General features: G+C 67.7%; 101 protein-coding genes (2 of these 101 cut by a window edge). 53 read left to right on the top strand and 48 right to left on the bottom strand.

Going from position 1 to position 113,648, the window contains the following annotated elements:
• The 6 genes from ggt to AC1M14_RS15290 all read left to right on the top strand — a co-directional run.
• A protein-coding gene (gene ggt / locus AC1M14_RS15315; RefSeq protein WP_102770856.1) for a gamma-glutamyltransferase crosses the window boundary here: on the top strand, window positions 1-1,293 show its 3' portion. Its footprint begins 336 nt before the window's first position; 1,293 of the gene's 1,629 nt are visible here — the last part of the coding sequence; the start codon falls outside the window, past its left edge; it ends in the stop codon at window positions 1,291-1,293.
• A 57-nt stretch (window positions 1,294-1,350) separates the two neighbouring features.
• Entirely contained in the window at window positions 1,351-2,862 is a 1,512-nt protein-coding gene (locus tag AC1M14_RS15310) for an ABC transporter substrate-binding protein (RefSeq protein WP_102770857.1), read from the top strand.
• 121 nt (window positions 2,863-2,983) lie between these two features.
• Window positions 2,984-3,928, top strand: a complete 945-nt coding sequence (locus AC1M14_RS15305) for an ABC transporter permease (protein WP_479729934.1) — start codon at window positions 2,984-2,986, stop codon at window positions 3,926-3,928.
• Window positions 3,925-4,803 (top strand): ABC transporter permease, encoded by an 879-nt coding sequence (locus AC1M14_RS15300; protein WP_111825312.1) that lies wholly within the window; start codon window positions 3,925-3,927, stop codon window positions 4,801-4,803. Before AC1M14_RS15305 ends, AC1M14_RS15300 begins: the two co-directional genes overlap by 4 nt.
• A 14-nt stretch (window positions 4,804-4,817) precedes the next feature.
• Window positions 4,818-6,674 (top strand): dipeptide ABC transporter ATP-binding protein, encoded by a 1,857-nt coding sequence (locus AC1M14_RS15295; protein WP_479729933.1) that lies wholly within the window; start codon window positions 4,818-4,820, stop codon window positions 6,672-6,674.
• A gap of 37 nt (window positions 6,675-6,711) precedes the next feature.
• A complete protein-coding gene (locus AC1M14_RS15290; protein WP_479729932.1) occupies window positions 6,712-7,110 on the top strand; it encodes a VOC family protein in 399 nt (132 codons plus the stop codon).
• A gap of 9 nt (window positions 7,111-7,119) precedes the next feature.
• Here AC1M14_RS15290 and AC1M14_RS15285 read toward each other — a convergent pair whose 3' ends face one another.
• On the bottom strand, window positions 7,120-7,770 hold the full coding sequence (locus AC1M14_RS15285; protein WP_209166328.1) for a LysE family translocator: 651 nt from the start codon (window positions 7,768-7,770) through the stop codon (window positions 7,120-7,122).
• A gap of 118 nt (window positions 7,771-7,888) precedes the next feature.
• Between AC1M14_RS15285 and AC1M14_RS15280 the strand changes: the two genes are divergently transcribed.
• Together AC1M14_RS15280 and AC1M14_RS15275 are read left to right on the top strand one after the other, a co-directional pair.
• On the top strand, window positions 7,889-8,425 hold the full coding sequence (locus AC1M14_RS15280) for a YaeQ family protein (protein WP_102770862.1): 537 nt from the start codon (window positions 7,889-7,891) through the stop codon (window positions 8,423-8,425).
• Window positions 8,426-8,569: 144 nt separating this feature from the next.
• Window positions 8,570-10,276: a sensor domain-containing diguanylate cyclase gene (locus AC1M14_RS15275; protein WP_479729931.1), complete on the top strand. Its 1,707-nt coding sequence runs from the start codon at window positions 8,570-8,572 to the stop codon at window positions 10,274-10,276.
• Window positions 10,277-10,289: 13 nt separating this feature from the next.
• On the opposite strand, the gene AC1M14_RS15270 is transcribed toward AC1M14_RS15275, so the two are convergent.
• From AC1M14_RS15270 to AC1M14_RS15260, 3 genes are all read right to left on the bottom strand, one after another.
• Entirely contained in the window at window positions 10,290-10,916 is a 627-nt protein-coding gene (locus AC1M14_RS15270) for a chorismate--pyruvate lyase family protein (protein ID WP_479729930.1), read from the bottom strand.
• Window positions 10,917-10,984: 68 nt separating this feature from the next.
• The gene (locus tag AC1M14_RS15265) at window positions 10,985-13,741 is read right to left on the bottom strand and encodes an autotransporter family protein (protein ID WP_479729929.1); all 2,757 of its coding nucleotides are present in this window, start codon (window positions 13,739-13,741) and stop codon (window positions 10,985-10,987) included.
• Between the two features lie 65 nt (window positions 13,742-13,806).
• Entirely contained in the window at window positions 13,807-14,970 is a 1,164-nt protein-coding gene (locus tag AC1M14_RS15260; protein ID WP_479729928.1) for a GGDEF domain-containing protein, read from the bottom strand.
• A gap of 157 nt (window positions 14,971-15,127) precedes the next feature.
• On the opposite strand from AC1M14_RS15260, the gene AC1M14_RS15255 reads away from it, so the two are divergent.
• Window positions 15,128-15,859, top strand: a complete 732-nt coding sequence (locus AC1M14_RS15255) for a pseudouridine synthase (protein ID WP_102771801.1) — start codon at window positions 15,128-15,130, stop codon at window positions 15,857-15,859.
• An 88-nt stretch (window positions 15,860-15,947) separates the two neighbouring features.
• Here AC1M14_RS15255 and AC1M14_RS15250 read toward each other — a convergent pair whose 3' ends face one another.
• The gene (locus AC1M14_RS15250) at window positions 15,948-16,853 is read right to left on the bottom strand and encodes a LysR family transcriptional regulator (RefSeq protein ID WP_111825306.1); all 906 of its coding nucleotides are present in this window, start codon (window positions 16,851-16,853) and stop codon (window positions 15,948-15,950) included.
• Window positions 16,854-17,180: 327 nt separating this feature from the next.
• Between AC1M14_RS15250 and AC1M14_RS15245 the strand changes: the two genes are divergently transcribed.
• The 3 genes from AC1M14_RS15245 to adeC are packed head-to-tail and all read left to right on the top strand — an operon-like array spanning window position 17,181 to window position 23,012.
• Entirely contained in the window at window positions 17,181-18,377 is a 1,197-nt protein-coding gene (locus AC1M14_RS15245; protein WP_102770868.1) for an efflux RND transporter periplasmic adaptor subunit, read from the top strand.
• A 13-nt stretch (window positions 18,378-18,390) separates the two neighbouring features.
• Window positions 18,391-21,552: an efflux RND transporter permease subunit gene (locus AC1M14_RS15240; protein ID WP_111825304.1), complete on the top strand. Its 3,162-nt coding sequence runs from the start codon at window positions 18,391-18,393 to the stop codon at window positions 21,550-21,552.
• Window positions 21,549-23,012: an AdeC/AdeK/OprM family multidrug efflux complex outer membrane factor gene (gene adeC / locus AC1M14_RS15235; RefSeq protein ID WP_479729927.1), complete on the top strand. Its 1,464-nt coding sequence runs from the start codon at window positions 21,549-21,551 to the stop codon at window positions 23,010-23,012. Before AC1M14_RS15240 ends, adeC begins: the two co-directional genes overlap by 4 nt.
• An 89-nt stretch (window positions 23,013-23,101) precedes the next feature.
• Here the strand turns inward: adeC and AC1M14_RS15230 are convergent, their stop codons facing one another.
• The 6 genes from AC1M14_RS15230 to AC1M14_RS15205 form a co-directional block, all read right to left on the bottom strand.
• Window positions 23,102-23,353 (bottom strand): GlsB/YeaQ/YmgE family stress response membrane protein, encoded by a 252-nt coding sequence (locus tag AC1M14_RS15230; protein WP_102770870.1) that lies wholly within the window; start codon window positions 23,351-23,353, stop codon window positions 23,102-23,104.
• Window positions 23,354-23,454: 101 nt separating this feature from the next.
• Window positions 23,455-24,069 carry an SCO family protein gene (locus AC1M14_RS15225; protein WP_102770871.1) on the bottom strand — a complete coding sequence of 205 codons (615 nt, stop codon included), beginning with the start codon at window positions 24,067-24,069 and terminating at the stop codon, window positions 23,455-23,457.
• Window positions 24,070-24,173: 104 nt separating this feature from the next.
• Window positions 24,174-26,240, bottom strand: coding sequence for a M3 family metallopeptidase (locus AC1M14_RS15220; protein ID WP_479729926.1), 2,067 nt, complete (start codon window positions 26,238-26,240; stop codon window positions 24,174-24,176).
• A 140-nt stretch (window positions 26,241-26,380) separates the two neighbouring features.
• Window positions 26,381-27,232 carry a bifunctional methylenetetrahydrofolate dehydrogenase/methenyltetrahydrofolate cyclohydrolase FolD gene (gene folD / locus AC1M14_RS15215; RefSeq protein ID WP_102770873.1) on the bottom strand — a complete coding sequence of 284 codons (852 nt, stop codon included), beginning with the start codon at window positions 27,230-27,232 and terminating at the stop codon, window positions 26,381-26,383.
• Window positions 27,229-27,855, bottom strand: coding sequence for a response regulator transcription factor (locus tag AC1M14_RS15210; protein ID WP_102770874.1), 627 nt, complete (start codon window positions 27,853-27,855; stop codon window positions 27,229-27,231). Before AC1M14_RS15210 ends, folD begins: the two co-directional genes overlap by 4 nt.
• Window positions 27,852-29,606 (bottom strand): PAS domain-containing sensor histidine kinase, encoded by a 1,755-nt coding sequence (locus AC1M14_RS15205; protein WP_043545732.1) that lies wholly within the window; start codon window positions 29,604-29,606, stop codon window positions 27,852-27,854. Before AC1M14_RS15205 ends, AC1M14_RS15210 begins: the two co-directional genes overlap by 4 nt.
• Window positions 29,607-29,961: 355 nt before the next feature.
• On the opposite strand from AC1M14_RS15205, the gene aceE reads away from it, so the two are divergent.
• Genes aceE through lpdA form a run of 3 tightly spaced genes read left to right on the top strand, consistent with a single transcriptional unit; the run spans window position 29,962 to window position 36,144 of the window.
• Complete coding sequence (gene aceE, locus AC1M14_RS15200; RefSeq protein ID WP_479729925.1) at window positions 29,962-32,670, top strand: pyruvate dehydrogenase (acetyl-transferring), homodimeric type; 2,709 nt, start codon at window positions 29,962-29,964, stop codon at window positions 32,668-32,670.
• A 12-nt stretch (window positions 32,671-32,682) separates the two neighbouring features.
• Window positions 32,683-34,350 carry a dihydrolipoyllysine-residue acetyltransferase gene (gene aceF, locus AC1M14_RS15195; protein WP_479729924.1) on the top strand — a complete coding sequence of 556 codons (1,668 nt, stop codon included), beginning with the start codon at window positions 32,683-32,685 and terminating at the stop codon, window positions 34,348-34,350.
• A 12-nt stretch (window positions 34,351-34,362) separates the two neighbouring features.
• Window positions 34,363-36,144 carry a dihydrolipoyl dehydrogenase gene (gene lpdA / locus AC1M14_RS15190; RefSeq protein WP_102770877.1) on the top strand — a complete coding sequence of 594 codons (1,782 nt, stop codon included), beginning with the start codon at window positions 34,363-34,365 and terminating at the stop codon, window positions 36,142-36,144.
• Window positions 36,145-36,227: 83 nt separating this feature from the next.
• Here the strand turns inward: lpdA and AC1M14_RS15185 are convergent, their stop codons facing one another.
• The 5 genes from AC1M14_RS15185 to AC1M14_RS15165 form a co-directional block, all read right to left on the bottom strand.
• Entirely contained in the window at window positions 36,228-36,467 is a 240-nt protein-coding gene (locus tag AC1M14_RS15185) for a hypothetical protein (protein ID WP_479729923.1), read from the bottom strand.
• 143 nt (window positions 36,468-36,610) lie between these two features.
• Window positions 36,611-37,420 carry a hypothetical protein gene (locus AC1M14_RS15180; protein ID WP_479729922.1) on the bottom strand — a complete coding sequence of 270 codons (810 nt, stop codon included), beginning with the start codon at window positions 37,418-37,420 and terminating at the stop codon, window positions 36,611-36,613.
• Between the two features lie 214 nt (window positions 37,421-37,634).
• Window positions 37,635-41,144: an O-linked N-acetylglucosamine transferase family protein gene (locus AC1M14_RS15175; protein ID WP_479729921.1), complete on the bottom strand. Its 3,510-nt coding sequence runs from the start codon at window positions 41,142-41,144 to the stop codon at window positions 37,635-37,637.
• Between the two features lie 188 nt (window positions 41,145-41,332).
• Window positions 41,333-42,412 (bottom strand): FliC/FljB family flagellin, encoded by a 1,080-nt coding sequence (locus AC1M14_RS15170; protein WP_479729920.1) that lies wholly within the window; start codon window positions 42,410-42,412, stop codon window positions 41,333-41,335.
• Window positions 42,413-42,664: 252 nt separating this feature from the next.
• Entirely contained in the window at window positions 42,665-43,420 is a 756-nt protein-coding gene (locus tag AC1M14_RS15165; protein ID WP_111825298.1) for an RNA polymerase sigma factor FliA, read from the bottom strand.
• Between the two features lie 430 nt (window positions 43,421-43,850).
• Here AC1M14_RS15165 and flhD point away from each other — a divergent pair, with 430 nt between their 5' ends.
• The 15 genes from flhD (at window position 43,851) to flhF (ending at window position 60,613) form a co-directional block, all read left to right on the top strand.
• Entirely contained in the window at window positions 43,851-44,174 is a 324-nt protein-coding gene (gene flhD / locus AC1M14_RS15160; RefSeq protein ID WP_006219025.1) for a flagellar transcriptional regulator FlhD, read from the top strand.
• 28 nt (window positions 44,175-44,202) lie between these two features.
• A complete protein-coding gene (gene flhC, locus AC1M14_RS15155; RefSeq protein WP_111825297.1) occupies window positions 44,203-44,784 on the top strand; it encodes a flagellar transcriptional regulator FlhC in 582 nt (193 codons plus the stop codon).
• 129 nt (window positions 44,785-44,913) lie between these two features.
• Window positions 44,914-45,789, top strand: a complete 876-nt coding sequence (gene motA / locus AC1M14_RS15150) for a flagellar motor stator protein MotA (protein ID WP_102770886.1) — start codon at window positions 44,914-44,916, stop codon at window positions 45,787-45,789.
• 11 nt (window positions 45,790-45,800) lie between these two features.
• Window positions 45,801-46,790, top strand: coding sequence for a flagellar motor protein MotB (motB, locus tag AC1M14_RS15145; protein ID WP_102770887.1), 990 nt, complete (start codon window positions 45,801-45,803; stop codon window positions 46,788-46,790).
• Between the two features lie 2 nt (window positions 46,791-46,792).
• A complete protein-coding gene (locus AC1M14_RS15140) occupies window positions 46,793-47,173 on the top strand; it encodes a response regulator (RefSeq protein ID WP_102770888.1) in 381 nt (126 codons plus the stop codon).
• Window positions 47,174-47,239: 66 nt separating this feature from the next.
• Window positions 47,240-49,324, top strand: coding sequence for a chemotaxis protein CheA (gene cheA, locus AC1M14_RS15135; RefSeq protein ID WP_479729919.1), 2,085 nt, complete (start codon window positions 47,240-47,242; stop codon window positions 49,322-49,324).
• 15 nt (window positions 49,325-49,339) lie between these two features.
• On the top strand, window positions 49,340-49,840 hold the full coding sequence (gene cheW, locus AC1M14_RS15130; protein ID WP_102770890.1) for a chemotaxis protein CheW: 501 nt from the start codon (window positions 49,340-49,342) through the stop codon (window positions 49,838-49,840).
• A 103-nt stretch (window positions 49,841-49,943) separates the two neighbouring features.
• Window positions 49,944-51,647: a methyl-accepting chemotaxis protein gene (locus tag AC1M14_RS15125; protein WP_102770891.1), complete on the top strand. Its 1,704-nt coding sequence runs from the start codon at window positions 49,944-49,946 to the stop codon at window positions 51,645-51,647.
• Between the two features lie 95 nt (window positions 51,648-51,742).
• Entirely contained in the window at window positions 51,743-52,510 is a 768-nt protein-coding gene (locus AC1M14_RS15120) for a CheR family methyltransferase (RefSeq protein ID WP_479731808.1), read from the top strand.
• A gap of 14 nt (window positions 52,511-52,524) precedes the next feature.
• Window positions 52,525-53,583 (top strand): protein-glutamate methylesterase/protein-glutamine glutaminase, encoded by a 1,059-nt coding sequence (locus AC1M14_RS15115; RefSeq protein ID WP_102770893.1) that lies wholly within the window; start codon window positions 52,525-52,527, stop codon window positions 53,581-53,583.
• A 45-nt stretch (window positions 53,584-53,628) separates the two neighbouring features.
• Window positions 53,629-54,018, top strand: coding sequence for a chemotaxis response regulator CheY (gene cheY, locus AC1M14_RS15110; RefSeq protein ID WP_054425971.1), 390 nt, complete (start codon window positions 53,629-53,631; stop codon window positions 54,016-54,018).
• Between the two features lie 8 nt (window positions 54,019-54,026).
• Window positions 54,027-54,656 carry a protein phosphatase CheZ gene (gene cheZ / locus AC1M14_RS15105; protein WP_102770894.1) on the top strand — a complete coding sequence of 210 codons (630 nt, stop codon included), beginning with the start codon at window positions 54,027-54,029 and terminating at the stop codon, window positions 54,654-54,656.
• Between the two features lie 159 nt (window positions 54,657-54,815).
• Window positions 54,816-55,970, top strand: a complete 1,155-nt coding sequence (flhB, locus tag AC1M14_RS15100; RefSeq protein WP_479729918.1) for a flagellar biosynthesis protein FlhB — start codon at window positions 54,816-54,818, stop codon at window positions 55,968-55,970.
• Window positions 55,971-55,973: 3 nt separating this feature from the next.
• Window positions 55,974-58,094 carry a flagellar biosynthesis protein FlhA gene (flhA, locus tag AC1M14_RS15095; protein ID WP_479729917.1) on the top strand — a complete coding sequence of 707 codons (2,121 nt, stop codon included), beginning with the start codon at window positions 55,974-55,976 and terminating at the stop codon, window positions 58,092-58,094.
• On the top strand, window positions 58,091-60,613 hold the full coding sequence (flhF, locus tag AC1M14_RS15090; RefSeq protein ID WP_479729916.1) for a flagellar biosynthesis GTPase FlhF: 2,523 nt from the start codon (window positions 58,091-58,093) through the stop codon (window positions 60,611-60,613). Before flhA ends, flhF begins: the two co-directional genes overlap by 4 nt.
• 269 nt (window positions 60,614-60,882) lie before the next feature.
• Here the strand turns inward: flhF and AC1M14_RS15085 are convergent, their stop codons facing one another.
• The 3 genes from AC1M14_RS15085 to flgA form a co-directional block, all read right to left on the bottom strand.
• Entirely contained in the window at window positions 60,883-61,365 is a 483-nt protein-coding gene (locus AC1M14_RS15085; protein ID WP_102770898.1) for a flagella synthesis protein FlgN, read from the bottom strand.
• A 35-nt stretch (window positions 61,366-61,400) separates the two neighbouring features.
• Complete coding sequence (gene flgM / locus AC1M14_RS15080; protein ID WP_102770899.1) at window positions 61,401-61,694, bottom strand: flagellar biosynthesis anti-sigma factor FlgM; 294 nt, start codon at window positions 61,692-61,694, stop codon at window positions 61,401-61,403.
• Window positions 61,695-61,805: 111 nt separating this feature from the next.
• Entirely contained in the window at window positions 61,806-62,525 is a 720-nt protein-coding gene (gene flgA, locus AC1M14_RS15075) for a flagellar basal body P-ring formation chaperone FlgA (RefSeq protein ID WP_479729915.1), read from the bottom strand.
• 176 nt (window positions 62,526-62,701) lie between these two features.
• On the opposite strand from flgA, the gene flgB reads away from it, so the two are divergent.
• The 16 genes from flgB to AC1M14_RS14995 all read left to right on the top strand — a co-directional run bounded on the left by flgB (window position 62,702) and on the right by AC1M14_RS14995 (window position 81,638).
• The gene (gene flgB / locus AC1M14_RS15070) at window positions 62,702-63,109 is read left to right on the top strand and encodes a flagellar basal body rod protein FlgB (RefSeq protein ID WP_102771803.1); all 408 of its coding nucleotides are present in this window, start codon (window positions 62,702-62,704) and stop codon (window positions 63,107-63,109) included.
• Window positions 63,110-63,131: 22 nt separating this feature from the next.
• Window positions 63,132-63,551, top strand: a complete 420-nt coding sequence (gene flgC, locus AC1M14_RS15065) for a flagellar basal body rod protein FlgC (protein WP_479729914.1) — start codon at window positions 63,132-63,134, stop codon at window positions 63,549-63,551.
• 18 nt (window positions 63,552-63,569) lie between these two features.
• Window positions 63,570-64,268 (top strand): flagellar hook capping FlgD N-terminal domain-containing protein, encoded by a 699-nt coding sequence (locus AC1M14_RS15060; RefSeq protein WP_479729913.1) that lies wholly within the window; start codon window positions 63,570-63,572, stop codon window positions 64,266-64,268.
• A 72-nt stretch (window positions 64,269-64,340) separates the two neighbouring features.
• Window positions 64,341-65,834, top strand: coding sequence for a flagellar hook-basal body complex protein (locus AC1M14_RS15055; RefSeq protein ID WP_479729912.1), 1,494 nt, complete (start codon window positions 64,341-64,343; stop codon window positions 65,832-65,834).
• A 131-nt stretch (window positions 65,835-65,965) separates the two neighbouring features.
• Window positions 65,966-66,730, top strand: coding sequence for a flagellar basal body rod protein FlgF (locus AC1M14_RS15050; protein WP_102770903.1), 765 nt, complete (start codon window positions 65,966-65,968; stop codon window positions 66,728-66,730).
• Between the two features lie 70 nt (window positions 66,731-66,800).
• Complete coding sequence (gene flgG, locus AC1M14_RS15045; protein ID WP_102770904.1) at window positions 66,801-67,586, top strand: flagellar basal-body rod protein FlgG; 786 nt, start codon at window positions 66,801-66,803, stop codon at window positions 67,584-67,586.
• Window positions 67,586-68,275: a flagellar basal body L-ring protein FlgH gene (locus AC1M14_RS15040; protein WP_102770905.1), complete on the top strand. Its 690-nt coding sequence runs from the start codon at window positions 67,586-67,588 to the stop codon at window positions 68,273-68,275. The genes flgG and AC1M14_RS15040 overlap by 1 nt, the downstream gene beginning before the upstream one ends.
• A 32-nt stretch (window positions 68,276-68,307) precedes the next feature.
• Window positions 68,308-69,432, top strand: a complete 1,125-nt coding sequence (locus AC1M14_RS15035) for a flagellar basal body P-ring protein FlgI (protein WP_102770906.1) — start codon at window positions 68,308-68,310, stop codon at window positions 69,430-69,432.
• A gap of 5 nt (window positions 69,433-69,437) precedes the next feature.
• Entirely contained in the window at window positions 69,438-70,415 is a 978-nt protein-coding gene (gene flgJ, locus AC1M14_RS15030) for a flagellar assembly peptidoglycan hydrolase FlgJ (RefSeq protein WP_102770907.1), read from the top strand.
• 73 nt (window positions 70,416-70,488) lie between these two features.
• Window positions 70,489-72,156: a flagellar hook-associated protein FlgK gene (gene flgK / locus AC1M14_RS15025; RefSeq protein WP_102770908.1), complete on the top strand. Its 1,668-nt coding sequence runs from the start codon at window positions 70,489-70,491 to the stop codon at window positions 72,154-72,156.
• Between the two features lie 42 nt (window positions 72,157-72,198).
• On the top strand, window positions 72,199-73,443 hold the full coding sequence (gene flgL / locus AC1M14_RS15020) for a flagellar hook-associated protein FlgL (protein ID WP_479729911.1): 1,245 nt from the start codon (window positions 72,199-72,201) through the stop codon (window positions 73,441-73,443).
• A 138-nt stretch (window positions 73,444-73,581) separates the two neighbouring features.
• Complete coding sequence (locus tag AC1M14_RS15015; protein WP_479729910.1) at window positions 73,582-75,459, top strand: methyl-accepting chemotaxis protein; 1,878 nt, start codon at window positions 73,582-73,584, stop codon at window positions 75,457-75,459.
• An 87-nt stretch (window positions 75,460-75,546) separates the two neighbouring features.
• Complete coding sequence (locus AC1M14_RS15010; RefSeq protein ID WP_479729909.1) at window positions 75,547-77,427, top strand: methyl-accepting chemotaxis protein; 1,881 nt, start codon at window positions 75,547-75,549, stop codon at window positions 77,425-77,427.
• 9 nt (window positions 77,428-77,436) lie between these two features.
• Window positions 77,437-77,904 (top strand): hypothetical protein, encoded by a 468-nt coding sequence (locus AC1M14_RS15005; protein WP_479729908.1) that lies wholly within the window; start codon window positions 77,437-77,439, stop codon window positions 77,902-77,904.
• Between the two features lie 136 nt (window positions 77,905-78,040).
• Window positions 78,041-79,768, top strand: coding sequence for a methyl-accepting chemotaxis protein (locus AC1M14_RS15000; protein WP_479729907.1), 1,728 nt, complete (start codon window positions 78,041-78,043; stop codon window positions 79,766-79,768).
• Between the two features lie 274 nt (window positions 79,769-80,042).
• A complete protein-coding gene (locus AC1M14_RS14995) occupies window positions 80,043-81,638 on the top strand; it encodes a methyl-accepting chemotaxis protein (RefSeq protein ID WP_479729906.1) in 1,596 nt (531 codons plus the stop codon).
• 61 nt (window positions 81,639-81,699) lie between these two features.
• On the opposite strand, the gene fliR is transcribed toward AC1M14_RS14995, so the two are convergent.
• The 13 genes from fliR to fliF form a co-directional block, all read right to left on the bottom strand.
• A complete protein-coding gene (fliR, locus tag AC1M14_RS14990; RefSeq protein WP_479729905.1) occupies window positions 81,700-82,488 on the bottom strand; it encodes a flagellar biosynthetic protein FliR in 789 nt (262 codons plus the stop codon).
• 40 nt (window positions 82,489-82,528) lie between these two features.
• Window positions 82,529-82,798 (bottom strand): flagellar biosynthesis protein FliQ, encoded by a 270-nt coding sequence (gene fliQ / locus AC1M14_RS14985; protein ID WP_008163193.1) that lies wholly within the window; start codon window positions 82,796-82,798, stop codon window positions 82,529-82,531.
• 17 nt (window positions 82,799-82,815) lie between these two features.
• Window positions 82,816-83,568 carry a flagellar type III secretion system pore protein FliP gene (gene fliP, locus AC1M14_RS14980; protein WP_111825284.1) on the bottom strand — a complete coding sequence of 251 codons (753 nt, stop codon included), beginning with the start codon at window positions 83,566-83,568 and terminating at the stop codon, window positions 82,816-82,818.
• A gap of 66 nt (window positions 83,569-83,634) precedes the next feature.
• A complete protein-coding gene (gene fliO / locus AC1M14_RS14975; RefSeq protein WP_102770914.1) occupies window positions 83,635-83,958 on the bottom strand; it encodes a flagellar biosynthetic protein FliO in 324 nt (107 codons plus the stop codon).
• Window positions 83,959-83,968: 10 nt separating this feature from the next.
• Entirely contained in the window at window positions 83,969-84,514 is a 546-nt protein-coding gene (fliN, locus tag AC1M14_RS14970; RefSeq protein ID WP_479729904.1) for a flagellar motor switch protein FliN, read from the bottom strand.
• Window positions 84,507-85,514, bottom strand: a complete 1,008-nt coding sequence (fliM, locus tag AC1M14_RS14965) for a flagellar motor switch protein FliM (RefSeq protein ID WP_102770916.1) — start codon at window positions 85,512-85,514, stop codon at window positions 84,507-84,509. The genes fliN and fliM overlap by 8 nt, the downstream gene beginning before the upstream one ends.
• 2 nt (window positions 85,515-85,516) lie before the next feature.
• Complete coding sequence (fliL, locus tag AC1M14_RS14960; RefSeq protein WP_168202123.1) at window positions 85,517-86,143, bottom strand: flagellar basal body-associated protein FliL; 627 nt, start codon at window positions 86,141-86,143, stop codon at window positions 85,517-85,519.
• Window positions 86,144-86,313: 170 nt separating this feature from the next.
• Window positions 86,314-87,663 carry a flagellar hook-length control protein FliK gene (locus AC1M14_RS14955; protein ID WP_479729903.1) on the bottom strand — a complete coding sequence of 450 codons (1,350 nt, stop codon included), beginning with the start codon at window positions 87,661-87,663 and terminating at the stop codon, window positions 86,314-86,316.
• 24 nt (window positions 87,664-87,687) lie between these two features.
• Window positions 87,688-88,137, bottom strand: a complete 450-nt coding sequence (fliJ, locus tag AC1M14_RS14950; protein ID WP_102770919.1) for a flagellar export protein FliJ — start codon at window positions 88,135-88,137, stop codon at window positions 87,688-87,690.
• Entirely contained in the window at window positions 88,130-89,608 is a 1,479-nt protein-coding gene (gene fliI / locus AC1M14_RS14945; RefSeq protein WP_479729902.1) for a flagellar protein export ATPase FliI, read from the bottom strand. Before fliI ends, fliJ begins: the two co-directional genes overlap by 8 nt.
• Complete coding sequence (gene fliH / locus AC1M14_RS14940; protein ID WP_102770921.1) at window positions 89,605-90,348, bottom strand: flagellar assembly protein FliH; 744 nt, start codon at window positions 90,346-90,348, stop codon at window positions 89,605-89,607. Before fliH ends, fliI begins: the two co-directional genes overlap by 4 nt.
• Window positions 90,341-91,351 carry a flagellar motor switch protein FliG gene (fliG, locus tag AC1M14_RS14935; protein ID WP_102770922.1) on the bottom strand — a complete coding sequence of 337 codons (1,011 nt, stop codon included), beginning with the start codon at window positions 91,349-91,351 and terminating at the stop codon, window positions 90,341-90,343. The genes fliH and fliG overlap by 8 nt, the downstream gene beginning before the upstream one ends.
• Window positions 91,341-93,017, bottom strand: coding sequence for a flagellar basal-body MS-ring/collar protein FliF (gene fliF / locus AC1M14_RS14930; protein ID WP_479729901.1), 1,677 nt, complete (start codon window positions 93,015-93,017; stop codon window positions 91,341-91,343). Before fliF ends, fliG begins: the two co-directional genes overlap by 11 nt.
• Window positions 93,018-93,346: 329 nt before the next feature.
• On the opposite strand from fliF, the gene fliE reads away from it, so the two are divergent.
• Entirely contained in the window at window positions 93,347-93,679 is a 333-nt protein-coding gene (gene fliE, locus AC1M14_RS14925; RefSeq protein WP_102770924.1) for a flagellar hook-basal body complex protein FliE, read from the top strand.
• Window positions 93,680-93,705: 26 nt separating this feature from the next.
• Here the strand turns inward: fliE and AC1M14_RS14920 are convergent, their stop codons facing one another.
• The 7 genes from AC1M14_RS14920 to AC1M14_RS14890 all read right to left on the bottom strand — a co-directional run bounded on the left by AC1M14_RS14920 (window position 93,706) and on the right by AC1M14_RS14890 (window position 98,916).
• A complete protein-coding gene (locus tag AC1M14_RS14920) occupies window positions 93,706-94,509 on the bottom strand; it encodes a flagellar brake protein (protein WP_479729900.1) in 804 nt (267 codons plus the stop codon).
• 23 nt (window positions 94,510-94,532) lie between these two features.
• Window positions 94,533-94,853 (bottom strand): EscU/YscU/HrcU family type III secretion system export apparatus switch protein, encoded by a 321-nt coding sequence (locus AC1M14_RS14915; protein ID WP_209166187.1) that lies wholly within the window; start codon window positions 94,851-94,853, stop codon window positions 94,533-94,535.
• The gene (gene fliK, locus AC1M14_RS14910) at window positions 94,853-96,160 is read right to left on the bottom strand and encodes a flagellar hook-length control protein FliK (RefSeq protein WP_479729899.1); all 1,308 of its coding nucleotides are present in this window, start codon (window positions 96,158-96,160) and stop codon (window positions 94,853-94,855) included. The genes AC1M14_RS14915 and fliK overlap by 1 nt, the downstream gene beginning before the upstream one ends.
• Window positions 96,157-96,510, bottom strand: a complete 354-nt coding sequence (locus AC1M14_RS14905; protein ID WP_102770929.1) for a flagellar protein FliT — start codon at window positions 96,508-96,510, stop codon at window positions 96,157-96,159. Before AC1M14_RS14905 ends, fliK begins: the two co-directional genes overlap by 4 nt.
• A 47-nt stretch (window positions 96,511-96,557) precedes the next feature.
• Window positions 96,558-96,986 carry a flagellar export chaperone FliS gene (gene fliS / locus AC1M14_RS14900; RefSeq protein ID WP_102770930.1) on the bottom strand — a complete coding sequence of 143 codons (429 nt, stop codon included), beginning with the start codon at window positions 96,984-96,986 and terminating at the stop codon, window positions 96,558-96,560.
• 18 nt (window positions 96,987-97,004) lie between these two features.
• On the bottom strand, window positions 97,005-98,396 hold the full coding sequence (gene fliD, locus AC1M14_RS14895) for a flagellar filament capping protein FliD (protein WP_102770931.1): 1,392 nt from the start codon (window positions 98,394-98,396) through the stop codon (window positions 97,005-97,007).
• A 142-nt stretch (window positions 98,397-98,538) separates the two neighbouring features.
• A complete protein-coding gene (locus AC1M14_RS14890; RefSeq protein ID WP_102770932.1) occupies window positions 98,539-98,916 on the bottom strand; it encodes a flagellar protein FlaG in 378 nt (125 codons plus the stop codon).
• 140 nt (window positions 98,917-99,056) lie between these two features.
• Here AC1M14_RS14890 and AC1M14_RS14885 point away from each other — a divergent pair, with 140 nt between their 5' ends.
• A complete protein-coding gene (locus AC1M14_RS14885; RefSeq protein ID WP_479729898.1) occupies window positions 99,057-99,794 on the top strand; it encodes an IclR family transcriptional regulator in 738 nt (245 codons plus the stop codon).
• Window positions 99,795-99,806: 12 nt separating this feature from the next.
• Here AC1M14_RS14885 and AC1M14_RS14880 read toward each other — a convergent pair whose 3' ends face one another.
• From AC1M14_RS14880 to AC1M14_RS14865, 4 genes are all read right to left on the bottom strand, one after another.
• A complete protein-coding gene (locus AC1M14_RS14880) occupies window positions 99,807-100,973 on the bottom strand; it encodes an acyl-CoA dehydrogenase family protein (protein WP_102770934.1) in 1,167 nt (388 codons plus the stop codon).
• Complete coding sequence (locus AC1M14_RS14875) at window positions 100,973-102,199, bottom strand: CaiB/BaiF CoA transferase family protein (protein WP_102770935.1); 1,227 nt, start codon at window positions 102,197-102,199, stop codon at window positions 100,973-100,975. Before AC1M14_RS14875 ends, AC1M14_RS14880 begins: the two co-directional genes overlap by 1 nt.
• Window positions 102,196-103,167, bottom strand: a complete 972-nt coding sequence (locus AC1M14_RS14870; RefSeq protein ID WP_181390866.1) for a Bug family tripartite tricarboxylate transporter substrate binding protein — start codon at window positions 103,165-103,167, stop codon at window positions 102,196-102,198. Before AC1M14_RS14870 ends, AC1M14_RS14875 begins: the two co-directional genes overlap by 4 nt.
• Window positions 103,168-103,236: 69 nt before the next feature.
• Entirely contained in the window at window positions 103,237-103,653 is a 417-nt protein-coding gene (locus AC1M14_RS14865; RefSeq protein WP_111825275.1) for a cupin domain-containing protein, read from the bottom strand.
• Window positions 103,654-103,827: 174 nt separating this feature from the next.
• On the opposite strand from AC1M14_RS14865, the gene folC reads away from it, so the two are divergent.
• The 5 genes from folC to AC1M14_RS14840 all read left to right on the top strand — a co-directional run bounded on the left by folC (window position 103,828) and on the right by AC1M14_RS14840 (window position 108,770).
• Complete coding sequence (gene folC, locus AC1M14_RS14860) at window positions 103,828-105,138, top strand: bifunctional tetrahydrofolate synthase/dihydrofolate synthase (RefSeq protein WP_102771806.1); 1,311 nt, start codon at window positions 103,828-103,830, stop codon at window positions 105,136-105,138.
• A 91-nt stretch (window positions 105,139-105,229) separates the two neighbouring features.
• Window positions 105,230-106,027 (top strand): SPOR domain-containing protein, encoded by a 798-nt coding sequence (locus AC1M14_RS14855; protein ID WP_102770937.1) that lies wholly within the window; start codon window positions 105,230-105,232, stop codon window positions 106,025-106,027.
• Complete coding sequence (locus AC1M14_RS14850; protein WP_102770938.1) at window positions 106,027-106,515, top strand: CvpA family protein; 489 nt, start codon at window positions 106,027-106,029, stop codon at window positions 106,513-106,515. Before AC1M14_RS14855 ends, AC1M14_RS14850 begins: the two co-directional genes overlap by 1 nt.
• Window positions 106,516-106,545: 30 nt before the next feature.
• Entirely contained in the window at window positions 106,546-108,066 is a 1,521-nt protein-coding gene (purF, locus tag AC1M14_RS14845) for an amidophosphoribosyltransferase (RefSeq protein WP_111825274.1), read from the top strand.
• Between the two features lie 122 nt (window positions 108,067-108,188).
• On the top strand, window positions 108,189-108,770 hold the full coding sequence (locus AC1M14_RS14840) for a TetR/AcrR family transcriptional regulator (RefSeq protein ID WP_102770940.1): 582 nt from the start codon (window positions 108,189-108,191) through the stop codon (window positions 108,768-108,770).
• On the opposite strand, the gene AC1M14_RS14835 is transcribed toward AC1M14_RS14840, so the two are convergent.
• From AC1M14_RS14835 to map, 5 genes are all read right to left on the bottom strand, one after another.
• Window positions 108,765-109,289, bottom strand: coding sequence for a YgjP-like metallopeptidase domain-containing protein (locus AC1M14_RS14835; RefSeq protein ID WP_102770941.1), 525 nt, complete (start codon window positions 109,287-109,289; stop codon window positions 108,765-108,767). The genes AC1M14_RS14840 and AC1M14_RS14835 overlap by 6 nt on opposite strands.
• 32 nt (window positions 109,290-109,321) lie before the next feature.
• A complete protein-coding gene (locus AC1M14_RS14830; protein WP_102770942.1) occupies window positions 109,322-109,804 on the bottom strand; it encodes a disulfide bond formation protein B in 483 nt (160 codons plus the stop codon).
• 33 nt (window positions 109,805-109,837) lie between these two features.
• Entirely contained in the window at window positions 109,838-110,551 is a 714-nt protein-coding gene (locus AC1M14_RS14825) for a MarC family protein (protein WP_102770943.1), read from the bottom strand.
• 81 nt (window positions 110,552-110,632) lie between these two features.
• The gene (locus tag AC1M14_RS14820; protein ID WP_479729897.1) at window positions 110,633-113,239 is read right to left on the bottom strand and encodes a [protein-PII] uridylyltransferase; all 2,607 of its coding nucleotides are present in this window, start codon (window positions 113,237-113,239) and stop codon (window positions 110,633-110,635) included.
• A 19-nt stretch (window positions 113,240-113,258) separates the two neighbouring features.
• Window positions 113,259-113,648 carry the 3' end of a type I methionyl aminopeptidase gene (map, locus tag AC1M14_RS14815; RefSeq protein WP_102770945.1) on the bottom strand. Its footprint extends 432 nt past the window's final position, so the window shows 390 of its 822 coding nt (coding positions 433-822); the start codon falls outside the window, past its right edge — the gene reads right to left on this strand; it ends in the stop codon at window positions 113,259-113,261.

Here is a 113,648-nt window from a genome sequence, read left to right as displayed (position 1 = left end):
AAGCGCGGCTGGGACGCCGTGACGGTGCCGGGCGTGGTCGCCGGCTGGGCCGCGCTGCATGAAAAGCTGGGCAAGCTGCCGTTCGAGCAGCTGTTCGAGCCCGCCATCGAGGTCGCCGAGCGCGGCTACGCCGTGCCGCCGGTGGTGGCGCACAAGTGGGCGGCCGCCGCCGACGAACTCAAGGACCAGCCCGGCTACGCCCAGGCCTTCCTGCCCGAGGGCCGCGCGCCCAAGGTGGGCGAGCATTTCCGCTTCCCGGACGCCGCCTACACGCTGCGCCGCATCGCCGCCAGCAAGGGCCGCGACTTCTATGAAGGCGAGCTGGCCGAGCGCATCGCCGCCTTCAGCAAGGAGTGCGGCGGCGCCATGACCCTGGAAGACCTGCGCAACTACCGTCCGCAGTGGGTCAAGCCGATCTCCAAGTCCTACCGCGGCTACGAGCTGCACGAGATCCCGCCGAACGGGCAGGGCATCGCCGCGCTGATCGCGCTGGGCATCGTCGAGCGCTTCGACATGGCCGGCATGCCGGTCGATTCGGTGCAGTCGCAGCACGTGCAGATCGAAGCCATGAAGCTGGCTTTCGCCGACCTGTACAAGTACGTGTCCGATCCGCGTTCCATGCAGGTCACGCCCGAGCAGATGCTGTCCGACGCCTACCTGGACAGCCGCGCCAAGCTGATCCGCCTGGACCGCGCCACGCATTTCGAGGCCGGCCGTCCGCACGCCGGCGGCACCATCTACCTGACCGCCGCCGACGAGAGCGGCATGATGATCTCGTTCATCCAGTCCAACTACATGGGCTTCGGCTCGGGCGTGGTGGTGCCGGGCACCGGCATCAGCATGCAGAACCGCGGCGTGGGCTTCTCGATGGACCCGCAATCGGCCAACGTGGTCGAAGGCGGCAAGCGTCCGTTCCACACCATCATCCCGGGCTTCCTGACCCAGGGCGGCAAGCCCGTCATGAGCTTCGGCGTGATGGGCGGCGACATGCAGCCCCAGGGCCACCTGCAGACCGTGGTCCGCATGATCGACTACCACCAGAACCCCCAGGCCGCCTGCTGCGCGCCGCGCTGGAAGGTCAACCGCGACTTCACGCTGGACATCGAGACCAATATGAAGGCCGCGACGGTTGCGGGCCTGAAAGACCTCGGGCATGCTTTGAAGTCCGTCGAAGATCCCTACATGGACTTCGGCGCGGGCCAGTTCATCTGGCGCATGTCCGAAAGCGACAACGAGCTGGGCTACGTGGCCGCCAGCGACAGCCGGCGCGACGGCCAGGCCGTGGGCTTCTGAACCAGCGCGGGCGTACGCGGCGCGTACGCCCGCGCCGACACAAGGGGAAAAAACACAATGAAACGCTTGACCTTGACCTTGGGCGCCAGCCTGCTGGCGCTGGCCGCCGGCGCGGCCGGCGCGCAGAACATGCGGATCGGCCTGCAGGAAGATCCCGACGTGCTGGACCCGCACCGCGCGCGCACCTACGTCGGCCGCATCGTCTTCACCTCGCTGTGCGACAAGCTGATCGACATCGATCCCAAGCTGCAGTTCGTGCCGCAGCTGGCCACCTCGTGGTCCTTCAGCCCCGACAACAAGGTGCTGACCTTCAAGCTGCGCCAGGACGCGCTGTTCCATGACGGCAGCAAGTTCGACGCCGCCGCGGCCAAGGCCAACCTGGAACGCGCCATGAGCCTGCCGGACAGCCTACGCAAGGGCGAGCTGGCCTCGGTCGAGAAGGTCGAGGCGCCGGACGCCGCCACGCTGGTGCTGACGCTGAAGAAACCCGACGCCACGCTGCTGGCGCAGCTGTCGGACCGCGCGGGCATGATGCTCTCGCCCAAGACCTTCACCGACGACGTGGCGGCGGTGGGGCGCAAGCCGGTGTGCTCGGGCCCGTACAAGTTCGTCGAGCGCATCCAGAACGACCGCATCGTGCTGGAGAAGTTCGACCAGTACTACGACGCCAAGGACTTCGCGTTCGAGCGCGTCACCTTCCTGCCCATTCCGGACACCACGGTGCGCCTGTCCAACCTGCGCGCCGGCGACCTGGACATGCTGGAGCGCCTGAACCCCTCCGACGTGCCGCAGGTCAAGAACGACGCCAGCCTGACCTTCGCGCCGATAGCCGGCCTGGGCTTCCAGCAGTTCATGTTCAACGTGGCCAACGGCAAGCGCGCCGAGGACAATCCGTTCAAGAACAAGCTGGTGCGCCAGGCGTTCCAGTACGCGATCGACCGCAAGGCCATCAGCGAAGTCGCCGGCGGCGGCATTTTCGAGCCGGCCCAGCAGCCGTTCCCGCCGGCCAGCCCCTACCACAGCGACAAGTTCCCGCCGACCCAGCGCGACGTCGCCAAGTCCAAGGCCCTGCTCAAGCAGGCCGGCCTGGAACGGGTGAAGGCCGAACTCGTGTTCGGCAACAACACCACCACCTCGTCCATCGCCGAGATCGTCCAGGCCATGGCCGCCGAGGCCGGCTTCGACCTGTCGCTGCGTCCCACCGAGTACGCGGCGCTGCAGAAAGAGGCGTCCGGCGGCAACTTCCAGATCGTGATGCTGGGCTGGTCGGGCCGGGTCGATCCGGACGGCAACATCCACGCCTTCGTCACCTGCAAGGGCGCGCTCAACGACGGCCATTACTGCAATCCGGAAGTGGACAAGCTGCTCAACGAGGCGCGCACCGTGCCCGACACGGCCAAGCGCAAGGCGATCTACGACCAGGCGCAGACCATCCTGCAGGACGAGCTGCCCGGGGTCTACAACTACTACCAGCCCTGGCCGTTCGCGCTGGCCAAGAAGGTCCAGGGCTTTACGCCCTATCCGGACGGCATGGTCCGTCTCAAGGGCGTGAGCTTCGCGAAGAAGTGACCGCGGGGCGGCTGTCCGAGGCCGCCCGAGCCGGACGCGCAGCGCGCGTCCGGTTATTCTTTGTGGCAGCCGCAAGCTTTGCGGCAAGCGCCTGCCGCTGCTCCCGTTTCCCGGTTTTCCTATGCTCAAACTCATCCTGCGCCGCGTGATCGTCGCGATACCGACCTTGATACTGGTGTCGATGATCGTTTTCATGCTGCAAAAAATCCTGCCCGGCGATCCCGTGCTGACGCTGGCCGGAGAAGAACGCGACCCGGCCGTCCTGGACTACCTGCGCGAAAAATACCGGCTCAACGATCCGCTGCCCATGCAGTACGCGGCCTGGGCCGGCCAGGTGCTGCAGGGCGACCTGGGCAAATCGCTGCGCACCGACGTGCCCGTCACCATGCTGATCGGCCAGAAGCTGCCCGTCACCTTGCAACTGGCCGCGATGGCCATGTTCTTCGCGCTGCTGATCGGCATCCCCATGGGCATCCTGGCCGCCGTGCGCAAAGGCAAGCCCATCGAGATGGGCGCCAACATCGCGGCGCTGTCCGGCATGTCCATACCCAATTTCTGGCTCGGCATCATCCTCATCATGGTGGTGTCGGTGCAGTGGCGGCTGCTGCCGGCCTCGGGCTACGTGTCGCCGTCCGAGGACTTCTGGCTCTCGATGAAGACCATGCTGATGCCCGCGCTGGTGCTGTCCACGGCGATCGCGGCCTACCTGATGCGCCATACCCGCTCGGCCATGCTGGAGGCGCTGTCGGCCGACTACGTGCGCACCGCGCGCGCCAAGGGCGTGTCGCCGCGCAGCGTGGTGCTGCGCCATGCGCTGCGCAACGCGCTCATGCCCATCGTCACGCTGGTGACCCTGCTGTTCGGCGAACTGCTGGCCGGCGCCGTGCTGACCGAACAGGTCTTCACGATCCCGGGATTCGGCAAGCTGGTGGTCGACGCGGTCTTCACGCGCGACTACGCGGTGGTGCAGGGCGTGGTGCTCTGCGTCGCGGTGGGCTTCATCGTGATGAACCTGCTGGCCGACATCCTGTACATCCTGGTCAATCCCCGCCTGAGGCACTCATGAGCGCATTTCCTGCAACGGCCGCAGCCGTCACGCCGCCCCGCAGCCGCAATCGCGCCTGGGCCAAGTTCAAACGCAATCGCATCGCCATGCTGGGCCTGGGCATCGTGCTGGTGTTCGTGGCGCTGGCCGCGCTGGCGCCGCTGATCGCCAGCCACGATCCGTTCCAGACCAGCTTCACCACCATCCGCAAGGCGCCGTCGGCGGCCTACTGGCTGGGCACCGACGAGCTGGGCCGCGACATCTTCAGCCGCATGGTCTACGGCGCGCGCGCCTCGCTCATGGCGGGCCTGGTGTCGGTGCTGATCGCCCTGGTCGCGGGCGTGCCGTTCGGCCTGGCCGCCGGCTATTTCGGGGGCTGGACCGACAGCGTCATCTCGCGCGCCACCGAGGCGCTGCTGGCCATTCCCTTCCTGATCCTGGCCATCGCGCTGGCGGCCTTTCTCGGCCCCAGCCTGACCAACGCCATGATCGCCATCGGCGTGTCGGCCGCGCCCAAGTTCATCCGCCTGACGCGCGGGCAGGTGCTGGCCGTCAAGAACGAGGACTACGTGCAGAGCGCCCGCGCGCTGGGCGCCTCCGACCTGCGCATCATCGCCCGGCACGTGTTTCCCAACGTCATGCCGCCGCTGATCGTGCAGGCCACGATCACCATCGCCACCGCCATCATCGCCGAGGCCAGCCTGTCCTTCCTGGGCCTGGGCCTGCAGCCGCCCAACCCGTCCTGGGGTTCGATGCTCAACACCGCCAAGAACTTCATGACCCAGGCGCCGTGGATGTCCATCTTCCCCGGATCGGCCATTTTCCTCGCGGTGCTGGGCTTCAACCTGCTGGGCGACGGGCTGCGCGACGCGCTCGATCCGCGCCAGGACAAGTAATCGATATGGCAACCATGGACCCCAAACGCGTCGTCCAGGTCAACGACCTGACCGTGCGCTTCAAGACCCCCGAGCGCACCGTGGAAGCGGTGCGCAGCGTCTCCTTCCACGTCGACCGCGGCGAAACCCTGGCCATCGTCGGCGAGTCCGGATCGGGCAAGTCCGTCACCTCGCTGGCGCTGATGCGCCTGGTGGAATACGGCGGCGGGCGCATCGTCAACGGCGGCATGCTGCTGCGCCGGCGCAACGGCGAGGTGCTGGACCTGCTCAACGCCCCGGATTCGCTGCTGCAGCGCGTGCGCGGCGCGGACGTGGCGATGATCTTCCAGGAGCCGATGACCTCGCTCAATCCCAGCTTCACGGCCGGCAGCCAGATCGCCGAGGCGCTGCAGCTGCACCAGGGCCTGGACGCGGCCGCGGCGCGCGCCGAGACCCTGCGCATGCTGGAGCGCGTGCGCATCCCGGAGGCCCGCGCCATCCTGGACCGCTATCCGCACCAGCTGTCCGGCGGCATGCGCCAGCGCGTCATGATCGCGATGGCGCTCTCGTGCAAGCCGCAGCTGCTGATCGCTGACGAGCCCACCACGGCCCTGGACGTCACCATCCAGGCCCAGATCCTGCAGCTCATCCGCCAGCTTCAGGAAGAAATGGACATGGGGGTGATCTTCATCACCCACGACATGGGCGTGGTGGCCGAGGTCGCCGACCGCGTGCTGGTCATGTACCGCGGCGACAAGGTGGAAGAGGGCGGTTCGGACGAGGTCTTCGCGCGCCCGCAGCACGCCTACACGCGCGCGCTGCTGTCGGCCGTGCCGCGCCTGGGCGCCATGCAGGGCACCGACGAGCCCGCGCCGTTCCCGCTGTTGCGCGTGGACGCGCCGGCGCCGGAGCCGGCCGCGAGTCAGCCGGTTGCGGCGGCCTCCACCGTGCGCCGCGACAATGGCCCGGTGCTGAAAGTGCGCGACCTGACCACCAGCTTCGACATCACCGGCGGCATATTCGGCCGGGTCCAGAAACGCGTGCACGCCGTGGAGAAAGTCAGCTTCGACCTATATCCCGGCGAAACCCTGTCGCTGGTGGGCGAATCCGGCTGCGGCAAGACCACCACCGGCCGTTCGCTGCTGCAGCTGGTCAAGAGCAAGAGCGGCTCCATCGAGTTCGACGGCCAGAACATCGGCGCGCTGCGCGGCGGCGCCATGCAGACGCTGCGCCGCCACATCCAGTTCATCTTCCAGGACCCGTTCGCCTCGCTCGATCCGCGCATGACGGTGGGCTATTCCATCATGGAGCCGCTGCTGATCCACGGCGTGGCGCGCGGCCGGCAAGCGCAGGACCGGGTGCGCTGGCTGATGGACAAATGCGGGCTGCTGCCCGAGATGATCGACCGCTATCCGCACGAGTTCTCCGGCGGCCAGCGCCAGCGCATCTGCATCGCGCGCGCCCTGGCGCTCAACCCCAAGGTCGTGATCGCCGACGAGTCCGTCTCGGCGCTGGACGTCTCCATCCAGGCGCAGATCGTCAACCTGCTGCTGGACCTGCAGCGCGAGCTGGGCGTGTCGTTCCTGTTCATCTCGCACGACATGGCCGTGGTCGAACGCGTCAGCCACCGGGTGGCCGTCATGTACCTGGGCCAGATCGTCGAAATCGGCCCGCGCCGCGCCATCTTCGAGAACCCGCAGCATCCCTACACCAGGAAGCTCATGGCGGCCGTACCCATCGCCGATCCCCAGCGCCGCCACCGCGAGCGCTCGCTGCTGGTCGACGAAATCCCCAGCCCGGTCCGCAGGCTGGGCGACGACCCGCTGGTCCGGCCGCTGGTGGCGGTGGGCGAGGGGCATTTCGTGGCGCAGCATCCGGTAGGGGTGTATTGAGGCATGGGCGTATGCCAGTCCACCAAGGAGCCATACCGTGTTTTCCCACGTATTCGTCGGCGTCACCGACTTCGAGCGCGCGCTGGGCTTCTACACCGCGCTGATGGACACTCTGGGGCTGGAGCTGCGATTCCTGGACCGGCGCCGCCCCTGGGCGGGATGGCATAGCGCGGGCGGCCAGCGTCCGTACTTCGTGATCTGCCGGCCGTACGATGGCCGGGCGCCGCATCCCGGCAACGGGCAGATGACGGCTTTCATGGCGCCATCGCGAGAAGCCGTGCGCCAGGCGCACCGGGCCGCGCTCGAACACGGCGGCCGCTGCGAGGGCCCCCCGGGCCTGCGGCCGCAATACCACGCCAGCTACTACGGCGCGTACTTCCGCGACCCGGACGGCAACAAGCTGTGCGTCGCCTGCCACGGGCCGGCGGAGGACTGACGCGCGCCTTCAGCGCTTCTCCAGCGCCAGCTTCAATCCGAACGCGATGAAGACCGCGCCCGTCATGCGGTCCAGGCCGCGCATCACGGCCGGCCGTGACAGCCAGCGCGCCAGCGGCCGGGTCGCCGCCACCAGCAGGGCGAACCACAGCACGCCCAGCACGGCGTGGATCGCGGCCAGCAGCAGGCTGAAGCGCAGCACGTCGGCGCCCGCGGGGATGAACTGCGGCAAAAAAGTGATGTAGAAAATCCCGACCTTGGGATTGAGCACGTTGGTCAGGCAGCCGCGCACGAACCAGCCGGCGGCGCTGGCCGCCGGGGCCGACGCCGGCGCGGCCCGCAGTCCGGCTTCGGCGATGCCGCCGCCGCGCCTGAAGCTGCCCCACAGCAGCCGCAGCCCCAGGTAGCACAGGTACAGCGCCGCGCAGATGCGCAGCGTGTCGTAGGCCAGGCTGGAGACCAGCAGCAGCGAGCCCAGCCCGAAGGCGGCGACCGCGCCCCAGACCAGGCAGCCCGTGGCCACGCCCAGGCCCGCCATGAAGGCCCGCCGGCCGCCCTCGACGGCGGCGGTGCGCAGCACCAGCGCGCTGTCCATGCCGGGAGTGACGGTCAGGATGGCGGCGGCCAGGGTGAAGGCGAGCAGGGCGGCGGTGGCGGTCATGGGCGGCTCGGAAGGAAGCGGAAAGCCAGTGTAGCGCTGGCGCGCCGCCGCGGACGCGCGCCCGCAGGCGGTATCATGGCGGCCTTCAGTCATACGCTTCATTCAACGGATTCCCGCCATGGCCCTGCGCGCCACGATCTACAAGGCCGAACTCAACGTCGCCGACACCGACCGCCACTATTACGGCAGCCATGCGCTGACGGTGGCCCGCCACCCCTCCGAGACCGACGAGCGCATGATGGTGCGCCTGGTCGCCTTCGCCCTGCATGCGCAGGAGGACCTGAGCTTCACCAAGGGCCTGAGCGAGACCGACGAACCCGACCTGTGGGCCAAGGACCTGACCGGCGCGGTCAAGCTGTGGATCGAAGTCGGCCAGCCGGAAGAACGCCGCATCCTGCGGGCCTGCGGCCGCGCCGAAGAGGTGATCGTCTACTGCTACGGCGGCTCGGCCAGCAAGATCTGGTGGGACGGCGTCAAGAACAAGCTGGAGCGCACCCGCAATCTGAAGGTCGTCAACCTGCCGTCGGATCAGGCCAAGGCCCTGGCCAGACTGGCCGAGCGCACCATGCAGCTCAACGCCAATATTTCGGACGGCGTGGTGTACTTCTCGGCCGACAAGGGCGAAGTCAGCATCGAGCCGGAAGTCTGGCGTTAACGACGTTCCCCGCCCCGCGGAAGGGGCCATCGCGGCGCGAACGGCGCAACGTGTAAAACAATGCCATTTTGGTGCTGGACGTGACAAAATGTCATCCGCGGCCGGCACATGACCGCGTCGATGAACTTGCTGCGATGGTCCGAAATGCCTGCTACAGGTGATTTTCCTTGCGCACCTGGTCCCGCGCCCGCCGCCGGCGCGGGCAAGGCGCAGCCCGAGCCGGACGGCCCGCTGGACCGGCTCGCCCGGCTGGCCCGGCGCCAGTTCGGCGTGGACATGGTGCTGGTGGCCTGCAGCGACGCCGACGGCCTCTGGCAGGCCCAGGCCGGCGCGCCGCCCGCGGCCGCGCAACCCGCTTTCGCCGCAGAATGCCCGCTGTTGGACGAGGATGGCCGCCAGATGGGCACGTTCCGGCTGCTGCATGGGCAGGCCCGCGAATTCGGCCCGCAAGACCGCCAGTCCCTGGAAGACTACGCCGCGCTGGCGGCCGCGGCGGTCGAAAAGCGCCGGGCGCTGGCCGCCGAACGGGCGGCCGAAGACAGCTGGCGCGTAGAGGCTCGCAACCTGTCGATGGCCGTGGCCGGCAGCGGCACCGGCGTCTGGGATCGCAATGTCGTGACCGGCGAGATCACGTATTCGGCCGGCTGGAAAGCGCTGCTGGGCTACGGCGAATCCGAACTCACCAACCGCATCGAGGATGCGTACAAGCGCCTGCACCCCGACGACGCCGACTACGTGCGCGCGGCCATGCAGGCGCATTTCGAGGGCAAGACCGAAAGCTACGAGGTCGAGCACCGCATCCTCTGCAAGGACGGCAGCTACAAATGGATCTGCAGCCGCGGCAAGGTCGTCAGCCGCGACGCGCAGGGCCGGGCCCTGCGCATGATGGGAACCACCACCGACATCAGCGCCATGCGGGCCATGTCGGAGCGGCTGCAGCGCACGGCCGACCTGCTGGTGAACCTGACCGACGCCGTGCCCGGCATGGTGTTCCAGTGCGGCCAGCGGTCCGGGGGCGGACCGGCGCGCTTTCTCTACGTCAGCGCAGGCATCTGGGACATGTTCGAACTGACGCCCCAGGACGTCCAGCAAGGCGCGGCCGCCATCGAACAGCGCGTCCATCCCGACGACCTGCCCGCCTACCACGCCTCGCTGCAGGCCGCAGCCGCCGCCCGCACGCACTGGCACCAGGAGTTCCGCGTCTGCCTGCCGCGCCAGGGCCTGCGCTGGCGCCAGGGCGACGCCAGCCCGCGCACCGCGCCCGACGGCTCGGTGGTCTGGCACGGCTTCGTCACCGACATCACCGACCGCAAGCGCGCCGATTTCGAGCTGCGCGAACTGGCCGCCACCGACGCCCTGACCACCTTGCCCAACCGCCGCCACTTCATGTCGCGCATCGAGGCGGAGCTGGCCCGGATCAAGCGGCAGAACAGCGATTGCGCCGCCGTCCTGATGTGCGACCTGGATCATTTCAAGCAGATCAACGACACCTGGGGCCATGCGATCGGCGACGGCGTGCTGCGCCACTTCGCCAATACGCTGCGCGGCCAGCTGCGGGCCGTGGATCTGGTGGGGCGCATAGGCGGCGAGGAGTTCGCCGTGGTGCTGCCCGACACCGACATGGAGCGCGCCCACGCCTTCGCCGCGCGGGTGCAGCAGCGCATCGCCGACGCCCCGTTCCAGGCCGGCGGGCGGCACATTCCGCTGACGGTCAGCATCGGCATATCCACCATGCACACCATGGACGAAGCCGCCGAACTGGCGCTGAGCCGCAGCGACCGCGCGCTCTACAACGCCAAGCAGCTCGGGCGCAACCGCATCGAATCCGCGCCCTCGGTGTTTTCGCGATAGCGCCCGGTGCGCCTCAGCGCGCGCCCGGCGTGCGTTGATGCGCCTGCAGGGGCGGGGGCGTGCGCCCGGCGGTAAGCGTCCAGAAGCCGGGCAGGAAGCACTCGGCCACCAGCAGCGGCTGGCCCAGGCGCCAGAACACCGAGCGCCGCGCCCAGACTCCGGCGGCGCCGATGTCGTGGCGCGCGACGGCCAGCGCCCGCAGCGCCGTCGCATAAAACGGCACCGGCGCGGCCAGGCGGCGGCAGGCGAAGGGCGAACGGATCACGGTGCGGTCGTGATAAAGCATGTCCGCCAGCGGCCGCGTCGACAGGCGCCGCATGCCCTGCCAGGCGCCGTGCGAGGCCGTCAGCGGCGTCAGGCTGCGGGCCGGCACGCTGTCCACGCCGTCGATCGACATCAGGACTTCACGCACCCAGACCGGGCTGCCGGGCGCGATGCGCATGGCGCGCGCCTCGTCGGCCGGCGCGCCGTCGGCGTACTCGGCCAGCACCCGCAGGCGGACCTGGCCGACCTGGCGCAGGCCGGCGGTCAGCGCGCCGGGACGGAACAACCAGTGCCGCATGGCGGCGGGCAACAGCGGCGGGGCGGCCGCCAGCCAGCCCGGGGCAAGGGGAGGGGAAAGGACTGCTAGGCTTGTCATGGCTGCGTATTATGCCAACAGCGGTGGGTCACAGGGTTTGTTGCGCGCGCCCATCAGCCTGTCCAGCCCTAGAACATCATCCTGAAACCCGCCGTCGCGGTGGCAATATAGCTGCCCGAAAAGTCCGCATCGACGTCGATCTGGCCGTAGATCGCGTAGCGCTCTCCCCAACGGTAGTCCGCTCCCGCTCCCATGCTGCCCCAGGTTCGCGCCATACGGCTCGCCGCCGGCACGCCGGCCACGCGCACACGCGTTCCGTCCAGGAATTCATGTTTCACGTTGACGACGCCGTAGACGTTCGATGACCTGTTCACGCCGGCTGTTTGCCAATTGCTTTTGTAGTCCAGCGCGATGCCGAGGCGGCCCAGCAAGCTGTCGCCCTTGTCGCTTTCGATATGCGCGCCGAACTTGTCGTTGAAGCTGTCGAAGCGGGTCGCGGCGTATGTCAGTTGCGCCTGCGGGATCAGGGAGAGTCCCTCTGCCAATCCGAAAGTCTTGCCCGCTTCGACGCCCAGCCCGTAGCTCTGGGCTTTGCGGCCCTTCTTCAGCGTGCCGGCAAGCCGGGAATCGAGGTCGCTGTCGAACCACGCCGCCTGGGCCTGGGTATCGAGGTAGACGCCATTTTCGCCGTACCAGGTCAGCGTCGGCGTCAGGCCATAGGAGGTGGTGTCGATCGCGCCGTCGCCGTACGCCGACGACACGCGCGTGTCGGCCTTGCCGTAATGAAAGGCCAGGCCGCCCACCAGACGGGAGCCCTCTGCCTGACCGGCCAGGACGCGGTCAACGCCGAATTGCGCCTTCCAGCTATCGATGTCCTGCCGCGCGCCCGTGGTGGACACAGAAGGTTCGAGCCGGCTCGTCGTGCCCTCCAGGCGGCTCCATACGCCGTTGCGGCGCGCGTCCGCGGGATCGTAGACGCGGTTGCCGACGCGCTGGCGCAGGGTGGGCAACCGGCTCAGGTGAAGCAGCGTATTGGCATAGGCTTCATAGACCGGCACGCCGGGCTGATAAAGCAGGGGAGGCTCCGCGCCCGGCGAACCGCCGCCGGCGGGCGGGGCGCCGGGGCCGGCCGGCGGCGCCCCGGGATCGGTAGGGGGCGCGCCGGGATCGGTCGGCGGGGAGCCTGGACCGGTCAGGGACGACCGCAAATACCAGCCGCCGTCAGCCTGATCCTGTTGCAGCACATAGCCATAGGCGCCCGCCACCAACGCCGGACGCCCCGCGATGACGTAGTCGCCGTTGGCCAGGTTGAATTGTCCCGCCGAGACGCCATCGACCTGCACGACCTGTATGCCTCGCCGGGTCTGCGCGCCAACGCCTCCCATGTTCTTCACCGTGACCGGCGTCGTGCCGGCGCTGTCGCCCGTGATCACCAGTTTGTCCGTCGGCGAATCGTCGGCGCCAAGCCGCGTGCGGACTTCCAGATTGCCGCCTTGCGCCGCATAGTCGCCGGCGATCGTCAGGGTGCCGAAGCCGCTGCGCGGACCCGGCGCGATCGTGCCCCGGTTGGCCGTCGCGCCCACGCGCCCGGTGCCGGTGAGCCGCGCGCCCGCGAACACATTGACCGGTCCGCCGAGGGTGCCATCCACCTGCAGCGTTCCGGCCTGGGCATCGGTGGTCCCCGTGAACGCGGCGCTGTTGCCCGACAAGGTCAGCGTGCCCGCGCCCAGCTTGGTGAAGCGCGAGCTTCCGGAGAAAGCGGTCGTCACGCCGACGTCGTGTCCGTTCGTGTCGAACCATGCGCCTTCGCCGCCCACGGCCTGCGTGGCGAAGCCTTTCAGGAAGTCGCGCTCGTCACGATTGGCGCGCAGGACGCCGCCATCCAGGTTGAAGGCGGCGTTGCCGGCGCCCTTGATCACGGAGCCGGTTTCCAGCACGCCGCGGCCGCTGCCATCGCCGGTCAGGTTCAGCGTGCCGGTGGCGGTGCCGGCAATGGCGACCCACGTATTGCTCGCTGCAACCGCCAGCCCGCCTTTTTCGATCGTGAGGGCGCCCGTGCCTTCCGAGCCGACTTCGATGCGGTCGCTTGCCGAGAGCGTCGAGATGTCGGTCGTCGCGCTGGATACGGTCACCGTGCCGACGCCGCCTGCGCCTGCCCCGATGTAGACCGTCGCCGCGGCGCCGGGCCCGGTCGAGCCTTCGGTGTGCACGGCGGCGCCATCCTGGACGCGCAGATCCCCGGTTCCGTAGAAACCGACGTAGATGTTGTTCAGGGGGGCCCAGACCGATGCGCGGCCCGATACCGTGACGCGTCCATCGCCGCTGGCGTCCCAGCCGATGATCCCCTGACCGCTATGCACGGCGCCGCCGTTGTCGATTTGCAGCGTGCCGCGGCCGGCCCCGCCGATGTCGAACGCGCTGACCGGAGCGAGGTTCCAGGCCGACCCCGGTCCGGAAACGACGACGCTTCCGATGCTGCCGTCGGCGGAGCCGATGCTGCCCGATGCGCTTTGCGCCACGCCTCCGTTCAGAATGCGGAGCGTGCCGTTACTGCCGGGGTCGTTGCCGACATATACCGGGCCGAGGCTGGTCCAGGTCGACGGGCCTGACACCGTCAGCGTGCCCACGCCGCCATTGAGATTGCCTATGAATGCCCAGTCGTTGCGGACGGTTCCGCCATCGCTGATGGTCAAGGTCCCGGTGAGGGAATTGCCAACGATCAGATCGCCCCCGACAGACCAGTCCGGCGTCTGGACCGTCCCGGGCTGCACGTCCCCCGTACCGGAGACTGTTTGAGCGCTCGAGGCGGTTGCGAAGCCGGTCGCGGAGGCGACCAGGATTATCCATTTCGACCACCCCGCGCCATTGCAACTCGCTGCGACCACGGCAAATCCTCCCCGAAATAATTGAGAACCTTATCGGTATCGATACGGCACGCGGCGCGCCGTTTTCATAGGTAATTACCCGCGTCGACCGGCGCGGACAGGCCAAGCGCGGCGCCGGCGACCGTGCAGTTCCGTCCTTTCCGCTTTGCCGCATAGAGCAGGTCGTCCGCGCGCTTCAAGGCGTGGGCCAACGGTTCCCCCGCCTGTACCAGCGTCACGCCCATGCTGGCCGTGAAACGCGAATTGGGCGCGTGCGGCGTCCAGCGCTGCGCCACGAAGTTCGCGCGGATCTCCTCGGCGATTGCGGCGGCGCGCTCCAGGCTGGTTCCCGGCAGCAGCACCAGGAACTCTTCTCCGCCCAGCCGGGCGGCGAAATTCCCTGCCTCTGCCGCCGTTCTGAGCAGGCCGCCAAATCGCGCCAGCACCATGTCGCCAAACGGATGCCCGAAAACATCGTTGATGCGCTTGAAATTATCGATGTCCGCCATGATCAACGCGGTCGGCGTGGCGGACCTGGCGACGGTGGTGAAAAGACCATCGAGGCCCTGTCGGTTCAGCAGGCCTGTCAACGCGTCGGTATGGGCTTGTTGGCGGTATTTCTCTATGGCGTCGTAGCTCGTCGCGATGAACACCGCGAACGTCAGGACGATGCTCCCCAGCAGCCCCGTGTATTGGATCAGGGTTCCCCAGACGGACGTCCTCCATTCGTCCATGGCGACAGGCGTCGGCGCGGCGATATACAGGATGCACTGTCCGGTCAGCACCAGCGCGATGAAGAGAAACGCGGCGGTGAGCACCTTGTCCGACGTGGTCGCGACCTGCCTTGCAAAGGAGACAGTGGCCCGCCAGATCACGAGCGCGCAACAGGCCTGGACGAAGAACGTCTCCAGTTTTGCGCTGGAGAACAGGACGACCGAGACGATCACCATCGCCGTCGAGGCCAGCAGGACCGCAATATCGATGTAGGGAGAGGGCGGTGCGCGGCGACGGCTCTGGAGCGCGCGACAGGCCAATATGACGCCGCCCAGAATGAACGCGTCCTCGACCACTTGTTTGTAAGGGGAAAGCGCGCTGGCCGGCACGAGCATGACGGCGTACCCGGTGCCCAGGCAGGCGAGGGCGCTGCCCCACCGGACGGTATTGAAGCCCACCATGCGCGCGGCCCAGAGTCCGATGGCGCACATCAGGATCGCCGCGGGCACGGACCATTCAAGCAGGGTTGCGGGCATAGACGGGTGAGACCGTGGAACGGATGCAGCAAATGTTGTGTCGGAAAAGATTACAGTGTGTAGCAATGTATCGCCAGCGGCCAACCGTCAAGGATTGCAAGCGATGCGGGCATTGGACCGGTTTGGCCGCCTCGGGCCTGCGCTTACAATGCCGCCCATGGAAAAAGTACGTATCTCCAAGCTCATGTCCGAGCGTGGACTGTGTTCGCGCCGCGAGGCCGACGCCTATATCGAGCGCGGCTGGGTCCGAGTGGACGGGGTGGTGGTGTCCGAGCTGGGCGCCCGGGCCTTTCCCGACCAGGTCATTACGCTGGAGCGCGCCGCGCAGGCGCGCCAGACCGCGCGCGTCACGATTCTGATCAACAAGCCGGTGGGCTATGTGTCGGGCCAGGCCGAAAAAGGCTATACGCCCGCGGTCGCGCTGATCGACGCCCGGTCGCGCTACGCCGGCGACCGCGAACCGCGCCGGTTCGAGCGCGGCCACCTGGACGGGCTGGCGGTGGCCGGCCGGCTGGACATCGATTCGCAGGGCCTGCTGGTGCTGACGCAGGACGGGCGCATCGCCAAGCACCTGATCGGCGAGGACTCCAGCGTGGACAAGGAGTATCTGGTGCGGGTGCAGGGCAGCCTGTCGGAGAACGGGCTGGCGCTGCTCAACCACGGCCTGTCGCTCGATGGCAAGCCGCTGCGCCCGGCGCAGGTGCGCTGGCAGAACAGCGACCAGCTGCGTTTCGTGCTGCGCGAAGGCAAGAAACGCCAGATCCGCCGCATGTGCGAACTGGTCGGCCTCAAGGTGGTGGGCCTGAAGCGCGTGCGCATCGGGCGCGTGGCGCTGGGCGACCTGCCGCTGGGGCAATGGCGCTACCTGCGCGAAGACGAGCGTTTCTGAACGGCGGGCCGCGCGGCCCGATTGGTCGTGTGCGCCGACATCTGTAGTCGGGACCCGCCAGTTTTTTCAGTCTGTTTCCGGCACAGGCTTATGTCATCAAACCGGGAGTATCCTTCGCCTGCCCGCTGCTTCCCAGGCGCTCCATCAGGAATTCGATGAAGATCCGGGTCTTGGCGGGCAGAAGCCGGGTCTCGGTCACCGCATACACCGGAAACGGCCCCAGTTGCCAGTCCGGCAGCACACGCTGCAGCTGGCCCGACTGCTGCTCGGCCAGTTGGCCGCCCACCAGCACCGCGATGCCGGCCCCCAGCATGGCCAGGCGCCGCGCCATGGCCACGCCGTTGACGGAAAAGCGGTTGCCCGGCGTGAATTCGATGTGCTGAATGCCGTCGGTCAGCGGCCAGCGGGTCACCCGTCCTGCGCCTTCGGCGCGGAACTCGATGCACTCGTGGCGGGTCAGGTCGCTGGGGTGCCGGGGTTCTCCGTGCTTCTCCAGGTATTCGCGCGAGGCGTACAGGTAGGCGGGCAGCATGCCCAGCAGCCTCGCGATCTGCGTCGAGTCGGGCAGTTCGCCGATCTCGATGGAAACATCGCAGGTCTGGAACACGCGCGAAGCGTGGTCCGGATTGGCCAGGTCCAGGAAAAACGTGACGTCGGGGTAGCGGCGGGAAAACTCCATGAACGATTCAGCCAGGAAGTCCGTGCCGAAATCCGCGGGCATGTTGACCCGCAGCGGCCCGGCCGGCGTGTCCACCAGGTTCTGCAGTTCCTCGTGGGCGATCTGCGCCTCGGCCACGATGCGCTGGCAGCGTTCGAAGTACAGGCGGCCGGCGTCGGTCAGCTCGACCTTGCGGGTGGTGCGGCTCAGCAGCCGCAGCCCGACCGAGCGCTCCAGGTCGGCGACCTGGCGCGAAAGCGTCGATTTGGGCACCCCGAGGGTGGCCGCGGCGCGGCTGAAGCTGCGGGTTTTCGCGACTTCGACGAAAAGTTCCATGCCTTGCAAGCGTTTCATGGCGGAATTCTGTCATATCAAGGGCTTGGAAATTGTCCCATATATGGAATGAAGTTTTCTCTAGATGACTCTTTGTTTCTCGGGCGGGATAACGCAGAATGCGAGTTCTGCAATGCAGCAATGCGACAAAGCCCAGCCTGCGTGTTCTAGGCAAATCCATCCGGCCAATCCACGCGGACCGCGCGACAGCGGTCCCGGGGACGCGTTTTCTTCCGGGGCCCGCCCGCCCGGCAGGCGACGCCTACGGGCCGCAGGGCCCGCGCAGCGGGTGCGGCATGGGTAATTTTTTGGAAATCGGGAATGCAATCTATGAATAAGAACAGCGCTATGTGGCGCGGCGCGGCGATCGCCACGCTGACGGCATCGGCACTTACACTGGCGGCCTGCGGCAAGCAGCAAGAGGCCCCCCAGGCAGGCAAGCCACAGGTGACCGTGGTGACCCTGGCCACCCAACCGGTTTCCCTGACCACCGAACTGCCGGGCCGGACTTCGCCCTTCCGGGTGGCCGAGGTCCGGCCCCAGGTCAATGGCATCGTCCAGAAGCGCCTCTTCACCGAGGGCGGCGAGGTCAAGGCCGGGCAGCAGCTCTACCAGATCGATCCCGCGCTGTACCAGGCCAGCCTGGACAGCCAGCGCGCCGCGCTGGCGCGCGCCCAGGCGCAGCAGAAGACGGCCGCGCTGCTGGCCGAGCGCTACAAGCCGCTGGTGGCCACGCGCGCGGTCAGCCAGCAGACCTACGACAACGCCGTCGCCGCGCGCGACCAGGCGGCCGCCGACGTGCTGTCGGCCCGCGCCGCGCTGGACACGGCGCGCATCAACCTGGTCTACACCAAGGTGCTGTCGCCCATCGACGGCATCATCGGGCGCTCCACGGTGACCGAGGGCGCGCTGGTCACGGCCAACCAGACCGGGGCGCTGGCCACGGTGCAGCAGATCGATCCGATCTACGTCGACGTGACGCAGTCCACCGTGCAGCTGCTGCGCCTGCAGAACGCGCTGGCCAGCGGCGAGCTGAAGAAGGCCGACGGCGAACAGGCCGCCCTGGTGACGCTGACGCTCGAAGACGGTTCGCAATACGCGCAGCAGGGCAAGCTGCAATTCTCCGAAGTCACGGTCGATCCGGGCACCGGCTCGGTCACGCTGCGCGCGGTGTTCCCCAACCCGGACCGCCGCCTGCTGCCGGGCATGTTCGTGCGCGCCCGCCTGGCCGACGGCGTCGCCGCCGACGGCCTGCTGGTGCCGCAGCGCGGCGTGACCCGCAACCAGCGCGGCGTTCCGACGGCGCTGGTGGTCAACGCCAAGAACCAGGTCGAACTGCGTGAACTCAAGACCGACCGCGCCATCGGCGACAAGTGGCTGGTCACCGAAGGCCTGGCCGCCGGCGACAAGGTCATCGTCGAAGGCGTGCAGATGGTGCGCCCGGGCGTGGAAGTGATCGCCACCGAGGCCAGCGCCAAGGCGCCGCAAGCGGGGCAGCCGCAGGCGGCCGCCGCGGCGAAGCAGTAGTCAGGGAGCTCGCATGGCAAAGTTTTTCATAGATAGGCCGGTATTCGCCTGGGTGATAGCAATCGTGCTGATGATGGCCGGTGCGCTGTCCATCCTGGGGCTGCCGGTCGCCCAGTACCCCAACATCGCGCCGCCGGCCATCGGCATCGCGGTGACCTACCCGGGCGCCTCGGCGCAGACCGTGCAGGACACCGTGGTCCAGGTGATCGAGCAGCAGATGAACGGCCTGGACGGCCTGCAATACATCTCCTCGGAAAGCAATTCCGACGGCAGCATGTCCATCACGCTGACCTTCGCGCAGGGAACCAACCCCGACACCGCGCAGGTGCAGGTGCAGAACAAGCTGTCGCTGGCGCAGCCGCTGCTGCCGCAGGAAGTGCAGCAGCAGGGCATCCGCGTCACCAAGGCCACCAAGAACTTCCTGATGGTGGCCGGCTTCGTGTCCACCGACGGCTCGATGACCAAGGACGACCTGGCCGACTACGTCGCGTCCTACGTCCAGGACCCCATCAGCCGCACGCAGGGCGTGGGCGACTTCCAGCTGTTCGGTTCGCAGTACGCGATGCGCATCTGGCTGGACCCGGCCAAGCTGGTGAACTTCGGCCTGACCACGGTCGACGTGGTCAACGCCATCAAGGAGCAGAACGTACAGGTGTCGTCCGGCCAGCTGGGCGGCCTGCCGTCGGTGCGCGGCCAGCAGCTCAACGCCACCATCATCGGCCCGTCGCGCCTGGAGAAACCGGAAGACTTCGAGCGCATCCTGCTCAAGGTCAACACCGACGGCTCGCAGGTGCGCCTGGGCGACGTCGCCAGCATCGAGCTGGGCGGGCAGACCTACGCCATCGACAGCTACTACAACGGCAAGCCGGCCTCGGGCCTGGCCGTCAAGCTGGCGCCGGGCGCCAACGCGCTGGACACGGCGCAGGCGGTGCGCGACACCATCAACAGCCTGAAGCCTTACTTCCCGCCGGGCATGGACGTCGTCTATCCGTATGACACGACGCCGTTCGTCAGCCTGTCGATCCACGAAGTGTTCAAGACGCTGATCGAGGCCATCATCCTGGTGTTCCTGGTGATGTACCTGTTCCTGCAGAACTTCCGCGCGACCATCATCCCCACGCTGGCCGTGCCGGTGGTGCTGCTGGGCACGTTCGCGGTGCTGGCGGCCTTCGGCTATTCCATCAATACGCTGACCATGTTCGGCATGGTGCTGGCCATCGGCCTGCTGGTCGACGACGCCATCGTGGTGGTCGAGAACGTCGAGCGGGTGATGGCCGAAGAAGGGCTGTCGCCCAAGCAGGCGACGCGCAAGTCCATGTCGCAGATCACCGGCGCGCTGATCGGCATCGCCATGGTGCTGGCCGCCGTGTTCATTCCGATGGCGTTCTTCGGCGGTTCCACGGGCGTGATCTATCGCCAGTTCTCCATCACCATCGTGTCGTCCATGGTGCTGTCGGTGATCGTGGCCATCGTGTTCACGCCGGCGCTGTGCGCCACGCTGCTCAAGCCGATTCCCAAGGGCCATCACGGTTCAAAGAAGGGCTTTTTCGGCTGGTTCAACCGCAGTTTCGACCGCAGCAGCAACGGCTACGCCAACACGGTGGCGCGCGGCCTGAACCGCAGCAAGCGCCTGATGCTGATCTACCTGGCGCTGGTGATCGCCATGGGCTGGATGTTCACGCGCATTCCCACCGCCTTCCTGCCGGACGAGGACCAGGGCATTCTGTTCGCCCAGATCCAGGCCCCGGCCGGCTCGACGGCGCAGGCGACCCAGGCCGTCATCGACGACGCCACCGCCTATCTGCTGAACGAAGAGAAGGACGCCGTGGTGTCGGTGTTCGCGGTCAACGGCTTCAACTTCGGCGGCCGCGGCCAGAACGCCTCCATGCTGTTCATCAAGCTGCGCGACTGGGAAGAGCGCGGCGACGCCAGCCTGAAGGCCGGCGCCGTGGCGGCGCGCGCCAATGCGCACTTCGCCAAGACCGAGCGCCGCGCGCAGCTGTTCGTGGTGCCGCCGCCCGCCGTGATGGAGCTGGGCAACGTCACCGGCTTCGACTTCCAGCTGATGGACCGCGCCGGCGTGGGCCACGAGAAGCTGCTGGCCGCGCGCAACCAGCTGCTGGGCGAAGCGGCCAAGAGCCCGGTGCTGCGCGGCGTGCGTCCCAACGGCATCGAGGACGCGCCGCAATACCAGCTCGACATCGATCGCGAAAAGGCGCGCGCGCTGGGCGTGGCGGTGTCGGACATCAACGCCACGCTGGCCACCGCCTGGGGCTCGTCGTACGTCAACGACTTCATCGACCGCGGCCGCGTGAAGAAGGTGTTCGCGCAGGGCGAGGCTTCCTCGCGCATGCTGCCGGAAGACCTGGACAAGTGGTACGTGCGCAACAAGGCCGGCGACATGGTGCCGTTCTCGGCCTTCTCCAAGGCCACCTGGAGCTTCGGCCCGCAGAAGCTGAACCGCTACAACGGCGTGCCGTCGTACAACATCCAGGGCCAGGCGGCGCCGGGCTACAGCTCGGGCGCGGCGATGGAGGAAATGGAGCGGCTGGCGGCCAAGCTGCCGGTGGGCGTGGGCTTCGAGTGGACCGGCCTGTCGTTCGAAGAACGCCTGTCCGGCGCCCAGGCGCCCGCGCTCTACGCGATTTCGCTGATCGTGGTGTTCCTGTGCCTGGCGGCGCTGTATGAAAGCTGGACCATCCCGTCGGCGGTGATGCTGGTGGTGCCGCTGGGCATTATCGGGGCGTTGCTGGCGACCATGATGCGCGGCCTGTCCAACGACGTGTACTTCCAGGTGGGCCTGCTCACCACCATCGGCCTGGCGGCCAAGAACGCCATCCTGATCGTGGAGTTCGCCAAGGAGCACTACGAAGCCGGCGCCAGCCTGACGGAATCGGCCATCCACGCCGCCCGCCAGCGCCTGCGTCCCATCCTGATGACGTCCATGGCGTTCATCCTGGGCGTGACCCCGCTGGCGATCTCCACCGGCGCCGGCTCGGGCAGCCAGAACGCCATCGGCACGGGCGTGATCGGCGGCATGCTGACCGGCACCTTCCTGGCCATCTTCTTTGTTCCGGCCTTCTTCGTGGTCATGCTGCGCGTGTTCAAGGTCAAGCGCATGAGCGAAAACGTCGACGAGCACGACGCCAGCGCCACGGAAGGACAATCGCAATGAAATACCCGATGAGAACCTTGCTGTCTGTATCCCTGGCGGCGGCCCTGGCGGGCTGCTCGCTGGCCCCGACCTACGAACGGCCGGACGCGCCCGTCGAGTCGGCCTATCCCACCGGCGCGGCCTACGACTCGGCCCAGCCGGCCGACGCGGGCGGCCTGGCCACGGCCGATATCGGGTGGCGCGACTTCTTCGAAGACCCGCTGCTGCAGCAGCTGATCGAGCAGTCGCTGGCCAATAACCGCGACCTGCGGGTGGCGGCCCTGAACGTCGAGGCCGCGCGCGCGCAGTACCGCATCCAGCGCGCCGACCTGATGCCCAGCGTCGGCATCGCCGGGCAGGAGAGCGCCCAGCGCACGCCGGCCGACCTGTCGCCCAGCGGACGCGCCACCACCAGCCACAGTTACCAGGTGGGCGCCGCGATGTCGGCCTGGGAGCTGGACCTGTTCGGCCGCATCCGCAGCCTGAGCGACCAGGCGCTGGAGACCTATCTGGCGCTGGACGAAACGCGCACCGCGGCGCAGCTCACGCTGATCGCCGAGGTGGCCAACGCCTACCTGACGCTGCGCGCCGACCAGGAACTGCTGGCGTTGACCCGCGACACCCTCAAGAGCCAGGAGGATTCCTTCAAGCTCACCCAGCAGAGCTACGACCAGGGCCTGTCCACGGCGCTGGACCTGAGCCAGGCCGAAACCTCGCTGCGCACCGCCCAGCGCAACCTGTCGCAGTACACGCGGCAGGCCGCGCAGGACCGCAACGCGCTGGTGCTGCTCGTGGGCCAGCCGCTGTCGCCCGAAATCACCGCGGCGCTCGACCAGGCCCAGCGGCTGGACGACGGCATGCTGCCGACCACGCTGCCGGCCGGGCTGCCCTCGGACCTGCTGGTGCGGCGTCCGGACATCCGCGCCGCCGAGCACCAGTTGAAGGGCGCCAACGCCAACATCGGCGCGGCCCGCGCGGCGTTCTTCCCGACCATCAGCCTGACCGGCTCGGCCGGCACCGCCAGCGCCAGCCTGGGCGGCCTGTTCGAAGGCGGCTCGGGCGCCTGGAGCTTCGTGCCCCAGATCACGATGCCGATCTTCGCCGGCGGCTCGCTGCTGGCCGGCCTGGACCTGGCCAAGGTGCAGAAGAACATCCAGGTCGCGCAATACGAGAAAGCCATCCAGACCGGCTTTCGCGAAGTGGCCGACGCCCTGGCCGGGCGCGGCACGCTGGACGAGCAGATCGAGGCCCAGCGCCTGCTGGTGGCCGCCAACCAGCGCGCCTATGACGCGTCCGACCAGCGCTTCCGCCAGGGCATCGACGACTACCTGAGCGTGCTGGACTCGCAGCGCTCGCTCTACAGCGCGCAGCAGGCGCTGGTGGAGACCCGGCGGGCCCGCCTGTCCAACCTGGTCACCTTGTACAAGGTGCTGGGCGGGGGCTGGACGGAACGCACCGCGAGCGCGCAGGTGGGGTCCTGATGGTTGGGGCGCCGGGCGCCGCGCGGCCCGGGCCATGAAAAAACGGGGCTGGTCGAAAGACCAGCCCCGTTTTTCATACATTCATACCGTCAAGCCCGTTTCTTGGCGATCAGGCCCACCACGAACAGCACGATGATCGCGCCGACGACCGATCCGATCCAGCCGGCCGGTTCGCCGGGGGCGTACCAGCCCAGCGATTGCCCGAGGAAGCCGGCGACGACGGCGCCGATGATACCCAGAATCGTGGTCATGATGATCCCCATGTTCTGGTCTCCGGGCATGATGGCGCGGGCGATCAGGCCCACGATGAACCCGACGATGATCATGATGATGATGCTCATGCGCGTACTCCTTGGCTAGAGTAAAAGGGGGCAGTGTGCACAGATGATACCCATGCCCGGGTCGCGCCGGCTGTAACAACAAGTATGCGGCGCGCGCCGGCTCAGGAAGTCAGCTCGATCAGCTGGCGCACATCCTTGGTCAGCGCCTCGACGCTGTCGGTGTCCGAGGCCAGCAGGCGGGCCTTGCCGTCCTTGTCGAAGATGTACACGCCACGGCTGTGGGTGACCTCGTACATGTCGGCGTCGTCGCCCGGGCGCGGCTTTTCGATCTGGTAGGCCACGCGGTAGCGGCGCGCCAGGTCGGCGATCTGCTTTTCGTCGCCGGTCACGCCGATGGCGTTGCTGTTGAAGGCGTTGACGTAGGCCTGCAGGATGTCGGGCGTGTCGCGGTGCGGGTCCACGCTGACGAACAGGATGCGCACGTCCTTGGCCTCGTCGCCCAGGTTCTGCAGCACGGCCGTCAGTTGCGCCATGGTGGTGGGGCAGATGTCGGGGCAGCTGGCGTAGCCGAAAAACAGCAGCACGGTCTTGCCCTTGAGGTCGTCGCTGCTGACCGTTTTGCCGCCCGCGCCGGACAGCGAGAATTTCAGGTCGGGCAGGTGGCCCTTGACGTTGTAGAGGGTCCAGTCGACGTTTCTTTCGCCGCAGGCGGCAAGGAATACGCAGAAAGCCAGCAGCAGGCCACGCCAGGCGCGGCCGGAAATGAGGTGTCGCATGAGTCCAAAGGCCGGTTGCAGGGTAAACCTCTGGATTCTACCCGCAAGCCGTGACCGCAAAATACAAACGGCCCGCGCGCGGCGGGCCGTCAGGCGTCGTGGGGTCAGGCCGGCGTCATGCCGCTGTGGCGCAGCAGCGCGTCGATGCGCGGGGCGCGTCCGCGGAAGGCGGCGAAGGATTCCGCCGCCGGGCGCGAGCCGCCCACCGCCAGCACCTCGCGCCGGAAGCGCGCGCCGGTGGCGGGGTCCAGCGTGCCCAGCGCGTTGCCGGCCTGCAGGGCGGCGGCTTCCTCGAAGGCCTCGTAGGCGTCGGCCGACAGCACCTCGGCCCACTTGTAGCTGTAGTAGCCGGCGCCGTAGCCGCCGGCGAACAGGTGCGAGAAGGCATGCGGGAACCGGTGCCAGGCCGGCGGGAACAGCACCGCCACTTCCTTGCGCACTTCCTGCAGCAGATCCATCACCTCGGCGATCGAGGCGCCGGTGGCGCGGTCGTGCATCAGCATGTCGAACAGGGCGAACTCGATCTGGCGCACCGTCTGCATGCCGCTCTGGTAGTTGCGGGCGGCGACCAGGCGGTCGTAGAGCGCGCGCGGCAGCGGCTCGCCGGTGTCGACGTGGGCAGACAGCTTCTGCACCACGGCCCATTCCCAGCAGAAGTTCTCCATGAACTGCGAAGGCAGTTCGATGGCGTCCCATTCCACGCTGGCGAAAGCGGCCGCGCCCGGCTCGTCGACCTCGGACAGCAGGGCATGCAGCGCGTGGCCGGTTTCATGGAACAGCGTGATGACGTCGTCGTGGGTCAGGACCGCGGCCTTGTCGCCGTTGGGGCGCGAGAAATTGCAGGTCAGGTAGGCGATGGGCGTCTGCAGGCGGCCGGCCACGACCCGGCGGGTGCGCTCGCTGTCGACCCAGGCGCCGCTTTGCTTGCCGGCGCGCGCGTACAGGTCCAGGTACAGATGGCCGATGAGCTTGCCATCCGGGCTTTCCACGCGCACGCCGCGCACGTCGGCATGCCAGGACGAGACCGGGGTTTCCTGCAGGCGCACGTCGAAAAGCGTTTCGATGACCTCGAACAGGCCGGCCAGCACGCGCGGTTCGGTGAAATACTGCTTCACCTCGTCCTCGGAATAGGCGTAGCGCGACTCGCGCAGGCGTTCCGAGGCAAAGGGCACGTCCCAGGGCTGCAGTTCGTCCAGGCCCAGTTCGGCGCTGGCGTAGGCCTTGAGTTCGGCCAGGTCGCGTTCGGCGAACGGCTTGGCGCGCGCGGCCAGGTCGCGCAGGAACACGGTGACTTCGCGCGCGTCGCGCGCCATGCGGGTCTGCAGGCGCAGCGCCGCGAACGTGCCCAGGCCCAGCAGGCCGGACTCTTCGGCGCGCAGCGCCAGCAGTTCTTCGATCAGCGGGGAATTGTCGTAGCGCGCGTCGCCCTGTTCGGAGGCCACCGTGCCGTAGCCGCGGTACAGCGCCTCGCGCAGCGAGCGGTCCTGCGCGTACTGCATCACGGGCAGGTAGCAGGGCATTTTCAGCGTCAGCTTCCAGCCCGGCTTGCCGTCTTCCTGGGCGGCGGCGCGGGCCGCGGCCCGCACGTCGGCGGGGATGCCGGCCAGGCGCGATTCGTCCTCGACCAGCAGCGACCAGGCGTCGATCGCGTCCAGCACGTTCTCGGAGAACTTCTGCGAAGCCTGGGCCTCGCGGTCGGAAATGGCGGCGTAGCGTTCCCGGTCGGCGCCCTGCAGTTCCACGCCGCTGAGGCGGAAGTCGCGCAGCGCCATCTCGACGATGCGGCGGCGCACCGGCGTCCAGGACGCGAAATCGGGGGCGGCGGCCAGGCGCTGGTATTGCTTGTACAGGCCTTCGTGCAGGCCGACCCAGGTGGAGAATTCGGTGACCAGGGGCAGGGCGGCGTTGTAGGCCTCGCGCAGCTCCGGCGTATTGACCACGGCGTTCAGGTGGCCGGCCACCGACCAGGCGCGCCACAGGCGTTCCGAGGCGGTGTCCAGCGGCTCGACCACGGCTTCCCAGGTCGGCGCCAGTTGCGGGTCGGCGGCCGCGTCCACGGCCTGGCGGGCGATGCCCAGCAGCTGCTCGACGGCCGGCACGATGTGCGCGGGCTTGACGGCCGCGTAATCGACGAGGTCGGAGACTGGGGCGAGCAGGGGATTCTGGGTCATGGTGTTACAGGCTGGAAAGGGGTGAACGGCGCCCGGGCGCCGGCAAGGGCATGAGAATCAGGTGAGGGCGATCTGCCCGAACGCAAGGGCAGATCGCAGGACCGGCGCCGCGGCCAGGGCGGCCGCCGGCGCGCCGGCCGTCAGGCCGCGGCCCGTTCCGCCGCCTCGACGGTATTGACCAGCAGCATCGCGATGGTCATGGGGCCCACGCCGCCCGGCACCGGCGTGATGGCGCCGGCCACTTCCTTGGCGGAAGCGAAGTCCACGTCGCCGCAGAGCTTGCCGTCGGCGCCGCGGTTGATGCCCACGTCGATGACGACGGCGCCGGGCTTGATCATCGAGCCGTCGATCATGCCGGGCTTGCCGGTGGCGACCACCAGCACGTCGGCGCGGCGGGTCTGCGCCGCCAGGTCGCGCGTCTTGGAGTTGCAGATGGTGATGGTGGCGCCCGCCTGCAACAGCAGCATGGCCATCGGCTTGCCGACAATGTTGCTGGCGCCGACGATCACGGCCTCGGCGCCGCGCAGCGCCACGCCTTCGGATTCCAGCATCTTCATCACGCCGTAGGGCGTGCAGGGGCGGAACAGCGGCTGGCCGGTCATGAGCAGGCCGGCGTTGCTGATGTGGAAGCCGTCCACGTCCTTCTCGGCCGCGATGGCCTCGATGACCTTGTGCGAGTCCATGTGCTTGGGCAGCGGCAGCTGCACCAGGATGCCGTGGATGGACGGATCGCGGTTCAGTTCGCCGATGCGGGCCAGCAGTTCGGCCTCGGTCATGTCGGCGGGATACTGCTCTTTCACGGAATGCAGGCCGGCCTTTTCGCAGGCGGCGACCTTGTTGCGCACGTAGACCTGGGAGGCGGGGTCTTCGCCCACCAGCACCACGGCCAGGCCGGGGCGGGTGCCCTTGGCGGCCAGGGCGGCGACGCGTTGGGCGACTTCTTCGCGGATGCGCTGCGACAGGGCGGCGCCGTCAATAATCCTGGCTGTCATGCATGAGCCTCGGGTTTGGCCAAGGCCACTTTCATCAAATCTGCAACAGTGGTCACTTCAAGTTTTTCCATGATGTTGGCGCGGTGCGCCTCGACGGTCTTGATGCTGATGCCCAGGTCGTCGGCGATCTGCTTGTTCAAGCGGCCGGCGACGATGCGCTCCAGCACCTGTTGCTCGCGCGCGGTAAGGCGCGCCAGCATGGCTTCGTGGTCCTTCTGGGCCTGGTGCTTGCTGACGCGCTGCGTCGCCTGCTCCAGCATGCGCGCCACGATTTCGCGCAGATCGGATTCGTTGAACGGCTTTTCCAGGAAGTCGACCGCGCCTTTCTTCATGGTGGACACGGCCATGGGCACGTCGCCGTGGCCGGTGATGAAGACGATGGGCAGCGGCGCATTGCGGGCGATCAGCTGTTCCTGCAGTTCAAGGCCGCTCATGCCGGGCATGCGCACGTCGGCGATCAGCACGCCGACCTGGCTGGCGTCGTAGTCTTCCAGGAACGATTCGCCGCTGGCGTAGGCGCGAACGCGGTAGCCATTGGCCTCCAATAGCCAGCGCAGCGAATCGCGTACCGCTTCGTCGTCGTCGACAATGAATACCGTGCTCGACAGGGGGGGCGTGTTCATGCGTGCAACTCCTCGGACTGATCGTTCTGGGCCTGCGTCTGGGTCGCAGCGCAGGGCAGGGTAAAGCGGAAGATGGTGCCGCCGGCGGGGTTGGGGTCTGCCCACAGGCGGCCGTGGTGCGATTCGATAATGGTACGGCAGATATTCAGCCCCATGCCCAGGCCCTGGGTCTTGGTGCTGAAGAAGGGTTCGAACAGGCGCTCGGGCTCGGCCAGGCCGTGGCCGCGGTCGACCACGGCCACTTCGATATGCTGGTCGTGCAGGATCACGGCGACCTTGAGCTCGTCGGATTCGCTCTTTTCCATGGCCTCCAGCCCGTTCTTCAGCAGGTTCAGCAGCACCTGCTCGATCAGGATGGGGTCGGCCAGCACGTCCGGCGCGTTCGACGGCACGAAGCTGTCGATGCGGATGCGGCGCTTGCGCGCGTCGATCTCGGCGAAGCCGATGGCGTTGTCGACGATGCGGCCGATGGCCACGCGCTGGCGGCGCGGCTCGCTGCGCTTCACGAATTCGCGGATGCGGCTGATGATCTTGCCGGCGCGCTCGGCCTGCGAGGCGGCCTTTTCCAGCGCCGGCAGCAGCATATTGGGGCTGGTGTGGCCGGCCTTGACCAGGGCCACCGCGCCCATGCTGTAGTTGGCGATGGCGGTCAGCGGCTGGTTCAGTTCGTGCGCCAGCGAGGAGGCCATTTCGCCCATGGTGGTCAGGCGGCTGGTGAGCTGGATCTTCTCCTGCTGCACGCGCGAGGCTTCCTCGTGGACGCGGCGCTCGGTGATGTCGCGCGCCACCTGCATGCGCACGCGGCGCCCGTCGGTCCAGGCCAGCATGCGGTGGTGCACCTCGAACCAGCGCTGCACCGAAGGCGCGAAGACTTCGACCGACTCGTCGGTGAAGCGGCCGCGGCGGCCGGCCAGCAGCTCGTCGTGGCCGCCGGTCTGGGCGCCGAAGACGCGGCGGTAGGTGCGGTTGGCGAACAGCAGCTCCAGGCCGTCGTGGGTGTCGGCGGTGACCGAGATGGCGTCGTCCAGGCCTTCCAGCACCGTCATGAAGCGTTCATGCGCGGCGGTCAGCGCCTCACGGATGCGCTTGGGTTCGGTGATGTCGGTCATGGAGGTCATCCAGCCGATCTGGTTGCCGTTGGGGTCGAGCAGCGGCGAGACGTACATGCGGGCGGTGAAGCGCGAGCCGTCGCGGCGCTGGGCCTCGACTTCCAGGCCGCTGCTGGGCGTCTTGCCCGACATCAGCACGTCCAGCGTGTGCTGGTGCTGCTCGTGGCGGCCCGGCACCCAGTAGGGGAAGGGCGGGCTGCGGCCGATCAGGTCGGCCTCGTTCCAGCCGATCATGCGGCAGAAGGCCGGATTGACATAGGCGATGCGGCCTTCCATGTCGAGCACGCGCATGCCGGTGGACATGGAGTTTTCCATGGCCCGGCGAAAACCGGTTTCCGCGATCAGCGCGGCCTCGGCCGACGAGCGAAAGCGCGTATAGCGCCACAGCATCAGCAGGCTGATGACGATCACGCAGGACAGCGCCAGCACCACCCAGATCAGGCGCTGCTGGCGCATTTCCTGGTCGATCGTCACGAACATGACGCTGTCGTCGTGGATGCGCTGCAACCAGAAGAACACCGCCATCACGCAGATATAGAGGATCAGCACCATGGCGGGCGTGACCCAGTACACCCCGCGTCGGCGCGTGCGGGCGTGGTCGTGGAACGGCGTGGGTATATTGGACTTGGGCGCGCTGGACATGGAATTCGGGCCAGATAGACCGGGCATTTTAGTGCCTATTGGCGGTGAATTGCCGGGAATCGACACCTCCTTTTGGAGGACATATCCAAAGGGATGAAAAGATGGCGTTCAGTTTCCGGTCAACTTTCCATATTATGAAATGCCGTACCGCAACATGAAATTTTCCTTGCGACCGGTTATCCTTCCTTCTTAGAATGCCGGCTGATAGGGAACCCCTGACCGGGCCCCTGGCAGCTCTCTGTACACCCCGACCCATGCATGACATGGTAGCCCGGATGATCCCGGCTACCATGGCATGTCCGCGAGCAGACAAGAAGCGGGTGTGGTCACGAACGAACCCAACAGGAGACACACGATGTCCTCTTTCGCCCAGGCTGGCGCCGTGCAGGCCGCCAACGACGAAGACACCCTAGAAACCCAGGAGTGGCTCGAAGCCCTGGCGGCAGTCCTCGACCGCGAAGGACCGCAGCGCGCCCACTACCTGCTCGAACGCCTGATCGATGAGGCGCGCCGTTCCGGCGCCCACATCCCGTTCTCGCCCAACACCGCCTACGTCAACACCATCCCGCCCGGCCTGGAGCCGGCGCATCCGGGCAACCTGGAGCTGGAAGCCCGCATCCGTTCGTACGTGCGCTGGAACGCCATGGCCATGGTGGTCAAGGCCAACAAGCACAACCCGCCCGACGGCGGCGACCTGGGCGGCCACATCGCCTCCTTCGCCTCGCTGGCCACCATGATCGGCTGCGGCCAGAACCACTTCTGGCACGCCGAGGACGAAAACCACGGCGGCGACCTGGTCTACTTCCAGGGCCACACCTCGCCCGGCATGTACGGCCGCGCCTACCTCGAAGGCCGCCTGACCGAAGACCAGCTCAACCACTTCCGCCAGGAAGTCGACGGCAAGGGCCTGTCCTCGTACCCGCACCCCAAGCTGATGCCGGACTTCTGGCAGTTCCCGACGGTGTCGATGGGCCTGGGCCCGCTGATGGCCATCTACCAGGCGCGCTTCCTGAAGTACCTGCACGCCCGCGGCATCGCCGACACCAGCAAGCGCAAGGTCTGGGTGTTCTGCGGCGACGGCGAAATGGACGAACCCGAGTCGCTGGGCGCCATCGCCCTGGCCGCGCGCGAAAAGCTCGACAACCTGATCTTCGTGATCAACTGCAACCTGCAGCGCCTGGACGGCCCGGTGCGCGGCAACGGCAAGATCATCCAGGAACTGGAAGGCGACTTCCGCGGTTCGGGCTGGAACGTGATCAAGCTGATCTGGGGCGGCTACTGGGATCCGCTGCTGGCCCACGACAAGGAAGGCATCCTGCGCCAGATCATGGAAGACACCGTGGACGGCGAGTACCAGGCGTACAAGGCCAACGACGGCAAGTTCGTGCGCGAGAACTTCTTCGGCAAGCACCCCAAGCTGCTGGAAGCCGTGTCGCGCATGAGCGACGAGGACATCTGGCGCCTGAACCGCGGCGGCCATGACCCGCACAAGGTGTTCGCGGCCTTCGACGCGGCCACCAAGCACGAAGGCCAGCCCACCGTGATCCTGGCCAAGACCATCAAGGGCTACGGCATGGGCCACGTCGGCCAGGCCAAGAACCCGACCCACCAGCAGAAGAAGCTGGAGCTGGATTCCATCCGCGAATTCCGCGACCGCTTCGCCATCCCCATCCCGGATGACAAGCTGGCCGATCTGCCGTACTTCAAGCCGGCCGACGATTCCCCCGAAATGAAGTACCTGCACGAGCGCCGCGCCGCGCTGGGCGGCTACCTGCCGCACCGCCGCCAGAAGGCCGACGAGCAGCTCAAGGCCCCGGCGCTGGACGCCTTCAAGGCCGTGCTGGAGCCCACCGCGGAAGGCCGCGAAATCTCCACCACCCAGGCTTTCGTGCGCATCCTGAACCAGATCCTGCGCGACAAGGAACTCGGTCCGCGCGTCGTGCCCATCCTGGCCGACGAATCGCGCACCTTCGGCATGGAAGGCCTGTTCCGCCAGATCGGCATCTACGCGCCGGAAGGCCAGAAGTACACCCCGGTCGACAAGGACCAGGTCATGTACTACAAGGAAGCGGCCGACGGCCAGCTCCTGCAGGAAGGCATCAACGAAGCGGGCGCCATGAGCTCGTGGATCGCGGCGGCCACGTCGTACTCCTCGAACAACCGCATCATGATCCCGTTCTTCATCTACTACTCGATGTTCGGGTTCCAGCGCATCGGCGACCTGGCCTGGGCGGCCGGCGACATGCAGGCGCGCGGCTTCCTGCTGGGCGGCACCGCCGGGCGCACCACGCTCAACGGCGAAGGCCTGCAGCACGAAGACGGCCACAGCCACATCCTGGCCTCGACCATCCCCAACTGCGTCTCGTACGACCCGACCTTCGGCCACGAACTGGCCGTGATCATCCAGCATGGCTTGAAGCGCATGGTGGAAGACCAGGAGAACGTGTACTACTACCTGACGGTGATGAACGAAAACTACCCGCAGCCCGGTCTGACCAAGGGCGACGAGGAAGGCATCATCCGCGGCATGTACAAGCTGAAGTCGCACGGCAAGGGCAAGAACCGCGTGCAGCTGATGGGCTCGGGCACGATCCTGCGCGAAGTGCTGGAAGCGCAGCAGCTGCTGGAAGCCGACTGGGGCGTGGCCTCCGACGTCTGGAGCGTCACCAGCTTCACCGAGCTGCGCCGCTACGGCCTGGACGCCGAGCGCCACAACATGCTGCACCCCGAGGACAAGAAGCCGCAGGTCGCCTACGTCACCGAACAGCTGGCCGGCACGGAAGGCCCGATCATCGCGTCGACCGACTACATGAAGCTGTACGCCGACCAGATCCGCCCCTTCATCCCCAAGGGCCGCGAGTACAAGGTGCTGGGCACCGACGGTTTCGGCCGTTCGGACTTCCGCTACAAGCTGCGCGAGCACTTCGAAGTGGATCGCCACTTCGTCGTCCTGGCCGCGCTGCGCGCGCTGGCCGATGAAGGCAAGGTGCCCGTCGCCAAGGTGGCCGAAGCCATCAAGAAGTACGGCATCAACCCGAACAAAGCCAACCCGCAATACGCCTGAGGGTAAAAAGACATGAGCGATATCGTGCAAATCAAGGTTCCCGACATCGGCGACTTCAAGGAAGTGGAAGTTATCGAGGTCCTGGTTGCGGTGGGCGATACGATCAAGGCCGAACAAAGCCTGATCACCGTCGAATCCGACAAGGCCTCGATGGAGATCCCGGCCTCGCAGGGCGGAGTGGTGAAGTCCATCAACGTCAAGGTCGGCGACAAGGTCGCCGAAGGCACGGTGGTGCTGGAAGTGGAGGCCGCCGACGGCGCCGCCGCGCCGGCCGCCAAGGAAGCCCCGAAGCAGGAAGCGCCCAAGGCCGAATCCCAGCCCGCCGCCGCGCCCGCGGCCAAGGCCGAAGCCGCCGCGCCGGCCGCCGCCAGCGGCCCGGTCGAGATCCAGGTGCCCGACATCGGCGACTTCAAGGAAGTCGAAGTCATCGAAGTCATGGTCCAGGTCGGCGACACCATCAAGCCCGAGCAAAGCCTGATCACGGTCGAGTCCGACAAGGCCTCGATGGAAATCCCGGCCTCGCAGGGCGGGGTGGTCAAGGAAGTGAAGGTCAAGGTCGGCGACAAGGTCGCCAAGGGCTCGGTCGTGGCCGTGGTGGAGGGCGCCGCGCCCGCCGCCGCCGCCCCGGCCGCCAAGGCCGAAGCCGCGCCGGCGCCTGCCGCCAAGGCTGAAGCCGCGCCCGCGCCGGCGGCCGCCGCCCCGGCTCCCGCCCAGCGTCCGGCCCCCACCGCCGCGCTCGAAGACGCCAACCTCAAGCCGGGCCAGCTACCGCACGCCTCGCCGTCGGTGCGCAAGTTCGCCCGCGAACTGGGCGTGAATCTCAGCAAGGTCAAGGGCACCGGTCCCAAGGACCGCATCACCGCCGACGACGTGCGCGCCTTCGTCAAGCAGGCGCTGGCCTCCGGCGCCACCGCGGCCGCCGCGGGCGGCTCGGCCGACGGCGCCGCGCTGGGCCTGCTGCCCTGGCCCAAGGTCGACTTCACCAAGTTCGGCCCGATCGAAGCCAAGCCGCTGTCGCGCATCAAGAAGATCTCGGGCGCCAACCTGCACCGCAACTGGGTCATGATCCCGCACGTCACCAACAACGACGAAGCGGACATCACCGACCTGGAAGCGCTGCGCGTCACGCTGAACAAGGAAAACGAAAAAGCGGGCATCAAGGTCACGATGCTGGCCTTCCTGATCAAGGCCGTGGTAGCGGCCCTGAAGAAGTTCCCCGAGTTCAACGCCTCGCTCGACGGCGACAACCTGGTGCTCAAGCAGTACTACCACATCGGCTTCGCCGCCGACACGCCCAACGGGCTGGTGGTGCCGGTGATCCGCGACGCCGACAAGAAGGGCATCCTGCAGATCGCCCAGGAGATGACCGAGCTGTCCAAGAAGGCCCGCGAAGGCAAGATTTCCCCCGCGGAAATGCAGGGCGGCTGCTTCTCGATCTCGTCTTTGGGCGGCATCGGCGGCACCTCGTTCACGCCCATCATCAACGCGCCCGAAGTGGCCATCCTGGGCGTGTCGCGCTCCTCGCACAAGCCGGTCTGGGACGGCAAGCAGTTCGTGCCGCGCCTGATCGTGCCGCTGTCGCTGTCCTATGACCACCGCGTCATCGACGGCGCCGCGGCCGCCCGCTTCAACGCCTATCTGGGCGCCTTGCTGGCCGACTTCCGCCGCATCGCGCTGTAAACGGGGAGCCTCATGAGCAATACCGTTCAAATCAAAGTGCCGGACATCGGCGACTTCAAGGAAGTCGAAGTCATCGAAGTGCTGGTCGCCGTGGGCGATACCATCAAGGCCGAGCAAAGCCTGATCACCGTCGAATCCGACAAGGCCTCGATGGAAATCCCGGCCTCGCAGGGCGGCGTGGTCAAGTCCGTCAACGTCAAGGTCGGCGACAAGGTCGCCGAAGGCACGGTGGTGCTGGAAGTGGAGGCCGCTGACGCCGCCGCCGCGCCGGCCGCCAAGCAAGCTCCGAAGCAGGAAAGCCCCAAGGCCGCCGAGGCGCCCAAGGCGGCGCCTGCTGCGGCTGCCGCCGCACCCGCCGCGGCCAGCTTCAAGGGCTCGGCCGACGGCGAATACGACATGCTGGTGCTGGGCGCCGGCCCCGGCGGCTACTCCGCCGCCTTCCGCGCCGCCGACCTGGGCCTGTCCGTGGTCCTGGTGGAACGCTACGACACCCTGGGCGGCGTCTGCCTGAACGTGGGCTGCATCCCGTCCAAGGCGCTGCTGCACAACGCCGCCATCATCGACGAAGCGCGCGAGCTGGCCGCCCACGGCATCAGCTTCGGCGAGCCCAAGATCGACCTGGACAAGCTGCGCGGCTACAAGGACAGCGTGGTCGCCAAGCTGACCGGCGGCCTGGCCGGCATGGCCAAGGCCCGCAAGGTCACCGTGGTGCACGGCGTGGGCGAATTCGCCGACCCCAACCACCTGACGGTCAAGGCCGCCGACGGCAAGACCCAGACCCTGCGCTTCAAGCAGGCCATCATCGCCGCCGGCAGCCAGTCGGTGAAACTGCCGTTCCTGCCCCAGGACGACCGCATCGTCGATTCCACCGGCGCCTTGCTGCTGCGTGAAATCCCCAAGAAGATGCTGATCATCGGCGGCGGCATCATCGGCCTGGAAATGGGCACCGTGTACTCCACGCTGGGCGCGCGCCTGGACGTGGTCGAAATGCTCGACGGCCTGATGCAGGGCGCCGACCGCGACCTGGTCAAGGTCTGGCAGAAGAAGAACGCCGGCCGCTTCGACAACATCATGTTGAAGACCAAGACCGTCGGCGCCGAAGCCAAAAAGGACGGCATCTACGTCAGCTTCGAAGGCGAGGGCGCGCCCAAGGAGCCGCAGCGCTACGACCTGGTGCTCCAGGCCGTGGGCCGCAGCCCCAACGGCAAGAAGATCGGCGCCGACAAGGCCGGCATCGCCGTGACCGACCGCGGCTTCATCGAAGTCGACCGCCAGATGCGCACCAACGTGCCGCACATCTACGCCATCGGCGACATCGTCGGCCAGCCCATGCTTGCCCACAAGGCCGTGCACGAAGGCCACGTCGCGGCCGAGGCCGCCGCCGGCCAGAAGTCCTTCTTCGACGCCCGCGTCATTCCGTCGGTGGCCTACACCGATCCGGAAGTGGCCTGGGTCGGCCTGACCGAAGACGAAGCCAAGAAGCAGGGCGTCAAGATCGAGAAGGGCGTCTTCCCCTGGGCCGCCTCCGGCCGCGCCATCGCCAACGGCCGCGACGAAGGCTTCACCAAGCTCATCTTCGACGCTGAAACCCACCGCATCCTGGGCGGCGGCATCGTCGGCACCCACGCCGGCGACCTCATCAGCGAACTGGCCCTGGCCGTCGAAATGGGCGCCGACGTCGTCGACATCGCCAAGACCATCCACCCGCACCCCACCCTGGGCGAATCCGTGGGCATGGCCGCCGAAGTCGCCGAAGGCGTCTGCACGGACTTGCCGCCGATGAAGAAGAAGTAAGCAGGCGGCGGTTCGCCGCCGATGTTGCTGATAACGAGCGCCGGTTCCTGATTTGGGGGCCGGCGTTTGTTTTTGAAGTGGTGTCAGGGGTTGGCTTGCTGGGGCTTGTTGATGGCCTCAAATTGCCGCATTGCTACCGCGTCGATGGCTCCAGCCTCATGAAGCGTGGCAAGTTCGTCACGGAGCGAATCAATGATTTCGCTCGTGATGTCGACGTTCAGCCTATGAGCGAGAGCCGCCTCGGCGGACGGAACCTTGGCGTCTCTGAAACCGAGGTCCGGCAGAACGTTGTGAGTAGCATGAGGGGGTGTGTTGCGCACCATACATATCTCCTGGAAGCTCGGATCCTCAATCCAAACTATTCGAGTGTGGCGGCAAATACCTGGGCAACGGCCCCGACCCGACGAGGATTCGGACGGATTCCCTTGGCTGTGCACGGCCGCTGCGGGTGCTGCCTATAACCCATTCAAGGCCGGCTCGGACATTCCTTCACCGTACCCCAGGCCCGATGCGGCTCACAGAACTGCTTGCGGGCCGCCCAGGCACAGTCGGGGCGCTCAAAAAATCCCAACTGCGCGCAACGCGCAAGCTCGCCTCTGAGCGCATCAAGCCAGGCCCGAGGATTCTGCGCCGGGATTTCGGTGATGCGCAGGGTAGAACGCGGTCCCGTCGGCGCGTTCGCCGCAGGTTCCGGCGTGGGAGGGGTGTGCGGCTTTGCGGCCGGTTCCGGCGTGGTGGATGACGGCGGCTCTGGCGCCGGTGCTGCCGGTTGCGCTGGCGTTGCAGTATGCGTCTCCGGTTCGACTATCGCCTCTGGCGCAGCCGTGAGCGGCAGAGGTTCCGGCAACACGGGTTCGGGGGGGATCAGCGGCACCCGCTGCGGACCGGCCTCCGCGGCACCGGATGACGGCGTGTTGGGCGAACTCCACGACACCACCAGCAACACCAGCGCGCCGTAGATCGCCAGCGTATAGAGCACGGTCAACGTCGCGTAGCCCACGCGCTTGCCGGTGATGGGGCGCGCCTCGTCACGGCCCAGCAGCTTGCGCCAGCCCACCAGCATTGCGCCCGGCGCGGAGATCAGCCCCCAGCCGAGCCGTCGTAGCAGCTTGGGTTTGCGTGGAGGCAGCGTGGCCTGCACTTGCGCAGCCAGCAGTTCGCGCAGGGCGCGGTTTTCTTCCCGCAGCCGGCGGGTCTGCTCGTCTTCTGGTGCCTGATCCGGGGCCGCGGTACTGCCGGGTTGCGGTGTGTGTGGATCGCGAGGCGAGGTGGTCATGGCGTGAAAAATCTAGATACAAATGGTGCGATCGAAATTATGCGGCACCAGAGTCGGCGGCGAACCAGGGAATTGACGGCCAAAATCACCTTATGGACGCGGCATGGGCGTTATCGATCGGGATTCGCATGCAGCACCACGCGAGGTGCATGAGAAAGGGGGCGCATGCCGCGCCCCCTTTTTGGCCTGATCGGCGGACCTTGCTGGTCCGCGTTCAATCGGGCTTGGTGCAGTATCGAAGCAACTCCTGAACCAGTCCGTGGGGTTTGATCGCAGGAACGACGAATTCGGCCATCCGTCCGGCAGCACGTACCGGTTTCAAATATTTTTCAACGACGTGATAGCCGGGACGGTCGAAATAATCGTCGAACAGGATGACGCAGCCTTCATCGGCCAGCAGCGCCGAAATCAGGAAGCATGCAACCCGGAACCGGCCATCGACCAGGACGAGATCGGGGCTGGCGCCTTGCTTCTCCATCACGTTCCAAGGTTCGTTGGCGTAGGCGGGCCAGAGCGCCGCGCTGCCGTAGTCCTTGGGCCATCCCCAGTCTCCGGTCGGGCCTATATCCGCGTAAATCGGCAGATACTTTTCGAGGTCGCCACCCAACTGCCCAATACGCGCCTGGACCGCGCGCAGATAGGTTTCGTCGGAGTCTATCGAGTAGATTTTCTGGATATTCGACTGGGCAGCCATGACCGAGCTGCCGCCGGAACCGTATTCCAGGAAGATCTTGCTCTTGCCCAATCGTTCTGCCAGCAACGCTCGTCCTTCGGGCTCCATATGCGGCGTTGCCGAAATCGTAGCGGCCAACCGGGTGATATCGTCCGCGCTCGGGGGATGAGCGCCTTTGCGTACGGGGCCGTTCAAGGGCACATGCTGTTTATGGATGGCGTAGGCGGCGGGCGGAGTCAGCTGCGCCGGCTGCGCGGCCAACTGCAGGCATTCAAGCGCTTGATGGGATGCCAGATAGCGCTGTGCCTCCGCTGCGTCAACCCGGCCAAGAACTTCGTGTGCGAGGTCCGTGGTTTGATAGATGGTGTGCAGCAGGAATGCGAGTTTCAGATGCTGATTCGTATCCAGCTTGTCCAGCCTGGATTCGTCGGGCACGAACACTGCATCGGCCGACAGCAACTGTGCTCCATCGATGGTGGAATTCCCCTCCGATACTGGCAGGTAGTTGTGGTGGCGCAGGTTATTCAGGCGCAGAAGCCGGAAGCCGTACGGCTTCAACATGGCTTCGACCTCGTGCAGCCTGGGCTGCCGCTCGTAGGTTTCCACAAAACGTATGCCCACTTGCAGGATAAGCACGGAATCCAGCAATCTGGAGGCGCCTTGCAAAATGCCGAGGTTGTCGTTGGCATCGTCAAGCCACAGCCAATCGACTCTGGCGAGCCCATCGACATCGTCCAGCCGTGTGCAGGGCAGGGTCAGCTTCGCGATCACGTTGCTGGGTTGCCGCGCAAATGCCGGTTGCCGTTCAGGGGAAAGCGGGGGCAGTGTGCCGGACCGTTCGGCGTCCAGGCAGACGTACAGATCGGCGCTGCTTCCCGACCCAAGCGCGTAGTGGCCATGATAGTGCTGCAAATGTCCTTGGGACTGCAACTCGGCAGCACTGGTCAGTTTGCTCGCCGGATCAATAACAATCGTGGAGAAAGCGCCGAGATCCGCCATTCGTGCGAAATGCGGATGGCCGGACAGTGCCGCCCCGTGGTCGAGAACGACGATTTTTCCTTCGAAGGAGAAAGCGAAGCACTCTGCGTTCGGACTGTCGTCAGCGGAGACATCTGGGTGTGAGACCAGCGTAGGCGCCGCATCACCTTCAAACTGCGGCAGGCCTTGCTCCGTAAAGCCAAGGGCCGCGGGCGTCTTGCCTTCGCAGTATCGTTGCCAGATGGCGCGCAAGGCATCGGCCAGGTGTCCGGCGTACTTGGCGCTATTGCAAACCGGAGAGTCCAGCAGAATCCGCCGCAGATGGCTGCGAATGATGGACAGGCTTTGCAAGTCGCCCGCCAGGCCTTTGGCGCGAGCGATATATTCATCCCAATCCTGCGTCACCAGTTCGGGCATTCCGGCATTGACCAGATGCGTGGCCGAATGCCGTCCGGCGAAAGTCGGCCCAGGAAGCGTGATCACGGGCACACCCATCATCATTGCTTCGCAGGTCGTCAAGCCGCCCGAATAGGGCCAGGGGTCCAGGGCGATATCGATCTCGTTATAGCTTTCCAGCAACTTGACGTGATTCGAATGGCCTTCGAAGCGGATGCGGGACGCGTCGATGCCGTGCGTGGCCATGATGCGGACGACGCGTTGCTGCATGGTTTCGAAGCCGAAGGCCGTTCCCTTGAGAAACAGCCTTGAATCGGGAACCGCAAGCAGAAGCCTGGCCCATTCGGCCAGCAAGACCTCATTGACCTTTGTGGGATTGTTGAAGCATCCGAAGGTGACGTAGCCGTTCGTCGCCGCGGGTAGCGGACCCACTTCGGGCATGTGCGACGGCGGCTGGTAACAGATATAGTCATCCGGCATGCGGATGAGTTTTTCCGTGTAAAACGCGTCGCTGCCCGGTGGGGACTCGACGCCATCGCTGATCAGATAGTCGATCGATTCAACGCCGGTGGTATTGATCAGACCGCCCACCCATTTCACGATGACCGGCGCGGGTTCCATGGCGATGGTGCGCATCCTGGTTCCGGCGTTGTGGCCGGAAAGGTCGATCAGGATGTCGATGGAGTCGTTTCTGATGGAGTCCGCCAGTTCGGTGTCCGAAAGGCGAGCGATGTCAGTCCATTTCGTCGCGATCCGCATCAGCTGTTGAGTGATCGAATCGACGACGTTGCTGCTCGTGTAAAAGAACAGTTTGATCCCCCACGTTCCTATGCTTTCAAGGGCCGGTGTGATCATGTAGCCGACAGGGTGTCGGCGAAACCCGTCGGATACCATGCCGATCCGCAATGGGCGGCCCGGCGTCCGGTCGGTGGCTTGCTGTCGCGGCGTCTTTGTACGTGGGGCGAACTTTTGTCCCCACTCCTGGCATAAAGCCAATATCTCTTCCGGCGTTGAATGCGGAAGATAATGCGCCATGGTGATTCGATTGGATAGAGGGACCGGGTCCGTATCGGTAAGCTTGGCTGCTTGCGCATAACTGGCCTGGGCGTTCTCGAGCTCCGCCAGGTCGCGCCACATATTGCCCAGCTCATTTAGATGAAGACTGCGATTGCGCGCATCGTTTTCCACCAGCCACTGTGCTACATGCAGCGCTTCGTCGAAACGATGAAGTTTGAAGAGCGATTGCGATTGCCGCAGCAACCCCCCGATGTGCCTGGGTTGCAGCGTCAGCAGTTTTTCAGCATAGGCCAGCGTCGGCTCGTGCTTTCCCAGGCTGAAATTGCTTTCGACCAGGCCGTAGAGGGCGGCTGTGCTGTTTTCGTCGTATTCCAGCGCTTGGGAGAAGTACTGCAGCGCCGATGTGTGGTCGGCCAGTTGGGCGCAGGCCTGCCCCAGCAGCGTCCAAGACATGGCATCTTCGGCGTTCAGGCCGGTTGCCTTGGTCAAAGCCTCCCGGGCCTCGAGCGCGTTGGCCTCTAGCAAATATCGTTGTCCCAGATCGCGCCAGGCCTTTGCGTCGTCCGGGCGGCGCTGGGTTCTGGCCAGCGCCGCCTGTAGCGAGGGTACGCCGGGCTGGCTGGGAGAAGGAGGGGGGCGACGAAAAGTGGGCTTGACCATGCGATGTGCCTAAAGACCTGCGAGTGTCGTGCAGAGTACTTTGCGAGTCGTGAAAGCAATGAGTGAATCAGCTCAATAAAACATGGCCTTTTCCGGTTTGGACGGAAAAAAGGCCCGAGAATATGGATTCCCGGGCCTTTCGAAGAGGCGTCGGCAGGTCCGAAGACCTGCCTGGCTTCGGAAGCGTATTAGCGCAGCAGCGACAGCACCGTCTGTGGCACTTGGTTGGCCTGGGCCAGGACCGAGGTGCCAGCCTGTTGCAGGATCTGGGCCTTGGTCATGTTCGACACTTCAGTCGCGTAGTCGGCGTCTTCAATACGCGAACGGGCGGCGGACAGGTTGTTGACCGTGTTGTTCAGGTTGGCAACCGTCGATTCGAAGCGGTTCTGCACGGCACCCAGGTCGCTGCGCAGCGTGTCGACGCGTTGCAGGGCGGTGTCGATGTCGGCCAGCGGGGCCAGGCCGGCGGTGGAAACGGCGCCCGCGGTCAGAGCGGTAGCCGAAGCGGTCGCGGTAACAGTTGCCGCGCCGGTGGAAGCAACCGCCGGAGCCGACAATTGATAGTACTTGTTGTCCGTGGACTTGAGGTAATAGGTGCTGCCCGATTGAACCACCGTGCCGTTCTTCGCGGCAGCCGATGCGGCGCCCGTGATTGCGCTGATATCGATATCGAACGTGGCGTTCGCCGCAGCCTTGGTTCCACCGACGGTGAAGTTACCAGCCTTCACGCTGTGCGCGATCTTGTTCACGTCCAGCTTGTCGAGGCCCAGCGTGGTCTTGTCGATCTTGCTCAGATCGATGCTGATCGTTTCGCTGTCGTTGGCGCCGACCTGGATCGTCAACGATTGGTCCTTGGCCAGGACATTAATGCCGTTGAATTGGGTCTGTTGCGACACGCGGTCGATTTCGCCCAGGCGTTGGGTGATTTCGGCCTGGATCGATTCCAGGTCGGTATCCGAGTTGGTGCCGTTGGCGGCCTGCACCGTCAGTTGACGGATGCGCTGCAGGTTGTTGTTGATTTCGTTCAGGGCGCCTTCGGTCGTCTGGGCGATCGAGATACCGTCGTTGGCGTTGCGGGCGGCTTGCGTCAGGCCGTTGACGTTGGCGGTGAAGCGGTTGGCGATGGCTTGGCCGGCGGCGTCGTCCTTGGCGCTGTTGATGCGCAGGCCGGAGGACAGGCGCTCGATGGCGGTGCCCAGCGACGATTGCGACTTGTTCAGGTTGTTCTGCGCAACCATCGACAGATAGTTGGTATTGATGACTGCCATGTTGAGGCTCCCAAGAGAGAAAGGCTTCTTCAAACTGGGCAGCAAGGCCGCCCATCGGTGTTAACGGGAAAGTTCGTCGACGGGTGTCTAGGAATCTCTCCGTTGCCAGGATTACGGCAGGCCAAAATCGATCTTTAGGGAAATTTTTGCGAAAGTCGAAATTCTTGTTGTTGCGGGGGGAGAAGAGGGCGCCGATTACGCCGTCCGCTACCCCTATATAGAGAAGACTGCGAGAGGGCGGCCTGCGCAGCCTCAAATCACCTGCGCGATTTGCCCTTCCTGCGGCAGTTCCTGCCAGGCCTGTTCCTTGAGTTTGGCGCGGATGCGGGCCGTGGCCTGGGAGCGCAGCTGGCAGACGCGCGCTTCGGTCACGTTCATGATGGCGCCGATTTCCTTGAGGTTCAGGCCTTGCTCGTAACAGAGCGACAGCAACAGTTTTTCGCGCTCGGGCAGGGCGTCGATGGCGTGGATCAGGGCCTGGCGGAAGTCGCCGGCCAAGAGGGAGTCCAGCGGATTGCCGTCGGCCGAGCCGTGGGCGAGCGCCGAGGACCAGTCGGCCAGGCCGCCGCCTGTGTCGGAGTCGGCGGCGAAGTCTTCATAGTGGACGATCTGCACGCCCTGGGCGTCATGCAACAGCGTCTGATATTCACCCAGGCCGATGTCGAGTTGTTGCGCGATTTCGGCTTCGCTGGGGGCGCGCATCAGGCGCTGCTCCAGCTGCTGGATGGCCTGTTCGATCTTGCGGGCCTTGGCGCGCACGCTGCGGGGCAGCCAGTCCTGGCCGCGCAGCTCGTCGAGCATGGCGCCGCGGATGCGGGTGGTGGCGTAGGTCTCGAACTGGGCGTCGGCGGTTTCCTGGTAACGCCGCACGGCGTCGAGCAGGCCGATCATGCCGGCCTGTATCAGGTCGTCGAGCTCGACGCTGGCCGGCAGTCTGGCGAGCAATTGCAGGGCCAGCTTCCGCACTAGCGGGGCATAGTCGACCAGGCTGTCATCTGCGTGGGGCATTGCGGAATGTCGGACGGAATCTATCGTGGCGCGTCGCTGACTGTTGCCGAGATACGACATTGTCGACAAACGCGCGGGAAGCGAAAGCGAGCCGATTGAGTGGTCGGCAAGGTGCCATTGTGGGCACTGGAAACGGTTTCATTCCCCGAAGAACGCCGCGTTTTGAACGCTTGTTTGCGTGATTGAGGTAAATTTTGTGAAAAAGTTTTATGTCAAGGTGTATCGAAATCGGCAAGTTGCGCAATATCAACAAAGATTTGTCATAAAAGTCATAGAAAATGACAATACCTGTGGTAAATTTTACTTAAATTGCGAACAAATGATACATTTCGCATTAAAGCAGGCCTGATTTGGGCCTGCGGCAACGGCGATTGCTGGAAATTTGCGTATCTAAGTCCGCGCGGGCGGGATCGGAACTAGGAGTTTGGGCGTGCAACAAGTCGAAAATTCATTGCTGGCAGACATTCGCGAAGTCAATTTGTCATATTTGTTACTAGCTCAGCGCATGCTGCGCGACGACTATGCGGCGTCGATGTTTCGCCTCGGTTTCAGCAACGAGGTGGCCGATATCCTGATGCGGCTGTCGCCGGCCCAGCTGGTCAAGCTGGCCAGTTCCAGCTCGCTGCTGTGCCGTTTCCGGTTCGATGACTACAGCCTGCTGTCGGCGCTGACCCACGACGTGCTGGGTGGTGCGCTGCAACAGGCGCACGCCACGATCCTGCTGGCCAAGCAGCCTGTCGAAGAACTGGCCTGACGGCCTGCCGCGATCCGGAAATATTGTAATGGCCTCCAAGAGCGTATCCCAGGAAGCGGACGACATCCTGCTTGCCAGTTCCATGATCACCCTGGGAGCCCGGCTGCAGGTGCTGGAGGCTGAAACCAGCCTCAGCCACGACCGCCTGGCCCGGTTGTATCGCGAGATCCGCGGCTGCTCGCCGCCCAAGGGCATGCTGCCGTTCTCGGTGGACTGGTTCATGACCTGGCTGCCGAACATCCATTCGTCGCTGTTCTACAACGTGTATTCCTTCCTGAATACGCGCACCAGCAGCAAGGGCATACGCGCCATCATCGACGCCTACCGGCTGTATCTGGAGAACGCCGGCCTGGACAACGCCGAGGCCGCCGAGCCCGTGCTCAGCTTTACCCGCGCCTGGATGCTGGTGCGGTTTTTCGATGGCGGCATGCTGCAGCTGTCGGCCTGCCGCCAGTGCGGCGGCCATTTCATTGCCCATGCCCACGATCCGCAGTCGGATTTCGTGTGCGCGATCTGCCGGCCGCCGCCCCGCGCCGGCAAGACGCGCGCCGCGGCCCGGGCGCGCGCCGGCGCCCGTTGCGCGCCCGCGGCGGACGCCGCGCAGTCCTGAAGGCGGCCCGGCGGGCTGTTTCCAAATACGTCAAAAGCCCTGGAAAACCCCCCGTAACCCACGTTTTTGGAGCGGGGGGAACAGGGGATCATTGACGCCGGTTTTAGACTACGTTGGCAGGGGCCTGATGTGTTGATTGTTATCGGTTTTCTTGTGGTGGCCGTGTCGGTCGTCGGCAGCTTCATCGCGCTGGGCGGCCACCTGGGCGCGCTCTACCAGCCCTTCGAGCTGACGCTCATCTTCGGCGCGGCGTTCGGGGCGTTCCTGGCCAGCAACAGCAAGAAGTCGCTGGCGCTGGTGAAGTCGGCGCTGCCCGACGCGCTCAAGAGTTCGCGCTACGGCAAGGACGTGTACATGGAGCTGATGGCGCTGCTGTACGTGCTGCTGAACAAGGCGCGCCGCGAGGGCCTGATGGCGATCGAATCGCATATCGAGGACCCCGAATCCAGTCCGATTTTCAGCGAGTATCCCCGCATCGCCAAGGACGCGAAGCTCATGGAGTTCATCACGGACTACCTGCGCATCATGATCAGCGGCAACATGAGCTCGTTCGAGATCGAGACCCTCATGGACGAGGAAATCGAGACCTACCGCCACGAGCGCGAAGTGCCGGCGCGGGCGCTGCACCAGATGGCCGACGGCCTGCCGGCCTTCGGCATCGTGGCCGCGGTGCTGGGCGTGATCAAGGCGCTGGCCGCCGTGGACCAGCCGCCAGCCATCCTGGGCGACCTGATCTCCAAGGCCATGGTGGGCACGTTCCTGGGCATTCTGCTGGCCTATGGTTTCGTCGGGCCGCTGGCCTCGCGCATCGAGCGCCGCAGCGACGAGGCCACCAAGGTGCTGGAGTGCATCAAGACCACGCTGCTGGCCAGCATGAACGGCTATCCGCCGCAGCTGGCCGTGGAATTCGGCCGCAAGGTGCTGTTCTCGGCTGTGCGCCCGACCTTCGGTGAGCTGGAAGAGCACGTGCGGCAGGCCAAGTCGGCGACGACCGGCCGCGCCTGACGGAGCCGTCCATGAGCACGGTAAACAACCACCGTGTGGTGATCCGCCGCAAGAAGAGCAAGGGCGGCGGGCACCACGGCGGCAGCTGGAAGATCGCATACGCCGACTTCATCACGGCGATGATGGCGTTCTTCCTGGTGATGTGGCTGATCAGCGTGGTCCCGCGCGAAGAGCTGAAGGGCATCGCGGAGTACTTCCGCATGCCGCTGCGCGTGGCGATCACGGGCGGGCCCAGCAGTTCGGCCGAGACCAGCGCCGTGCCGGGCGGCGGGCAGGACCCGCTACGCAGCGACGGCGACGTGCGCCGCGGCCAGGGCAACCGGGTCGAGTCCCAGCCCATGGGCGATGCCGAGCGCCGCGAGCAGCACCGCCTGGAAAACCTCAAGAAGCGCCTCGAGAACCTGATCGAAACCAGCCCGGTGCTGCAGACCTTCCGGCCGCAGGTGCTGATCGACCTGACCACCGAAGGCCTGCGCATCCAGATCATCGACAACCAGAACCGTCCCATGTTCGCCACCGGGCGCGCCGAGGTGCAGCCCTATATGCGCGACATCCTGCGCGAATTGGGGCCGGTTCTGAACGAGCTGCCCAACAAGGTCAGCATCTCGGGCCATACCGACGCGGCGCAGTACGCCCGCGGCGAGCGCGCCTACAGCAACTGGGAGCTGTCGGCCGACCGCGCCAACGCCTCGCGCCAGGAGCTGGTGGCCGGCGGCATGAACGAAAGCAAGGTCATGCGCATCCAGGGGCTGTCGTCCAGCATGAGCCTGGTTAAAGATGATCCGTATGCCGCCGTTAATAGGCGTATCAGCCTCGTGGTGCTCAATCAGAGCACCCAGCGGCGCATCGAAAGCGAGAACGCCGCGGCAGCGGAAATCACCGCTCGCGACGCCCGCGAGGTGGGAACGGCGGTGGAGGCGGCCCAGGCCGCCGTCCGCGCCACGACGGCAACCAAACCAGGCGCGGCGCAGAGCAACCCGCCCGCCGAAGGGGTTCGATAGCAATGGCGGCAACGATACTGGTGGCGGATGACTCGGCGACGATGCGCATGATCGTCCAGGCGACGCTGACGGGCGCGGGATGGACGGTGGTGACGGCCGGCAACGGCCAGGAAGCGCTGGATCTGGCCAAGCGCCAGCCGGTGGACCTGGTGGTGAGCGACTGGAACATGCCCGTGCTGGGCGGCCTGGGCCTCATCAAGGGCCTGCGCGAGGACGATCGCTACCAGGACGTGCCGGTGCTGGTGCTGACCACCGAGGACGACGTGGACAGCAAGATGGCGGCGCGCGACCTGGGCGTCTGCGGCTGGCTGTCCAAGCCGGTGGACCCGGACGTGCTGGTGGAACTGGCGGCCGAACTGCTCGACGAGCAGGCCGGCGCTTAGAGCCTGTGCGAGGCTTTTTATGGTTAACAGGCCCTGGGCGGGTTCATTTATGAAGGCGTGCGGACTATGAGTTCTGGATTGGACCTCAGTCAGTTTTACGAGACCTTTTTCGACGAGGCGGACGAGCTGCTGGCGCAGATGGAGCAGCTGCTGCTCGAACTGGACGTCGGCGCGCCCGACATCGAGCAGCTGAACGCCATCTTCCGCGCGGCCCATTCGATCAAGGGCGGCGCGGCGACCTTCGGCTGCTTTCAGCAGCTGGCGGGCACCACCCATCTGCTCGAAAACCTGCTGGACGCGATCCGGCGCGGCGAAATGGCGCTGCGCACGGACATGATTGATATTTTCTTGGAAACGAAAGACGTGCTCAAAAGCCAGCTGGATGCATACCGAGCGTCCGAAGAGCCCGATGAAGCCGTGTTTGAGCGTATCTGCGCCGTCCTGAGGCAGCTTGCGCTGGAGCATAAGGACCCCGGCGCCGCGCCAGCCCCGGCCGCGGCCCCGGCGCCCGTAGCCCCGCCTGCGCCGGCTCCCGCGCCGGCCGAACCCGCCGCGTCGGCCGAACCTGCCGTCGAAGGCGCCAGCGTGCCGCTGCGGGTGCGGATCACCAAGGTGTCCGACAAGGACGCGGCGGCGCTGCTCGAAGAGATGGGCAACCTGGGCACGGTCACCGCCAGCGAGCGCGCCGACGGCGCCCTGACGGTCTGGATGGACAGCACATGCACGCCGGACGATATCGAGGCGGTGTGCTGCTTCATCGTCGACGGCGACCAGCTCAGCATCGCGCGCGAGGCCGCCCCGGCGGCCAGCGCACCGGCCGCCCAACCCGCGCCCGCCGCGGCGCCGGCGCCCGCGCCTGCCGCGCCGCCCGTGGTCGCGGAGTCGGCCGCAGCAGCCGAGGCCATCACCCAGGCCGCGCGCGTGGCCCGGCCGGCCGCGCCCGCGCACGCGGACAAGGAATCCACCTCGATTCGCGTCGGCGTCGAGAAGGTCGACCAGGTGATCAACCTGGTGGGCGAACTGGTCATCACGCAGGCGATGCTGGCGCAGACGGCGTCCACGCTGGACCCGGTGCTGCACGACCGCCTGCTCAACGGCATGGAGCAGCTCGAGCGCAACGCGCGCGATCTGCAGGAAGCGGTCATGTCGATCCGCATGATGCCGATGGACTACGTGTTCAGCCGCTTCCCGCGGCTGGTGCGCGACATCGCCAGCAAGATGGGCAAGCAGATCGAGCTGCAGACCTACGGCCGCGCCACCGAACTGGACAAGAGCCTGATCGAGCGCATCATCGACCCGCTCACGCACCTGGTGCGCAACAGCCTGGACCACGGCATCGAGACCCCGGAGCAGCGGGTCGCCGCCGGCAAGGACCCGGTCGGGCAGCTGGTGCTGTCGGCCCAGCACAACGGCGGCAACATCGTGATCGAGGTGAGCGACGACGGCGCCGGGCTGAACCGCGACAAGATCCTCAAGAAGGCCATCGCCCAGGGCCTGGCCGTGAACGAAAACTCGCCCGACGACGAAATCTGGCAGCTGATCTTCGCGCCGGGTTTCTCCACCGCCGAGAAGGTCACGGACATTTCCGGCCGCGGGGTCGGCATGGACGTGGTGCGCCGCAACATCCAGGACATGGGCGGCCACGTGCAGCTGTCATGCGAGCCGGGCAACGGCACCACCACGCGCATCGTGCTGCCGCTGACGCTGGCGATCCTGGACGGCATGTCGGTGCGGGTGGGCGAGGAAACCTTCATCCTGCCGCTGAACCACGTGACCGAATCGCTGCAGCCCACCAATGACCAGATCTATTCGGTGGCGGGCAACGAGCGCGTGATGCACGTGCGCGGCGAATACCTGCCGCTGGTCGAGATGCACCGCGTGTTCTCGGTGGACGGCGCGCAGGCCGATCCCACCCAGGCGATCGCCGTCATCATGCAGGCCGAGGACCGCCGCTTCGCGCTGCTGGTGGACCACCTGATCGGCCAGCACCAGGTGGTGGTCAAGAACCTGGAATCCAACTACCGCAAGGTGCCGGGCATTTCCGCCGCCACCATCCTGGGCGACGGCAGCGTGGCCCTGATCGTCGACGTTTTTGCGCTTGCGCGCGCCAACCGCGAGCGTTGGTCGCAGCCCGAAGCCATTCTGAATTGATGGAGAACCAAGCTCATGGCAGCTAAACCGCAAGCGCCCGCCGCGCGCAATGAAGATGTCGGCAGCGAATTCCTGGTGTTCACGCTGGGCGACGAAGAATACGGGATCGATATCCTGAAGGTGCAGGAGATCCGCGGCTACGACGCCGACACGGTCACGCGCATCGCCAACGTGCCGCCTTTCATCAAGGGCGTGACGAACCTGCGCGGCATCATCGTGCCCATCGTGGACCTGCGCATCAAGTTCAACCTGGGCCGCGTGGACTACACCGAGCAGACCGTGGTCATCATCCTCAACCTGGATCGCCGCGTGGTCGGCATCGTGGTCGACGGCGTGTCCGACGTGCTGATGCTGAACGCCGGCCAGGTCCGCCCGGCGCCGGAATTCGGCGCCACGCTGTCCACGGAATACCTGACCGGCCTGGGCACCGTGGACGAACGCATGCTGATCCTGGTGGATATCGAGAAGCTCATGACCAGCGATGAAATGGCGCTGGTGGAGAAGGCCGCTTCCTGATCGGAAGCGTGGTCGGGACCCGGCCGCAAGCAGGGCAGAGGCGCCATATCCGATCGATGTGGCGCTTTCCTTTAACGATTGCAGTCTAGGAGTGGTGCTTGTGATGCGCAAGTTTTTCGCGAACATGACGATACGCAGCAGCCTGTTGTGGGTGCTGGGGTTTTTCTCATTCATGTTGGTGATAGGGGCGGCGCTCGGCGTCCTGTCCCTGCGCATCAGCAACGGAACGCTGGCGGACATCAAGCAGTCGCAGGAACTCGACGACGCCGTCTCGCGCGTGGTGTCCAGCTACAAGGACACGCTGCACGGCCTGGGCCGGGCGGCCACCTCCAACTATGCGGACATCGTGCGCAACGTCGGCCAGGCCACCTTGCTCAGCAGCGGCCTGTCGTCGGAGGCCAGCGGGCTGCTGGAGCGCGCCAAGGCCTCGATGAACAAGGGCCAGGCCGAGTTCGAGTACTACAAGAGCCTGGCGCGTCCCGATGAGGCCGCCGAATCGCTCAAGGAAATCGACGAGTCCTACGGCGCGCTGGTGCAGCAGGGCCTGAACCCGCTGGTCGCGGCGCTCGAAAAAGCCGACATGCCGGCCTACCAGAAGCAGGTGCAGACCGTGCAGGACGCCCTGGAAGGGCGTTTCGCGCGCGCGATCGAGAGCTTCGACTTCTGGCGCGCCAGCAAGATGATGGACGCCCACGAGGTCGCCCAGGTCCGCTACCAGTTCGTGCTGGTGGCCGTCGGCGTGGGCGGCGCGATCGCCGCCTTGCTGGTGTTCGCCACCTACATATTCCTGCGCCGCCGCGTGCTGCAGCCGCTGAAGGAGGCGGGCAGCCACTTCGACCGCATCGCCGGCGGCGACCTGACGGCCCGCGTCGAAGTGCGCAACACCAACGAAATCGGCCAGCTGTTCGCGGCGCTCAAGCGCATGCAGGAAAGCCTGACGCGCACCGTGGCGTCGGTGCGCCGCGGCGTGGACGAGATTACCGTGGGTTCGCAGGAGATCGCGGCCGGCAATACCGACCTGTCCAGCCGCACCGAGCAGCAGGCGGCCTCGCTGGAAGAAACCGCCGCCTCCATGGAGCAGCTGGCTTCGACGGTCAAGCAGAACGCCGACAATGCGCGCCAGGCCAACCAGCTGGCGGCCAGCGCGTCCGACGTGGCCGAGCGCGGCGGCTCCGCGGTGTCCGAGGTGGTGGGCACGATGGAGCAGATTTCCGCCAGCTCGCGCAAGATTTCTGAAATCGTGTCGGTGATCGACGGCATCGCGTTCCAGACCAACATCCTGGCGCTGAACGCGGCAGTCGAAGCCGCGCGCGCCGGCGAACAGGGCAAGGGCTTTGCCGTGGTGGCGGGCGAGGTGCGCGCGCTGGCGCAGCGCAGCGCCCAGGCGGCCAAGGAAATCAAGGGTTTGATCGAGGATTCGGTGACCAAGGTGGGCGCCGGCTCCGAGCAGGTGGAACGCGCGGGCGCGACCATGCAGGAGATCGTGGCCTCGGTCAAACGCGTGACCGACATCATGGGAGAGATTTCGGCGGCGTCCGAAGAGCAGTCCAGCGGCATCGAGCAGGTCAACCGCGCGGTGTCGCAGATGGACGAGGTGACGCAGCAGAACGCGGCGCTGGTCGAAGAAGCCGCGGCGGCCGCCGGCTCGCTGCAGGAGCAGGCGCTGCGCCTGGCCGATGCGGTGGCGGTGTTCAAGATCAACGCGGGCGAAGTCATCGAAGTGCCGGCCCAGCGCCTGTCGTCGGCGCGGCGCGGCGATGACGATTCACGCCTGCAGGCGCCCGACGCGCTTGCGCTCGGGCACTGAGGACCGCCGTGGCAAGTCCGGCTTACGCGGCCCCGTCCCTGTCGGTGGACCGCCAGTTCGATTTCCGCGACGCCGATTTTTCGCGCGTGCGCAGGATGATCCACGCCCATGCGGGGATCTCCCTGGGCACGCACAAGCGCGAAATGGTCTACAGCCGGCTGGCGCGGCGCCTGCGCGCGCTGGGCCTGCAGGATTTCGGCAGCTATCTGGACCAGCTCGAGAATTCGCCCGGCGCGCCCGAATGGGAAGATTTCGTCAACGCGCTCACCACCAACCTGACTGCCTTCTTCCGCGAGTCGCATCATTTTCCGATCCTGGCCGATTTCGCCAGGCGCCGCGGCGGGCCGGTGTCGGTGTGGTGCTGTGCCGCGTCCACCGGCGAGGAACCGTACTCCATCGCCATGACGCTGGTCGAGGCGCTGGGCCAGCGGGCCGGCTCCAGCACGGTGCTGGCTACCGACATCGACACCAATGTGCTGGCGCGCGCGCGCACCGCCGTCTATCCCGAGGAACGCGTGGCCAAGATGGACGTGGAACGGCTGCGGCGCTTCTTCCTGAAGGGCCGCGGCGCCAACGCCGGGCAGGTGAGGGTGCGGCCGGAAATCGTGGACATGGTGCGCTACGAGACCCTGAACCTGCTGGCGCCGAACTGGGGGCTGGAGGAGCGGTTCGACGCCATCTTCTGCCGCAACGTAATGATTTATTTCGATAAACCCACCCAGGCCAGGATACTGGAACGGTTCGTGCCGCTGCTCAAACCCGGCGGACTGCTGTTTGCGGGCCATTCCGAGAATTTCACCTACATCAGCCGGGACTTTCGCCTGCGAGGGCAGACGGTCTACGAATGTGCGGGCCAGGCCTGAACGGGGCAGTAACCATGAAGAAAATTAGCGTTTTGTGCGTGGACGATTCGGCCCTGGTGCGCGGCTTGATGACCGAGATCATCAACAGCCAGCCGGACATGGAAGTGGTCGCGACCGCGCCGGACCCGCTGGTGGCGCGCGAGCTGATCAAGCGCCACAACCCCGACGTGCTGACCCTGGACGTGGAAATGCCGCGCATGGACGGGCTGGATTTCCTCGAAAAGCTGATGCGGCTGCGGCCCATGCCGGTGGTGATGGTGTCCTCGCTGACCGAGCGCGGCGGCGAAATCACGCTGCGCGCGCTGGAGCTGGGCGCCATCGATTTCGTCACCAAGCCCAAGCTGGGCATCCGCGACGGGCTGCTCGAATACACCGAAATCATCGCCGACAAGATCCGCGCGGCCTCGCGCGCGCGGCTGCGCGCGCCCGCGCCGCACGCGGCCCCGGCGTCGCCGGCGCCCATGCTGCGCCGGCCGCTGGCCAGCTCGGAAAAACTGGTCATCGTCGGCGCGTCCACCGGCGGCACCGAGGCCATCCGCGAAGTCCTGCAGCCGCTGCCGCCGGACAGCCCGGCCATTCTCATCACCCAGCACATGCCCGCCGGCTTCACGCGCTCGTTCGCGCAGCGGCTGGACGCGCTCTGTGCGGTCACGGTGCGCGAGGCCGTGCACGGCGATCGGGTGCTGCCCGGCCACGTGTACCTGGCCCCCGGCGGCGAGACCCACATGCGGCTGGGGCGCAGCGGCGCCAACTACGTGATCGAACTGGAGGCCAGCGAACCCGTGAACCGCCACCGCCCGTCGGTGGACGTGCTGTTCAATTCCGCGGCGGCGGCCGCCGGCAAGAACGCCATCGGCGTCATCCTGACCGGCATGGGCAAGGACGGCGCCGCGGGCATGCTGGCCATGCGCCGCGCCGGGGCCCACACAATCGCGCAGGACGAGGCCAGCTGCGTGGTGTTCGGCATGCCCCGCGAGGCCATCGCCATCGGCGCGGCGGAAGAAGTGGTTTCGTTGTCCGCGATGAGCGAACGCATTCTGACTCGCCTGGGAGACCGCGGCCACCGCGTATGACGCGCGCGCACGGTCGTTCCCAAGCAAACTTTTCTGGAGTAGAAGATGGTAGACAAGGGCATAAAGATTCTGGTGGTGGATGATTTCCCCACCATGCGGCGGATCATCCGCAACCTGCTGAAAGAGCTGGGTTTCGAGAACGTGGACGAGGCCGAGGACGGCGCGATCGGGCTCGAGAAGCTGCGCAACGGCGGCTTTCAGTTCGTGGTGTCGGACTGGAACATGCCCAATCTCGACGGCCTGGAAATGCTCAAGCAGATCCGCGCCGACGCCGCGCTGGCCTCGCTGCCGGTGCTGATGGTCACGGCCGAGGCCAAGAAGGAGAACATCGTGGCGGCGGCCCAGGCCGGCGCCAACGGTTACGTGGTCAAGCCTTTCACCGCGGCGACGCTGGAAGAGAAGCTCACCAAGATCTTCGAGAAAATTGCCGGCTGAGGTGCGCGATGAGCACGGAAACGATTAACCCGGGCGATTCCCCCGACCTGATCCACCGCATCGCCTCGCTGACGCGCATGCTGCGCGACAGCATGCGCGAGCTGGGCCTGGACCAGGCCATCAAGGACGCCGCCAACGCCATTCCCGACGCCCGCGACCGCCTGCGCTACGTGGCGCAGATGACCGAGCAGGCCGCCAACCGGGTGCTGAACGCGACCGAGCAGGCCGGTCCCATCCAGGACGGCCTGACGCGCTCGGCGCAGGCCCTGGACGCGCGCTGGCAGCAATGGTTCGACCAGCCGCTGGAGCTGCCGCAGGCGCGCGAGCTGGTGCAGGACACCCGCGCCTACCTCCAGGACGTGCCCAAGCAGGCGCAGCAGACGCAGTCGCACCTGATGGAAATCATCATGGCGCAGGATTTCCAGGACCTGACGGGCCAGGTGATCATGCGCATGATGGACGTGGTCGGCGCGATCGAGCGCGAGCTGCTGCAGGTGCTGCTGGACAACGTGCCGCAGGAGCGCCGCGAGGAGGCCAACAGCCTGCTCAACGGCCCGCAGATCAGCCCGCAGGGCAAGGCCGACGTGGTCACCAGCCAGGACCAGGTCGACGACCTGCTGGCCAGCCTGGGATTCTGATGCCTGCAAGGGGGAGGGGCGGCCCGGTGCGCGGCGCATCCGGGAATAGCGCCGCTTTCCCCCCGTTTCTTGGCTGATCGCTAAAGCCCCGGGCCTCCTAGAATCTCCGCGGGCCGCTCGCAATCCCCGAATCCGCGAGCGGCGACGACACCGCAGAGCATGGCCGAAGAAAGCGACCTCGAAAAAACCGAAGCCGCCTCTCCCAGGCGCCTGGAAAAGGCGCGCGAGGAGGGGCAGATTGCGCGTTCCCGCGAGCTGGGCACGTTCATGATGCTGGCTGCGGGCGTGGGCGCGATCTGGGCCGGAAGCGGGGCGCTGTACCGGTCGCTGACCGGCGTGCTGCGTAACGGTCTGGGATTCGACCGGCGCGTGGTCTCGGACCCGGGCGCCATGGTGCAGGGGGCGGTCGACGGCTTCGGCCAGATCCTGCTGGTGCTCTTGCCGATCTTCGGGCTGCTGGCGGTGGTCGCGGTGCTGTCGAGCGTGCTGCTGGGCGGCATCGTCATCTCGGGCAAGCCGCTGCAATTCAATTTTTCCAAGCTCAGTCCGCTGTCGGGCTTCAAGCGCATGTTCTCCTCGCAGACCGTGGTGGAGCTGATCAAGGCGCTGGCCAAGGCCGGCCTGGTGGGCGGGGTCGCGGTATGGGTGATCTGGCGCTACCACGACGACATGCTGAGCCTGATGCACGTGGCGCCGTCGGCGGCGCTGACCCGCGCGCTGACGCTGGTGGCCATGTGCTGCGCCTTCATCGTGGCCTCGCTGCTGGTCATCGTGCTGCTGGACGTGCCCTGGCAGATCTGGAGCCACCTGAAAAAGCTGCGCATGTCCAAGGAGGACGTGCGCCAGGAACACAAGGAAAGCGAGGGCGATCCCCACGTCAAGGCCCGCATCCGCCAGCAGCAGCGCCAGGCGGCGCGCCGGCGCATGATGGCCGAGGTGCCCAAGGCCGACGTGGTGGTTACCAACCCCACCCATTACGCCGTCGCGCTGCGCTATGAAGAAGGCAAGAACGGCGCGCCCCGCGTGCTGGCCAAGGGCACCGGCCTGATCGCCGCCAAGATCCGGGAACTGGCGGCCGAGCACCGCATCCCCACTCTGGAGGCCCCGTCGCTGGCGCGCGCTCTGCATCAACACGTCGAGCTGGGACAGGAAATCCCGGCCGAGCTATATACCGCGGTGGCAGAAGTGCTGGCGTGGGTTTTCCAGCTGCGTTCCTGGCGCTCCGGATGGGGAGCCGAACCGGTCGCCCCGACCCGGCTGGCCGTGCCCGCCGAGCTGGACCCGCTGTCCGACACCGCAGCACAAGGAGCTTGAGGAATGAGCGCTTTGCTCACCATGTTGAAAAGTAACGGAGCCGTGCATGCGCGGCTGCTGGCCGGCCCCATCCTGATCGTGATGGTGCTGGGCATGATGGTGCTGCCGCTGCCCACCTTCCTGCTGGACCTGCTGTTCACCTTCAACATCGCCTTGTCCGTGATGATCCTGCTGGTGGCCATGTTCACGCGCAAGCCGCTGGACTTCGCCGCGTTCCCGGCCGTGCTGCTGTTCGCCACGCTGCTGCGCCTGTCGCTGAACGTGGCCTCCACCCGCGTGGTGCTGCTCAACGGCCACACCGGCCCGGACGCGGCCGGCAAGGTGATCGAGGCCTTCGGCCACTTCCTGGTGGGCGGCAACTTCGCCGTGGGCATCATCGTTTTCGTGATCCTGACCATCATCAACTTCATCGTCATCACCAAGGGCGCGGGGCGTATCGCCGAAGTGGGAGCGCGCTTCACCCTGGACGCCATGCCCGGCAAGCAGATGGCCATCGACGCCGACCTGAACGCCGGCCTGATCGGCGAGGACGAGGCGCGCAAGCGCCGCGCGGAGGTGGCCCAGGAGTCGGACTTCTTCGGCTCGATGGACGGCGCCAGCAAGTTCGTGCGCGGCGACGCCATCGCCGGCCTGCTCATCATGGCGATCAACGTCATCGGCGGCCTGGTCGTGGGCGTGGCGCAGCACGACATGTCGATGGGCGAATCGGCGCGCGTCTATACGTTGCTGACCATCGGCGACGGCCTGGTGGCGCAGATCCCGGCGCTGGTGATTTCCACCGCGGCCGGCGTGGTGGTGTCGCGGGTCTCGACCGACCAGGACATCGGCCAGCAGATGATCAGCCAGCTGTTCTCCAATCCCAGTGTGCTGTTCCTGACGGCCGGCATCATCGGCATCATGGGGCTGATCCCCAACATGCCGCACGTGGCCTTCCTGACCCTGGCCGGCGCGCTGGCCTGGGGCGGCTGGATGCTGCACAAGCGCAAGACCGCCGCCGCGGCCGCCGCCGCCGAGGTTCCCCCGCAGGCCATCACCCAGGCCCAGGCCGCCGCGGCCGAGGCCAGCTGGGACGACGTCTCCATGGTGGACCAGCTCGGGCTGGAGGTCGGCTACCGCCTGATCCCGCTGGTAGACCACGCCCAGAACGGCGAACTGCTGCACCGCATCCGCAGCCTGCGCAAGAAATTCGCGCAGGACGTGGGCTTTCTGCCGCCGGTCGTGCACATCCGCGACAACCTCGAGCTCAAGCCCAACGACTACCGCATCCTGCTCTCGGGCGTGGAAGTGGGCCACGGCGTGGCCATGCCGGGTCAGTGGCTGGCCATCGACCCGGGCGGCGTGACCATGCAGATCAAGGGCACCCCGACCACCGATCCGGCCTTCGGCCTGCCGGCGCTGTGGATCGACGGCAGCCTGCGCGACCAGGCCCAGGTGGCCGGCTACACCGTGGTCGACGCCGGCACCGTGGTCGCCACCCACCTGAACCACCTGATGCACCGCCACGGCTCGAACCTGCTGGGCCGCCAGGAAGTGCAGCAGCTGCTCGACCGCATCGGCCGCGACGCGCCCAAGCTGGTCGAGGACCTGGTGCCCAAGACCCTGTCGCTCACCGTGCTGCAGAAGGTCCTGCAGGGCCTGCTGGCCGAAGAAGTGCCGATCCGCGACATGCGCACCATCATCGACACCCTGTCCGAGCACGGCCCGCGCCTGGCGGCGCAGGCTGCCGGCGCCGGCAGCCTGCCCGACATCAACGAACTCATCGCGCTCACGCGCCGGTCGCTGGGCCGCGCCATCACGCAGCAGTGGTTCCCGGGAGAGGGCGAACTGCGGGTCATCGGCCTGGACGTCAAGCTCGAACGCGTGCTGTCGCAGGCCATGACGACCAGCGGCGGCCTGGAGCCGGGCCTTGCCGATACGCTGCTGCGCGAAACGCAGGCCGCCGTCGAGCGCCAGGAATCGCAGGGCAACGCGCCGGTGCTGCTGGTGTCGCCCGTGCTGCGCGCGCCGCTGTCGCGCTTCCTGCGCCACCATCTGCCGCAGCTGGGCGTGCTGTCGAACACTGAAATACCCGATGAGCGCATGGTCCGCGTGACCGCGCTGATCGGCGGAGGTAATGGGGCATGAAGATAAGCCGTTTCTTTGGGATCAACAGCCGCGAAGTGATGCGCCAGGTGCGCCAGGCCCTGGGTCCGGACGCGCTGATCGTGTCGAACCGCAGCGTGGAAGGCGGCGTCGAGGTGCTGGCGACGGTGGACGAGGCCTATGACGAGACGCCGGCGCACACCGCTCCGGCGGCGGCTCCGGCGCCCGCGCCGGCGCGCTCCATCGCCGCCTACCGCTCGGCGTACGAGGCGCCGGCCCAGCCGCAGGCCATGCCCGATCCCATTCCCAGTCCCATCCCTGCGCCCAGCTCGGCAGCCAGCGCGATTCCCATGCCCATGCCCACGCCCGCGCCGGCTCCCGCGCCGTCGATGGCGCGCATGCCCGACGCCCCGCTGCGCCAGCCTCCGGCCATGCCGCAACCGGCCTTGTCCGGCGACGCCGCGGCTGGCCTGCAGGACGCCATCAGCGCCTTGCGCGGCGCGCTGGAAAGCCGCATGGACGGCCTGATCTGGGGTTCGCGCCAGGGGCCGGGCCGCGAGCCTGCTGCCGCGGCGCTGTTCCGCAGCCTGCTGGATGCCGGCTTCAGCACCAAGCTGGTACGCACGCTGGTCGAGCGCCTGCCCGAGGGCATGACGCCGCAGTCCGCGCTGGACTGGGCGCGCAACGAACTGGTCACGCACCTGCCGGTGCTGCGCTCGGAAGACGAATTCCTGGGCGGCGGGGTCTATGCCCTGGTCGGCCCCACCGGCGTGGGCAAGACCACCACGCTGGCCAAGCTGGCCGCGCGCTGCGTGGCGCGCGAGGGCCGCGATCAGGTGGCGATGCTGACCACCGACAATTTCCGGATCGGCGCGCTGGAGCAATTGCAGATCTACGGCCGCCTGATGGGCGTGCCGGCCCATTCGGTGCGCGACGCGGGCGAGCTGCGCCGCGTCCTGGGCGAGCTGGGCAGCCGCAAGATCGTGCTGATCGACACCACCGGCATCAGCCAGCGCGACCGCCAGGTGGCCGAGCAGGCGGCGATGCTGTGCAACGCCGGCAAGCCGGTGCGCCGGCTGCTGGTGCTCAACGCCGCCAGCCAGGGCGATACGCTGGACGAAGTCGCGCACGCCTATCGCAACGGCGTGGGCGAGGACGTGGCCGGCTGCATCATCACCAAGCTGGACGAGGCCACCCGCCTGGGCGCGGCGCTGGACACGGCCATCCGCCACCGCCTGCCGATCCATTACGTCTCGGTCGGGCAGAAGGTGCCGGAGCACATGGAGCTGGCCCGCGCCGACGCGCTGGTGGACCGGACGTTCTCCATGGTCGAGCGGGCGCGCGCGCTGTACACGCCCAGCGAAGCCGACCTGGCCTCGCTGGTGCCGGCCGCGCGCGAGGCCGAAAGCGCCGACCCGGCGCGCCGCCGCCAACTGCTGGCCTCGGCCATCCTGCGTCCGCAGGGCGCGGCGGCCTCGGTCGACGCCGCGCAGAACCTGGACGACACCATCGCCTGGCTGGAGAACGACGCGGCCTGCGTGCAGGCGCGCGCCGCCTGGCGCGAGTACGTGGGCGACGGCGCCACGCTGGCGGCGCTGGGCGACGAGCCGGCGGCCATGGTGCGCCGCGAATTTTCGGCCGTCTGCGGCCGCCACCTGCTGGCCGTGCACGGCAAGGCCGCCATGCAGGGCGAAGGCCTGCCCGGCGGCGCGCTGCTGGGCACGCTGCTCATGAGCGACCGCGGCGCGGCGCTGGCCGCGCCCGCGCAGCAGCTGGCGCTGGCGCACGGCACGCTGGCCTCGTTCGCGCCGGCGCAGCCGGCCCAGGCCGACGCGGCCGTGGCGCTGCAGGCGCGGGTGGAATGGCTGGGTGGCAAGCTGGAGCGCCTGCCGGTGGTGCATATGCTGGAGTCCGGCACGGCGGCCCTGTGGCCGGCGTTGAGCGGGCAGGGCGTGTCGTGGGTGGCGCGCTGCGCCGGCGGCCAGCGCGTGATCCAGGACGACTGCCCCACCAATCTGAACGCCGTGGGCAAAAGCCTGGGCTATCTGCCCGTGGGCCAGCCCGGCGACATGCCGGGCCTGTACGCCGCGTCCGGAAACGGGCGCGTGCCGCTGGCGCTGTGGGCCTCGGGCACGGAAGTCGCGCTGCCCGGCCGCGGCGAGCGCGCGCCGCTGCGGCTGGTCTGCGCCCGCCTGATCGACACGGTCAGCGGCGAGGTGGCCGGGCAACTGTTCGGCATGACCAACCTGCCGGCCTCCCAGGCCGACGCCGCCACGGTGGCGCGCTGGCTGGTGCTGCAGAATGAAGCCCGCGCCGCGTTCCGCTTCATGCCCGCCGCATGGCAGGCGCTGCCCGCCGTCGATGGTCCGCACGCGCTGGCGCGCCAGGCCCTGATGGCCGGCCAGCTGGCCGCCGCGTCCTGGCAGCTGGCGCATTCTCCGGCCGCCGCCATGGCGCAGCAGCCCCTGTCGGGCATCATGGGCACCGAGCGCAAGCTACCCGCCCGCCTGCTGCCGGTGGCGTTGCTGAAGATGTACGCGCTGCTGGAGATGACGGCGTAATGGCGGGAGAATGATGGCGCAATGACGATGCAATGGCGTAGGATGGGTGCAGCGCGAGAATGCTCTACGCAAGAAAGCAGGCATGCAGCGCGCGTAACCCATCGGCCGGCGAAAGCCGGCTTTTTTCTGGGCAAAAATATTCTTGGCGCTACGAAAAGCGGCGGCTTTCGCCGCCTGATGGGTTACGCGCGCTCGACACTTGAGTTCTTGTGTAAAGCATTCTCGCGCTGCACCCATCCTACCGGCCCACCGGGCCCTCCCGCTGGCCCTTAACCCGCCACAATAGGCTTGCGGCCCGGGGCGCTGCGGGCGCCGCGGCCGCGGGCGTCGTAGGTGGCGGGAGCGCCGGCGGCGCCGAGGTTGCGCAGGGCGTCCAGCGATTGCTGGGTGTAGCGCAGGTGCACGTCGATCAGGGCGCCGTTGCGCAGATTGATTTCATTGGCGCTGGCCGATTTGGCCAGCAGAGCCTGCCAGACTTCCGCCAGTTGCGGGTGCAGCACGGCTGCCTGTTCGGTGCCGGCGTGGCCGGCGGGCAGGCCGATTTCGGCCAGCAGGCCGTCGCGCGTCTGGCTGAGGTCCACGAGCTTGCGCGCCACGCTGCTCTTGCGTTCGGTGATCTCCTGCAGTCCGCCGATATTGGCCGGGCCCACCAGCACCTCGGTCTCTTCTTCCAGGATGGCGGAGAACTCGGTGATCAGGGCGTCTTCCTGCCGCATGCAGGATTGCAGGGAGTCGACGGTGTGCGCGGTCATGCTGGGACTCGGGTAGGGAAGGGTTGCGGGGCGGCCTATTTGAGCAGGTCGCGGGCGCTGGCGATCAGGCTGTCGGCGATGCGGCCGGTGTCGATCTTGAGCTGGCCCGAGGCGATGGCGGCGCGGATGGCGGCCACGCGCTCGACGTTGATGTCGTTGGAGCCGTCCTGCAGCGCAAGCATCTTGCGCGAGGCCGAGCTCAGCGCCACCTGCGAGCTGCTGCTGCCGCTGGCGCTGCCGGCGCCATAGGCCTGGGCGACCGCGGACTCGGGGCGGTTGCCCAGGGCTTCCGCCGAGAGGGGCCGGTTGGTGGTGGTTGTGATTTTCAAGATTATCTCCGCAGGGCGTCCAGATCCGCCTACTTATGCCTGGGTAACGACAGGGCCGGGACGAACTTTAGGGCAGGCGGGGCTTTGGCGCAACGCGACATGTAACAACTTCTACAGCTGCATTTCAACCAGGCCGGCATTGCGCACGATGCCGCTGACCACCTGGCCGTTGGCGGTGCGCACCTGCACCATGGAGCCGGGCGCGGCGTTTTCCAGCGCCTCGCCTTCGCTGCTGACCACGAAGCCGTTGCCGCGGGCGTTGATGCGCACGTTGGAGCCGCGCAGCACCGACTGGGCGCTGCGCAGCGAAGCGCTGCGGATCGTCTGCCCGGCGTTGATCCGGTAGGCGGCGCTCATGCCGGCCACGGCCTGCGGGTCGGTGATGGCGCCGCGGGGCAGGGCCACCAGGTCGCCGTCGCGCGGGGCCAGGTCGTCCGGGCTGAGGGGTTGGCCGGCGGCGATCGGGCGGGCGGCGACGTAATACTGGCCGGGCACGCTGACCGTGGCCTGCACGTAGGTGGTCCAGGGCGCCGGCGCGTTGCAGCGCACCCCGACGGTCATGCGCGGGCGCAGCTTCATGCCGGACGGCAGAAATGGGGACATGGCATCGCAAGGCGTCAGGCCCTGCGCCCGCGGCGGATCGATGGCGATTACCGGCTGGCCGGGCAGCGCGGACAGCTGATCCAGCAGATAGGCCTGCGCGGCCTGCGCGATGGCCTCGGCGGGCTGGAGCTGGGGCTGGACCTGCTGGGCCTGCGCGCCCGCCAGGGGCAGCAGCGCGGCGGCCAGGCAGGCGGCGCCCGCGTGTAGGCGTCTTGCGGTGCTTTGCATGATGCATGAATTGTAGAAGTGCGCCGCGCCCGGCAAGACCTGAATTGGATGAGAAATAACGGTTTATTTGGCTGATTGTGGCGCGCCGCGGACCCCTATCATGCCGTCATCCAATGGGATACCGGCGCGTCCGGCCTCCCGTGCCCACCCGAATTGCAATGCACCAAGGCGCCACGATGCTAGACAGGCTTAACGAAGATTTCCGCTTCTTCCAGCAGTCCCTGGGGCTGCGCGCGCAACGCCAGGAAGTGCTGTCGTCGAACATCGCCAACGCCGACACGCCCAACTACAAGGCGCGCGATTTCGACTTCAAGACGGCGATGGCCAACGCCATGGAAGGCAGCAAGCGCCTGGCCGACACCTCGCTCACGCTGACCTCGGCGCGCCACATCCCGGCCAAGGCCGTGTCGCAAGGCCCCACCGAACTCCTGTACCGCCTGCCGTACCAGCCCAGCCTGGATGGCAACACGGTGGACATGGACATCGAGCGCGTGCAGTTCGCCGATAACACCTTGCATTACCAGAGCACCATGCAGCTGCTGTCAGGCCGTATCCGGACCATGATGGCCGCCATCCAGGAATGATTACTGAACGGAGCGCCAGGCCATGTCCCTGTTAAGCATTTTCGATATCGCCGGTTCGGCGCTGAGCGCGCAGTCGCAGCGCATGAACGTCGCCGCCAGCAACATGGCCAACGCCGACAGCGTGGTCGGCCCCGACGGCCAGCCCTACCGGGCGCGCCAGGTCGTGTTCCAGGTCAATCCGGCCGCCGGCCAGGCGCTGGGCCAGGAAATCGGCGGCGTGCGCGTGGCGGGCGTGGTCCAGGACCAGTCGCCGCTCAAGCGCGTCTACGACCCGCAGCACCCCATGGCCGACGAGCAGGGCTACGTCAGCATGCCCAACGTCGATCCGGTGGCCGAGACGGTCAACATGATCGCGGCCTCGCGTTCGTACCAGGCCAACGTCGAGGTGCTGAACACCGCCAAGGCGCTGATGCAGAAAACGCTGACCATCGGCCAGTCCTAATTTTGAGCAAGTGAATTCATGTCCACTATCGACCAAACCACCAGCCAGACCGGCCTGGGGCTCGCCCAGACCGGCGCCAACTCCAACAGCGCGGCGCAAGGCCTGCAGGACCAGTTCCTGACGCTGCTGGTGACGCAGCTGCAGAACCAGGACCCGCTCAACCCCATGCAGAACGCCGAGCTGACTTCCCAGCTTGCGCAGATCTCCACGGTGGAAGGCATCACCAACCTGAAGAACACCATGCTGGCCATCAGCGGCCAGATCGACGTGTCGCAGTCGATGAACGCCGTGGCGATGATCGGCAAGGGCGTGCTGATCCCGGGCACCAAGGTCAAGGTCGGCGTGGACGGCGACAACGGCGCCGAGCGGGTGGTCACGCCCTACGGCGTGGACCTGCAGGGCGACGCCGCCAAGGTCCAGGTGCGGATTTCGGACTCCAACGGCGTGGTGGTGCGCACCATCGAGCTGGGCGAGCAGGAAACCGGCGTCTACACGCTCAGCTGGGACGGCAAGAACGACAGCGGCGTGGCGCTGGAGCCGGGCGCTTACAACGTGTCCATCCTGGCCACGGACGCCGACGGCAAGAAGGTGAATTCGGAAGTGCTGAGCTACGGCCAGGTCAAGAGCGTGGGGTACTCCACCAATGGCCTGCGCCTGGACCTGGGCCTGGACGGCCAGACCAGCATGCTGGATGTGCGCAAGGTGATCGGCGCCTGAGGCGGGCGCGGCGTATCGGTGCCGGCGCACGCGCGGCGGCTTCACTCAGTTTAAGGATTAGCGAGAGAAAACATGGGCTTCGGACAAGGATTGAGCGGCTTGAACGCCGCGGCGCAGAACCTGGACGTGATCGGCAACAACATCGCCAACTCGGGCACCGTCGGCTTCAAGTCGTCGGCCGCCTCGTTCGCGGACGTCTACGCCAGTTCGCGCGTCGGCCTGGGCGTGAAGGTCGCCGGCATCAGCCAGCGCTTCACGGTGGGCACGGTCAACGGCGGCGGCGGTGAATACGACATCGCCATCGACGGCGCCAAGGGCATGTTCCGCGTCACCGACCAGAGCGGCGCGGTCATGTACACCCGCAACGGCGAATTCCTGGTCGACAAGAACAACTTCATCGTCAACGCCCAGGGCTACCGCCTGACCGGCTACCCGGCCGGCGCGGTCGGCGCCAACCCGGTCGAGCTGCAGCTGCCCACCGCCAACGTGGCGCCCAAGGCGACCGGTTCGAGCACGACCGTGGCCAATCTGGACGCCAACGCCAAGGTGGTGTACCAGACGGATACGGAAACGGCGGCCGCCGTGCCGGGCGAAGTCACGCTGGGCGGCGTGGATTACACGTTCACGCGCAACGCCGACGGCGACGCCGTGCTGGTCGACGCCAACGGGGACCCGGCGCCTACCGGCACCGTGACCGAAGGCTCGACCACGATCACCATCGGCGCGGGCGGCGTGGTCGCCCAGAACCTGTCCGCCATCCCCGGTTTCGTGGAATACACCGCGGCGGTCATCGAACCCGGCCGCCCGTTCGACCCGACGATCTCCAGCAGCTACACCAGCGCCTCGCCCATGACCGTGTACGACTCCCTGGGCAATTCGCACCAGGTGATGCAGTACTTCGTCAAGCGTCCGTCCGAAGGCGGCGCCAGCGTGTACGAGGTCTATTACACGATGGACGGCAAGGCCATGCAGCCGACCACGCAGGGCACCGACGGCACCTGGAGCAGCGGCCCCAACCAGAATTCGCTCACCAAGCTCACCTTCAACAACGCCGGCACGCTGACCAGCGCGCCGGTGGTGAACCTGCGCTTCGAGCAGCCCGGCGGCAACACCACGCCCGCCGATCCGCTGACGATCGCCATGAACTACACCGGCACCACCCAGTACGGCAGCGACTACAAGCTGGTCGCCAAGCCCGACGGCTACAGCTCCGGCGAATTCAGCGGCATCAACATCGGCGGCGACGGCAGCCTGGTGGCCAGCTACACCAACGGCCAGACCCAGGTGGTCGGCACCATCGTGCTGGCCGACTTCTCCAACCTGCAGGGCCTGCAGCCGGTGGGCAACAACGCCTGGACCGAAACCGCCGCTTCCGGCCAGCCCATCCTGGGCCAGCCGGGCACCAACGGCATGTCCACGGTGGTGGGCCAGGCGACGGAATCGTCCAACGTCGACATGAGCAAGGAACTGGTCAACATGATCATCGCGCAGCGCACCTACCAGGCGAACTCGCAGACGATCAAGACCCAGGACGAAATCATGCAGGTGCTCATGAATCTGAAGTAGAGCCCACCCCCGGAGCGCCTGCGGCGCTTCCCCCTCTAGGGGGCGCGCCTGCGGACCGGCGGAGCCGGATCCGCGGCGCCCCGCTCGGGGAGAGACCGAGTCTTGCGGGTTCATGCCAGACGGAACAGGAAATGGATCGGATTATCTACACCGCGATGAATGGCGCGGCGCGCATCACGGAGCATCAGGCCGTGCTGTCGAACAATATGGCCAACGTGAACACCCCGGGTTTTCGCGAGCAGATCGCGCTGTACCGGTCGGTGCCGGTCGCCGACGGGGTCAGCCTGCCCACGCGCGTGTCGACGGTGGCTTCGACGCCGGGCAACAGTTTCCAGATGGGAACCATGCAGACCACCGGCCGCGACCTGGACGTGGCGCTGGCCGACGAGCGCGGCTGGCTGGCGGTGCAGACGCCGCAGGGCGAGGCCTATACCCGGGCCGGCAGCCTGCAGGTCGGCGTCAACGGACTGTTGCAGACCTCGCTGGGCCAGCCGGTGCTGTCGGACCAGGGCGGGCCCATCGACGTGCCCGACCAGGCCGCGCTGACGATCACCTCGGACGGCACGATCACCGCGATCGGCGCGGGCGACGCGCCCAACAATATCCTCAACCTGGGCCGGCTCAAGCTGGTGAACCCGCCGCGCGAGCAGCTGGTGCATGGCGACGACGGCGTGTTCCGCCGGGCGCCGGTCGACGGCCAGCCCGCGCCGCCGCTGCCGGCCGATCCCAGCCTGCGGCTGCTGGCCGGGGTGCTCGAGGGCAGCAACACCAATCCGATGGCGGCGATGGTCGGCATGATCGCCAACGCCCGCCGTTTCGAGCAGCAGATGCAGGTGATCCAGCAGTCGGACCGCAACGCCGAGCGCGCCAACGGCATTCTGTCGATAAGCGCCTGACCCGGCGCCCGATTCAAAACCAATACCCAATACGCGCGCGGCCGGGCCGCGCCACCAGGAGTACTACATCATGATGCGTTCGCTGTGGATCGCCAAGACGGGCCTGGAAGGTCAGCAGACCTCCATGGACGTGATTTCCAACAACCTGGCCAACGTCTCGACCAACGGCTTCAAGCGCGGCCGCGCGGTGTTCCAGGACCTCATGTACCAGACGCTGCGCCAGCCCGGCGCCCAGGTCGGCGACGCCACCCAGCTGCCCTCCGGGCTGCAGCTGGGCACCGGCGCGCGCGTGGCCGCGACCGAGCGCATCCACACCACGGGCAACCTGAACAACACCGGCAGCGAAATGGACGTGGCCATCAACGGCCGCGGCTTCCTGCAGGTGGAGCTGCCCGACGGCACCCAGGCCTACACCCGCGACGGCGCGCTGCAGCGCGACCAGAACGGCCAGCTGACCACCGTCAGCGGCTACGTGATCCAGCCGCCCATCAACGTGCCCGACAACGCCCTGTCCATCACCATCGGCAACGATGGCATGGTCTCGGTGACCCAGCCGGGCGCGGCCGGCGTCAACGTGCAGATCGGGCAGCTGCAGATCGCCACGTTCATCAATCCCACCGGCCTGCAGAGCATCGGCGAGAACCTGTACCTGGAAACCGATTCCTCGGGTCCGGCCAACCTGCTGCAGCCGGGCGTGGACGGCGCCGGCTCCATCATGCAGAACTACGTCGAAACCTCCAACGTCAACGTCGCCGAAGAGCTGGTCAACATGATCACCACGCAGCGCGCCTACGAAATGAACAGCAAGGCCGTCAAGACGTCGGATGAAATGCTGGCCCGCCTGACCCAACTGTGATGTCCATCTCCGTCCTGCGCCTGGCGAGCGTCGCGGCCCTGGCCACGCTGGTGGCCGGCTGCGCCATGATTCCGCCCGAACCCATCGTGACCGGGCCGACCACGGCCGTGCCGCCGGCGCCGCCCATGCCCGCGGCGCAACCCACGGGCTCGATCTACCAGCCCACCGCCTACGGCAACTATCCGCTGTTCGAGGACCGCCGTCCGCGCAACGTCGGAGACATCGTCACCATCGTGCTCAACGAGAAGACGAACGCCTCCAAGAACGTCGCCACCAACACCAACCGCAGCGGCAGCGCCACGCTGGGCATCGCCGCCGCGCCGTCGTTCATGGACAGCTGGGCCAACGCCAACCTGAATACCGACGCCAAGGGCGGCAACGTGTTGCAGGGCAAGGGCGACAGCACGGCCAACAACGCCTTCACCGGCACCATCACCACCACGGTGGTGGGCGTGATGTCCAACGGCAACCTGCAGGTGGCCGGCGAGAAGCAGATCGCCATCAACCGCGGCAGCGAGTACGTGCGCTTCTCGGGCGTGGTGGACCCGCGCTCGATCACCGGCACCAACACCGTGTCGTCCACCCAGGTGGCCGACGCCCGCATCGAATACCGCAGCAAGGGCGTCATGGACGAAGTCCAGACCATGGGCTGGCTGCAACGCTTTTTCCTGATGGCATCGCCGTTCTAATGTTTTATGCGCGGGCGCTTTGGACAACTGAAATGAAGCATTCCATCTTCTTCCGCCTGCTGGCGCACGTCTGCGTCGCCGCCGGCCTGTTGGCCGGGACCGGCGCGGCGCAGGCCGAGCGGCTCAAGGACCTGGCCTCGATCCAGGGCGTGCGCGGCAACCAGCTGATCGGCTACGGCCTGGTCGTGGGCCTGGACGGCAGCGGCGACCAGGTTCGCCAGACGCCGTTCACGCAGCAGAGCCTGACCAATATGCTGTCCCAGCTCGGCATCACCGTGCCGGCCGGCAGCAATATGCAGCTCAAGAACGTGGCGGCCGTGATGGTCACGGCGACCTTGCCGGCGTTCGCGCGGCCCGGCCAGACGCTGGACGTGGTGGTGTCCTCGATGGGCAACGCCAAGAGCCTGCGCGGCGGCACGCTGCTGATGACGCCGCTCAAGGGCGCCGACAGCCAGGTCTACGCCATCGCCCAGGGCAACATCCTGGTGGGCGGCGCGGGCGCGTCGGCCGGCGGCTCCAGCGTGCAGATCAACCAGTTGAACGGCGGGCGCATCAGCGCCGGCGCCATCGTCGAGCGCGGCGTGCCCACCACGTTCGCGCGCGACGGCTACATCCACGTCGAACTGAACAACACCGATTTCGGCACGGCCCAGAACGTGGCGGCGGCGCTGAACAAGAAGTTCGGCCAGGGCACGGCGACGGCCCTGGACGGGCGCGTCGTGCAGGTGCGCACCCCGATGGAGCAGGCCTCGCAGGCGCGCTTCCTGTCGCTGGTCGAAGACCTGCAGGTTACGCGCGCGCCCACGGTGGCCAAGGTCATCATCAACGCCCGCACCGGCTCGGTGGTCATGAACCGCACGGTCATGATCGAAGAGGCCGCGGTGGCGCACGGCAACCTGTCGGTCATCATCAACCGCCAGAACCAGGTGTCGCAGCCCGACACCCCGTTCACCGAAGGGCAGACGGTGGTGGTGCCCAACACCCAGATCGAAGTGCGCCAGGAAAACGGCTCGCTGCAGCGCGTGCGCACCAGCGCCAACCTGGCCGACGTGGTCAAGGGCCTGAACGCCCTGGGCGCCACGCCGCAGGACCTGCTGTCCATCCTGCAGGCCATGAAGTCGGCCGGCGCGCTGCGCGCCGAACTGGAAATCATCTGACGGCCATGGCATACACGCATGACGCGGCGCGCGGCGCCCAACGCCAGGATTCGGTCTTCGACCTGGGCCGGCTGTCGGACCTGAAGCGCGAGGTCAAGACCGATCCGGCCGGCACCGACCAGCAGAAGCAGGTGGCCAGGCAGTTCGAGGCCCTGTTCCTGCAGATGATGCTCAAGCGCATGCGCGAGGCCACGCCCAAGGAGGGCCTGTTCGATTCGCAGCAGACGCAGATGCTGCAGTCCATGGCCGACGAGCAGCTGGCGCTGCACCTGGCTTCGCCGGGGATCGGCCTGTCGGCGGCCATCCTGGCGCAGATGCAGGAAGGCAAGCCGGGCGAGCTGCCGGCACAGTCGGTCGAACGGCTGGGGCAGGGCGGCGGACTGGATTTCCGCAGCGGCAACTCGCGCGAGGTGTCGGCGCTGCTCAACGTGATGCGCAACAACCGCCCGAGCGACCGGGCGCTGGCGGCCGCCGAGGGCGCGCCCGATCACGTGGTGGATTTCGTCTCCAGGATGTCGCGCGCGGCCAACCTGGCCGCGCAGCAAAGCGGGGTGCCGGCGCGCCTCATCATGGGCCAGGCGGCGCTGGAATCCGGCTGGGGCAAGCGCGAAATCAAGTTCGACGACGGCAGCACCAGCTACAACCTGTTCGGCATCAAGGCCGGCGCCAGCTGGAAGGGCAAGGTGGTGCACGTGCTCACCACGGAGTACGAGAACGGCGTGGCCAAAAAGGTGACGCAACCCTTCCGCGCCTACGCCTCCTACGAGGAGTCGTTCGCCGACTACGCCCGCCTGATCGGCAACAGCCCGCGCTACGAGGCCGTGACGCAGGCGCGCAACGAGATCGAGGCCGCCCGCAAAATCCAGGACGCCGGCTACGCCACCGATCCGCAGTACGCCCAGAAGCTGATCGGCGTGATGGGCCAGCTGCGGGGCGCGGCGTCCAGGGTGGAAATTTCCCGCCAGATGTTGGAAGGACTCTAAATTCGGACCATCTGCTGCCGTTAATGGAGTATCCAGACATATCGGTTGCGGTTAAACACGGGGCATTGTCAGTATGAATTTGTATAACTCGGCGTTGGGCGGGCTGAACGCAGCCCAGGCAGGTTTGGCCACCACCAGCCACAACATCAACAATGCCACCACGGCCGGCTACAACCGCCAGCGCGTCATGACCTCCACGGCCGGCGCCCAGGCCACCAGCAACGGCTTCATCGGCCGCGGCGTGCAGGTCGACACCGTCGTGCGCAGCTACGACAGCTTCCTGTACCGCCAGCTCGTCGGCGCGCAGGGCAGCGGCGCCCAGCTGCAGGCCCAGTTCGACCAGGTTTCGCAGATCAACAACCTGTTCGCCGACCGCACCGTCGGCATCGCGCCGGGGCTGAACAATTTCTTCACCAGCATGAACATGGTCGCCAGCAAGCCGGGCGATCCGGCCGCGCGCGCCGACCTGCTGGGCAAGGCCAACAGCCTGGCCACGCAGATCCGTTCGGCCTACACCGAGATGCAGAACCAGCGCGTCGGGCTGAACACGCAGATCACCACCACGGTGGAGCAGGTCAACAGCTACCTGGCCCGCATCGACGACCTGAACACCCAGATTTCGCTGGCTTCGGGCAAGGCCGGCGGCAGCCCCCCGAACGACCTGCTGGACCAGCGCGACCTGGCCGTGATGGAGCTGAACCAGCTGGTCGGCATCACCACGTACCAGCAGGGCGACAAGATCAATATTTCGCTGGCCAACGGCGGCCAGGCGCTGCTGTCGGGCAACACCATCTATCCCCTGCAGGCCGTGGCCTCGTCCAAGGACGCCGGCCGCACGGTGCTGGCCTATACCCTGCCGGCCGGCGCGGGCAAGACGGTCGCCGTCGAACTCGACGACAGCGAAGTCACCGGCGGCAAGCTGGGCGGCCTGCTGCAGTTCCGCAGCCAGTCGCTGGACGTGATGCAGAACCAGCTGGGCCAGATGGCGGTCGGGCTGGCGCTGTCGTTCAACGCGCAGCACCGCCAGGGCCTGGACCAGAACGGCAACCCCGGCGGCGACTTCTTCGGCATCAGCGATCCGCAGGGCGTGCCCAACGCCCAGAACAAGAGCAACGCCCAGATCTCGGGAAAATTCACGAACCTGGACAACATCAACGCCAAGGACTACGAGATCTCGTTCGACGGCGCGAATTACCGGGTGCTGCGCCAGCCGGAAGGCACGCAGGTCTATAACGGCCCGGCCAGCGGCACGCCGCCCACGCTCAACCTGGAAAAGGAAATGGGCGTGACGCTGACCATCAGCGAGCCGCCGCGCGCCGGCGACAAATGGACGCTGTCACCCACCCGCGACGCGGCCCGCGACATCGAAGTGCTGATCCGCGATCCGGAAAAGATCGCCGCGGCCGACGCCGAGGGCGGCGACGCCAACGGCAAGAACGCGCTCAAGCTCGCCCAGCTGGAAAACGCCAAGGTGCTGGGCCACGGCACCATGAGCACCACCGACATGTTCGCCCAGGTGGTCAACACCGTGGGCGTGCAGACCGCGCAGATCAAGGCCGCCGCCACGGCGCAGGGCAACCTGATCAAGCAGGCCACGGCCGCCCAGCAGGCGGTGTCGGGCGTGAACCTGAACGAGGAATACGTCAGCCTGTCGCTGTACCAGGAACAGTACCAGGCCAGCGCCCGCATCATCGACGTGGCCAGCACCATATTCGACACCTTGCTGGGCCTGCGCGGTTGAGCGCTTGGTTGTGATGAATAAACAGATTTTCGGAGTTGCGCCATGCGCCTGAGCACCTCGATGATGTACACCAACGGCCTGAACGGAATTCTGGGCCAGGAATCCGACATGAACCGGCTGGTCGAGCAGATCGGCAGCGGCCGCAAGAACCTGACCCCGGCCGACGACCCGCTGGCGGCCTCGCTGGCCATCGGCGTGGCGCAGACGCAAAGCATGAACGCGGCCTACGCCATGAACCGCCAGACCGCCAACACCAATCTGGGCCAGGAAAGCAACACCCTGGACGCGGTCACCAACGCGCTGCAAGAGGCCCGCACCCGCATCATCCAGGCCGGCGGCGTGCTGTCCGACAGCGACCGGCAGGCGCTTTCGACCGCGCTCAAGAGCACGCGCGAGGCGCTGCTGGGGCTGGCCAACGCCACCGACGGCAACGGCCAGTACCTGTTCTCGGGCAACGACGGCACCAAGGCGCCCTACGCCAAGGACACCTCGGGCAAGATTTCCTATAGCGGCTCGGTCGGCGAGCGCACCGTGCAGGTCGACCAGAGCCGCCAGATTTCCACCAGCGACCTGGGCAAGGACATCTTCGGCCGCGCCAACCCCGGCTCGCAGGCCTATGTGGCCTCGGCCGGCCAGGACAACGCCGGCACGGCGGAGTTCGGCTCGGTCTCGGTGACCCCGGGCAGCGCGAACCTGGCCCGGAAGTATTCGGTCGAGTTCGTGACCGATAACGCTACCGGCGAACTGGGCTACCGCGTCACCTCGACGGCGGCCGACGGCACCGAGCAGGTGGTGCCCGACTCCTCGCAGCCGCCGACTCCTTATGTGGACGGCGCGACCATCGATTTCGGCGGCGTGTCCACCTCGATCAAGGGCACGCCGGCCGTCGGCGACGTGATCGAGGTCGAGAACGTCCAGTCGGCCGACATGGACGTGTTCGCCACCCTGGACAACCTGATCGCGGCGCTGGACGCGCCCAGCGCCGGCGACCCGGTGGCGACGGCCAGGCTGAACAACGCGCTGGCCACGGCCAACAAGAAACTGGCTTCCAACTACGACAACGTGCTGACGGTGAACGCTTCCGTGGGCGCGCGCATGAACGAGCTGGAAGCCCTGGATGCGAGCGGCACGCAGAAAGGACTGTCGTACGCCAAATCGCTGTCGGACCTGGAAGACTTGGATTATTACCAGGGCGCCAGCCAGCTCGCGTTGCGCCAGGTGGCGCTGCAGGCGGCCTCGGCGGCCTTCATGACCATCCAGGGTTCGAGCCTGTTCAGCCGCAATTGACGCCGCGGCGTAGCGCAACGCGCGCCTCTGGGCGCGCCATAGCGTGCACGCGGACGCCGCCGGCCCGGGCCGGGGCGTCCGCGTTCATGTGCAGGGTAGGAAACTGTCGGTTCATGTAGCTCAACACTCGGAAGTCCCATGCTTGTCAATCTGAAAGTCCGCACCTGCATCATCCTAGTGCTGCTGCTGTTCACGGCGGCCATGTTCATCTCCAACGGCGTGGCGTGGCTGGGGCTGGATTCGAGCAACCAGAAGATGGTGCAGGTCAATAGCGCCTATTCCACGCAGGCCTTGCAGCTCGACCGCGCCTACACCTTGCTGCTGCGCGGCCGGCTGCTGCTGGCGAACTCCCTGCTGGACATGCAGCAGGGCAAGACCGAGCAGGCGGGCTCCCAGGCGCAGCGCGCGCAGGTCCAGATGCAGGAGGGCACCAAGGCGCTGGAGGCTTACCGCAAGGCGCCGGCCATGCCGGGCGCCGAGGCGCTCAACGCCAAGCTGGACGCCGCCTTCCGGCAGTTCGACGACATCTCCAAGCGTCAGGCCGCGGCCCTGGCGGCGATGGAGGTACAGACATTCCTGGACCTCAACGACGCCGGCGGCGCCGCCAACACGGCGCTGCGCGAAGCGGTGGGCGCGGTCCAGGACTTCGTGGACAAGTCCACCGACAAGCTGGTGGAAGAGGCCGAGGCCGAACACGCGGCCGCGCGCGTCGTCACCATCGTCCTGCTGGCGATCGCGCTGGCGCTGTCCCTGGGCTGTTGGGTTTTCATCAACCGCACGGTGCTGCGTCCGCTGCGCGAGGCCGGCAATCATTTCGAGAAGATCGCCGGCGGCGACTTCACCGGCCGCGTCGAAGTCCGCAGCAGCAACGAAATCGGCCAGCTGTTCGCCGCGATCAAGCGCATGCAGGAAAGCCTGACGCGCACGGTGGCCTCGGTGCGCCGTGGCGTGGACGAGATCAACGTGGGCTCGCGCGAGATCTCGGCGGGCAACACCGACCTGTCCAGCCGCACGGAAGAGCAGGCCGCCTCGCTGGAAGAAACCGCGGCGTCCATGGAAGAGCTGGCTTCGACGGTCAAGCAGAACGCCGACAACGCGCGCCAGGCCAACCAGCTGGCGGCCAGCGCTTCCGAAGTGGCCGAGCGCGGCGGCGCGGCGGTGTCGGAAGTGGTCGGCACCATGGAGCAGATTTCGGCCAGCTCGCGCAAGATTTCCGAAATCGTGTCGGTGATCGACGGCATTGCGTTCCAGACCAACATCCTGGCGCTGAACGCCGCGGTCGAAGCCGCGCGCGCCGGCGAGCAGGGCAAGGGCTTTGCCGTGGTGGCGGGCGAGGTGCGCGCGCTGGCGCAGCGCAGCGCCCAGGCGGCCAAGGAAATCAAGGGCTTGATCGAGGATTCGGTCAGCAAGGTCGGCGCCGGTTCGCAGCAGGTGGAACGCGCCGGCGCGACCATGCAGGAGATCGTGGCCTCGGTCAAGCGCGTGACCGACATCATGGGCGAGATCTCGGCGGCGTCCGAGGAGCAGTCCAGCGGCATCGATCAGGTCAACCGCGCGGTGTCGCAGATGGACGAGGTGACGCAGCAGAACGCGGCGCTGGTCGAAGAAGCGGCGGCCGCGGCCGGTTCGCTGCAGGAACAGGCGCAACGCCTGGCCGAAGCCGTGGCGGTGTTCAAGATCAACGCCGGCGAAGTGATCGAAGTGCCGGCCCAGCAGTTGGCGCGCGAACGCAGCGCGCCGCGCATGCCGGCGCCGCGGCCGGCCGCCGGCGACCATGCCGAGGCGGCCGAGGCGCCCGCGCAGCAGGCCGAGGCGCCCGCGCCCAAGCTGGCTGCGCCGGCGCAGGCAGAACCCAAACCCGCCGCATCCAGGCCGGCCCGGCCGGCGGCGGCCAAACCGGCCATGTCGGCCGCCCGGGCGCCGCGGCGCGCGGCCAGCCGGACGGCGAACGCCACCGACGCCAAGCCCGCCGCCCGCCGGCCGCCGCCGTCGGACGACGATTGGGAGTCTTTCTGACGGCGTAATCCGTTGCTGCTTTGACCTGTTATTTCACTTTTCGCATCGGCGGCGTCGCCGCCGGGGCGCTTACCGGAATATATCGAAGTGTTTAGCAATCTGAAGGTGCGCACGGGCCTCATGCTGGCCCAACTGGTGGTCGCCCTGGCCGCGCTTGCCGCGATCGTGCTGGGTTGGAACAGCATGCGATCGAGCAGCGAGTCGATCAACGCCCTCAATACGCTGGGCGTCCAGCAGGCGGATCTGCTCAAGGACGCCTACGCGCTGATGCTGCGCGGCACGATACGCGCCGATATCGTGGTGGGATTGCGCAATGCCGGCGATACCGCCGGCGTGGCCGAGAACACGCGCACCCTGAAGCAGCAACTGGCCGAGGCCAGGACCAAGATGGAGGCCTTCAAGGCCATTCCCAAGGTTACCGAGCAGGGCAAGGCCGCCGAGTCCGAACTGCTGTCCTCGTTCCAGCGCTTCGCCGATGCGCTGCAGGCCATGGTGGTGGCCCTGGAGCGCGGCGACATGGAGGCCTATCTCAAAGAGAAGAACACCACCGGCGCGGCCGCCAGCCAGGCATTTTCCCAACGCCTGGCCGCGTTCATGGAGAACATCAACGCCTATAGCGTGGCGGCGGTGGAGGCGGCGCGGTCCCAGTCGGCGACCATGGCCATCGTCTACCCCGTGCTGGCGGTGCTGATCCTCGCGGTGTGGCTGGCCGCGTTCCTGTTCATCAACCGGGCGGTGCTGCGCCCCTTGCGCTCGGTCAGCGAGAGCTTCGACAAGATCGCCGCGGGCGACCTGACCGTGCGGGTGGAAGCCACCTCCACCAACGAAATCGGCACGCTGATGGCGGCGGTCAAGCGCATGCAGGAAAGCCTGACGCGCACGGTGGCGGCGGTGCGTCGCGGCGTGGACGAGATCAACGTGGGCTCGCGCGAAATCTCGGCGGGCAACACGGACCTGTCCAGCCGCACCGAGCAGCAGGCGGCTTCGCTGGAAGAAACCGCCGCCTCCATGGAGCAGCTGGCTTCGACGGTCAAGCAGAACGCCGACAACGCGCGCCAGGCCAACCAGCTGGCGGCCAGCGCGTCCGACGTGGCCGAGCGCGGCGGCTCCGCGGTGTCCGAGGTGGTGGGCACGATGGAGCAGATCTCGGCCAGCTCGCGCAAGATTTCGGAAATCGTGTCGGTGATCGACGGCATTGCGTTCCAGACCAACATCCTGGCGCTGAACGCCGCGGTGGAAGCGGCGCGCGCCGGCGAACAGGGCAAGGGCTTTGCCGTGGTGGCGGGCGAGGTGCGCGCGCTGGCGCAGCGCAGCGCCCAGGCGGCCAAGGAAATCAAGGGCTTGATCGAGGATTCGGTCAGCAAGGTGGGCGCCGGTTCGCAGCAGGTGGAACGCGCCGGCGCGACCATGCAGGAGATCGTGGCCTCGGTCAAGCGCGTGACCGACATCATGGGCGAGATCTCGGCGGCGTCCGAAGAGCAATCCAGCGGCATCGACCAGGTCAACCGCGCGGTGTCGCAGATGGACGAGGTGACGCAGCAGAACGCGGCGCTGGTCGAAGAAGCGGCGGCCGCGGCCGGTTCGCTGCAGGACCAGGCGCAGCGCCTGGCCGAAGCCGTGGCGGTGTTCAAGATCAACGCCGGCGAAGTGATCGAAGTGCCGGCCCAGCAACTGGCGCACGCACGGCCCGCGCCGCGCGTGGCCGCGCCGGCGCCCGAAGCGCCCGCGGCGCAAGCGGAGGCGCCCGTCCAGGCGGCGCCTGCCGCGCGCCTGACGCATGCGCCTCGCGTCCGCGCCGCCGCCAAGCCGGCCGCGCCCGCGCCGGCCGCGGCTGCCGCGGAAGGCGCCACGGCCACGCGCGGTCCGCGCCGGCCCGCGGCCAGCGCGGCGGCCGAAGGCAGGCCCGCGAGCAGGCCACCGGCCAGCCGGCGGACGCCGCCCGCGGACGACGACTGGGAATCTTTCTGACAGGCGGGTATGCGAGCCTATCTACACCTACTTGCGGCGGCTGTCCTGGCCGCCACGCTCGCCGGTTGCACGGCGACCGGACGCAATTTCGACCCGGACGGGCTGTCCAGCCTGAACCCGGGCCGTTCCACGCTTGCGGATGCCACGCACGCGCTGGGCGCCGCGCCCGACAAGATCTATCCGCAGCCCGACGGCAGCCTGCTGGCGCTCTGGTCGTACAAGGTCACGGTCGTCACCGACGGCCTGTACGGCCGCAAGGAAGCGCTGCTGCGCTTCGGCCCTGACGGCCGGCTGGCGAACCTCGTGGACAGCACCAATATCCTGCTCGAACCCTGGGAGCGCCGCAATCTGCTGGGGCCGGCGCCCGCGTCCGAGCCGCTGCCGGACTGGGCGCTGCCCAAGGTCGCGCCCGGAGAGTCCTACATCTACATACCCGGTCCGGGAGAATCGGCCGGATCGCGGCCGCAAGGCGGGTAACTCCGCCGGGCGGCACAGAGCGTCGCGGCGCAGACCGCGATGTCCGTCGCCCTGAATGCATGCCCTGTGTAACAGGGCATGTCAACAGGGTGCTTTTTGTTTGATCATGCAGTTCCTGGAGGCATGGGGAAATAATATGGAAGCGAGTCTCGAATCCGGTATCAAGTCCGGCAAGGCAGGCAAAAGAAAGGCGCGCGCGCCCAAGGTGAAGAAGAAGCTGCGCCTGCGCGATGCGCGCGTGGGCACGATGCTGCTGTGGGTCATGGCGTTCTTCGCCGTGCTGATCGCGGCGGTGGGCGGTCTGGCCGCGTATTTCCTGCAGCACAACTACGAATCGATCCGCGAGATCAACGGCCTGACCGAAAGGGCGCGCCAGGTCGAGGTGATCAATAGCGACATGCTGCGCGCTCGCGTGGGGCTGATGGTGGCCGCGCGCCACCTGCAGGAGTCCGGCTGGGGCAGCGGCGAGAATTCGGCGCGCGACGCCGCGGCCTCGCTCAAGGACGCCACCGACCTGCTGACCGGCGTGCGCAGCAGCTTCGCCGAGTTCCAGAAGAACATGCTGCAGGACGACACCGGCCGCCAGCTGTCCATGAATCTGGTGCGGCGCTATCGCTCGTACATCGACGACGGCGTGGACACCATGGTCGAGGCCCTGCGCAGCGAAGACTATTCGACGTTCTACATGGTGAACAACGAATACGGCACGCCGCGCAGCGCCGCCTTCATCGCGGCGCTCAGCGAATTCGGCAAGTACATCAATGACCAGCAGAACGCCCTGATCGAACAGGCCGAGACCAACTTCAACCGCGCCATGATGGCGGTGGGCGTGGCGGTCGCGCTGGCGCTGGTGCTGATGGTGCTGGCCCGCGTGCTGTTCGGCCGCCTGGTGGTCCGCCCGCTGGTGGAAGCCGGCCAGCATTTCGACAAGATCGCTTCGGGCGACCTGACCAGTCGCGTCGAGGTGCGCTCGCACAATGAAATCGGCCAGCTGTTCGCGGCGCTCAAGCGCATGCAGGAAAGCCTGACGCGCACCGTGGCCTCGGTGCGCCGCGGCGTGGACGAGATCACCGTGGGTTCGCGCGAGATCTCGGCGGGCAACACCGACCTGTCCAGCCGTACGGAAGAGCAGGCCGCCTCGCTGGAGGAAACCGCGGCGTCCATGGAAGAGCTGGCCTCGACGGTCAAGCAGAACGCCGACAACGCGCGCCAGGCCAACCAGCTGGCGGCCAGCGCGTCCGACGTGGCCGAGCGCGGCGGCTCCGCGGTGTCCGAAGTGGTGGGCACGATGCAGGGCATTTCCGCCAGCTCGCGCAAGATCTCGGAAATCGTGTCGGTGATCGACGGCATCGCGTTCCAGACCAACATCCTGGCGCTGAACGCGGCGGTGGAAGCCGCGCGCGCCGGCGAACAGGGCAAGGGTTTCGCGGTGGTGGCAGGCGAAGTCCGTTCGCTGGCCCAGCGCAGCGCGCAGGCCGCCAAGGAGATCAAGGGCCTGATCGAGGATTCGGTCGCCAAGGTGGGCGCCGGTTCGCAGCAGGTGGAACGCGCCGGCGCGACCATGCAGGAGATCGTGGCCTCGGTCAAGCGCGTGACCGACATCATGGGCGAGATCTCGGCGGCGTCCGAAGAGCAATCCAGCGGCATCGACCAGGTCAACCGCGCCGTGTCGCAGATGGACGAGGTGACGCAGCAGAACGCGGCGCTGGTCGAAGAAGCGGCGGCCGCGGCCGGTTCGCTGCAGGAACAGGCGCAGCGTCTGGCCGAAGCCGTGGCGGTGTTCAAGATCAACGCCGGCGAAGTGATCGAGGTGCCGGCGCACCAGTTGAGCGGCTATGCCGCGCCCACGCTGACCCAGGCCTGACGCCCGGGGCTTGAACAAAGAACCGCGGCCGCGCACAAGCGTGGCCGCGGTTTTCGTTTTTTCCGCCAACGGGTTATTGATGGTTAAGTTTTCGAAAATATGACCGTTAACGAAAAAAATAGCGCCCGAATCGGGCAATGCAGTGTTCGACGGCCGTCACGCGCCAGCGTGCGCCTGGCCTTACGAACCGGGCGGAAACGTATACGCGGGGCGTCAGGTCCAGTTTGTCCGCCGTTGTTCATTTGCTGTTCTTTGACGAAACCGGAGGCAAGCTGTGCGTGTCAATCTACCCGTCCATAACGTGGAAACCAAGCTGCGCGCCGATCAGTACCTGATCTCGCGCACCGACACCAAAGGCCGGATCGTGTATGCGAATCCGGCCTTTATCGAGGTGAGCGGCTTTTCGCGCGAGGAACTGATCGGCAAGGCCCACAACATCGTGCGCCACCCGGACATGCCGCCGCAAGCCTACGAGGACCTGTGGGCTACGCTGCAGGCCGGCGGCTCGTGGCTGGGTCTGGTCAAGAACCGGCGCAAGGACGGCGGTTTCTATTGGGTGCTGGCCAACGCCACGCCCATCGTCGAGCACGGCGAGGTGGTGGCTTATTCGTCGGTGCGGGTGCAGGCCTCGGAAGAGCAGATCCAGATGGCCGAGGAGCTGTATGCGCGCATGCGCGAGGGCACGGCCCGCGGCGTGCGCATCCGGCGCGGGCGTCCGGTGCGGGCCGGCTGGCGGCGCGGCCTGGACGTGCTGGCGTTTCCTTTCAGGCAATGCGTGCGCAGCCGCATGCTGCGCCATGCGCTGCTGTCGGCGGGCATCGTGACGGCGGCAGGGGCCTATGGGATGTATGCCGGCTGGGAACGCATGGATGCGCAGCAGGTGGGGCTGGCGTGCGCCGCCTTGGGCGCCGGCGTGCTGGCGCTGTTCGCAATGAGCTGGCGTCTGTCGCGGTTCGTGCTGGATCCGATGGTGGATGCGGCCAACATGGCGCGGCAGGTGGCGGCGGGGAACCTGACGACGCAGATCGTGCCGGAATCGGATGACGAGATCGGCAGCCTGATGTTTTCGCTCGACGTGATGCGCAAGAGCCTGATCGGGATTGCGCAGGATGTGTACCGGGGCATCGAGGGCACGACCCAGGCGGCCTCGCATATCGCGCGCGGCAATCAGGAGCTGGCCGGCCGCACGGAGGGCCAGGCGGCGTCCCTGCAGCAGACCGCGACGAGCATGGCGCAGCTGACCGCCACGGTGCGGCAGAACGCCGACAATGCGCGGCAGGCCAATGAGCTGGCCGCGAGCAGCATGGACGTGGCGCGGCGCGGTGGAGTCGCGGTGGGCCAGGTGGTGGAGACGATGCACGGGATTTCGGACAGTTCGCGCCGGATCGCCGATATCGTGAGCATCATCGAAGGAATTGCGTTCCAGACGAATATCCTGGCGCTGAACGCGGCGGTCGAGGCGGCGCGGGCCGGCGAGTCCGGCAAGGGGTTCGCGGTGGTGGCGGGCGAGGTGCGCACGCTGGCGCAGAAAAGCGCGCAGGCCGCCAAGGAGATCAAGGGGCTGATCGAGGATTCCGCGGACCGTGTGACCGAGGGGTCGCAGCAGGCCGAGCAGGCGGGCGCGACGATGCAGGAAATCGTGGCGGCCGTGCATCGGGTGACCGATATCATCGCCGGGATCGCGCGGGCGTCGCAGGAGCAGTCCAGCGGGATCGAGCAGGTGGATACGGCGGTGTCGCAGATGGACGTGATGACGGCGCAGAACACGGAGCTGGTGCAGGAGCTGGGGGGAGCCGTGCGCGAGCTGGGCGGGCAGTCGGCGGCGCTGCGGGATACGATCCGGGTTTTTCGCCTTACCGGGCACCAGTAGCTGTCGATGACGCCGTTCGCGGCCGGAGCGCTTGGCGTTCCGGCCGCGATGTTGTCTTTGCCTACTTGCCCGCCAGGGCGTCGGCGACGCGGCTCATGGCGGTCAGGCCGGATTCGAACAGGGATTCCAGGAACGGGCCGGCGTGCGGCAGGACCACGGTCAGGACGGTGACGCCCACGATCAGGGTGACCGGGAAGCCGATGGAGAAGACCGACAGCTGTTGGGCGGCGCGGTTGAGGATGCCCATGGCCAGGTTGATGGTGAGCAGGGCGCAGATGAGCGGCAGGGCCAGGAGCAGGCCGGAGATGAAGACGGTCTTGCCCCATTCGACGATCACGCCCCAGCCGTTCTGGTGCAGCTGGATCATGGCGATGGGCAGGGTGTCGAATGAGCGCACCAGCGCGGCCAGGACCAGGAGGTGGCCGTCCAGCGCCAGGAAGGTCAGCATGGCGATGATGTTGAACAGGCGCGAGAGCACGGCCGTGTTGGCGCCGGAGCCGGGGTCGAAGAACGAGGCGAAGGATAGGCCCATCTGCAGGCCGACGAATTCGCCGGCGGTCTGGACGGCGGCGAACACCAGGCGCATGGTGAAGCCCAGCGCGACGCCGATCAGGACCTGCTGCATCACCATCCAAAGGCCGGCGTAGGAGCCCGGCGAGACCGGGGGCATGGGGTCCAGGGCGGGGCCGACCGCGACGGCGAGGACGAAGGCCAGGCCCACCTTGACCTTGATGGGGATGAGCGATTCCGAGAACAGCGGGGCGGTGCCGATCAGGGCCAGGATGCGCACGAACGGCCAGAGGAACTGGCCGATCCAGCCGTTGAGCTGTTCGAGCGTGAAGGCGATCATGGCGGGGCGCTGTTGCGGCGGGTCTGCGATTGCCGGCCGCTCAGGACACCAGCATGGGGATCTGGCCGATCAGTTGCCGGATGTAGTCGACCATCACGCCGATCAGCCAGGGGCCCAGCAGCACCAGCACGCCGCACATGGCCAGCAGCTTCGGAATGAACGACAGCGTCATTTCGTTGATCTGCGTGGCGGCCTGGAAGATGCTGATGACCAGGCCCACGACCAGCGTGACCAGCAGCAGCGGGCCGGCCATGGCCAGGACGATCTTCATCGCCTGGTAGGTCATGGTCATGACGGTTTCGGCGGTCATGGCGGCTCCTTGCGGCGTTATTGGTAGAAGCTCTGGGCCAGCGAGCCCATGAGCAGGTTCCAGCCGTCGGCCAGCACGAAGAGCATGAGCTTGAAGGGCAGCGCCACCGTGACCGGGGGCACCATCATCATGCCCAGCGCCATCAGCACGCTGGCGATCACCAGGTCGATGATGAGGAACGGGATGAAGATGGTGAAGCCGATCTGGAAGGCGGTCTTGAGTTCGCTGGTGATGAAGGCCGGCACCAGGATGCGCATCGGCACCTGGGCCGGGTCTTCCATGGCGGGCTGATTGGCCAGGTTGGCGAACAGCGACAGGTCGTTCTCGCGCGTCTGGTGCAGCATGAAGGTGCGCAGCGGCGCGGCGGCGCGTTCGACCGCGGCCTCGAACTGGATGGAGCCTTCGGACAGCGGTTTGTAGGCGTCGGTGTAGATTTTGTCGAACACCGGCGACATCGTGTAGAAGGTCAGGAACAGGGCCAGGCCGATCAGCACGTGGTTGGGCGGCGACATGGCGGTGCCCATGGCGCTGCGCAGCAGGCCCAGCACGATGATGATGCGGGTGAAGCCCGTCATCATGAGCAGGGCCGCCGGTAGGAACGACAGCGAGGTCATCAGCAGCAGGGTCTGCATGCTGAGCGAATAGGTCTCGGAGCCGTTGGGGCCGGGCGTGGCCGTCAGGGCGGGCAGCGTGGCCTGGGCGACGACGCCCGCCGGGAACAGGGCCAGGCCGAGCAGCGCGGCCGCCCCGAGCAGGGACGGCGCAAGCATGCGGGCGCGGGCGAGAGGCGTGCGGGAGGGCAAACTCATGGGTATGGCGTGTCGCGCGCGAGAGCGCTAGCGGCGCTTGAGCGCCTGGCCCAGCTTGGCCGCGAAGGCGGCCGCGGGCAGGGGCGATGCCTGCGGCAACTGGCCGGCGGGCAGGGTATGCAGGGTATTGAGCTGGTTCGGGCCTACGCCCACCACCAGCCAGGTGTTTTCGATTTCGACGACCACAATGCTCTGGCGCGGACCCACCGGCAGGCTGGCGACCTGGCGCAGCAGGTTGCCGCCGCCGCGCTGGGCCAGGCCGGCGCGGCGCGCCAGCCAGGCCGCGGCCAGGATGGCGGCCACCACCAGCAGCAGGCCGAGAATGACGCGGGCGAGGGCGGCTTCGGTCATGGCGCCAGAATCAGCGGCGGTTGTTCAAGCGGTTGATCCGCTCGGACGGGGTGATGATGTCGGTCAGGCGGATGCCGTACTTGTCCTCGACCACCACCACTTCGCCCTGGGCGATCAGGTAGCCGTTGACGAAGATGTCCATCGGTTCGCCGGCCAGGCCGTCGAGCTCGACCACCGAGCCCTGGCCCAGCTGGAGCAGGTTCTTGATGGTCAGGCGGGTGCGGCCCAGTTCTACCGTGAGCTGGACGGGCACGTCCATGATCAGGTCGATGTCGGTGCCCGTGCCGCCGCTGGTGCCGGCCAGCGGCTTGAACACCGAGTGCGCGGCGGATTGCGCGGCCGGCGCGGCCGCGGGGGCGGCGGCGGGCGCAGGCGCGGGAGCGGCGGCCGGAGCCGGCGCCGCGGCGGCCTGCTCGGCCATCGCGGCGGCCCAGTCGTCCTGCGGCTTGAGGCCGTCGGCCTGCGTGGGCGGGGTGGCGCGGGATTGTTCGGCGAGCGCGTCGGCCCAGTCGTCGGCCGGGGACGAGCCGGTGCCGGGCTCGTTCTTGTCAGTCATGGTCAGAGGCCTCGTTGGGTTCTGTATCGTGGGTAAACATGTTTTGCACGCGCAGGGCGTAGCGGCCGTTGAAGACGCCGTAGCCGCATTCCATCAGCGGTACGCCGTCGACGCTGGCGATGACGGTTTCGGGCACTTCCACCGGCAGCACGTCGCCGACCTTCAGGTGCATCAGCTCGCGGATCGACGACGGGATGCGGGCGAATTCCGCGACCACGTCGATGTCGGCGCTGCGCACCTGGCGCGAGAGCTGCTGCGACCAGCGCTGGTCCACTTCGTCCAGCGTGGTTTCCTGCAGCGGGCGCGTGAGCAGGTCGCGCACCGGCTCGATCATGGAATAGGGCAGGCAGATGTTCAGGTCGCCGCCGGTGGCGCCGAATTCGATGTGGAAGGAGGTGACGACCACCACTTCGTTGTTGCCGGTGATGCTGGCGAACTTGGTGTGCATCTCCGAGCGCACGTACTCGAATTCGATCGGGTAGACCGGGTCCCAGGACTTGCCGTAGCTTTCCAGGGTCAGGTTGAGCAGGCGCCGGATGATGCGCTGTTCGGTGGTGGTGAAGTCGCGGCCCTCGACGCGGGTGTGGTAGCGGCCGTCGCCGCCGAACAGGCTGTCGATGACCAGGAACACCAGGTTCGGGTCGTACGTGAACAGGGCCGTGCCGCGCAGCGGCTTCATCTGGACCATGTTCAGGTTGCTGGGCACCGGCAGGTTGCGTTCGAAGTCCGCGTACTTCTGGATCTTGATGGAGCCGACGGTGATGTCGGCGCTGCGGCGCATGAAGTTCAGCAGCACGCTGCGCATCTGGCGGGCGAAGCGCTCGTTGATGAGCTCCAGGGTCTGCATGCGGCGGCGCACGACGCGCTCGGGCGAGCTCAGGTCGTAGGCGCGCGCGCCGGCGTTCTGGCCGGCCGCCTGGGTCTTGTCGTCGCTTTCGCCGGTGACCCCGGCGAGCAGCGCGTCGACTTCGTCCTGCGAAAGAAATGCCTCGTAGGCCATGCTTATTGCACCACGAACGCCGTGAAGAGCACGTCGGTGACGTACTGGCCGTCAGGCAGGGGCGAGAACGGGCGGTTGACGCTCTGCTTGATGGCTTCGGCCATGTCGGTCTTGCCCTGCTGCGTCTGGACGCCGACGGGCGATTGCGAAGACAGCACCATCAGGATGCGGCTGCGCACTTCGGGCATGTACTTTTCGAGCCGGCTGCGGCTTTGCTCGTCGCTGACGCGCAGGGTCAGGCCGACGTGCATGATGCGTTCGGTGTCCGGGTTCTGCAGCGTGACGGTAAAGGGTTCGAGCGGCACGAAGATCGGGGCGGGCACGGCGATGGGCGCGGCCGGCGGCGCGACGAAGTTGGCCGGCGTGGCCTGCGGGCCTTGCCCGGCATGGCCGGCGGCTCCGGGCTGGCCGGGCTGGCCCGCGGGAACCTGGCCGACGCCCAGCTGGACCGGCGCGGCGCCTTGCTGCTGCAGGCGTTGGGAGATGTACCAGGTGGCGCCGGCGCTGGCCGCGGCCACGAGCAGCAGGACCAGTAGCGCCAGCAGCGGACGCAGGATGCGGCCCAGGCCGCCCGGGCGGGGGGTAGATGCGCCGCGCGCAGGCATGGGTGTGGTTTTGGTAGTCGCCATCTCGGTGTCGAAGCTTATTTTGCCGCTGATGAAAACGGGTTCTTAGTGGATGAAAGCATTCTGCCCCAAATGCCGCCCCGGCTTGGGGGCGAAAAACAGGGCGAAAGCCGCGTATCTCAAGCTATTGCTGCACTGCCCGCCAGCCTTGCCGGCGGCGGGCCGCCGGCAGTTCAGGCGAAGGTGTCGACCAGCGCATTGGCGTTGCGCGCCGGCAGGGCCGCGGCGGGCGCATCGGCCACCGCCACGGCGCCCGCGGCGGCGCCGCCCGCGCCGCGCTGCGAGCCGTTGCCGCCTTGCTGCGCGAACTCCTGCTGGGCGGACTGTTCGCCCACGCTGGTCTGGCCCAGCGAGATGCCGGCCTGGGCCAGCGCCTGCTGCAGTTGCGGCATGGCGGCTTCGACCGCATGGCGCACGGAGGCATGGGCCGACACGAACGAGGCGCTGGCCACGCCGTCGGCCAGATTCAGGCTGACGCGCAGCGGGCCCAGGTCGGGCGGGTCGAGCCGCAGTTCGGCGGTCTGCACGCCCTGGCGGACGTTGTGGCTCATCACGACCATCTGCTGGCCGAGCTCGGTGCCCCAGTGCGTGCCGCCCACGGGGGTGGAGACCTGCATCACCAGCGGTATGGCGGGCGCGGCGAAGGCGGCGGGGTTGGCGATGGGCGCGGCAGGACGCTGGGCGGCGGCCAGGGCCTGGGCCACGCCTTCGTGGGGCGCGGCGCCAGCTTGCGGCGCCTGGAATTGCGGGTCGGCCGCGGCGATGGCGGCCTGCGCTTCGTCGCGCAGCGGCGTGGCGTCGTCTTGCGGCTGGCGGGCGGCCTGGGGCAGCACGGCCTCGGGCGCCAGGCGCGGCGTCTCGGCGCGCGGCGCGGCGGGGCGGCCTGCCGGCGCCTGGATGGCTGCCGGAACGGCCGGAGCCGCCTGCTGCGCGCTGCCGGGCTTGGCCGCGGCGGTCAGCACCGGCAGCGCCGCCTCGGCGTCGCGCGCGATCTGCGCGGCGGCGGCCTGGGCCTGCTGGGCGCTGGCCGCGACCGGCGCGCCCATGACCAGGGCGGCGTCCGCGGCGCCCAGCGCCGAGGTCAGCACGGCCGCGCCGGCGCCCATGGCGCTGGCGGCGGCCGCGGCGTCGCCGCGCGCCAGCTGCACCTGTTGCGCGGCCTGGGCGGCGATTTCCAGCGCCTGCTGCGGCAACACCACGGTCGTCTGCGCGGCCACGGCCAGCGCGCCGGCCTCGCCCTGCGCGGCGGTCTGCACCGCTTCGTCGATGGCGCCGGCGGCGGCGTTTTCCGCATGCGCGGCGGGCTCGGCCGGGTTCGGGTTCCGGGCCGGCGTCTTGGCCGGCGGCTTGGACTGGCTCTCGGCGGGGCGCGAGCCAGCTTCCTGGTCGGAGCGCTGGCGCGCCATCACTTCGGAAAAGCTGGGGCCCTTCTGGTTGGCGGGAGTCGGCCGGGCGCCGAGCGCATCGGCGATCGAGGCCTTGGCGCCGGGCGCGACGGAGGGCAGGGGCAGGGGAGCGTTCATCTGGGGCTTCCTGTGGGATATCGCTTAATGCATGCCGGCCTGGCGCTGGACCAGGCGGGCCGAGTATTCGTCGTTGGCGCGCTGTTCGCGGCGCGATTCGGCCACCGCCCGGGCGCGCACTTCGCGCTGGGCCAGCGCGTCGTAGGAGTTGAGCTTGCGCTTTTCCTGCTGCCAGTGCTGGCGGCCCTTGGCCAGGTTTTCGTCGGCCTGGCGCAGCACCGCCTGCTGCTGGCCGATGGCGTCGTCCAGGGTGCCGATGAAGCGCTGGTAGTTGTGGCAGTCGCTGGCCGACATGCCGCTGACCATCGCCTGTTGCAGGCGCGTCAGGTAGTCCTGGCGGTAGTCGTGCAGCATGCCGAGCTGGCGCTCGGCGTTGCCGCGCTCGGCGTTGAGCCGGCCCAGCAGGCGGGCGGCTTCGTCCGTGCTTTCCTTGGCCAGGTTGATGAGCATGTCCAGGGGCAGTTGGCTAGGCATAAGTCGCTCTCATCTCGAAGGTTGCGCGCAACTGGCCGATGGCGTCTTCGTAGCCGATGTTTTCGCCGATGTCCTGCTGCAGGAAGGCTTCCAGCCGCGGATAGCGGGCGATGGCGTCGTCGAGCTGCGGATCGTTGCCGGCGGCGTAGGCGCCCACGGCGATCAGGTCGCGGTTGCGCTGGTAGCGCGACAGGGTTTGCTTGAAGCGGCGCACCACGGCGAACTGTTCCGGCGGGATCAGCGCGGTCATGGCGCGCGAGATCGACGCCTCGATGTCGATGGCGGGGTAGTGGCCGGCCTCGGCCAGGTGGCGCGACAGCACCACGTGGCCGTCCAGGATGGCGCGCGCCGAGTCGGCGATGGGGTCCTGCTGGTCGTCGCCTTCGGCCAGCACGGTATAGAAGGCCGTGATGGAGCCGGCCTTGCCGGACGGGCCGGGCGCGCCCATGCCGGCGCGTTCGACCAGCGTGGGCAGCTTGGCGAAGACCGAGGGCGGATAGCCCTTGGTGGCCGGCGGCTCGCCGATGGCCAGCGCGATCTCGCGCTGCGCCATGGCGTAGCGGGTCAGCGAGTCCATGATGAGCAGCACGTCCAGGCCCTGGTCGCGGAAGTGTTCGGCCAGCCGGGTGGCGTAGGCCGCGCCCTGCAGGCGCAGCAGCGCCGACACGTCGGCCGGCGCGGCCACCACGACCGAGCGGGCCAGGCCTTCCGGACCCAGGTTGTGTTCGATGAATTCCTTGACTTCGCGGCCGCGCTCGCCGATCAGGCCCACCACGATCACGTCGGCCTTGGTGTAGCGGGCCATCATGCCCAGCAGCACGCTCTTGCCCACGCCGGAGCCGGCGAACAGGCCCATGCGCTGGCCGCGGCCCACCGTGAGCAGGCCGTTGATGGCGCGCACGCCGGTGTCGAGCACGGTGTCGATGGGCGCGCGCGACAAGGGATTGATGGGCTGGGCCGAGAGCGGCGCGAGTTCGGCGCCGGTCAGCGGGCCCAGGCCGTCCAGCGGCCGGCCGGCGCCGTCGAGCACCCGGCCCAGCAGCGCGTTGCCCACGGGCAGGTGGCGGCCCAGCTGGGGCTTGGCGTTGCCGTTGAGTTCGGCCTTGCGCGGCAGGGGAATCTGGCGCTGCACCGGCGGCTCGCCGGGCACCACGCGGGCGCCGGGCGGCAGGCCGGAGATGTCGGCCTGGGGCATCAGGTACAGCGTGTGGCCGTCGAAGCCCACGACTTCGGCGTCGGCCCAGTGGTCGTGGCCGCGCGCGATTTCGATGCGCGCGGCCGCGCCCACCGGCAGGCGCAGCCCGGTGGCGTGCAGTACCAGTCCGGTGGCGCGCGTGATCTTGCCGCTGACCAGCCAGGGGTCGGTCGAGGCGGCGCGGATCGAGCCGATCTGCAGCTGGGTCTGCCAGCGGTCGATCACCGGTGCGGCCGGCGTAGGTGCGGCCGGCGTAGGCTGCGGCTTGCCGTTCACGCCGGGTCCTCCCAGGCCACGTTGCGTCCGAGCGAGGCCGCGACCCGGCGCCAGCGCGTCTGCAGCGTGGCGTCGATGTCGCCGAAGGGCGTCTCGGCGCGGCAGCCGCCGCGCGTGATGGACTCGTCGGCGAGCACGCGCCAGTGGCCTTCTTTCAGCTCGTCGGCCAGGTGCAGGCGGATGAGTTCGATGTCTTGCGGGTTGGCCCACAACCGCATCTGGCCGCCGGCCGAGGGGTTGATGTGCAGCACTTCGCGCACGGCGGCGGCGACGGCCTCGGGCTGTTCGGCCAGCGTGGTGCGCACGACCTGCTGCGCGATGTCCAGCGCCAGGGTCAGCAGGCCCTGGCCCATTTTTTCCTCGAGCGCGCCGAGCGAGGCCGCGCAGGACTGCATCAGCGCGTGCAGCTGCTGCGCCTCGGCGGCGGCCTGTTCGCGCGCCTGGGCCAGGCCTTCGGCGTAGCCCTGTTCGCGGCCGGCGGCCAGCCCGGCTTCGAAGCCCGCCTGGCGGCCGGCTTCCAGGCCGGCGGCATGGCCTTCGGCGTGGCCGGCCTCGCGGCCCTCGGCCATCGCCTGGGCGCGCAGCTGCGCCATGACGACTTCGGGGTCGGGGCCGGGATCGGGCTGCGGCTCGGGCTCGGCCTCGACGGCCGCGGGCTCGTCGAACGACAGCATCTGCCAGCGCCGCCAGGCGGCGCTGCGCGAGATCGGCGCAGCGGCGAGGCTGTCCGCGTCAGACATAGGTGTCGTCCCCCTGGTTGCCCAGGACGATCTGGCCGCTTTCGGCCAGGCGGCGCGCGATCTGCAGGATCTTCTTCTGTTCGGCCTCGACCTTGGACATGCGGATCGGGCCCTGCGCCTCGAGGTCCTCACGCAGCATTTCGGCGGCGCGGCTGGACATGTTGCGCAGGAACTTGGCGCGCAGCTCTTCGGGCGCGCCCTTGAGCGCGACCATGAGGGTGTCGTTGTCGATTTCCTTGAGGATGAGCTGGATGGCGCGGTCTTCGACGTCGAGCAGGTTGTCGAACACGAACATCTCGTCGATGATCTTCTGCGCCAGGTCGTTGTCGCGCTCGCGCAGGCTGGCGACCACGGTTTCCTCTTCGGCCGAGTTCATCATGTTCAGGATCTCGGCCGCGGTGCGCACGCCGCCCATCTTGCTGCGCTTGGCGCCCTGGCCGGCGAGCACGGAATTCAGCACCTCGGTCAGTTCCGACAGGGCCGCGGGCTGCACGCCGCCGAAGGTGGCGATGCGCAGCATCACGTCGTTGCGCAGGCGGTCGGTCAGCAGCGCCAGCACGCCGGCGGCGCGGTCGCGCTCCAGGTGCACCAGGATGGTGGCGATGATCTGCGGATGCTCGTCGCCGATGAGTTCGGCCACGGTGGTCGGGTCCAGCCAGTTCAGCGCGTCGATGCCGCTGCCGCCTTCGCCGGCTTCCAGGATGTCCTCGATCAGGCCGGCGGCGCGGTCGCTGCCCAGCGCCTTGGTCAGCACGGTGCGGATGTAGTCGTCCGAGCCCAGCGTGACGGCCATGAACTGGTCGGCCTCTTGGCGGAATTCTTCCAGCACCACGGCCACGTCGTTGCGGGTGACCTGCTTGAGGGTGGCCATGGCCGCGCCGACCTGCTGGACCTCACGGGCGGTGAGGTACTTGAACACTTCGGCGGCGGCGTCCTCGCCCAGCGACATCATCAGGACGGCGCTGCGCGTCATGCCGTCGAGCGGCGTGGAATCATTTTTCATCTTTGCTTATCCAAGTGCGCAGCACCATCGCGACGGCGCGCGGGTCTTTTTCGGCCATCGTGCGGGCGCGCTGCAGGTTGTCCTGGTAGCGGTCGACTTCCTTGGCGCGGGCCGTTTCCTGGGCCTCGCGGGCCGCCTCGATGCGTTCGGCCTCGGCCTGCTCGGGATCGACCGGCGGGTACAGGTAGTTGCCCACCGTGCGGCGCAGCACGCGGTACAGCCACAGCGCCAGCACGCCGCCGACCAGCCAGGCCAGGATCGTCTTGAACAGGGCGATCATTTCCGGATCGCGCCACACCGGCACCGGCGGCGGGCCGTCGTTGAACTGGCTGTTGACCAGGTTCAGCGAATCGCCGCGCGCTTCGGAGTAGCCCATGGCTTCGCGCACCAGGTTGGTGAGCTTGGTGAGCTCTTCGGGCGGCAGGGCCTGCGGCTCACCGTCCTTGTCGCGGATATAGTTGACGACCACGGCGACCGACAGGCGCTTGAGCATGCCCACCGGCTGCTTGATGTGGCTGATGGTGCGATCGACTTCGTAGTTGGTGGTCGCGTCGCGGCGTTCGTTGACGTTGGCGGCGGCCGTCTGCGTGCCGGTCTGCTGCGCGCCCTGCGCCTGGCCCTGGGCGTTGGCCGCTTGCTGCGGCGGCTGGCCCGGACGCTGCGGCTGGGGCGGGTTGACGATGGGCGCCTGGGCGTTGGCCGGGGCCTGGTTCGACAGCGCGCCGGGCACGCCCTGGGCGGGGTTGACGCCGCGCTGGGTGGAGTCGCTGGTCTGCTGGCTGCGCACGGCGGCCTGGCCGGGCTCCTGGTTGGGGCGGTAGACCTCCGAGGTTTCCTCGCGACGCGCGAAGTCGACGTCGGCGCTGGCCTGCGCGTGCACGTTGCCCGGGCCGACCAGCGGATTCAGGATGGTGAGGATGCGTTCGACCGTGCGCTGTTCCAGTTCGCGCACGAAGCGCATCTGGTCGGCGTCCATGCCGCGGCCTTCGCCCAGCGGAGCCGACAGCAGGCGGCCGTTCTGGTCGACGATGGAGACGTTTTCGGCGGTCAGTTCGGGAACGCTGGAGGCCACCAGCCAGGAGATCGCGGAGACCTGGGCGTCGCTCAGGCTGCGGCCGGGGTAGACGTTGAGCAGCACCGAGGCGGTGGGCGCCTGGCGCTCGCGCACGAACAGCGACTGGCGCGGCATGGCCAGGTGCACGCGGGCCTGCTGCACGGTGTGCATGGCTTCGATCGAGCGCGCCAGCTCGCCTTCGAGGCCGCGCTGGTAGTTGATCTGCTCGGCGAACTGGCTGGCGCCGAAGCGGGCGTTGTCCATCAGTTCGAAGCCGACGTTGCCGCCGCGCGGCAGCCCCTGGGAGGCCAGCTGCAGGCGGGCGTCGTAGACGCGGTCGGCCGGCACCAGCACGGCGGTGCCGGCGTCGTTATAGCGGTAGGGCACGTTCATCGCGCCCAGCGCCGTCACGATGGCGCCGCCGTCGCGGTCGTCCAGGTTGGAGAACAGGACTTTGTAATTGGGCTCGCTGCTCCACATCGCCACGGCGACGACGACTGCGACGAGGCCGGCCGCCGCGCCGAGCAGGAGGGGCTTGGGCAGCGCGCGCACCTTTTCCAGCACGGGAAACCGGGTCAGCAGCGACGAGCTCAGGGTGGCCTGCTGGGTCATCGACGGCTCCCGCTGGCTACGCGGAGCTGGGAATGGAGCTTCATGTCTTGGTAGGGCAGATTACACATGCAACGTGCTTCTGGTCTGGGGAGAGCGTGGATTATTGCCCCTGAGACGGCAATCCCAATCGTCGAAAACGACGGGTTTTTGGCGTTACTTATCCCCTATGTCGGCGGCCGGACGCGCAGGCCGGCCGCGCCGCCGGACCGAGTCGGGCGCATTCGCGGAAATGTCGGGGTTTTTGGCGCTTCTTGTGGGCTATGGCCGCGCGCGTCCGGCGTTACGCTGTGCGCATATTCGGCGTAATCCCCATCAGCAAGGAACCAGTAATGGCTGTATCAGGCTTGTCCGGCATCGAAAGCATGCTCCAGCAGATGCGCGCGGTCGTCAGCAAGGCGCAGACCGGCAATCTCTCCGCCGGCGAAAGCGTCGCCCAGCCGGACGGCTTCGCCGCCGAGCTGCAGCGCTCCATCCGCCGCGTCACGGGCGCGCAGAACGCGGCCACGGCCCAGGCCAAGGCCTTCGAGCTGGGCGCGCCCGACATCTCGCTCAACGACGTCATCATCGACATGCAGAAAGCCAGCATCGGCTTCCAGACGGCGGTGCAGGTGCGCAACAAGCTGGTTGCGGCCTACAAGGAAATCTCCTCGATGTCCGTCTGATTCCGCGGGGCCGAGCGGCCCCGGTTTCAAGTGCGCTGCGCGCCTCGCTCCAGGCGCCACACGACCTGCTGCAGCCAGTTCTCCTGGCGCGCGCTCAGGTCCAGGAACATGGCGCCCAGGTGGCTGACGGCCGGTTCGCCGGTCAGCGACACATGGCGCGGCGCGGCGCCGTCGGCGCCGGCATCCTGCGCCATGGGCTGTCCCGACACCGGATACACATTGCGCACTTCCAGGTCGGCGCTGATCTTGCCGAGCTGGCCGAAATCCAGTTCCACGTTCTTCATCACCGTGCCGCGCGCGGGCAGGGCGCCGACTTCCATGACGGCGCGCAGGCCCACGCCGTCGACGGAGATGTCGCGCACCGTGAAGCGACAGGCGGGCTTGCCGGGCTCGGCCTGCCAGCTCGCATGGCACATGGCGGCGTTGGCGATCAGCGAGGCGCGGAACATCTTGCGGCGTTGGATGCGGGCCAGGCGCTCGGGAAACGGCGACACCAGGGCGGCGCTGCCGTCGTCGAACTGGATCACGTCGGGCCGCGCCACGCGGAAGCGGATCTGCACGCCGCCGTAGGCCGTGGCGTGGAAATAGAAATTGGTGCCGCTCAACAGGCCCATGCTGTCGGACTGCTGGAAATCGGCGCCGGCGTAGTCGCGCGGCCGCCAGAAGAACTGCAGGCTCTGCTTGTCCGCGCCGAGGATGAGCACGGCGATTTCGCGATCCGCGGCGTCGCGCACCAGGATGTGGCTGTCGGGGTGCGTCAGCTCGAACAGGGCCGCGCGCATGTCTTCGGGGCGGGTCAGCAGGAATTCCGGATCGCTGGCGTCCAACACGATGATCGTCCTTGATTTGAGGGTCAGGCCGTGGGCGCGGTCTCGGGCATGTCGCGCGATTCCAGGCGATACAGCCAGGCCAGCAATTCTGCCACCGCTACGTAGAGTTGGGGCGGAATCTGGGCGTCCAGGTCCACCTGCATCAGCAGGCCGACGAGTTCGCGCGACTCGTGGACATAAAGGCCGTTGTCGCGCGCGGCGCGGACGATGGTGTCGGCCAGCTGGCCGTAGCCCTTGGCCACCACGCGCGGCGCGCCGTCCTTTTCCTCGTAGGAAATGGCGACCGCGGCGTTGCGGTTGGCGTTCGGATCGGGATGGGAGCCGGGATCGGCGGGCGTGCGCATCAGATATCAGCCGGAATCACGGGGCGCGGCTCGACCACGCTCACCGACAGATTGCTCAGGGTCAGGCCCGCGGCCAGCAGGCGCGAACGCAGCGTGTCCGAGTCGTCCTGGAGTTCGGACGCGCTGTGAGGCGCGACGAGCTGCAGCACCAGCTGGTCGCCGGCCAGGTTCAGGCGGGCGTCGACGAGGCCCAGGCGCGGCAGGTCCAGCTTCACCCGGGTGGCCCAGGTGGACGTGGCGGCTTCGGGGTCGCCGCCATAGGGCTCGCGTTCGACTTCCCATTCCATGGGCGTGCCGGGCCAGGCCTCGCCCTGCCAGGCCAGCGCCTGGTTGGCCAGCACGTCGAGCTGCTGGCGAACCAGCACGGTGAGGTCCTGGTGGATGCCGGCGATGGGCGCGCCCGGCGCGGAGGACGAACCGCCGGCGGGGGCCGGGGACGCGGGGTCCGCGCCGCTGGCGCGCGCCGGGGCGGGCGTTTCGCCGCGTGCACGCGCCGGCGCCGGGGCGTTTGCGGTGTTGTTCGCCGCCGCGTTCGGGTCCAGCCGGGCTTGCGGCTCTTCGCGCAACTGGGCGGGAGAGGTCCGGCCGTAGACCATGTCGGTCAAGTGCGATTCATAGAAGAGGCCGCTGGTCTGCAGCGCCTGGCGCAAGGCCTGGCCCAGCACGCGCGCGCTGGGGGCGGCGGCCGCATGCGCCTGGACCGCGGCATCGGCGCCGCGCAGCGCGGCGGTTGGCACGGCGGGCAGCTCGGGCTTGCCGGCGGCGGGAGCGGGAACCTGGGCCGCGGGCGGCGCCGGCTGTCCCGATGGGGCGGCTTGGGCGGGTTGCGCCGGCTGGCCCGCGGGCGCCTGGGCAGGCGCGCCCGGGGCCTGGCCGCTGGCCTGCCCGGCGGGCGTGCCGGCGGTCCACAGCGGCGCGCGGCCCTGCAGCGCGGGCGCGGCCTCGGGATATTGGGCCAGCAGGGCGAGTATGGTGCGCGCGGTCGTGCCCAGCGTGGTCGGGGCCGAGGCCGTGGTGTCGCTGCTGGTGACCAGCCCGCGGGCCGCCAGGGCCAGCGCGGCGGCGGTCTTGGCGTCCACGACCGGATTCTGGCGTTCGCCGCGGGCGCCGCCGCCTTGCACGCCCTGGCGCGGATCGCGCGCCGAGCCGTCGGCGGAGCCGGATCGGTCCAGGCTGCCGGGCTGGCTGACCGCGTCCGGCCGCGCGCCGGAAGCCAGGTTCGCGTTGGCGGCGGACATCGTCGTGCCGAGCACGGCGTCCAGCCGCTGCACCAGGACGTTGCCGAGTGCGGCGGGGCCTACGCTCATTCTTCAGGCGCCTGGTGGCCGTAGGCGGAAAGCAGGGTCTGCTGGCGCTTCATGCGGCCCAGCAGTTCGCCCAGCCGCGCCAGCTGCGGCAACGCCAGGTCGCGCGTCTGCGCGTCGTTTTCCAGGATGCGCACCAGCAGGTCGTACTTGATGGCGCGGCCGGATTCGTCCAGCGGCGTCCTGGATTCCAGCAGGCGCAGGCGCTCGACCCGTTCGCAGTACTGCTGGCCATGTTGCATGGCTCCGTCCCAGTCGCCCACCTGGGCGGCCGCAAGCATTTCTCCCGTGATGAGAGCGATCTCCTGGTAGTGCTCCAGGATGGGCGAGGTGTACTGGGTAATGGACGTCATGGAAATCTCGGGCGTTCGAGGGCTGGGCGGTGAGCGTAAGCCGCCCTTCAGGTCTGCAAGCCGACGGCGGAGCGGTCGATGGACGTCTGCCAGGCTTCGGCCAGATCCCCCAGCAGGCGGTCGGCGGTGTCGAGCGCGGCGGCGTCGGCGCGCAGGTTCGCCAGCAGCAGCGTGCGGACGATGTAGTCGTAGAGGCGGGCCAGATTGGCGGCGATTTCGCCGCCCGCGTCCATGTTCAGTCCGGTCTTCAGGCCTTCGTCGACGATCTTGATCGCCTTCGAGATGGCCGCCCCGCGTTCCGTCGCCCGGCCTTCCTGGAGGTGAAGGCGGGCCTGCCCGATCGCCGCCCGGGCGCCCATGTACAGCAGTGAAATCAGCCTTTCCGGGCTGGCGCCCAGGACCTGGGTCTCCAGGCCGATGTCGGCATAGGAACGCACCGAGTAGGAGCCGGTGGGGCGGCGGGCGGCGTAAGTCATGAATGCATCTTCTATAAATTACTTGGATTTGCTCATGGCCGCGAACTGCTGGGTCAGGTAGTTGGCCGTGACAGTCTGCTGCGAGACGAACTTGTCCAGAGCGATGAATTGGGCGCGCATCGCATCCATGGCCGCGGTGCTGGAGGCCTTGGCGCGGGCCAGCTGGTCCTTGACGTCCTTGATGGATTCGTTCAGGCCGTCCTGGCTGATCTTGATGGAGCCATTGCTGCCCAGCACCGCCTTGGTGGCGGCGTCGAAGCGGGCGGCGAGGCCGTCGGGCGCGGTCATGATGCGCTTGACGTCGGCGGGGTTCTCGGCCAGGGCCTTGTCCAGTTCCTTCTGGTCCAGCTTGAGCTGGCCGGTCTTGGGGTCCATGGTGATGCCGAGGTCGGCCAGCGAACGCAGCGAGCCTTCGGAGGTGACCACCTGCAGCGCGTTGGACATGGACGACTGGATGCCGCGGGCGGTGCTGTCGCCGGTCAGGGCCTGGTTGGTCTGGGCGGCGACGTCGAAGGCCGTGTGCTTACCGATCGTGGTTTGCAGCGCGTTGTAGGCGTCGACGAAGTCCTTGACCGCCTTGCTGGCCACGGTGGTGTCGCCTTCGAGCTTGAGGGTGACGACCTTGTCGGCCCCGGTGACGCTGTCCTTGCCGGTCAGGGCGGTGAGGTTCAGCGTGATGCCGTCGATGGCGGTGGAGACGTTGTTGCTGCCGCTCTTGACGGTGATGCCGTTGATTTCGATCTCGGAGTCGGCGGCGGCGGTCTGCTGCGTGAGCTGGGCGCCGGTGCCGGAGTTGTAGCTCAGGATGTCCTGCAGCTTCTGGTCGCCGGTCACGGTGATGGACTTGACCGAGGCCTGCACGCCGGTGTCCTTGGCGCTCAGCATCAGGTAGCTGCCGTTTTCGTTGGTGATGATGGTGGCGCGCACGCCGGCCTTGTCATCGCTGTTGATGGCCTTGGCGATGCCGTTGAGCGAGGTGTCGCCGTTCAGGTTGACGGTGTGCTTCTCGCCGTTGGTGAGCTCGATCTCGAACGAGCCGTCGGCGCCGTTGGAGGCGGTGCGGTCGCCGACGTTGCCGGACTGCAGGGTCTGGGCGGCCGCCAGGTTCTTGACCTTGATGGCGTACTCGCCCATGGTCGCGCCGTCTGCGCCGACGGTGGCGGTCAGGCCGTCGCCCACGACGTTGGCCTTGACGGCGTCCAGCGTGGACGACTTGCCCAGCGCGGCGGCGGCTTTCTGCAGGGCTTCCACGGCGCTCTGGATCTGGCCGAAGGCGCTCACGCGCGCCTCATAGCTGGCCTGACGGTTGGTGTACAGGCTCAGCTTTTTGTCTTCTGCGGCCTGCAGTTTCGAGAGGATCTCCTCCAGGGGCAGTCCGGTGGTCGAGCCGAGATTGGTGATAGAAGCCATGTGAAATCCTTCCTAGCAATGCGATTCTGTCAAAAATACGGGGCCGGCGATCTGGCGTGTAAGGGCAAAAGGCAACCCTAATTCGACGCTTCTGCGGCGGATTGGCGCTGAACATGCGTCAAACGCCGTTTTAATTCTGTGTTCAGGCACTCGTCTTGATGCCGTTGCCCTGCATGTTCACGATCATCTTGGCGATCCTCAGCACCGCCTCGCTGGGTATCGTGCGCACCACGTCGCCCGATTCCGCGTCCACGACCGACACCACCACCTGGTGCACGTCCGGATCGATTTCGAACTGCAGGCGGGTGGACCATGCCTTCATCTGGAGGTTGATTTCCTCCAGGGCCTTTTCCAGGGGCAGCTTGTTCGAGTCGGCCTGCTCGGAGGTTGCGTTGCCGGCGCCGCCGCCATTGGCGGAAGCGGCGGGGGGCGTGACGCTGACGGCCGGGTCAGCCGCCACGGGGGCGGGCGCGGCCTGCAAGGGAACGAACGATGCAGGGGCTAACGGGGTTACGGCCATCATGACTCCAACTGCGTTGCGGGCGTCCGGGTGGAACGCGCGGGTTTCAGGGAATTCTCAGCTACCATTACGGCAGGCCCGCGGGGAACTTTAGTGTCCGGCGGGCCAGATGTTTCACACGTAAAGGTTCGGACGGGGCAATGAGTGTCAAGACGGCGCTGCGAGTCATTGAAATCATCGAAACCTACGCCCGCGAAAAGCGCGCGCTGCCGCTGTCGGAGCTGGCCCGGCTGCTCGACGTCCCGGTATCGAGCTGCCTGGCGCTGATCCGCACCCTGACCGGGCTGGGCTATCTATATGAAACCGGGCGGCGCCAGGGCTATTACCCCACCGGCCGGCTGCTGGCCATGGCGCAGCGCATCGCGCGCGCCGATCCGGTGCTGGACCGGGTGTATCCCAGCCTGACCGAGCTGCGCGACGCGACCCGCGAAACCGTGGTTTTCGCCAAGTTGACCCAGGACGGGCGGGTGGTGTACCTGGACGTGCTGGATTCGCCGCACACCATCCGCTACGCGCCGGTCGCCGGCGAGTTCAAGGACATACACGCCAATTCGCTGGGCAAGGCGCTGCTGTCGGTGCTGGACGCGCCGGCCCGCGACGCGCTGCTGGCCGGCATGCACATGACCCGCCACAACGAACGCACGCTGGTCACGCCCGAGGCGCTGCTGGCCGACCTGGAGCGCTCGCGCGAGCGCGGCTGGTTCATGAACAGCGGCGAATCCATCGCCGACGTGGGCGCCATCGCCTGGCCGGTCACGCTCTCGGGCGAGCGCTACGCCATCTCGGTGGGCGGGCCGATCTACCGCATCGAGCCCCAGCAGGAGAACTACGCCCGCATCCTGCGCTCGGCCTGCACGGCGCTGGAGCAGCAGGCGTAGCCTGCCTGGCGCTCAATAGGACTTGGGCAGCCCCAGCACTTTTTCGGCGATGAAGCACATGATCAGCTGCGGGCTGACCGGGGCGATGCGCGGGATGAAGCTCTCGCGCAGCAGGCGTTCCACCGTGTATTCCTTGGCGTAGCCCATGCCGCCCAGCGTCATCACCGCGGTCTGGCAGGCGTTGTAGCCGGCCTCGGCCGCCAGGTATTTGGCGCTGTTGGCATAGGGCCCGCAGGGCTTGCCGGCGTCGTACAGGCTGGCGGCCTTGTACACCATCAGGTCGGCCGCCTCCAGCTGCATCCAGGCCTGGGCCAGCGGGTGCTGGATGCCCTGGTTCTGGCCTATCGGGCGGCCGAACACGACGCGCTCGCCGGCGTATTTCACCGCCCGTTCCAGCGCGGCGCGGCCGATGCCCACGGCTTCGGCGGCGATCAGGATGCGCTCGGGGTTCAGGCCGTGCAGGATGTATTCGAAGCCGCGGCCTTCCTCGCCGATGCGGTCGGCCACCGGAATCCGCAGGCCGTCGATGAACAGCATGTTGGAATCCACGGCCTTGCGGCCCATTTTCTCGATCTCGCGGACCTCGACGCGCTCGCGGTCCAGGTCTGTATAGAAGAGCGACAGGCCCTGGGTGGGTTTTTCCACCTCCGACAGCGGGGTGGTGCGCGCCAGCAGCAGCATCTTGTGGGCGACCTGGGCGGTCGAGATCCAGATTTTGCGGCCGTGCACCACGTATTCGTCGCCCTGGCGCACGGCGCGCGTGCCCAGCTTGGTGGTGTCCAGGCCGGCGTCGGGCTCGGTCACCGCGAAGCACGCCTTCTCGCGGCCGGCGATGAGCGGCTCCAGCCAGCGGCGGCGCTGCTCGTCGCTGCCGAACACCACCACGGGGTTGAGCCCGAAGATGTTCATGTGCACGGCCGAGGCGCCGGTAAAGCCCGCGCCGGAGGCGGCGATGGTCTGCATCATCAGCGCGGCCTCGGTCATGCCCAGGCCGGCGCCGCCGTATTCCGGCGGCATGGCGATGCCCAGCCAGCCGTCGCGCGCCAGGTCGGCGTGCAGCGGCTCGGGAAAGCCGCCTTCGCGATCGCGTTCCTGCCAGTATTCGTCGGGATAGCGTTCGCAGATGCGGGCGACGGCGTCGCGCAGGGCCAGTTGCTCGGGCGTGAATTCAAAGTCCATCAGTCGTTTCCATCCTGGGTGATGCCACGGTCTGCCATGGCGTTGATGCTGGCGCGGTCGTAGCCGGCCTGCTCCAGTACTTCGCGGCTGTGCTGGCCCAGCCGCGGGGCGGGCCGGCGCAGGGCGGTCGGGGTGCCTTCGTAACGGCCCAGCGGGGCGGGCGTGCGGATCGGGCCTTCGCTGGGGTGGTCCACGTGGCGGATGAAGCCGGTGGCCGCCAGGTGCTCGTCCTGCAGCAGGCCGTCGATCGTGTAGAGCTGCGAGGCCGGGATATCGGCCCGCGCCAGCTCGGTCAGCCATTCCTGGCTGGCGCGCGTCGCGATCACGTCGGCGACGAAGGCATAGACCTCGTCGATATGGGCGGCGCGCGCGCCGTGGCTGCAAAAGCGCGGGTCCACGCACAATTCCGGCCGCCCGATCAGGTCGAAGAAATTGCGCCAGTGCTTGTCGTTGTAGATCAGCAGGCAGATATAGCCGTCGGCCGTGGCGTAGGGACGGCGGTGCGGCGCGAGCAGGCGGGCGTAGCCGGTGGGGCCCAGCGCCGGCTCGAAGGTGGCGCCGCCCAGGTGGTCGCCCAGCATCATGTGCGCCATGCCCTCGAACATGGGGATCTCCACCTGCTGGCCGCGCCCGCTGCCGCGGGCGTGCAGCACCGCCGACACCAGCGCGATGGCCACGTGCAGGCCGACGGCGCGGTCGGCCAGCGTCAGCGGCGCGTAGCGCGGCAGCTCGCCGCTTTGCTGGGCGGCGAGGGCGGCGATGCCGGTCTGGCCCTGGATCAGGTCGTCGTAGGCGGGCCGTCCGGCGTAGGGGCCGGCCTCGCTGAAGCCGTAGGCGCCCAGGTACACGATGCGCGGGTTGCGCGCGGCCACCGCCTCATAGGACAGGCCCAGCCGCGCCATGGCCTGGGGGCGGATGTTGTAGAGCAGGGCGTCGCAGCTTTCGGCCAGCTTGAGGCAGGCCTCCAGGCCCTCGGGCGTTTTCAGGTCCAGCACCACCGAGCGCTTGTTGCGGTTCAGGTGCAGGTACAGGTGGCCCATGCCGGGGTTGCGCATGGGGCCGACGGCGCGCAGGTTGTCGCCGGCGGGAGGCTCCACCTTGATGACGTCGGCGCCCAGGTCGCCCAGGACCTGGGTGGCGTAGGGGCCCATGACGACCGAGCTCAGGTCCAGGATGCGCACGCCGGCGAGCGGTCCGGCGGCGGTGGGGGTGGGCTGGGCGCTCATTGCTGCTGGATGCCCGCGTCGCGGATCAGCTTGCCCCACAGGTCGCGCTGCTCTCCGACGAACCGGCCGAAGTCCTGCGGCGTGCCGGAGAAAGCGTCGAAGCCCAGGCCGGCCAGGCGCTGCTTGACCTCGGGCTTGGACACCACCTGGTTGATCGCCGCGTTCAGCTTGGCGACGATCTCCGGCGGCAGGCCGGCAGGGCCGAAATAGCCGTTCCAGGAGTTCAGGTCGAAGTCCCGCACGCCGGCCTCGGCCATGGAGGGCAGTTCCGGCACGATGGCGCTGCGCTCGGCGGTGGACACGGCCAGCGCCCGCAGCTGGCCCGACTGCACGAAGGGCAGGCCGGAGGCCAGGTCGGTGAACATGAAGTCCACCTGGCCGCCGACCACGTCGGTCAGGGCCTGCGGCGTGCCTTTGTAGGGCACGTGCAGGATGTCGATCTTGGCGCGGTTGGCCAGGGTTGCGCCGGCGACGATGCCGGTGCTGTTGCCGCTGGCGTAGGTGATGCGGCCCGGGCGCTGGCGCGCGTCGGCCACCAGCTCGCCGACGTTCTTCCACGGACGCTTGGGGTTGACCACCAGAATGAAGGGCAGGTTGCCGCCGCGCGCGATCGGCGTGAAGTCCTTGACCGGGTCGTAGGGCACGTTCTTCATCAGCCAGGGGGCGGCCGAGTGCGAGGTGTTGGTGGTGACGAACAGCGTGTAGCCGTCCGGCTTGGCGCGCGCCACGTAGGCGGCCGCGATGGTGGCGTTGGCCCCGGGCTTGTTCTCCACCACGATCTGCTGGCCCAGGATGGCCGACAGCTCGGAACCGAAAATGCGGCCCACGGCGTCCGTGCCGGAGCCGGCCGGAAACGGCACGATCAGTGTGATGGGCTTGACCGGATAGTCGGCCGCCTGGGCCTGCGGGGCGGCCGCGAGGGCCGCGCCGCCGACCAACACGGCCTTCAGCAGGTTCAGGAATTTCATGGTTTGTCTCCTGTGTTGTCGGCCCGCGGCGCGGCTTCTGCGGCCGCGGTCGCGGGGGCTGCCGCCGCTTCAGGCGGCGGAGGGGGGCGCCGGAAAGTCCCGGATCACGCGATCCGGGGATTCTTCATAAGGGGGCGTGTAGATCACCAGCAGCCGCGCCGGCTCGTCGCTGGTGACCGTGAACACGTGCGGCACGTCGGGCGGGAAGTAGCAGCAGTCGCCCGGGCCCATGTCGGCCGCTTCGTCCTGCACCTGGGCGCGCGCGGTGCCGGAAATCAGGTAGCAGACCTGCTCGATGCCCGGATGGGCGTGGGGCAGCGCGCCTTTGCCCTTTTCGATGACGCCCAGCAGCACCTCCACGCCGCGGGCGCCGACGGTGTCCGGGCCGATGAGGCGGCGGTTCAGGGTGCCGGTGTGGTTGGCGGGATGGTAGCCCGGGACGTCGGCTTCCCGGACCAGCCAGCGGGGCGTCTTGCCAGTGGTCATGTTTTTCCCTCGAATTTTCATATGTGAATTTATTTTTATGTATGAGAAAAAAATCGGCAAGCGGTTTTTCGGCCCGGATACCGCTTCGCGCCCTGGGGGATTAGGGAAAACACCGGGCCCGGACTGTTAAAATCCGCGGCTGGTTCCACTCTGATGCCACTTTACGGCCCCGCCATGTCTTCTGTCCGCACGCCTGATGCTTCCGCCAGCCTGTCCGATTGGCTGCAGTACCTGGAATCCATCCACGCCACCGCGATCGACATGGGCCTGGACCGGGTGCGCGAGGTGGCCGCGCGCCTGGGGCTGGAGCTGAACGCCATGAAGTTCGTGGTCGGCGGCACCAACGGCAAGGGCTCGACCTGTGCCATGCTGGAATCCATCCTGCTGGCGGCCGGCTACAAGGTCGGCCTGTACTCCTCGCCGCACCTGATCGACTTCAACGAGCGCGCCCGCATCAACGGCCAGATCGCCACCGACGAGGCCCTGATCGAGCAGTTCCAGGCGGTCGAGGCGGCGCGCGGCGACGTCTCCCTCACGTACTTCGAATTCACCACGCTGGCCATCCTGCGCCTGTTCTCGCAGTCGCGCCTGGACGCCGTGGTGCTGGAAGTGGGGCTGGGCGGCCGCCTGGACGCCGTCAACATCGTCGACGCCGATTGCGCCATCGTCACCAGCGTCGACCTGGACCACACCGACTGGCTGGGCGACACGCGCGAGAAGATCGGCTTCGAAAAGGCCCACATCTACCGCGCCGGCCGTCCCGCCATCTGCAGCGATCCCGCGCCTCCGCAGTCGCTGCTCGACTACGTCGCGGAAATCGGCGCCGACCTGTGGCTGTTCGGCCGCGACTTCAACTATTCCGGCGATCGCCAGCAATGGGCCTACGGCGGGCGCGGCCAGCGCCGCAACTCGCTGGCCTATCCGGCGCTGCGCGGCGCCAACCAGCTGCTCAACGCCTCGGCCGCGCTGGCCGCGCTGGAATCGGTGCGCGACCGCCTGCCGGTGCCGCAGCAGGCCGTGCGCCTGGGGCTGCTGCAGGCCTCGCTGCCCGGCCGCTTCCAGATCCTGCCCGGCCAGCCCACCATCATCCTGGACGTGGCGCACAACCCGCACGCCGCGGCCGTGCTGGCCCAGAACCTGGACAACATGAGCTTCCACCCGTATACCCACGCGGTGTTCGGCATGCTCAACGACAAGGACCTGGCCGGCGTCGTCGCCAAGCTCGGCACGCGCGTCGACTACTGGTATTGCGCCGGGCTGCCCGGGCCGCGCGGCGCCACCGGCGAGGCGCTGGCCGAGCAGGTCGCGGCCGCCTTGCCGCCGGTGCCCGCGGGCGGCGAAAGCCCCGGCGTGAGCGCCTACGCCGACCCGGCCCAGGCCTTTGCGGCGGCGCGTGAACGGGTGGGCGAGAATGATAGAATCGTGGTGTTCGGATCGTTTCTGACGGTAGCCTCGGTTTTGCAGGCGCTGGGCCGCAAGGCCTAAGGCAAGATCGGGTCAAGAACGGGTCAAACGCTCCCAGGCGGGCTCACAGGCGGCTCGCCGCCCGCCCTATAGCCGCAAGGAATTCTCCCCCATGGGTTTTTTCAAACGCAAAGATCCTGCCGACCAGGCGCAGTCCTCCAGAAGGGCGGCAGTGCCTAGCGAAGTGCAGGCTGCGGAGCTGCGCGGGCGCGCGCGGCGCCGGCTGGCAGGCGCGGTCGCGCTGGTGCTGGCCGCTGTCATCATCCTGCCCATGGTGCTCGATTCCCAGCCCGAGCCCGTGGCCGACAACATCCCCATCCGCGTGCCGGAACGCAATACGCCGTTCCAGCCGCAAGTAAGCGAACCGCAGGTCGCCGCGCCGGAAACGCCGGCCCCCGCCGACGCCGCGCCGGCCGAGCCGGTGCCCGAGCCGCCCGCGGTCGCGTCCGTGCAGCCGCCCGCCACGGCGACCCCGCCGGCCGCGCAGCCGGCGACGCCGCCGGCCACGCCGCCCAAGCCCGTGACGCCGCCCAAGCCGGAAGCCAAGCCCGAGCCCAAGCCGGCCACGCCGCCCAAGCAGGACTCGCGCTCCGACGACGGCGCGCGCGCGCTGGCGCTGCTCGAAGGCCGCGCCGAACCGGCGCCCAAGCCGGCCGCCAAGCCCGCGGCCACCAAGGGTAATTTCGTGCTCCAGATCGCCGCCTACACGACCTCCGAGGATGCGCAGTCGCGCCGCAGCAAGCTGCACCAGGCGGGCGTGACCAACGCCTTCGTCGAACAGGCCACGATCAACGGCAAGCAGCAGTACCGTCTGCGGGTGGGGCCGTTCCCCTCGCGCGAGGCGGCGCAGGCGGCCCAGGCGCGGTTGCGCACCCTGGGCTATGACAATGGTTTCATCGCCGCGCAATAGTGACCGGCTTCGACTTCGTCGTGCTGGCCATCCTGGTGGTTTCGGGTGTGCTGGGACTGGTGCGCGGCCTGCTGAAAGAGGTGCTGTCGCTGGTCGCCTATCTGCTGGCCTTCGTGGCGGCGATATGGTGGGGGCCCACGGTCTACGCCTGGCTGGAGCCCTATATTGAAACAACGCTGTTGCGCATGGGAGTTTCGTACGCGGCGGTGTTCATCATCGTGCTGCTCGGCGTGGGATTGGTCAACATGACGCTTTCCGCCTTGATCCGCAGCACCGGCCTGAGCCCCGCCGACCACGGCCTGGGCGGCATGTTCGGGCTGGCGCGCGGCCTGCTGATCGTGCTGGCGCTGGTCGCCGCGGCCGGGTATACGCCGCTGCCGCAGGAGCCGTGGTGGCAGGACGCCATGTTTTCGCATTCGGCCATCGAGGCCATCAAACATATCAAGACCTGGCTGCCGCCGTCCCTGGCGACGTGGCTGCCGTATTGATCTGCTTCAAATCAACCAGGAAATCTCACCATGTGTGGAATCGTAGGGGTCATCGGGCGCGGGCCGGTCAACCAGTTGCTCTATGACAGCTTGCTGCTGTTGCAGCACCGCGGGCAGGACGCAGCGGGCATCGCGACGTCGCAAGGCAACCAGTTCAATATGTACAAGGCCCACGGCCTGGTGCGTGACGTCTTCCGCACGCGCAACATGCGCGCGCTGCCGGGCACCTCGGGCATCGGCCAGGTGCGCTATCCCACCGCCGGCTCCAGCGCCAGCGAGGAAGAGGCCCAGCCGTTCTACGTCAACGCGCCGTTCGGCATCATGTTCGCCCACAACGGCAACCTGACCAACTGGCGCGAACTGCGCGAATCGCTCTACCGCGTCGACCGCCGCCACATCAACACCAATTCCGATTCGGAAGTGCTGCTGAACGTGCTGGCCCACGAACTGCAGTCGGCGGCCAATGGCGTGTCGCTGGACGACGACGCGATGTTCCGCGCCGTGGCGGCCGTGCACAAGCGCGTGCGCGGCGCCTACGCGGTGGTGGCCCAGATTTCCGGCTACGGCCTGCTGGCCTTCCGCGATCCCAACGGCATCCGGCCGCTGTGCATCGGCCGCCAGGAAACCGAAGAGGGCGTGGAATGGATGGTCGCCTCGGAATCGGTGGCGCTGGAAGGCAGCGGCTTCGCCTTCGTGCGCGACGTCGAGCCGGGCGAGGCCGTGTTCATCGACCTGGACGGCCGCTTCGTCAGCCGCCAGTGCGCCGAGAACCCGCAACTGGTGCCCTGCATTTTCGAATACGTGTACTTCGCGCGTCCCGATTCGCTGATCGACGGCGTGTCGGTGTATGACGCGCGCCTGCGCATGGGCGAATACCTGGCCGACAAGGTGGCGCGCAACATGCGCCTGGGCGACATCGACGTGGTCATGCCGATTCCCGATTCCTCGCGTCCGGCCGCCATGCAGCTGGCCGCGCGCCTGAACCTGGACTACCGCGAAGGCCTGATCAAGAACCGCTACGTCGGCCGCACCTTCATCATGCCGGGCCAGGCGGTGCGCCGCAAATCCGTGCGCCAGAAGCTCAACGCCATCGGCATGGAGTTCAAGGGCAAGAACGTGCTGCTGGTCGATGACTCCATCGTGCGCGGCACCACCAGCCGCGAAATCGTGGACATGGCCCGCGCCGCCGGCGCCAACAAGGTGTATTTCGCCTCGGCCGCGCCTCCGGTGCGCTTCCCCAACGTCTACGGCATCGACATGCCCACGCAGAGCGAGTTGATCGCCACCGGCCGCAGCGACGAGGAAATCGCCCGCGCGATCGGCGCCGACAACCTGGTCTACCAGGATCTGCAGGACATGCAGCAGGCGGTGCGCGACATCAATCCCAGGCTGTCGCGCTTCGAGGCCTCGTGCTTCGACGGCGAGTACGTCACCGGCGACATCACCGCCGAGTACCTGGCGCGCCTGGGCCAGTCGCGCGGCGAGCCCGGCGACGAGGGCGGCGCCAGCGGCCTGCAGTTCAACATGGGCTACGCCGCCAACGACGCCTGAATCCCGCGGGCCTTGCGAAGAACCCTCCCTTGAACCGGAGGGTTCTTTGTTTTGGGCCGTTGACGCTGCCGGGCCTGCATCGTAAATTGGCCGGAACGATCATTCCAGTCAGGCGGATTGCCATGCGCACCAAAGCGTTCGAGCCGGACGACATCGCCGACGCCGCCATGCAGGTGTTCTGGCGGCGCGGCTATGCCGCGACGTCGGTGCAGGACCTGGTCGACGGCACCGGCCTGTCGCGCAGCAGCCTGTACAACGCGTTCGAGAACAAACAGGGCCTGTACCGGCAGGCCCTGCGCCGCTACCAGGCCGTCACCGGGTCCAACGTGGCGCTGCTGTCCGGGCCTGGCTCGCCCAAGGCGCTGATCCGGCAGCTGCTGATGCGCGTGGCCGAGGACGAGTTGCGCGATCCGCAGCGGCGCGGCTGCCTGGCCGCCAACGCCTCGCTGGAACTGGCGGGGCAGGACGTCGCGGTCGCCGAACTGGTGGCGCACAACTTCCTGAGCCTGCAAAAAGCCCTGGAGCAACTGATCCGGCGCGGACAGCAATCGGGCGAGATCGCCGCCACGAAAAGCCCGCGGGCGCTGGCGCGGTTCTTCGTCGGCACCGTCCAGGGGCTGCGGGTGCTGGCCAAAGGCAGCCCCGCGCCGCAGCGGCGCCAATGCCTGCTGGATGTGATCGAGGTGGCGCTGGCCGCCTTATAGGCCTGCGCCGCCAGGGGCCGGCCAGAGCGCCTCGCCGGCATGGTCCAGGTGGGTCAGGTACAGCCGCAGGTCGAACTCGTACTGGTGGTACTGCGGCTCCATGTGCAGGCACAGGTTGTAGAAGGCCCGGTTGTGGTCCTTTTCCTTCAGGTGGGCCAGCTCATGGACCGCGATCATCTTCAGGAATTCCGCCGGCACCGTCTTGAACAGCGTCGCCACGCGGATCTCATGCTTGGCCTTGAGCTTGCCGCCCTGCACGCGCGACACGTAGGTATGCTGGCCCAGCGCGTGCTGGATCACGTGGATCTTGCTGTCGAAGGCGACCTTGTTGATCTGGTCGCCGTTGCGCATGTGCGTATTCTTCAGGTCCGTCACGTACTGGTACAGCGCGCGGTCCGTGCGCACGCCGTGCGCGCCCGCCGGATAGCGCGACCGCAGCGCCGCGCCCAGCTTGCCCTGGTCCAGCAGCTTGCGCGCCTGGAGCAACAGGTGTTCGGGGTAGCCGGTGAGGTATTTCAAATTCGACGCCGGGCATGCGTCCTGCGCTTCGGTCACGCGCGCCCGCGCCCGAACACGACCGGCAGCGCCATAAAGAACACGATGACGAAGAGCGCCAGGCTCCACAGGGCGTATTCGATGCCCAGCACCGACACCACGGCGTCCATGCAGGTGGCGTAGATGCCGAACAGCCATGGCACCGCGCCGTCCAGCCCCGTGCCGCTCATGAAGCGGTCGGCGAAGGTCTGGTCGCAGGACAGCATCTTGGCCGCCACGCTGTATTGGTACCAGGCGGCGACGACGCCGGCGGCCGCCAGTAGCGCGGACAGCGCGCCGCAGACGCGGGTCAGCGCGCGTCCGCCGCCGAACCCGCCCACCAGCGCGACGATGCCGATCGCCAGGTAGATCAGGCGCTGCATGACGCACCAGGCGCAGGGCGGCATGTCGAAGACGTGCTGGGATATCAGGGCGATGCCGACCGCGCCGAAGCAGAAAAGGGCGATGAGGCGGAGCAGGCGTTCGGAGCGTGAGGTCATTGTTCTGCGGTAGTGGTTGCGAAAGGCAGGGGCTTAGGCCTTGGGAATCGGAATTGGTTGCATCACCTGCTGCAGGACGCCAAGCAGCAGTTCGCGCGAGCCTTCCCAGAAGATCTGCACGCCCAGGCACAGCATGATGAAGGCCGACAGCCGCATGAATACGGCGGTGCCATTATCGCCGAGCCGGTGCAGCATCTGCGCGGCGAAGCGCAGGCAGATGTAGAGCGTCACGGACACGACGATAATGCCCGGGATCGAGCCGCCCAGGCGCACCAGGCTGAGCACGTGGTTCTGGTCGCGCAGCGAGACCCCGACCGTGATGGCCGCGGCGATCGAGCCCGGGCCGCAGCTGATCGGGAAGGTAAGCGGATAGAAGGCGCGGGCCTTGGCCATTTCGGGGGTGAAGGATTCGGCCATGCGCGCCACGCGTTCGGTGTCGGCGTCGGGCGAGTTCACCAGGCGCCAGGCGCTGGCGATCACCAGCATGCCGCCGCCGACCCGTACGATGGACAGCGAAATCCCGAAAAAACTCAGCAGCACGTTGCCGGCCACCATGGCCACGATCAGCATCAGGCAGACGTTGATGGCGACGCGCTTGGCCAGCACCATCCGGGTCGCGGAAGAAGCGCCTTCCGTCAGCGACAGGAAGATGGGCGCGATCGCGGGCGGATTGAGAAACGGCAGCAGCGTGGCCAGCGCGAAGAAAAAGCTGCTCCCGAAGACGCGTAGGTAGTCATTGAGCTGCATGGATGGCGGACGCCGCGTGGCCGAAAACCGGGATTGTATGCCGTCCGGCCGGCGCTGGCGATGCCGGCCGGACGGGCGGATTCAGGCGGCGCGGCGGCCGGCTTCCTCGCCGGCCAGCGCGTCCAGGACGTCGCGCTCGAACTGCATCTGGCTGCGCGGGCGGGTCAGTGCCGCGCCGTCCACGATGAACACGTCTTCGACCCGGTCGCCCAGCGTCATGATCTTGGCCATGACCAGGTTGACCTCGTGTTCGGCGAAGACGCGCGCCAGCGCGTGCAGCAGGCCGGGGCGGTCGGTGGCGATGACGGACAGTCGCCAGGACGTGCTGCGCTCGTCGGGCTGCAGCTCGGCCTGCGGCATGATGGGGAACACCCGCGACACGCGGGACTGGCGGCCGCGGCCGTAATAGCCGCCGCCGGAGCCATGCCGCTGCGCCGCGGCATGCGGGTCCTTGAGGCGTTCGGCCAGCTCGTGCTCGACCAGGGTGGCCTGGGCGCGCAGGTCGCTGGCGCCTTCGGGCAGCAGCACGATGAAGCTGTCCAGCGCCCAGCCGTGGCGCGTGGTGTGGATGCGGGCGTCCTGGATGGAGAGCGACTTGGCGTCGAAATAGCCGCAGATCGCCACGAACAGGTCGGGCGCGTCGCGGGTGTACACCATGATCTGCAGGCCCTCGCCGTGTTCGGTGGGGCGGGCCCGGACCACGGCCTGCGCCGGCTCGACCTGGTGGTACAGGTGGCGCGTGTGCCAGGCGATGTCGGAGGCGTCGTGGCGCAGGAAATACGCCACGTCCAGCTGGTTCCAGAAGGCTTCGCGGGCGTCGTCGCGCAGCCCCGCCCGCCGCGTCAGGCGGGCTGCCTCTTCCTTGCGCTCGGCCAGCACAGTGTGGGCGTCGGCGTGCGCGCCGCCCAGCGCGGCCAGCGTGAGCTTGTACAGGTCTTCGAGCAGCTTGCCTTTCCAGGCGTTCCAGACCTTGGGACTGGTGCCGCGGATGTCGGCCACGGTCAGCAGGTACAGCGCGGTCAGGCGGCGCTCGTTCTGCACGATGGCCGCAAAGTCCTGCACCACGGCCGGGTCGGACAGGTCGCGCTTTTGCGCCACGGCCGACATCAGCAGGTGCTGGCGCACAAGGAATTCGACCAGGGCGGTGTCCTCGGCCTCCATGCCGTGGTCCTGCGCGAACTTGCGCACCTCGCGCGCGCCGAGTTCGGAGTGGTCGCCGCCGCGGCCCTTGGCGATGTCGTGGAACAGCGCCGCCACGTACAGCAGCCAGTGCCGGTCCAGCCCGGCGATCAGCTGGCTGGCCAGCGGATATTCCTGCGCGTGCTCCGGCATGGTGAAGCGGCGCAGGTTGCGCACCACGGCCAGGGTGTGCTGGTCCACGGTATAGGCGTGGAACAGGTCGTGCTGCATCTGGCCGACGATGCGGCGGAACACCGGCAGGTAGCGCGGCAGGATGTTCAGCATGGTCATGCGCCGCAGCTCGTGCACGATGCCGCGCGGCTGCTGCAGGATCTGCAGGAACAGCTTGCGGTTGACCGGATTGCGGCGGAACTGCGCGTCGATGCGGTGGCGGGAATGCCAGATGGCGCGCAGCGTGCGGGCCGACATGCCGGTCAGTTCCGGATGCTGCTGCATCACCAGGAAGGCGCGCAGCAGCAGGGTGGGGTTACGCTCGAAACCGTCGTCGCGGATGATGTCCAGCCGGTCGCGCAGGTTGCGGAAATCGTCGTCGATTTCGCGCGCGTCGCTGTCGGGGCGCGGGAACAGCCGTTCCTCGATGTTCTGCACCAGGATGCCGTTCAGCTGCGTTACCAGGCGCGCGGCCCAGTAATAGCGCTGCATCAGCAGTTCGCTGCCGCGGCGCGTGGCGGTGGCGTGGATGCGGTAGACCTCGGCCAGCGCCGGCTGCAGGTCGAACAGCACGCGGTCCTCGCGCCGGTTGGCCAGCAGGTGCAGCTCGATGCGCAGGCGCTTGAAGGCCTGTTCCGCGCGGCGCAGGTCGCGCGCCTCCGAGGAGGTCAGCAGGCCGGCCTGCGCCACCGAGCGCCAGCTGTCGCCGAAGCCGGCCGCCCGCGCCATCCACAGGATCACCTGCAGGTCGCGCAGCCCGCCGGGCGATTCCTTGCAGTTGGGCTCCAGCGCGTAGGGCGTGTCGTGGTAGCGGGCGTGGCGCTGCTGCATCTCGACGCGCTTGGCGCGAAAGAAGGCGCGCGGGTCCAGGCGCGACTGCGTGGCGGCCTCGAACTTCTTCATCAGCGCGCGGCTGCCGGCCAGCCAGCGCGATTCCAGCAGCGCCGTCTCCACCGTGATGTCCGCCTCGGCCTCGCGCTCGCAGTCCTCGATGGTGCGCACGCTGTGGCCGGGCTCCAGCCCCAGGTCCCAGAGCGCGGCCACCAGCCGCCCGATGGCGGCCTCGTCCTCGCGCGTGGGGGCGTGCGGCAGCAGGATCAGCAGATCGACGTCCGAATGGGGGTAGAGCTCGCCGCGGCCGTATCCGCCCACGGCCGCCAGCGTGGCGCCGGCGGGCAGGGGGCAGTGCTTGACCAGGTCGCGCAGGGCGGCGTCGACGATGCGGCGCAGTTCGGTCAGCAGCGGGTCCGGCCTTTCGTGGCTGCGGAATTGGGCCACCGCCGCCTGCCGGGCTTCCTGGATGCGGGCGCGCAGGGCGCTGAGGGTGTCGGCGGTCATGGCGGCGGGCGGCGGGGCGTCAGACGGCGGGAATGACGAGGGGTTCGGTGATGAAGGCCGGCGGCTGGGGCATGCCGGGCGACAGGGTCAGCACTTCGTAGCCGGTTTCGGTCACGCATACGGCATGCTCCCACTGGGCCGACAGGCTGTGGTCGCGGGTGACCACGGTCCAGCCGTCGGACAGCTGGCGGATCTCGCGGCGGCCGGCGTTGATCATGGGCTCGATGGTGAACAGCATGCCGGTGGTCAGCGGCACGCCGGTGCCCGGCTTGCCGTAGTGCAGCACCTGCGGGTCTTCATGGAAGCGCTGGCCGATGCCGTGGCCGCAGAACTCGCGCACCACGGAAAAGCCGTTGGCTTCGGCGTGCTTCTGGATCGCGTGGCCGACGTCGCCCAGCGTGGCGCCATT

This window comes from Achromobacter sp. SX5 (genome assembly GCF_056711425.1).
The sequence above is the reverse complement of the archived record's forward strand: the minus strand, read 5'-3'. Positions and strand labels throughout refer to the sequence as shown.

Excerpts from the sequence above, each read along its gene's own strand:
- AC1M14_RS15310 (WP_102770857.1), top strand. The coding sequence starts at position 1,351 with ATGAAACGCTTGACCTTGACCTTGGGCGCCAGCCTGCTGGCGCTGGCC.
- AC1M14_RS15305 (WP_479729934.1), top strand. The coding sequence starts at position 2,984 with ATGCTCAAACTCATCCTGCGCCGCGTGATCGTCGCGATACCGACCTTG.
- AC1M14_RS15300 (WP_111825312.1), top strand. The coding sequence starts at position 3,925 with ATGAGCGCATTTCCTGCAACGGCCGCAGCCGTCACGCCGCCCCGCAGC.
- AC1M14_RS15295 (WP_479729933.1), top strand. The coding sequence starts at position 4,818 with ATGGACCCCAAACGCGTCGTCCAGGTCAACGACCTGACCGTGCGCTTC.
- AC1M14_RS15285 (WP_209166328.1), bottom strand. The coding sequence starts at position 7,770 with ATGACCGCCACCGCCGCCCTGCTCGCCTTCACCCTGGCCGCCGCCATC.
- AC1M14_RS15280 (WP_102770862.1), top strand. The coding sequence starts at position 7,889 with ATGGCCCTGCGCGCCACGATCTACAAGGCCGAACTCAACGTCGCCGAC.
- AC1M14_RS15275 (WP_479729931.1), top strand. The coding sequence starts at position 8,570 with ATGCCTGCTACAGGTGATTTTCCTTGCGCACCTGGTCCCGCGCCCGCC.
- AC1M14_RS15270 (WP_479729930.1), bottom strand. The coding sequence starts at position 10,916 with ATGACAAGCCTAGCAGTCCTTTCCCCTCCCCTTGCCCCGGGCTGGCTG.
- AC1M14_RS15260 (WP_479729928.1), bottom strand. The coding sequence starts at position 14,970 with ATGCCCGCAACCCTGCTTGAATGGTCCGTGCCCGCGGCGATCCTGATG.
- AC1M14_RS15255 (WP_102771801.1), top strand. The coding sequence starts at position 15,128 with ATGGAAAAAGTACGTATCTCCAAGCTCATGTCCGAGCGTGGACTGTGT.
- AC1M14_RS15250 (WP_111825306.1), bottom strand. The coding sequence starts at position 16,853 with ATGGAACTTTTCGTCGAAGTCGCGAAAACCCGCAGCTTCAGCCGCGCC.
- AC1M14_RS15245 (WP_102770868.1), top strand. The coding sequence starts at position 17,181 with ATGAATAAGAACAGCGCTATGTGGCGCGGCGCGGCGATCGCCACGCTG.
- AC1M14_RS15240 (WP_111825304.1), top strand. The coding sequence starts at position 18,391 with ATGGCAAAGTTTTTCATAGATAGGCCGGTATTCGCCTGGGTGATAGCA.
- adeC (WP_479729927.1), top strand. The coding sequence starts at position 21,549 with ATGAAATACCCGATGAGAACCTTGCTGTCTGTATCCCTGGCGGCGGCC.
- AC1M14_RS15230 (WP_102770870.1), bottom strand. The coding sequence starts at position 23,353 with ATGAGCATCATCATCATGATCATCGTCGGGTTCATCGTGGGCCTGATC.
- AC1M14_RS15225 (WP_102770871.1), bottom strand. The coding sequence starts at position 24,069 with ATGCGACACCTCATTTCCGGCCGCGCCTGGCGTGGCCTGCTGCTGGCT.
- AC1M14_RS15220 (WP_479729926.1), bottom strand. The coding sequence starts at position 26,240 with ATGACCCAGAATCCCCTGCTCGCCCCAGTCTCCGACCTCGTCGATTAC.
- folD (WP_102770873.1), bottom strand. The coding sequence starts at position 27,232 with ATGACAGCCAGGATTATTGACGGCGCCGCCCTGTCGCAGCGCATCCGC.
- AC1M14_RS15210 (WP_102770874.1), bottom strand. The coding sequence starts at position 27,855 with ATGAACACGCCCCCCCTGTCGAGCACGGTATTCATTGTCGACGACGAC.
- AC1M14_RS15205 (WP_043545732.1), bottom strand. The coding sequence starts at position 29,606 with ATGTCCAGCGCGCCCAAGTCCAATATACCCACGCCGTTCCACGACCAC.
- aceE (WP_479729925.1), top strand. The coding sequence starts at position 29,962 with ATGTCCTCTTTCGCCCAGGCTGGCGCCGTGCAGGCCGCCAACGACGAA.
- aceF (WP_479729924.1), top strand. The coding sequence starts at position 32,683 with ATGAGCGATATCGTGCAAATCAAGGTTCCCGACATCGGCGACTTCAAG.
- lpdA (WP_102770877.1), top strand. The coding sequence starts at position 34,363 with ATGAGCAATACCGTTCAAATCAAAGTGCCGGACATCGGCGACTTCAAG.
- AC1M14_RS15185 (WP_479729923.1), bottom strand. The coding sequence starts at position 36,467 with ATGGTGCGCAACACACCCCCTCATGCTACTCACAACGTTCTGCCGGAC.
- AC1M14_RS15180 (WP_479729922.1), bottom strand. The coding sequence starts at position 37,420 with ATGACCACCTCGCCTCGCGATCCACACACACCGCAACCCGGCAGTACC.
- AC1M14_RS15175 (WP_479729921.1), bottom strand. The coding sequence starts at position 41,144 with ATGGTCAAGCCCACTTTTCGTCGCCCCCCTCCTTCTCCCAGCCAGCCC.
- AC1M14_RS15170 (WP_479729920.1), bottom strand. The coding sequence starts at position 42,412 with ATGGCAGTCATCAATACCAACTATCTGTCGATGGTTGCGCAGAACAAC.
- AC1M14_RS15165 (WP_111825298.1), bottom strand. The coding sequence starts at position 43,420 with ATGCCCCACGCAGATGACAGCCTGGTCGACTATGCCCCGCTAGTGCGG.
- flhC (WP_111825297.1), top strand. The coding sequence starts at position 44,203 with ATGGCCTCCAAGAGCGTATCCCAGGAAGCGGACGACATCCTGCTTGCC.
- motB (WP_102770887.1), top strand. The coding sequence starts at position 45,801 with ATGAGCACGGTAAACAACCACCGTGTGGTGATCCGCCGCAAGAAGAGC.
- AC1M14_RS15140 (WP_102770888.1), top strand. The coding sequence starts at position 46,793 with ATGGCGGCAACGATACTGGTGGCGGATGACTCGGCGACGATGCGCATG.
- cheA (WP_479729919.1), top strand. The coding sequence starts at position 47,240 with ATGAGTTCTGGATTGGACCTCAGTCAGTTTTACGAGACCTTTTTCGAC.
- cheW (WP_102770890.1), top strand. The coding sequence starts at position 49,340 with ATGGCAGCTAAACCGCAAGCGCCCGCCGCGCGCAATGAAGATGTCGGC.
- AC1M14_RS15125 (WP_102770891.1), top strand. The coding sequence starts at position 49,944 with ATGCGCAAGTTTTTCGCGAACATGACGATACGCAGCAGCCTGTTGTGG.
- AC1M14_RS15120 (WP_479731808.1), top strand. The coding sequence starts at position 51,743 with ATGATCCACGCCCATGCGGGGATCTCCCTGGGCACGCACAAGCGCGAA.
- AC1M14_RS15115 (WP_102770893.1), top strand. The coding sequence starts at position 52,525 with ATGAAGAAAATTAGCGTTTTGTGCGTGGACGATTCGGCCCTGGTGCGC.
- cheY (WP_054425971.1), top strand. The coding sequence starts at position 53,629 with ATGGTAGACAAGGGCATAAAGATTCTGGTGGTGGATGATTTCCCCACC.
- cheZ (WP_102770894.1), top strand. The coding sequence starts at position 54,027 with ATGAGCACGGAAACGATTAACCCGGGCGATTCCCCCGACCTGATCCAC.
- flhB (WP_479729918.1), top strand. The coding sequence starts at position 54,816 with ATGGCCGAAGAAAGCGACCTCGAAAAAACCGAAGCCGCCTCTCCCAGG.
- flhA (WP_479729917.1), top strand. The coding sequence starts at position 55,974 with ATGAGCGCTTTGCTCACCATGTTGAAAAGTAACGGAGCCGTGCATGCG.
- flhF (WP_479729916.1), top strand. The coding sequence starts at position 58,091 with ATGAAGATAAGCCGTTTCTTTGGGATCAACAGCCGCGAAGTGATGCGC.
- AC1M14_RS15085 (WP_102770898.1), bottom strand. The coding sequence starts at position 61,365 with ATGACCGCGCACACCGTCGACTCCCTGCAATCCTGCATGCGGCAGGAA.
- flgA (WP_479729915.1), bottom strand. The coding sequence starts at position 62,525 with ATGCAAAGCACCGCAAGACGCCTACACGCGGGCGCCGCCTGCCTGGCC.
- flgB (WP_102771803.1), top strand. The coding sequence starts at position 62,702 with ATGCTAGACAGGCTTAACGAAGATTTCCGCTTCTTCCAGCAGTCCCTG.
- flgC (WP_479729914.1), top strand. The coding sequence starts at position 63,132 with ATGTCCCTGTTAAGCATTTTCGATATCGCCGGTTCGGCGCTGAGCGCG.
- AC1M14_RS15060 (WP_479729913.1), top strand. The coding sequence starts at position 63,570 with ATGTCCACTATCGACCAAACCACCAGCCAGACCGGCCTGGGGCTCGCC.
- AC1M14_RS15055 (WP_479729912.1), top strand. The coding sequence starts at position 64,341 with ATGGGCTTCGGACAAGGATTGAGCGGCTTGAACGCCGCGGCGCAGAAC.
- AC1M14_RS15050 (WP_102770903.1), top strand. The coding sequence starts at position 65,966 with ATGGATCGGATTATCTACACCGCGATGAATGGCGCGGCGCGCATCACG.
- flgG (WP_102770904.1), top strand. The coding sequence starts at position 66,801 with ATGATGCGTTCGCTGTGGATCGCCAAGACGGGCCTGGAAGGTCAGCAG.
- AC1M14_RS15040 (WP_102770905.1), top strand. The coding sequence starts at position 67,586 with ATGTCCATCTCCGTCCTGCGCCTGGCGAGCGTCGCGGCCCTGGCCACG.
- AC1M14_RS15035 (WP_102770906.1), top strand. The coding sequence starts at position 68,308 with ATGAAGCATTCCATCTTCTTCCGCCTGCTGGCGCACGTCTGCGTCGCC.
- flgJ (WP_102770907.1), top strand. The coding sequence starts at position 69,438 with ATGGCATACACGCATGACGCGGCGCGCGGCGCCCAACGCCAGGATTCG.
- flgK (WP_102770908.1), top strand. The coding sequence starts at position 70,489 with ATGAATTTGTATAACTCGGCGTTGGGCGGGCTGAACGCAGCCCAGGCA.
- flgL (WP_479729911.1), top strand. The coding sequence starts at position 72,199 with ATGCGCCTGAGCACCTCGATGATGTACACCAACGGCCTGAACGGAATT.
- AC1M14_RS15015 (WP_479729910.1), top strand. The coding sequence starts at position 73,582 with ATGCTTGTCAATCTGAAAGTCCGCACCTGCATCATCCTAGTGCTGCTG.
- AC1M14_RS15005 (WP_479729908.1), top strand. The coding sequence starts at position 77,437 with ATGCGAGCCTATCTACACCTACTTGCGGCGGCTGTCCTGGCCGCCACG.
- AC1M14_RS15000 (WP_479729907.1), top strand. The coding sequence starts at position 78,041 with ATGGAAGCGAGTCTCGAATCCGGTATCAAGTCCGGCAAGGCAGGCAAA.
- fliR (WP_479729905.1), bottom strand. The coding sequence starts at position 82,488 with ATGATCGCCTTCACGCTCGAACAGCTCAACGGCTGGATCGGCCAGTTC.
- fliQ (WP_008163193.1), bottom strand. The coding sequence starts at position 82,798 with ATGACCGCCGAAACCGTCATGACCATGACCTACCAGGCGATGAAGATC.
- fliP (WP_111825284.1), bottom strand. The coding sequence starts at position 83,568 with ATGCTTGCGCCGTCCCTGCTCGGGGCGGCCGCGCTGCTCGGCCTGGCC.
- fliO (WP_102770914.1), bottom strand. The coding sequence starts at position 83,958 with ATGACCGAAGCCGCCCTCGCCCGCGTCATTCTCGGCCTGCTGCTGGTG.
- fliN (WP_479729904.1), bottom strand. The coding sequence starts at position 84,514 with ATGACTGACAAGAACGAGCCCGGCACCGGCTCGTCCCCGGCCGACGAC.
- fliM (WP_102770916.1), bottom strand. The coding sequence starts at position 85,514 with ATGGCCTACGAGGCATTTCTTTCGCAGGACGAAGTCGACGCGCTGCTC.
- fliL (WP_168202123.1), bottom strand. The coding sequence starts at position 86,143 with ATGGCGACTACCAAAACCACACCCATGCCTGCGCGCGGCGCATCTACC.
- AC1M14_RS14955 (WP_479729903.1), bottom strand. The coding sequence starts at position 87,663 with ATGAACGCTCCCCTGCCCCTGCCCTCCGTCGCGCCCGGCGCCAAGGCC.
- fliJ (WP_102770919.1), bottom strand. The coding sequence starts at position 88,137 with ATGCCTAGCCAACTGCCCCTGGACATGCTCATCAACCTGGCCAAGGAA.
- fliH (WP_102770921.1), bottom strand. The coding sequence starts at position 90,348 with ATGTCTGACGCGGACAGCCTCGCCGCTGCGCCGATCTCGCGCAGCGCC.
- fliG (WP_102770922.1), bottom strand. The coding sequence starts at position 91,351 with ATGAAAAATGATTCCACGCCGCTCGACGGCATGACGCGCAGCGCCGTC.
- fliF (WP_479729901.1), bottom strand. The coding sequence starts at position 93,017 with ATGACCCAGCAGGCCACCCTGAGCTCGTCGCTGCTGACCCGGTTTCCC.
- fliE (WP_102770924.1), top strand. The coding sequence starts at position 93,347 with ATGGCTGTATCAGGCTTGTCCGGCATCGAAAGCATGCTCCAGCAGATG.
- AC1M14_RS14915 (WP_209166187.1), bottom strand. The coding sequence starts at position 94,853 with ATGCGCACGCCCGCCGATCCCGGCTCCCATCCCGATCCGAACGCCAAC.
- fliK (WP_479729899.1), bottom strand. The coding sequence starts at position 96,160 with ATGAGCGTAGGCCCCGCCGCACTCGGCAACGTCCTGGTGCAGCGGCTG.
- AC1M14_RS14905 (WP_102770929.1), bottom strand. The coding sequence starts at position 96,510 with ATGACGTCCATTACCCAGTACACCTCGCCCATCCTGGAGCACTACCAG.
- fliS (WP_102770930.1), bottom strand. The coding sequence starts at position 96,986 with ATGACTTACGCCGCCCGCCGCCCCACCGGCTCCTACTCGGTGCGTTCC.
- fliD (WP_102770931.1), bottom strand. The coding sequence starts at position 98,396 with ATGGCTTCTATCACCAATCTCGGCTCGACCACCGGACTGCCCCTGGAG.
- AC1M14_RS14890 (WP_102770932.1), bottom strand. The coding sequence starts at position 98,916 with ATGGCCGTAACCCCGTTAGCCCCTGCATCGTTCGTTCCCTTGCAGGCC.
- AC1M14_RS14885 (WP_479729898.1), top strand. The coding sequence starts at position 99,057 with ATGAGTGTCAAGACGGCGCTGCGAGTCATTGAAATCATCGAAACCTAC.
- AC1M14_RS14880 (WP_102770934.1), bottom strand. The coding sequence starts at position 100,973 with ATGGACTTTGAATTCACGCCCGAGCAACTGGCCCTGCGCGACGCCGTC.
- AC1M14_RS14875 (WP_102770935.1), bottom strand. The coding sequence starts at position 102,199 with ATGAGCGCCCAGCCCACCCCCACCGCCGCCGGACCGCTCGCCGGCGTG.
- AC1M14_RS14870 (WP_181390866.1), bottom strand. The coding sequence starts at position 103,167 with ATGAAATTCCTGAACCTGCTGAAGGCCGTGTTGGTCGGCGGCGCGGCC.
- AC1M14_RS14865 (WP_111825275.1), bottom strand. The coding sequence starts at position 103,653 with ATGACCACTGGCAAGACGCCCCGCTGGCTGGTCCGGGAAGCCGACGTC.
- folC (WP_102771806.1), top strand. The coding sequence starts at position 103,828 with ATGTCTTCTGTCCGCACGCCTGATGCTTCCGCCAGCCTGTCCGATTGG.
- AC1M14_RS14855 (WP_102770937.1), top strand. The coding sequence starts at position 105,230 with ATGGGTTTTTTCAAACGCAAAGATCCTGCCGACCAGGCGCAGTCCTCC.
- purF (WP_111825274.1), top strand. The coding sequence starts at position 106,546 with ATGTGTGGAATCGTAGGGGTCATCGGGCGCGGGCCGGTCAACCAGTTG.
- AC1M14_RS14840 (WP_102770940.1), top strand. The coding sequence starts at position 108,189 with ATGCGCACCAAAGCGTTCGAGCCGGACGACATCGCCGACGCCGCCATG.
- AC1M14_RS14830 (WP_102770942.1), bottom strand. The coding sequence starts at position 109,804 with ATGACCTCACGCTCCGAACGCCTGCTCCGCCTCATCGCCCTTTTCTGC.
- AC1M14_RS14825 (WP_102770943.1), bottom strand. The coding sequence starts at position 110,551 with ATGCAGCTCAATGACTACCTACGCGTCTTCGGGAGCAGCTTTTTCTTC.
- AC1M14_RS14820 (WP_479729897.1), bottom strand. The coding sequence starts at position 113,239 with ATGACCGCCGACACCCTCAGCGCCCTGCGCGCCCGCATCCAGGAAGCC.